Below are 110,731 nucleotides of genomic sequence, written 5' to 3' on the forward strand. Positions count from 1 at the left end.
AGAACACCACCCGCCTGCTGATGGCCTCCGGCGACGTGCTCGTGGGGTACCTGCTGCTGCGGTCGGCCGCGGTGGCGCTGGCCAAGCTGCCCACCGCCCGGGGGGAGGCGGCGGACTTCTACCGGGGCAAGGTCGCCGCCGCCACCTTCTTCGCGGCGGAGGTCCTGCCGTCGGTGTCGGTGCGGCGGGCACTGGCCGAGCAGACCGACAACACGCTGATGGAGCTGCCGGAGGCGAGTTTCTGACCCGGTGCGGGACACCCGCCCCCACGGGCGGGTGTCCCGGCCTCCGGGACGGTCGGGTACGTCAGGGGCGGTGGCGCGTGGTCCACGAGGTCGGCGCGACGTAGCCGGCACGCGTCCGGTCCCACCCGGTGCGGTGCGGACCCGGCTTCGGCGCCTCGTCGCCACGGCCGCTGCGCACGGCCAGCAGGACCGCCGTCACGGCGGCCAGTTCACGGTCGTCCGGAGCGCCGCGCAGGACGCGGAGCGGTGCGGTGGCCAGGTCGCTCGTGTCGCTCATATCGGCTGGTTCCCGTGCTTGCGGTCCGGCAGGGGCTTGTGCTTGGTCCGCAGCATGCGCAGGCCGTGCACGAGGGTGGCGCGGGTCTCGCGGGGGTCGATGACGTCGTCGACCAGGCCGCGCTCGGCCGCGTAGTAGGGGTGCATCAGCTCCCTGCGGTACTCCGCGATCCGTTCCCCGCGCGTGCGCTCCGGGTCGTCCGAGGCGGCGATCTCGCGGCGGAAGACGACTCCCGCCGCGCCCTCGGCCCCCATGACCGCGATCTCGTTGGTCGGCCACGCGAACGACAGGTCGGAGCCGATCGACAGGGACTCCATCACGATGTACGCGCCGCCGTAGGCCTTGCGCATGATCAGCTGGATGCGGGGGACCGTGGCGTCGCAGTACGCGTAGAGCAGCTTGGCGCCGTGCCGGATGATGCCCGCGTGCTCCTGGTCCACGCCGGGCAGGAAGCCCGGCACGTCGAGCAGCGTGACGAGGGGGATGCTGAACGCGTCGCAGAAGGAGACGAAGCGCGCGGCCTTCTCGCTGGCGTTGATGTCCAGCGCCCCGGCCATCCGGGACGGCTGGTTCGCCACGACGCCGACCACCTGGCCGTCGAGCCGGGCGAAGGCGCAGACGATGTTCGTCGCCCAGTCGGCGTGCACCTCGAAGACGTCCCCGTCGTCGACGATCTCCTCGATCACGTCGTGCACGTCGTAGGACCGGTTCCCGTCCACCGGGACGATGCGTTCCAGCGCGTCGTTCGCCCGGTCGGCCGGGTCCGTCGACGTGACCTCCGGAGCCAGCTCCCTGTTGTTCGACGGCAGCAGCGAGAGCAGGTGGCGCACGTCCTCCAGCGCCTCCTCCTCCGTGTCGTGGACGAAGGCCGCCACCCCGGACCTGCTGCCGTGCGCCTCGGCCCCGCCGAGCTCGTCGTGGGTGACCTCCTCGCCGGTGACCGCCTGGACGACGTCGGGCCCCGTGATGAACATCTGCGAGGTGCCCTTGACCATGAACACGAAGTCGGTGAGGGCGGGTGAGTACGCGGCCCCGCCCGCGCAGGGGCCGAGGATCACGCTGATCTGCGGGATCACGCCGGAGGCGGCGACGTTCCGCTGAAATATCCCCCCATAGCCGGCCAGCGCGGTGACGCCTTCCTGGATGCGCGCCCCGGCTCCGTCGCTCAGGCTGACCAGCGGAGCCCCGGCCTTTAGCGCCATGTCCATGATCTTGTGGATCTTCTGGGCGTGGGCCTCGCCCAGCGCCCCGCCGAAGATGCGGAAGTCGTGGGCGTAGACGAACACGGTGCGGCCGTGGACGGTGCCCCAGCCGGTCACCACACCGTCGGTCGGGGGGCGCTTGCCCTCCAGCCCGAAGCCGGTCGCGCGGTGCCGCCGCAACTGCTCGACCTCGTTGAAGGACCCCTTGTCCAGGAGCAGTTCGATGCGTTCGCGCGCGGTCAGTTTGCCCTTGCGGTGCTGGGCCTCGGTGGCCCGCTCGCTGGGGCCGTCCACGGCCTGCCGGCGCAGGGTGGCCAGCTCGTCCGTCAGCGTGCCGTGGGTCCGCGGCTCCTCGGCCGCCGGTTCGGCCGGCGGACCGGCCGGTGGTGGCGTGTCGTCGGCCGTCGCGGGCCTCGTCAGGGCGGAGCGGCGCTCGTCCAGGATCGTCATGGTGCGGTTCTCCCCGTGGTGTGCGTCATCGCCGTTCGGCGAGCGTGCGCAAGGTGGTGAGCTGGCGGTGCATCATGAGCAGGTCGCCCCAGGCCATCAGCGGCCTGCGCAGCCGTCCCAGCACCCCGTCGTCGTCCCCGACCACGAGCTTGGCGACCAGGCGGGTGACGCGGGGGGCGACCTCCTCGACCGTGTAGGTGAGGGCGAAGCCGCCGAAGAGGCGCAGGGCCCTCGGCTTGTCCAGCACCATGGTCAGCTGCCGGTCCGGCTCGAAGTCGACGAGCCGGAAGATCGTCATGACCCGCTGACCGGTCTCCAGGCGTTCGGCGCCCGGCGTGAGGCGGCGGGGGCTGCGCCGACCGAGATTGTCCAGCAGGTCGTAGCTGTACGGGGCCACTTTGAGCTGACACAGCCAGCGGAAGACGGTGGCCGCGTCGGCCCGGACCGTCACGCCCCGGTACCAGTGCTCCCGGGGGGAGCCCAGCAGTTCGTCGCAGGGGTAGTGCGCGAGGACCTCCGCCTCGCGCACACCCCATTCGCGTGGAAGCTTCAACGTCGCTCGATTCCGTTACGTCAGGGCCCGCCGCAGGAAGTCCAGGACGGTCGAGGTGTACTTCTCCGGGGCCTCCCTGAGCCCCAGCAGGTGACCGATGCCCGGCAGGATGTGGGCTTCGGCATCCGCGTAGCAGCCCGCCAGCGCGTCCACCGAGGAGGCCGGCAGGATGCGGTCCTCCTCCCCCGCGATGAAGAGCAGCGGCGTGTCGACGTAGCGACCCTCCAGCGGCGGCGGCCACTCGGAGCGCAGCATCGTGGTGCCCGCCCAGCACAGCGTCCGCTCCATCGCGAACCGCGCGGGGTTGGCCCGCAGCGCCTTCGGCACCGGGAGCACGTCGGCGTCCAGGAAGTTGGCGAAGAGCGGGGCCAGTTCGAGCCCGGGACCGCTGTCGCAGATCACCGCGTCCACGGCGACGTCCTGGTCCCTGAGCGAGTAGAACATCGGGAACGTCGAGAAGGAGAAGCCGTACACGGCGACCTTGGCCGAGCGGTACTCCGCCCGGCCGCGCAGCAGCTCGACCAGGGACAGCACGTCCGAGGTGAACTTGTCGCTCAGACCGGTGACCGAGCGGTCCTGGCTGCTCCGGCCGTGGTTGCGGTGGTCGAAGAGGCACACGGTGTACCCGGCGTCGTGCAGGAACTTGGCGTGCCCCAGCGTGGCGGACTTGCTGAGCCCCATGCCGTGCCCGATGACGACGACCCGACCGGTGTCACCGGGGCAGAGCCAGGCGTGCACCCGCTTGCCCCCGCCGATCGGGACCCACAGCTCCTCCGGCTCGGGCAGCCCCACGTCGACGGGCGTCTTGTGGTGGGGCCGGCGCGGCGGGTGGAAGAGCATGTACGCCAGTGCGAGGCCGCACAGGGGCGCGAAGGGCAGGGCGAGCGCCGAGAGCACGCGGGTTACCGGAGAGTACCCGCGGGACCGGCTCGTACCTGGGGCCAAGGCCATGATGACTCCTGTCGTGTGATGGGCTCTCGCTGGTCGTGAGCGGGGCTCGCCGGGACCAGGCGCTCGCCACGGCCGAGGGGCCGGTGGTGGGGACGAGCGGCCCGGTCGGGGCCCGGCGCCGCCGCCGGCACCCGGACCGCTGGGTCAGCCGCATCCCCCCGCGTGGCCCTGGTCCCCACCCGGGTCGGAGGTCGAAGCGGGCTCCCGGGCCGGTTCGACGGCGCCACCGGGACCCCGCACCGACGCGGCGAAGGCGGGGAGGCGGTCGATCCCCCAGAACTTCTCGTAGCCGTTGACGAAGAACGGGACGCCGAAGACCCCGTCCCGGTGCACTTCGAGGAGCGCCGTCGTCCCCCTCTCCCGCAGCTTCGGGTCGTCGACCGCCTCGACCAGGCGGCTCTCCCCCAGCCCCAACTCACGTGCGATTGCGGCGATCGTACCGGAGTCGCAGATGTCACGGCCTTCGTTCCAGCGGAGTCGGTAGGCCACGTCGACGAACTCCGCGCCCCGCCCCTCGTCCCGCGCCGCGAGGTAGGCGAGGTGGGGCACCTCCCAGCAGGGATCGCGGTCGACGGGCCAGGTGGACTCCTCCCCTCGCTCGCGCACGAGCCGGCGCACGTCCTGCAGGATGTACAGGTGCTTGGCCCGTGACATCGCCACGTACGGGAACGCTCCGCCCGCCTCCGTCAGCAACCGCTCGGAGAGGGCGTCGGGCTCCCAGAAGGGACGCCACTCCAGCCGGTCCAGCACGTCGGGGTAGCGCGTCCTCAGGTCGCGGTACGCCAGCCACGAGTACGGGCTGCGCAGCGAGAAGTACCAGCGCGGCACGCGGTCGCGTCTCACCGTTCCCCACCTTTCCCGCCCCGCGTCACAGGACGATGCCTCCGTCGATCTGCAGCACGGACCCGGTCACGTACTCGGCCCCGGCGAGGTAGGCGACCATGTCGGCCACCTCCTCGGGACGGCCGAGCCGCCGCAGCGCGATCTGCTTCAGCGCCTGCTCGCGCACCTGGTCGGTCAGCGAGGACGTCATGTCCGTCTCGATGAACCCGGGGGCCACCACGTTGGCGCGGATGCCGTAGCGGCCGACCTCCTTGGCGATCGCCTTGGTGAAGCCGATGATCCCGGCCTTGGAGGCCGAGTAGTTGCTCTGCGTCGGGTTGCCGTGGACCCCGGCGACGGAGGAGATGTTGACGATGCACCCCGACTTGCGCTTCATCATCTCGAAGATGGCGTAGCGGCAGACGTAGTACGTGCCGTTGAGGTTGACGTCGATGACGCGGTTCCAGTCCTCGTCCTTCATCATCAGCAACGGGTTGTCCCTGACGATGCCGGCCGAGGTGACCACGACGTCGAGCGCGTCGAACTCCTCCTGGGCCGCGTTCACGAAGGCGCGGGCCGAGTCGGGGTCGGAGACGTCGGCCCGCACGGCCAGGACGCGCACACCCCGTTCGGAGACCTCCTTCTCCAGCTCCCGGGCGGCCTCCTCGTTCGCGGTGTAGCAGAACGCCACGTCGTAGCCGTCGTCGGCCAGCCGCAGCGCGGTCGCCCGGCCCAGTCCCCGGGAGCCACCGGTGATCAGGGCCGTGCGCGCGGTCTTCTCCGCCATCAGGACTTCTCCTCGCTGCTCGCGGCGGTGCCGGGCACCTGTTCCGTCAGTTCCGTCGCGGGGCGCATGGCCATGACGACCCGCCCGATCTCCGCGACCACCCGCCCGTCGACGAGGCACTCGCCCTCGAAGATCACCGTGTCCGTCAGCGCCCTGGAGAGGCGCACCTCGTGCCGCATGACGTCACCGGGCCGCACCCGGCCGGTGAAGCGGACGTCGGATATGCCGCCGAAGAGCATCACCTGCCCGCTGAGCACGTCCGGGTTCGGCCGCTCGGAGGCGATGAGCACCCCGGCCGCCTGGCACCAGGACTCGATGAGGAGCACCCGCGGGTAGTCGTGGTCCTCCTCCGACGCCTTGTCGCTCAGCCCCTCGTACCAGGGTTCGTTGCACGTGACGGCCTTCAGCGCGGTGAGCCGTTCGCCGGGGACGAGCTCCAGCACACGGTCGACCAGCAGCATGGGGTAGCGGTGGGGGAGCACGGCCTTGATGCCGGCCACCCCCTGGGGAACGCTGCTCATCCCGCCCTCCCGGCGTCGAATCGGAACCTGATCTGCGCGGCGTTCCCGCGCTGCGAGGCGACCTTCGCCTTGCACCGCCACCCCTCTCCGTCCTGCGACCACGTCAGCTCGGTGCGCAGCTCGTCCCCGGGGAAGACCGGGGAGAGGAAGCGGGTGGACTCCACGGCCGCCAGCTCCCACCGGCCCTCGGCCGGGAAGGTGGCCAGGGCGCTGCGGTGGGCGTACTCGACGATGCAGACGCCCGGGAAGATCGGGAAGCCCGGGTAGTGGCCGGGGAAGACCTTCTCGTCCCCGGCCACCGTCACGACCGTGGCCGTGCCGTCCTCGGTGTCGACCGGCTCGGGCGTACCGTCGACGGGCGTGCACGCCGTCGGCGTCATCAGCGGGCCTCGAGCTTCTCGGCGAGCAGGTCGTACGCCTTGCGCAGGGAGGTGACCTGCTTCAGCTCCTCCTCGCGGAGCTTGACGCCGTACTTCTTCTCCAGCACGACCATGACCTCAAGGGCCATCAGCGAGTCGACGCCGAGCGTCTCGACGAAGTGGGCGTCGTCGGTGAGCTCCTTCTCCTCGACGTCCAGGACGTCGGCGACGGTCGTGCGGAGGTCCTCGAGGTCGAGTGCCTGGGTGGTCTCGGACATGGGTGGGGTCCTTTCCTCTGGTGGATGGTCGGACGTCGCCGGTCAGGCGACCGGCGAGGGGAGGTGGTCGGGGGTGTTGACCGTCACGACGACGGCGTCCTTGACGGTGCGCTTGACCATGCCGGACAGCGCGCGCCCCGGGCCGAGCTCGACGAACCGGAGGCAGCCGAGCCCGCCGTGCAGCGTGTGCACGCCGCGCTCCCACAGCACGGGGTGGGTGAGCTGGCGCACCTGGAGCGCGCGCCAGTCGGTGTCGGCCCCGGTGTGCACCCGGGCGTCGACGTTGGCGACCACGGGCTCGTGCGTCGCGGCGAAGGGCACGGCGGCGAGCGCCCGGGTGAGGGGCTCGACGGCGGCGGCCATGAGCGGGGTGTGGAAGGCTCCCCCGACGGGAACGCGCATCACCTTGGCGTCGTAGTCACCGGCGATCCCGGCGGCGCGTTCGATGCCGTCGAGGGAACCAGACACCACGATCTGGCCGGGTGCGTTGAGGTTGGCGAGCCACACGTCGTGGCCCTCCTCGCGGACCGCCAGGACGAGGGCCTCGACCGTGTCGGCGTCGGCCCGCACCAGCACCGCCATCGTGCCCGGGGTGTCCTGCGCCGCCTGCCGCATGGCCCGGCCGCGTGCGGCGACGACCCGCGCGGCGTCGCCGAGGGACAGGGCGCCGGCCGCGTAGAGGGCCACGTACTCCCCCAGGCTGTGCCCGGCGTAGCCGCACACCGTGCCCAGCCCCCCGGTGGCGCGTGCCTCGTGCAGGGCGATGACGTCCGCGGTGAAGACGGCGAGCTGCGCCAGGTCCGTCCGGCGCAGCGCCTCGTCGTCCGCCTTGAGCAGCAGCTCCTCGACGTCCACGCCGGCGGTCTCGGAGATCTCCCGGGTGAGTTGCCAGGATGCGCACATCCGCCAGGGCTCCCCCATGCCGCTGCGCTGCGCGCCCTGGCCGGGGAAGAGCAGCGCGGTGGGGACGGGGGCGGTCATCGGCTCTCCTCCCCCAGCAGCCGGAAGAGCGCCGCGGCGACGACGCCGTCCTGCTCGACGGAGGTCACCAGCGCGGTCCGGCCGGCACCCTCGGGGTGCTGCTGGGCGTGCGCGAGCATGACGGTGACCTGGAACGCGGCCGAGGCGGCGTAGGTGTCGCCGATCAGCTCGGAGCAGGGCAGCAGGTGGGGCCGGTGCGTGCCGAGCACGTCGCGCAGCGCCGCCTGTTCGGCCTCCCCGTCAGGACCGGGCAGCTGCGACGTCGCGACGGCCCACAGGTCCTCGGCCCGGGTGCCGCTGCGCTCGTACAGGTTCCGCACGCACTCCGCCAGCACCTCCTGGATGTCGCCGGGTTCGCCGGCGAAGCCGAACTCCAGGCCCTCCACGCGGGCGAGTCCCGTGCGGCCGTTGCCGCGGGCCGTCTCCTCGGACTCCATCAGCCAGACGGCGGCGCCCTCCCCGAGCGGCGCCCCGGTGGCCTCCCGGCCGTTGCTGTGCCACTCCAGCCAGGCCCGGGCGGCGGAGAACTCCTCGACGGCGCCGCACAGCACGGTGTTCGCGCGGCCGGCGCGTTGCAGCCGCACCGCGTACTGCAGGGCCAGCAGGCCGGTGGCCCGGCCGCCGGCGATGGTGGTGTTCGGTCCCTTGAGCTCGTGCCAGATCGCGGACTGCCCGGCGGCGCAGTTCATGACGGTGTTCGGGAAGCGGGCCGGGTCGACGAAGAAGGGCTTCTCGCCGACGAGCGAGTCGCGGGTGAAGTCCATGATGCTCTGCGCGCTGCCGGTGCTCGTCCCCAGGGCCAGCCCGGTGTCCGGGCCGACCCCGGGCAGCCGGGTCTCCCCGCCCACCAGCTGTCCCAGCGCGGTGACGGCGAGCCCGGTGACCCGGTCCATGGAGCGCGTGCCCTTGCGGCCGAGGCTCTTGCGGACGTCGAACTCCGGCACCAGGCAGACCTCGTCCTGCGGTACGGTCCAGCGCTCCGGGTCGACGGGGGTGCCCGCCGGGCGGGCGTCCTTCAGACCCGAGCTGAACTCCGTGCTGCTCAGGCCCCAGGGGGACACGGCCGCCCAGGCGGAGATGAGCGAGCCTTCAGCGGTGGCTGTGGCCATCGTTTCGTTTGCTCCTTGAGTCGTGCCGACGGGTGGCGTCACATGAACCACACCTGCGAGTAGGAGAACCAGCGCAACGCCAGTTCGCCCGGTGCGGCCGTGCGGGTTCCGGGCAGCAGCCTGCTCGCCGCCTTGGGGCCGATGCGCTGGAGGTCCGCTTCCTCGACCCAGACCGTGGCGCCCTCGTCGAGCATCGTGCGCACCGAACGCCGCGGGTCGGGCAGGGTGTCGAGGGTCCGGCTGCCGAGGTGGACGCTCGGCTCGTACTCCGGGGCCGCGACGGCGTAGGTGACGGCGTGTCCGCGCAGGGCGAGGTGCAGTCCGCCGGTCTGCCGGTTGAGTTCCCGGATGATGTAGAGGACGTCGGCGAACTGTGTCTCCACGGAGCCGCGGTAGGCCCGGTCGACCAGGACCAGCGCCGGGTTCTGCGGGGTGGTCATCTCAGCAGACCCCCAGGGTGAGTGCCTTGCCGGCGGCCTGCGTGTGCTCGTGGAAGGTGAACGGCGGCCGCCGTCGGACCTCGGGGATCTGGTCGCCCATGCCGCGCTCGTCGGAGCAGAACCGGCACACGTACCAGTGCAGTCGCCCGGGGTGGTCGGCGATGAGCCCCCGGGCCACGGCTGCCGTCGAGGGGTGGTCGCGCGTCCAGTCGACGACGTTGCGGGGCTTGGAGTCGCCCAGGGAGCGGCGCGTCAGCCCGGTCGCGTCGCCGCACGTCCACACCTGGAGCGTGGCACCGCGGTCCAGCAGCGCGTGCGCGAGGCGGAAGGTCGTGCTCACCAGATCGGTGCGGTGCGGGCCGCCGAAGACGGCGAGCAGGACGTCGGTGCGGGGTACGGGAGCCATGTCAGTGCCACACCACCTTCGTCTGGGGATCGAGCAGCCGCGCGGCCAGGTCGTCCATCTCCACCGTCCGCGCCCGCGCCAGCAGGTCGTCCGGGGTGAGGGAGCGCTGCTGCGCGGAGAACGCGTCGACCAGGACGTGGCCTCCCGCGCCGAGGAACTCGTCCACGCGCGGCAGGGCGCCGGGGAGGGCCGCGAACACGGCGTTGTCGACGAGGAACAGCGACGTGTGGTGTCCGGCGGCCGCCAGGTGCAGGGCGTCCTCCACGAACCGCTCGCCTCCGGGGCTGTGTGCCGGGTCGTCGCTCTGGACGAGCAGGAGCTCCGTCACGCGTCGGCCTCCGTCCGCTGGTGGTGGTGTCGGTCGCGGGGCGGGGAGGTTCCCGCGCCGGCCGTGAACGCGTCGGCGAGGAAGTCCAGGACCTGGGTGCGGTACTCCTGCCGGTCGAACCGGATCGCGTTCATGTGCATCGCCGTCGGGGCGACCCACAGGTGCGCCCCGGGCAGCGCGCGGGCGACCTTGCCGACCTGCGCCGCGCTGACGACGGGGTCCTCGGCCCCGGCGACGAACATCAGCCGGGTCGACACCCCGGCCATGTCCGGGGGCCAGTTCCGGACCGCGAGCATGTGGAAGGCGAGCGTCCGGAACACCCGCCGGTAGGCGGTGAACGCCGCCCGGCGCCGCAGGTGCTCCGGCAGGCCGCCCCGGCGCAGCTCCGCGAAGCCCGCGAGGCCCGCCGGGATGTCGTGCATCGGCCCGCTGTCGCAGATGACGGCGCTCAGCGCGGGGGCGTCCGCGACGCTGAGCACCTGCAGGGAGGGCCAGGCCGAGAAGGAGAAGCCGAGCACCGCCAGCCCGCCGCCGCCGACCTCGGGGTCGGCGGCCACCTCGCGCAGCACGTCCCGCAGGTCGCTGGTGTAGCGCCGGGCCATGCGGGTGAAGCGCCGGTCCCCGCCGCTCTCGCCGTGGTTGCGCATGTCGTAGGCCACCACGTGGTATCCGGCCCGGTGCAGCATCTCGATGTGGCTGAGCGTGCTGGACTTGGACCGCTCCACACCGTGGCAGATCACCACGGTGTGCGGCCCGTCCCCGGGGACGACCCACGCTTCGAGGGCGAGGCCGTCCAGGGTGGTGGTGACCCGCATGCGCCGCATGGGCAGCCCCTTGTTCTCGGGGGTGCGCCCGACCCGGCTCTGCGGCGGGTGGTAGAGCTCGTAGGCGTGGCGCGCCCCGTGCAGCGCTCCGCGCAGCGCCGCCGCGGGTGCCGTCAGCACCCGCGGCAGGGCGCGCGGGGCCCCGGTGGCACGCCCGTGCTGGGCTTCCGTGTCGTCCATCAGGCGGTGAGCACTTCCCCGCCGTCAACGCCGATGACGTTGCCCGTGATCCAGGAGGACTCGGTCCGCGAGAGGAGGAGCACGGCCTCGCCGACGTCCTCGGGCCGGGTGAGGCGCCCGTGCGGGTTGGTCCGCGTGGCGCGCTGCACCAGCTCCTCGTGTTCGGGGATGCGCTCCAGCGAGGGGGTCACCGTGACCCCGGCCCGCAGGGCGTTCACCGCGACGCCGCTGGGCGCGAGTTCCATCGCGAGCTGCCGGACATGGGACTCCAGCGCGCACTTGGCGGCGGAGACGGCACCGTAGTTCGGCGAGACCTTGAGGTCGCCGGCGCTCGTCATCGCGTAGATCTTGGCGCCCTGACGCAGCAGGCCGGCCGCGTACAGGTCCTGGGTCCAGTAGACGAGGGAGTGGGCCATCACGTCCAGCGTCATGTTCATCTGGCGCTCCGAGACCCCGGGCGTCCCCTCCTCGGGGACGAAGGGCACGAGCGTGCCGAACGCCAGGGAGTGGACGAGGACGCGGATGCCGCGCTCGCCCGTCAGCTCGCGGAAGGCGGGCACCAGTTCGGCGCGGGTGGCGGCCCGTGCGGCGTTGGCGTTGTGGAAGTGCGCCTGGACCCCGAGGGAGCGCAGTTCCTCGACCGCGACCTCCGCCTTCTCCTGGCCGCTGGCCGTGTCGAAATGGACGCCGAGGATGTTCACCCCCTCGTGCGCGAGCCGTCGCGCCACCGCCAGGCCCATGCCGCTGGAGACGCCCAGGACGAGCGCCCAGGAACCGTCGAGAGGTGTTTCCATGCTGTTCTCCTATGCCTCGTCCCGCGGCGTGGCGGCCGGGGCTGCGTCGGTACGGTCGGGGGGTATGACCCAGCAGAGGGCGACGTTGCCCTGGGCCGCCGCCGTCACGACGGCCGTGGGGCCCTCGGCCCCGGAACCCAGCAGCCCCGCGATCTGGAGGAGCGGTTCCAGCGACCCGGCTCCCGCCGGCACGCGGCGCACGTCGGTCCCCAGGGCGCCGAGGACCGCTGCCGAGACCGGCGAGTCGTCGACGACGGCGACGACCGTCGCGTCCCGGAGGGCGAGCCCTCCGGGACCCTCGCCGAGGATCCGTCCGGCCCGCTCCCGGGCCTCGGGGGCGGGCGTCCCCGGCGGCAGGTAGCCGGAGCGCACCACGAGGTGGCCGAGGACGTCGCTCCCGCGCGCGGCCGCGTCCCGGGCGGGCTCCAGCACCAGGGCGACGGCGCCCGCCTCGGAGTCGCGGACGGCGGGGTCCAGCGGGGCGAGGGCCTCCTCGGTCGCCCCCGCCAACAGCCAGTCCGCCCGGCCCAGCCCAACCGACCGCAGCCCGGTCTGGATCGCCTCCAACCCGGCGACGCGGGGGCTGGTGAGGGTCAGGTTGAAGCCCTGGAGGCCGTGCTCCATGGCCATCCGGCTGCCGAAGAGGTTGATCGAGAAGAACGGGGCCGTCGCCGGGCTCAGGTCGGTGGCGCTGCCGGTGGTGATCGTCGTGTCCATCGCCGCGTGCAGCGCCTCGGCCGCGCTGTTGGTCCCCACGGCGGCCCCCCGGCTCTCCGGGGGTGCGTGGTCCAGGCCGCCGCCCGCCTCCAGCGCCCGGTTGGACGCGGCCAGGAAGTACTGGGCTGCGGTCGGCAGGTACTTGTAGCCCCGGCGCCCGAGGTGGGTGCGGTGGTCGAACCAGCCCTCCGGGGAGGCGGTCCGCTCCCGGCCCGCGGCGGAGCCGTCGAAGCCGCGCGGGCTCACCACGCCGACGCCGGTCACGGCCACACGGGTGGCGTCAAGGGCGGTCATGCGGCGGCCTCCTGCATCACGAGAGAGACGTTGTTGCCGCCGAACGCGTAGGCGTTGACCATGACGGCCGATCCGGCCAGTGCGGTCGCCTCCTCGGGGAGGCTGACCCGGCACTCGGGGTCGGGATCCGTCCGCGGAACGTTCGGCGGAACCGTTCCGTTGCGCACGATCAGCGCGGCCGACAGGGCCGCCAGCGCCCCCGCCGCGCCACCCGTGTGGCCGATCAGCGACTTGAGGCTGTACAGGGGTCGCTCCAGGGCGGCCGTACCGAGCAGCCCGGCCAGCGCCCGGCTCTCCACGGTGTCGTTGATGAGCGTGCCCGTGCCGTGCGGCACGACGCACCCCAGCTCGGCGGGGCCGATGCCCGCCTCGGCGAGTGCGTGGCGCATCGCCCGGGTGATCTGCACGCCCTCCGGCTCGATCGCCGTCGTGTGGTGCGCGTCGCAGCTCCAGCCGGCTCCGGCCAGCCGTGCGTACACCGTGGCGGCGGACCGCCGCCGGGCGTGCGCGGCGGACTCCAGGACGAGCGCCGCGGCGCCCTCCCCGAAGACCGTCCCCGCACGCTTGGCGTCGAACGGCCGGCAGGTGTCCGGGTCGACGGCACCCAGCCGGTTGAAGCAGCCGAGGGCCACCCGGGAGTAGGCCTCGGCGCCACCGGCGATCACGACGTCCGCCTCCCCGGAACGGATCAGGTCCGCCGCGAGGGACACGGCGAAGCCGCTCGCCGCGCAGGCGTTGCTGACGCTCGTGTTCGGCCCCGCCGCGCCGACCAGCTCGCCGACGGCGGAGGCGACGCTGAACGTGGCGTTCCAGCGGTCGTGCTCCGGGTGCCCGTCGGTGCGCCACTGCTCGTGCAGCCCGGCGTCACCCATCCCGGTTCCGATGACCACGGCGGTCCGCCACGGGTCGTGGTCCACCAGCCCCGCGTCGGCCATGGCCTGCCGCGTGACGTCGAGCGCGAACCGCGACGCGACCCCCAGCGGCTGCCCGTCCAGCGCCTCCACCGGCGCGGGGACGTCGGCGTCGGGCACCGCGTACATGTGCGGGATGTCCATGTGCGCGTGGGGGTCGGCGACCTTCCGCGGGGCGCTGACGGCCCGGTTCATGCCGTCCCAGAAGGCGTTCAGGCCCGATCCCAGACATGAGATGACGCCCAGTCCGGTGATGAGTACGTCGTCCATTCGTCTCTCCAGGTGCCGTTCGACGTCCGCGGAACTCCCTCGCTCAGCTCTGGGCCGGTCCGCCCTTGAAGGCGTTCACCACGCGCTCGTCGAAGTTGACCAGCGACCAGTCCTTGCGGTTCTCGATCACCGCGTAGCCGTGGGTGATCCGGCCCGTCTCCGTCTGCACCAGCCGACCGTCGCGGACGACGTAGCAGTCCATGCGGGAGGTGTAGGTGAAGTCCTTGAACACCTCTTCCACCGTGTAGACGGTGTAGAGGTCCTCCTCCATCAGGGCCTCGTCGAGGATCTGCACCCGCGAGTGCGGCACGACGGGGATCCACCGCCGGTCGTCGAGGAGCGTCTTGATGGAGATGCCGCGGTCGGCGAGGAAGAGGTCGACGACCTCCTCCATCTGCCGCAGGTAGCCCGACATCTGCAGGCGCTCCGTGAAGTGGCAGTAGGGGTAGGGGATGCGCCACTTCCAGCCGAACGCGTTCTCGCCCTGCGTGAGCTGGGCCAGGACCGGGTCGTCGGAGGCGGTGGTACCGCGGCCCTGGGCCAGGGAGGTGTTGTCCGCCGGGGTGACGGCGACGCTGGGGGCCTCGGCGGCCTCCAGGTGGGCGCCGAGCCGGGGCACGACGAAGCGGCTCAGGAGCGCGGGCGGCTCGTCGGCGCTCTGGAGGTAGCCGTCGGGGCGCAGGGACACCTTGACCTTGGAGGTGACGGCCTTCACCGGCTCCCCGTCGCGCTCGACGGTCACCGTCACGCGGAAGCCGATGACGCGGTCGTCCTCCTTGGTGTGGGGCACGACCTCCGCCTGGGCGGTGTCGTCCATGTGGAAGGCGTGCAGGATGCGCGTGTCGAGGTCGACGATGTCCAGCCCGAGCCCGAACTCCTCGTACAGCCCGCGCGCCGGGAGGCCGGCCGTGCGGAAGTGGTCGAGGACGGCCTCCTCCACCATGTAGTTGACGTGCTTGAAGCCGATCCAGGTGCAGATGTTGGAGCCCTCGTAGCGAGGACGGACGGTCACCGTGGACGTCGTCTCCAGCAGGGCCTTCAGGCCCGTGGTCAAGGCGGTGTCGGTCAGTGCGGTCATCAGTTGTACTCCAGAGCTGACAGGTGTCCCGGCCGTGCCGGGACACTGACGTCGTGTATGAGTGCGTTGGTCAGGTCGGCGAAGACCCCGGGGCGCTCCACCATCGAGAAGTGGCCGGTGCCGTCCAGGACGTGCACCGAGGCGTCGAGCAGGGCCTCGCCCAGCGCGTGCGCGTCCCGGGGGAAGGCCGCGAAGTCGTCGGCCCCCGCGATGATCCGGACGGGCAGGCGCATGGCGTCCGTGCGCAGGGTGGGCGTCTTCAGGTAGGTGTCGAAGAAGCGCATCCAGCCGTGGCAGCCGACGCGGTCCCGGACCTTCAGCGCCATGAGGTGCCGGACCTCCTCGGAGAGCCGGCCCCCCGAGCGGACGCGTACGCCGTCCTCGAGGATCTTGTCGAAGTGGTTGAGGTAGTAGGAGATCGTGTCCCAGGCGAAGTCCTCGGCCGACGCCCGGTAGAAGGGCGAGGCGAGCACGACCCCGCGCGGCGGGGCGACGTCCGCGTCCGGGGTGGCGCACCGGGCGTCGAGCCAGCCGAGGAGGGCGCCGGCCCCGAAGGAGTGCGCGACGACGACGTCGGGGCCGCCGGGCACCGCGCGGATCGCCCGGTCCGCCCAGGTGGACGGCGCGGGCTCCCACCAGCCGTCCACTCCGGCGCCGCGCCAGGGCAGGTCCGCCGTCCACACCTCGCACACCGGGTCCAGCAGCGGGAGGAGCGCCTCCCAGCAGCTGGAGCTGCTCGCCAGGCCGTGGAGCAGCAGGACGCGCGGTGCGTCCGGCGTTCCGGCGGCGGCGACCCGGGCCCGTCGCACGACGACGGGCGCGTCCTCGGGGACCGGCGGACCCGCGCTCACGCGGCGTCCCTCACCGCTCGCAGCACCAGGCCGGCCACCGCGTCGGAGCCGTCGTCGCCGTTGGTGAGCAGGGCGACGCCCAGGTCGTTCCCGGCGAAGCCGCCCACCGCGGCGGCGCACTGGGCGACGCCCAGGGCACCGGAGGCGTGGCCGATGTTCCGGCTCAGGTCGTGCCGGGCGAGGCCGCGCGTCGCGGGGACGGGCAGCTCGGCGTCGAAGCCCTGCGGGGTGAACCAGACGTCGGCACCGGTGTCGTCGGGCAGCAGCGCCGCGACACACTCGGCCACCGAGCCGCCGCGCGTGTACGCGCCGAGTTCGGCCAGCGGGACGACGCCTCGCTCGCGGGCGTCCACCGCGCGCTCCAGGACGACGGCGACGGCACCGTCCAGCACGTCCGGGCCCGCGTGGCCGGTCAGGGCGTCGGTCACCTCGTTGCGCGTCTCCACACCGATGACGACCGTGCGCGCCGCCCGACCGGACGCGATGAGGCTCGCGCCCCACCGCAGCGCGTCGAGGCCGCTCGTGACGCCGTTGCACAGCATGAGGTTCGGCCCGCGCAGGGCGAACCTGATGGCGACGGACGACGCCACCACGTTGCTGGACGCGTTGGGCAGGCCCATCGGGCTGATTCCGTCCACCGACTGCTCGGCGATCTCGGCGGCCGTCCGGCAGACGGTGTCGAGGTTGCCGAGGTTGGAACTGGCCACGACGGCCGTGGAGGCGCCGAGAGCGCAGGTCTCCGACTCCTCGGTGATCAGCCGGGCCTCCCGCAGGGCGTCCCGCGCGGCGGCGAGGGCCAGCTGGGTGGCCCGGTCCTTGTAGCGCAGGCCCTTGCGGCCGATGCGCTCCGCCGGGGAAACGGCGTCCGCGCCGGGTGCGGCGCGGAGCAGGTCCGCAGCCCGCGTCACCCCGGGCAGGGCCAGGCCGATGCCGGTCACGTGCACGCTGGGGGCGCTCATGCGTCCGTCCTCTCCACGATCGCGACCGTGTTGACGCCGCCGAAACCGAAGGCGTCCACCTGCGCCAGCGTCAGACCGGGCGCGTGCAGGGCCTCGTCGCGGACGAAGCGGAACCGGTCGGCCTCCGGCACGGGCTCCCGCAGGCCGACGGTGGCCGGCACGCGGCCGGTCGCCATGGCCCGCAGCGCGACGATCAGGCTGAGCAGCCCCGACCCTCCGGAGGTGTGCCCGGTCATCGACTTCAGAGCGGTCATCAGCGGAACGTCGGCGTCGCTCCCGAACGCGGCGGAGATCGCGGTCGCCTCCGTCTCGTCGTTGAGCAGCGTCCCGGTGCCGTGCAGCATGACCAGGTCGATGTCGACGGGCTTGACGCCCGCCTGGTCGTGTGCGGAGCGGACCGCCTCGGTGATGCCCGCGGCGTCCGGTGCGGTGACGTGGTGGGCGTCGCAGTTGACGCTGACGGCGCGCAGCCGGCCGAGCGAGGTGCCCGTCTCGTCGGCGGACTCCCGGCGCAGCACCACGGCCGCCGCGCCCTCACCCATCAGCACGCCCTTGCGGTCGCGGTCGAAGGGCTGCACCTGTCGCGGCGGCTCCATGTGCACGCGGTCCAGCAGCCCGTGCATGCTCTCGGTGAGCGTGTCCACCCCGGCGACGATCACGTGGTCGGCCTCGCCGGCGTGCAGCATGTCGGCGCCGAGCGCCAGCGCGTGCAGGGAGGCGGAGCAGGCGTTGGAGAACGTGTAGCTCTGGACGGTGCCGAAGCGTTCCCGCAGCGCGGTGCCGAAGTGCAGTCGGTCCACGCTGAAGTCGGCGCCGTCCCGCCAGCCCAGCTCGGCCGACCGCAGCTCGCGCAGACCGGTGCCCACCAGGACGGGCACGTCCCGCAGGTCCCGGTCGATACCGGCCTGCCGCGCGGCCTCCTCCACGACGCGCAGCAGCCACCGGGTCGCCCGGTACGGCTCGTCGGCGCCGGGTTCCGGCCGGTCGTCGATCTCGTAGGCGTGCCGGGCCCGGTACCGCTCGCGGTCGAACCCGCGCAGCTCGGCCAGTCCGCTGCGCCCCTCGCACAGGGCGTCGAAGACCTCGTCCACGCCGGAGCCGATGCTGGCCATCGCCCCGGCGCCGGTCACCAGGACGCTCATGACACTCCTCCCGGGAGTGCGCGGCGCACGTTCACTGCTGCCCCTCGTACTTGCCGTAGATGACGACGGAGTTGTTGCCCCCGAAGGCGAGCCCGTTGTTCTGCACGACGCGCAGGTCCGCCTCGACCGCCTGGTTGGGCACGCAGTCGACCGCGCACTCGGGGTCCGTCTCGACGTGGTTGATCGTCGGGGGGATGAACCCCTCGGTGATCGCCAGCGCACAGGCGATGGAGGCCAGCGCGCTGGCGGCCCCCATGCTGTGGCCGATCATCGACTTGATCGAGACGGTGCGGGGCGGCTCGTCGCCGAAGACGCGGCGGATGGCGGCGGCCTCCGTCACGTCGTTCGCCTTCGTACCGGTTCCGTGGGCGGAGATGAAGTCCACCTCGGACGGCTTGACCTCGGCGTCGTCCAGTGCGAGCTGCATGCACCGCGCGACGCTGTCCTGGTTGGGCGCGACGGGGTGGTACGCGTCGCAGTTCAGCCCGTAGCCGAGGACCTCCGCGTAGATCCGGGCACCCCGGGCCAGGGCGGACTCCAGGCTCTCCATGAGCAGCACGCCGGCGCCCTCACCGGTGAGGATGCCCTGGCGGTTGATGTCGAAGGGCTGGCACCGCTCGGGCGCGATCGTCCCGAGCCGGTAGAAGCCGGTGAACGTCTTGCGGCACAGCGCGTCGGCGCCGCCGCACAGGGCGTACTCCACGTCCCCGCTGCGGATCGCGTCGTACCCGTAGCCGATGGCGTAGTTGCCCGCGGCGCACGCCGTGGGCAGCGTGACGGCCTCCACGTGCCGCAGGCCGAGTTCCTGGGCGACGGCCGCCGAGAGCCGTCCGGCGGGAACCCGGCGCGCGACCGTCGCGTCCATGGCCTCGGGGCCGTGACGGACCTCCGACTCGACGAGCTGGTCCAGATCCCTGGACTCGCCGTCCGTCGTACCGACGGACGTCAGGCAGCGCCGCAGTCGTAGGTCGTCACTGTCCAGCCCGGCGTCGGCGACCGCCATGCGTGCCGCCGAAACGGAGAACTGGCTGGCGCGCCCCAGGCTTTCGGGGTCGAGCCGGTGGATCCACGCGCTCGGGTCGAACGTCTCGATCTCGCAGCCGACGGCGTGGTCGAATCCCGTGGTGTCGAACGCTGTGATGGGTTTTGCCGCACTCCGCCCGGAGCGCAGCCCGGAAAGGAAATCAGCAGTGCCGATTCCTATACTGGAAACCGCTCCGAGCCCTGTGATGACGACCCTGCGGGCCGATGCGTCGAGCATGGTTCTCCCCGATTCCGTGACTTACCAGCCGGCGGCTTCGGAAACGACCTCGTAAACGCCCTTCAGGTTCACCATGCGACCCAGCTCGGACTGGTCGATGACCACGTTGAACGTCTTCTCCAGCGACGCGAGGATCTCGATCGCGCGGAGCGAGTCCGCGTTGTGGTCCTCCTTGAACAGGCTGGTTTCCGTCACCTCTTCGGGCTCCAGCTCAAGGATGTCGCAGACGATTTCGCTGATCTTTTCCTGGCGCTCGGCAACCACCGTGCTCATAGCCTGTTCCTCCGTAAATCCGAAGACCCTCTGACGGCGTCAACTCTAGGATCGATCGAGTCTCGATCCAAAGGTTTGTCCGCTAACTGCCAACGCCATGTGTTCGTAACTCCACGGACACCTATCAGCGAGAAAAGCTGCCAATCCGGCGGCGCTACCGGCGAGTAGGGGGCAGGTCGATGCCGGGCCCCGGACATTCCCTCCGACTCCGGTCACACCAGGGTCCGCCGGACACGACGAGAGGGGCCCGCCGTTTCCGGCGGGCCCCTCTCGCGGGTACCTCGGTCGTGGGCGCGGCCCACCGTCCGGTGGTGCTCCTCGGGCGCGGCTCCGGGCGGAGCCGCGACGCCCGGGCCCCTCGCAGAGCGCGGGGCGGTTCGGTCCGTCCAGCCGCAGGTCGTCGACCATGCGGCCCGACTCCCGCTTCACCCCCTCCTTCGGCGGCCCGACGTCAGGTCCGGCGCGCCGAGACCTCTCCCCAGCGTCCGTTTCCCGCCTTCAGCAGCCCCGCCCGAGCGGCCAGAGCTCCGGCCTGAAAACGTGACTTGGCGCCCAACTCGTTCATGAGCGCGGCCACATGACGGCGATAGGTGCGCACCGACATGCCGGCCTCCTTGGCCGCGGCGTCGTCGGTGAAGCCCCGGCCCAACAGGTCCAGGACCCTCAGGACGTTCCGCCGGCGGGCCGCGTCGGCGGTCGCGCTGAAATACGCGGGATCGGTGGCCTCGAGTCGGCCCGTGCTCTCCAGCAACTGCTGAAGGGTGACCGCGACCGTGGTGTCGTGGACGACGATTCCCTTGGAATCGTCACGGCTTTCCGCGTCACCGTTCAGGATGACGACCATCTCCCGGTCCACTATGGCCAGGCTCCGCTGCACAGGGCCTTCGACGACGACCTGCGGTCGCGCCCCCCTGAGATAGCGGAGAAACCCCTCACTCCCGAAGGGCGCGGGTGGGCAGACTAAAGTGACGTGCACTCCGTGGTCGACGAGTTGGGACACCGTCCTGGCCACGATCCGCAGACGTTCTTCGACGCCTCCACCGCCGCCCCCCGGAGGGGAATCCGCCAGGCACCAGGTCACCGTGTGTTCTGCCGTCAGAACGATCCGGGTCATCCAGCGGATCGAGGAGTCGGGGCCGGCGGGCGCCGTCGTCCCGATCGCCCTGGCCGCGCCCAGCCTCGCTTCGCCGGCTCCACCGGGAGCCGGGCCCTCGTCGGGAAACATCTGTCTGAGTTGCCCATCAGAGGAAAGATCTCCGACGGGCCGCACATGAGCATGCAACAAAATTCAAGCCCCCGTTGCTCGGCCGCAAAGTTTCAGCGGTTTGCCGCAATCCTTCCACTCGCGTGTCGCCAAGGATCCAAGACTGCCGAAACCAGAAACTACTCGGAAGTAATTTCCGATGGGCGCCGATGACTCCCCATCCGGCGCCCGATGCTACCTTTTCCCAGGCGAAAGACTACCACGCGCCGACCGGCCCGAGTTGGTTGCCAATTGAATGAACTGAGACCCCCAGACCGGCGAACGGCGCCACACCACCGGAATGACGCGACGCTTTCCGATGGAAGAACAGCAGACTCCACCCGTGAAGTGAAGACACCGGAGAGCGACGTTCGGTCTCCCCAATGGCAAGTACTTGCCAAGACCCCCGAGAACGCTTGTTCCGGCAGCGCGCCCATCAGCAAAATTACCGACGAGTTCAGAAACGCCCCACCGGCTGGCACCGCCGACGTGTCAGCTTCCGGCCACCCGCGACAGCCCGTGGCGCGCCGACCTCCCCGGCCGGCCAGGGCCGCCGTCCCCGAGGAGTCAGAGTCGTGACCGCAGCCCAGCCCGCGTCGGGTCCACCGACCGGCACCTCCGAACCGTCCCCCACTCCGGCTCAATGGCTGGCCCTGTCCGTGCTGATCCTGGCCCAGTTGGCCGTCTGGCTGGACAACACCATCCTGAACGTCGCGCTGAAGACGCTCGCCGACCCCGAGGAGGGCCTGGGCGCGACACCGAGCGAACTGCAGTGGAGCATCAGCTCCTACACCCTCGTCTTCGCCGTGCTCCTCTTCACCGGGGGCGTCCTGGCCGACCGCTACGGCCAGCGCCGGATCCTCCTGATCGGCGTGGGCGTCTTCGGTGTCTGCTCGGCCTGGGCCGCCTGGTCCGACTCCCCCACCGAACTGATCGTCGCCCGGGGCGCGATGGGGATCGGCAGCGCCATGATCATGCCGGCCACCCTCTCCCTCATCTCGCAGGTCTTCGGTGCGGCGCACCGGGCGAAGGCGATCGCCATCTGGTCCGGGTGCAGCGGGCTGGCCATCGCCGCGGGCCCGCTGATCAGCGGTGCCCTGCTGGAGCACTTCTGGTGGGGTTCCGTCTTCCTGGTCAACGTGCCGCTGGTCCTCCTCGTGGTGGCCGGTGCCCTGGTCTACCTGCCGGCGGCGAGCGCGCGCGACCGGCGCAGGTTCGACCCGCTCGGCGTGCTCCTGTCGACCCTCGGCGTCTTCGCCGTCGTCTACGGGATCATCGAGGGAGGCCACCGCAACGCGTGGCTGGAGTGGAACGTCCTCGGGTTCATCGTGGGCGGCCTCGCGCTGCTGTGCGTCTTCGCGTTCGTCGAACTCCGCACCGCCAACCCCAGTTTCGACATCAGACTCTTCCGCAACCGCCAGTTCTCCGGCGCGAGCGTGGCCATCATGCTGACCTTCTTCGGCCTGACCGGATCGCAGTACTACGCGACCTTCTACCTGCAGGGGCCGCGCGCGCAGACCCCGTTCGAGGCCGGCATGACGCTGGCCCCCGTCGCTCTGGGCGTCCTGGTCGGCGCCCCCCTGGCGGCGGCCCTGGTCAAGCGATGGGGCGCCCAACGCGTCGTCACCGCCTGCATGCTGACGGCGGCGGCCACGTTCTTCGGCTACGTCTTCTTCGACGCGAGCACTCCGCTGCCGTGGTTCTGGCTGCTGCTCGTCGTACAGGGGATCGGGCTCGGTGGCTGTGTCGCTCCCACCACCGAGATCATCATCGCGGCGCTGCCCGCCGACCGCACGGGGGTCGGCTCCGCGGTCAACAACTCGCTGCGCCAGATCGGCGGCGTGCTCGGGGTGGCGGTACTGGGAACCGTGCTGGTCAGCGTCTACCGCGACCAGATCACGCCGGACCTCGCCCAGCTGCCCCCGGCCGCGGCGGAATCGGCCGAGAACTCCGCCGAGGGCGCCCGCTTCGTGGCCGAGCAGCTGAACCTGCCCGGCCTCGTGGAGTCGGCGAACCAGAGCTTCCTGGAGGCCATGCACGTCACGACGGTGATCGGGGCGGCGATGGCGGCGATCGGAGCGGTGATCATCTGGTTCACCCTCGCCAAGCACCGGGCCCCCGGCCCGCAGGAGCCGGTCCGGACCGAGGAGGACGGGGTGGACGCCGCCGTGTGAGGCGGCGTCGGCACGGCAGTGCCGAACGGGGACGGGGCCCGGCGGCTCGGTGTGGGCCGCCGGGCCCCGTCCGTCATCCCGTGGCGCTCAGAGTGCCGTCATGACGTGCTTGACGCGGGTGTAGTCGTCGAAGCCGTAGGACGAGAGGTCCTTGCCGTAGCCGGACTTCTTGAAGCCGCCGTGCGGCATCTCCGCGACCAGCGGGATGTGCGTGTTGATCCACACGCAGCCGAAGTCGAGGGACTTCGACAACCGCATGGCACGGCCGTGGTCGGACGTCCACACCGACGAGGCGAGCGCGTACTCGACGCCGTTGGCCCACTCGACGGCCTGCTCGTCGTCCTGGAACCGCTGCACGGTGATGACCGGGCCGAACACCTCGTTCTGGACGATCTCGTCGTCCTGCCGCAGACCGGACACGACGGTCGGGGCGAAGAAGTAGCCCTGCTCACCGACGCGCTCACCGCCCGTCTCGACCTTGGCGTGGGCCGGAAGGCGCTCGATGAAGCCCTGCACCTTCTCCAGGTGGACCGCGTTGTTCAGCGGGCCGTAGAAGCAGTCCTCATCGCTCACGTCGCCCGTCCTGACCTCGGCGGCGGCCTTCGCGAGCGCGGAGACGAACTCGTCGTGCACGCTGTCGTGGACGAGGACGCGGGTGGCCGCCGTGCAGTCCTGACCGGCGTTGAAGAAGCCCGCGTCCCGGATGCCCTCGACGGCGGCGGGGACGTCCGCGTCACCGAAGACGACGACCGGGGCCTTGCCGCCCAGCTCCAGGTGCACCCGCTTGACGTCCTTGGAGGCGCTGGCGGCCACCTCGATGCCGGCCCGTACGGAACCGGTGATCGAGGCCATGGCCGGGGTCTTGTGCTCGACCATGAGCCGACCGGTGTCCCGGTCCCCGCAGACGACGTTGAAGACGCCCCTGGGCAGGACCGACCCCAGCACCTCGGCGAGGAAGACGGCCGAGGCGGGCGTGGTGTCGGACGGCTTCAGGACGACCGTGTTGCCCGCCGCGATGGCCGGGGCGAACTTCCACACGGCCATCATCATCGGGTAGTTCCACGGCGCGACCTGCGCGCAGACGCCGATGGGCTCGCGGCGGACGAAGGAGGTCATGCCCTCCATGTACTCGCCCGCCGACTTGCCCTCCAGCATCCGCGCCGCGCCCGCGAAGAAGCGGATCTGGTCGAGCATCATCGGCAGTTCCTCCTGCCGGGTCAGCTCCAGGGGCTTGCCGGTGTCCTCGCACTCGATCGCCAGCAGCTCGTCGGCCCGGGCCTCCAGGGCGTCGGCGATCTTCAGCAGCGCCAGCTGCCGGGTGCCCGGCGTGGCGTCGCGCCAGGCGGGGAAGGCCTTCTCGGCGGCGGCCATGGCGGCGTCCACGTCGGCGGCCGACGACAGCGCGGCCAGCGCGTACGTCTCGCCGGTCGTCGGGTCGACCACCTCGGTGGTCCGCCCGTCCGCGGCGTCCCGGAACTCCCCGTCGATGTAGTTGCGCAGCCGACGCAGCTCGGTGGTCACGTCAACACCCTCCTGCTCAGTTGTCCAATGGGTGAGACGTACACCCTAACCGCCCGGCCCGCGTTTTCAACAGGGCGACCAGCTCACTGAGTGCGGATTCCGTTGCATACGAAGTGATCCACAACGAAAAACATAGCCTTCCGCTTGCATCGCGGAGCAGACCTCGTGCAGAGTGAGGTCGTGGCTCGTGATGAGAAGAAACCGAACGGCACCGGGACGATCGACGCCGTCTCCCTGGCGATCATCGAACAGCTCCAGGAGGACGGGCGCCGCCCCTACGCCGCCATCGGCAAGGCCGTGGGCCTCTCCGAGGCGGCCGTGCGGCAGCGCGTGCAGAAGTTGCAGGACCAGGGCGTCATGCAGATCGTCGCCGTCACCGACCCGCTGACCGTGGGACTGCTGCGCCAGGCCATGGTCGGCATCAACGTCGACGGTGATCTCGAGCCCGTGGCCGAAGCCCTCGCGGAGCTGACGGAGGTCGACTACGTCGTCGTGACGGCGGGGTCGTTCGACCTCCTCGTCGAGATCGTCTGCGAGGACGACGAGCACCTGCTCGAAATGATCAACAAGCGCATCCGCACGCTGCCCGGTGTCCGTTCCACCGAGAGCTTCGTCTACCTCAAGCTGCGCAAGCAGACCTACACCTGGGGAACCCGATAACCGTGAGCAAGGACCTCTCCCGTACCGCGTACGACCACCTGTGGATGCACTTCACCCGCATGTCGTCGTACGAGAACGCCCCCGTCCCCACCATCGTGCGGGGCGAGGGCACCTACGTCTACGACGACCGGGGCAAGCGCTACCTCGACGGACTCGCCGGACTGTTCGTCGTCCAGGCGGGGCACGGCCGCACCGAGCTGGCGGAGGCCGCGGCGAAGCAGGCGCGGGAGCTGGCCTTCTTCCCCGTGTGGTCCTACGCCCACCCCAAGGCCGTCGAGCTGGCGGAGCGCCTGGCCCACCACGCCCCGGGCGACCTGAACAAGGTCTTCTTCACCACCGGGGGCGGCGAGGCCGTCGAGACGGCGTGGAAGCTGGCCAAGCAGTACCACAAGCTCACCGGGAACCACACGAAGTACAAGGTCATATCGCGGGCCGTCGCCTACCACGGCACCCCGCAGGGCGCCCTGTCCATCACCGGCCTCCCGGCGCTCAAGGCGCCCTTCGAGCCGCTGGTCCCCGGCGCCCACAAGGTGCCGAACACCAACATCTACCGCGCTCCGATCCACGGCGACGACCCCGAGGCGTTCGGCCGCTGGGCCGCCGACCAGATCGAGCAGCAGATCCTCTTCGAGGGCCCGGAGACGGTCGCCGCCGTCTTCCTGGAGCCGGTGCAGAACGCGGGCGGATGCTTCCCGCCCCCGCCCGGGTACTTCCAGCGGGTGCGCGAGATCTGCGACCGGTACGACGTGCTGCTCGTCTCCGACGAGGTCATCTGCGCCTTCGGTCGCCTCGGCACCGTCTTCGCGTGCGACAAGTTCGGCTACGTGCCGGACATCATCACCTGCGCCAAGGGCATGACCTCGGGCTACTCGCCCATCGGCGCGGCGATCATCTCCGACCGCCTGGCCGAACCGTTCTACCGGGGCGACAACACCTTCCTGCACGGCTACACCTTCGGCGGCCACCCGGTCTCGGCGGCCGTGGCGCTGGCCAACCTCGACATCTTCGAGCGCGAGGGCCTCCCCCAGCACGTGCTGGACAACGAGGGCGCCTTCCACGCCACCCTGAGCAAGCTGAACGACCTGCCGATCGTCGGTGACGTACGCGGCAACGGCTTCTTCTACGGCATCGAACTGGTGAAGGACAAGGCCACCAAGGAGACGTTCGACGAGGAGGAGACCGAGCGCGTCCTCTACGGATTCCTCTCCAAGGCGCTCTTCGACCACGGCCTCTACTGCCGTGCCGACGACCGCGGCGACCCGGTCGTGCAGCTCGCACCGCCGCTCATCGCGGACCAGGGCACCTTCGACGAGATCGAGCAGACCCTGCGCACCGTGCTCACCGAGGCGTGGACCAGGCTCTGACCCCCCGGGCCCCCGGCCGGGCGCGACGCCTCCCCCGCGTCGCGCCCGGCGGGGCCCTGCCCTACTCCCGACGAGCACCGGGCCTCACCCGCCCGGAGCAACCTGGACCGTGCCCCACGCCGGGCGCCCCCGACCGGCCGCCGTTCCTCCCTACCGTGCACGCATGGCGTCCCCCGACCTTCCCCCCTCCGGACCGCGTAGCGGCGAGGCCCTGCTCAGCGCACGCGGGCTGCGCTACTCCCACGACGGCTCCCCCGCGCTGCTCGACGTCTCCCTGCACGTCGCGGAGGGCGAGATCGTCACCGTGACCGGTCCGCGCGGCTCCGGCAAGACGACGCTGCTGCACTGCCTCAGCGGCCGTCTCCTCCCCACGGACGGAGAGGTGACGTTCGACGGTCTGGCCGTCCACACCCTCCCGCCGGCCGACCGGGAGCGACTGCGCCGCGACCGCTTCGGCTGGATCGGCCCCGAACCGACCCTGGTGCCCGAGCTGAGCGTGTGGGAGAACGCGGCGCTACCGCTCCTGCTCGCCGGCACGGGCCGCCGGACCGCCCGCCGTGCCGCCGATCGGTGGCTGGAACGCCTGGACGTCGCCGACCACGCCCGGGACCGGCCCGCCGGACTGCTCCAGTCACAGCGCCAGCGGGTGGCCGTCGCGCGGGCGCTCGTCCACGAACCGCAGGTGCTCTTCGCCGACGAACCCACCGCCCCCCTCCACACCGCGGACCGTGCCCAGGTGCTGCGGACGCTCACCACCGCCGCACGGTCGCACGGCATCACCCTCGTCCTCGCCAGCCTCGACGCCGCCGTACTCGGCCTGCGCGCCGACGGTTCGGGCCCCGGTGGCACGGCCGACGACGAGCGGGAGGGCGCGGCCCCCGGCGGGGACGCGCCCGTCTCGAAGGTCGCGGCCGGGGACGCCCTGGCCGACCGCACCGTGACCCTGCTCGACGGCCGGGTCGTCGCCCCCCGCCCGGCCACCGCCCCCAGCGCACAGGACCCGGAAGCGTGCTCCCTCTCCGTCTGATCCGCGGCGGCGCGCCGCTGACCCAGCTGCCCCGTCTGCTCGTCGTCGCCGCCGCCGGAAGCGTGGGCTTCCTGCTGCTGTGCGCCCTCAGCTACGCACTCAACCATCCGGGGGACGCCGGCGTGGCCGTGCCCCGGCTGCTGTGGTGCCTGGTACCGCTGGCCGCGACCGTCCAGCTCGCCGCCCTCGTCGCCCGCACCGCACCGGGCCCCCGGACCAGGGCCGCCCTCGACGCCGTCGGCCTCGGCGCCACCGGGCTGCCGCTGCTGGCGGCCCTCCAGACGGCGGTGTTCTGCCTGCTGGGCAGCGCCCTGGCGCTGCTGGTGTACCTGCATCTGCGCGGCGACGTCGTCGGGTTGCCCTTCGACGGCGCGGCAGCCGAACTCGTCGCGGCCGGACGCCCGCTGCCCGTCGTGGCCACGCTCACCCTGCTGCTGGTCGTCCCGCTCGTGGCGGCGGGGGCCACCGCGCTCAGCCTGCGGGCCACGGCCGCGCGGCGCGCCGCGCACCCGCAGCCGCCGGCCCTCGACCGGGCCGGGCCCCCGCTGCCGTTGCCGGTCGGCCTGTCCTACGGCACCGCCCTCATCGGTGTCGGGATCGCCCTGGAGACCTACGCCGCACGCGGCACGGGCGCACCCGTGCCCCTGCCCGGCGCCGGAACGGGCCCCGGACCCGGCGTCGTCACCGGGTGGCTGCTCACGGCACTCGGCCTGGTGCTGGCCGGCCCCGGGCTCACCCAGCTGGCGGGCCGGCTGCTCGCCGCCGCGCGGCCCGGGGCCATGCGGTTCCTGGCCGGGCGCATCCTCCAGGAGGAGGCGCCGCACATCGGGGCGCCGCTGGGCGTCCTGTGCGCCGCCGGGTGCGGGCTGATCGCCGCCTCGCACCTGTACGGCCCCGACCGCCCGCTGGGCCCGCTCACCGTCCTCGGCGGCCTCGTCGTCGTGGGCTGCGCGGTGGCCGGGGTCTGCACCGCCGTGGCCGGTTCCCGGGCGGCCCTCGCTCCGGCCCGGGCGGCCCTCGCCCAACTGGGCGCCACCCGGGAACTCCTGCGCGGGGCGGCGGCCCTGCGGGTGGCGGCGGTGCTCGCCGTCCTGACCCCCGTCACCTGGGGGGTGGCCCAGCTCGCCGCGCTGCCCCTGACCTGAACGGGCCGCACGGGGCTACGCGTGCGGAGGCAGCCGGACGAGCTCCTCGGCGTCGAAGGCCACCCGCACGGCGTCCCCCACGTCCGGGGCGCGCCGCAACGTGCAGGCGGCCTCCAGCCGGGGCGCGCCCTCGACGTCGAGCAGCACGGCGACATGGTCGCCCCGGAAGGTCCGGGAGACCACACGCGCGCGCAGGCCGTCCCCGCCGTCCAGGCGCACCCCCGTGGGCCGGACGAGCAGCGTGCAGGGTCCGGCCGGCGTGCCGTCCGGGACGGGGAGCTCCCCCCACGCGGTGCGCACGACGGCGGGCGTGCCCGCGCGGACCGTGCCCGGCACGAGGTTGTCGAAGCCCAGGAAGCGGGCGACGAAGGCGGACGCCGGTCGCTGCCACACCTCGGAAGGGGTACCGCTCTGCGCGATGCGGCCGTCCCTCATCACGGCGACCCGGTGGGCCAGCGCGAAGGCCTCCCCCTGGTCGTGGGTGACGGCGAGGACGGTCGTGCCGAGCCGCTCGAAGAGCTCCCGCAACTCCACGACGAGCCGCTCCCGCAGGCCCCGGTCGAGCTGGCCGAGCGGTTCGTCGAGCATGAGCAGCCGGGGCTCGGGGGCCAGGGCCCGCGCCAGCGCCACCCGCTGCTGCTCACCCCCGGAGAGGGACGCCACGGCCCGCCGCCCGGCCCCGGGCAGGCCGACCAGCTCCAGCAGCTCGGCCACCCGCGCGGCGGCCCGCGCCCGCGACGCGCCGCGCATGCGCAACCCGAAGGCCACGTTCCCCGCCACGTCCCGCTGCGGGAAGAGCTGGTGGTCCTGGAACATCAGCCCGAGATCGCGCCGGTGGGCCGGGACGCCGGCCTGGTCGCGCCCGGCCACCCGGACGCGTCCGGCGTCGACGGCCTGGAGCCCGGCGACGGCCCGCAGGAGGGTGGACTTGCCCCCGCCGCTCGGGCCGAGCACGCACACCGTCTCCCGTTCGGCGACGGACAGGTCGACCGCGTCGAGCACGGAACGCTCCCCGAAACGGACGGTGAGGGCCTCCACATCCAGTGACGCCATGTCAGAACTCCCCCGAGCTGTGGGTCCGGGCACGCTCCAGGGCCAGCAGCCCCGCCGCGCACACCAGCATGAGAATGGTGCTCAGCGCCATCGCCTGCCCGTAGTTCAGCTCCCCCGCACGGCCGAGGAGCCGGGCGACGGCGACGGGCAGGGTGGGCGTGCCGGCCCGGGCGATGAAGACCGTCGCCCCGAACTCGCCGAGGGAGACGGCGAAGGCGAACCCCGCCGCCACCGCGAGCGCACGCCGCACCAGCGGCAGGTCCACCTCGCGCCACGCGCGCAGCGGCGAGGCCCCGAGCACGGCGGCGGCCTCCCGCAGCCGCTCGTCCACGGCCCGCAGCACCGGCAGCATCGTCCGGATGACGAAGGGCACCCCGACCAGCGCCTGGGCGATCGGCACCAGCAGCCACGCCGACCTGAGGTCCAGCGGCGGCTCGTCGAGCGCGATGAGGAACCCGAAGCCGACCGTGACGGCGGACGTCCCCAGCGGCAGCATCAGCAGCGCGTCGAATCCCCGCACGAGCCGCCCCGCCCGGCGGGTGAGCGCCGCCGCCGCCAGCCCCCCGACGGTGACGGCGATGACCGTGGCCACGGCGGCGTAGGCGAGCGAGTTGCCGACGGCCTCGACGGCGGGCACGACGAAGGTGCTCCCGGTGCCCGGTTCGGCGGTCAGCTCCCGGTAGAACAGCAGCCCGTACCCCTCCGGGGTGGCCAGGGAGCGCTCGACGAGCACGGCCAGCGGGAGCAGGAGCAGCACGGCGATGACGGCGAGCTGCGACCACAGCAGCGCCCACTGGCCCGCGCCCCGGGGCCGCCGGGCGGTACGGGCGGCGTCGACCAGCCGCAGCGCGCTCTCCCTGCGACGCACCGTCCAGGCGTGCACGCCCAGCAGCACCCCCACGGCGGCGAACTGCAGGCAGCTGAGCACCGCCGCCGTCGGCAGGTCCAGGAACTGGGCGGTCTGCCGGTAGATCTCCACCTCCAACGTGGCGTACCGGGAGCCCCCCAGGATCTGGACGACGCCGAAGGAGGTGAACGTGAAGAGGAAGACCATCAGGGCCGCCGCGAGGACGGCGGGCGCCAGCGCCGGCAGGGTGACCCGGAGCCAGGCCGCCGGCCGGGAGGCACCCAGCGTCCGGGCGGCCTCCTCCTGGCGCGGGTCCAGCTGGGCCCACAGCCCGCCGACCGTGCGGACCACGACGGCGTAGTTGAAGAACACGTGGGCGAGCAGGATGGCCCACAGACTCGTGTCGAGCCGCACGCCCCAGGCGTTCTCCAGCACGCCGCCCCGGCCCAGCAGCGCGAGGAACGCGGAGCCGACGACGACGGTCGGCAGGACGAACGGCACCGTGACGACGGCCCGCAGCAGCCGCTTGCCAGGGAAGTCGAGGCGGGCGAACACATAGGCGCCGGGCAGCGCCAGGGCCAGGGTCAGCGCGGTGGAGGCCGCCGCCTGGCCGAGGGTGAACCCGAGGACGTCGAGCATCAGCGGGTCGGTCAGCACCTCGACGGCCCGGGTGAGGTCCCACCGGCCGTCCTCACGCAGTCCTCGCGCGACGATCGCGACGACCGGGTAGCCGAAGAAGAGCCCGAAGAAGGCCATCGGGACGGCCATCAGTCCGAGGCGTACCGTGAGCCCGCGCCGCCCGCCCCCCGCACGGGCGGCACGAGCCGTTCCGGTGCCCCCGCCGGTCAGCGCATCAGTGCGGACCACTGCTTGATCCACTGCTCCCGGTTGGCGTCGATCTCCTCCGGGGCGACGGTGTGCGGGTCCTCGATCTCGGCGCCGTACTCGGTGAAGATCCGCGGCAGCACGGCGTCCTGCCGGGCGGGGCGGACGAACATGTTCAGCGGGATGTCCTCCTGGAAGGAGGTGCCGAGCATGAAGTCGATGAGCGCCTTGCCCCCCTCGGGGTTGCCCGCGCCGTCCAGCAGCCCGGCGAACTCGGTCTGGCGGAAGCAGGTGCCGGGGGCGACGCCCGTCGGCGCCTCCTCCGGGTCCTTGTCCGTGCCGTAGTGGACCTCGGCCACGGGGCTCGCGGCGTAGGAGACGACCAGCGGGCGGTCACCGTCCCGGCCGCCGGCGGAGCCGCTGAACATGTCGTTGTAGGACTGCTCCCAGCCCTCCGCCTGCACGGCGCCGTTGGCCTTGAGGTCCTTCCAGTAGTCCTGCCAGCCCTCTTCGCCGTAGGCGCCGACGGTGGCGAGGAGGAAGGCCAGGCCCGGTGAGGAGGTGGCGGGGTTCTGCACGACCAGCATGTCCCGGTACTCGGGCCGGGTGAGGTCCTCCAGCGTCCGGGGCGGCTCGACGTCCTCGGCCTCGAAGTGGGCGCGGTCGTAGTTGACGCAGACGTCGCCGGTGTCCACGGGGGTCACCCGGTGCTTCTCGGCGTCCAGCCGGAGGTCCTCGGGGACCTCGGCCAGGCCCTCGGCCTTGTACGGGGTGAAGACCCCGCCCTCGAGCGCCTTGGAGAGCATGGTGTTGTCGACGCCGAAGAGGACGTCACCCTCCGGGTTCCCGGCGGTGAGGACCGCCTTGTTGACCATGACGCCGGCGTCCCCGCTCTGGACCACCTCGACGCGGTAGCCGGTCTCCTGCGTGAACTGCTTCAGCACGTCCTCGGAGACGACGAAGGACTGGTGCGTGACGAGGGTGACCGTCTGGTCCTTCCCCTCGTCCGACGCCCCGGAGTCACCGGACCCGCCGCACCCCGCCAGGAGCGCGGTGCCCAACGTGGCGGCGAGGGTTCCCTTGAACACGGTCGTGGTGCGCTTCATCGTGCTGCCTTCGGATACGGGCGCATGCGGGCAGCACGAGAGGTTCCGAACTTCCTACCCAGCATGACCTGGGCAAGGTTCGAGGGTCTGCGGTACCTGCCCTGACGGGCGCCTACCGCACTCTCAGCGCTGCGCGCTCCCCTGTCGGATGGTGATTCGTATGTTCGGACGATACCAGCGCCCCCGCGGACCCCGACGGCCAGGTGGGCGAAGTCGGCCCCCGGCCGGAGCCGGGCACCCTCAGCGCTCGCCCGCCGCCAGCTGCCCGCAGGCGCCGTCGATCTCCTGCCCCCGGGTGTCCCGCACCGTCACGGGCACACCGTGCCGTTTCAGCGCCCGGACGAACTCCCGCTCGTCCTCGGGACGGGAGGCCGTCCACTTCGAGCCCGGCGTGGGGTTGAGCGGGATGAGGTTGACGTGCACCCGCTTGTTCTTGAGCAGCCGACCCAGCAGGTCCGCCCGCCAGGCCTGGTCGTTGATGTCCCGGATCAGCGCGTACTCGATGGACACCCGGCGCCCGGAGACCTCCGCGTACTCCCACGCCGCGTCCAGCACCTCGCGGACCTTCCAGCGGGTGTTGACCGGCACGAGGGTGTCGCGCAGCTCGTCGTCCGGCGCGTGCAGCGAGACGGCGAGCCGGCACGTGAAGCCCTCGGCCGCGAACCGCCGCATGGCCGGCACCAGGCCGACCGTCGAGACCGTGATGCCGCGCTGCGACAGGCCCACACCGTCCGGCGCCGGATCCGTCAGCCGCCGGATCGCGCCCACCACCCGGTTGTAGTTGGCGAGCGGCTCCCCCATCCCCATGAAGACGATGTTGGACAGCCGGGCCGGGCCTCCGGGGACCTCCCCGTCCCGCAGGGCCCGCATGCCGTCGACGATCTGGTGCACGATCTCGGCCGTCGACAGGTTCCGGTCGAGGCCGGCCTGTCCGGTGGCGCAGAACGGGCAGTTCATGCCACACCCGGCCTGGGAGGAGATGCACATCGTGACGCGGTCCGGGTAGCGCATCAGCACCGACTCGACCAGCGTGCCGTCGTGCAGCCGCCACAGCGTCTTGCGCGTCGCCCCGTCGTCGCACGCGACATGTCGCACGACGCTCATCAGCTCCGGGAGCAGCGCGTCGGCCAGCTTCCCCCGCGCGGCGGCGGGGATGTCCGTCCACTGCTCCGGATCGTGCGCGTACCGGGCGAAGTAGTGCTGGGACAGCTGCCGGGCACGGAACGGCTTCTCACCGATGCCGGCCACCGCCTCCTTGCGTTCGGCGGGGTCGAGGTCGGCGAGGTGCCGCGGCGGCTTGGCAGCCCCCCGCGGCGCGACAAAGGTCAGTTCTCCAGGCGCAGGCATAACCTCACCAGTGTCGCAGATCATCTAGCGGACCCCAGGTCAGCCGAGTAGGACCCCCGTCACCCTCTGCCGTCACCTGTCAGCGTTGGCCACCCTCGCACGGCCCACAGACGGCCCAGACGTCCTCCACGAGATCAACGCAGCCCCTGCTCACGGCTACGTCGATCTTGTAACATCCATTCACTTGATCACCTAGGTGAAGGGCCAGCTTCCGTGCTGTTCGAGATTGCCGACTTCTTCCACGCGGACAGTTACTTCGACAATGAAGGCGCACAAGAATGGTCAGAAATTGCAGAGGTCCTAAGCAGCACCAATCTACAACTGCAGCCTAGCGGACAGGCAGGACTTTCCGGACAGGCCATATTCGACCCGAAAGCAACCAATCGAATCCTAACAGAAGGCGCCGCCGAATACGGATGGCGGAAGATTTCCGTACCCAACCCTCTACGAGCCTTCGGCACCGATTGGGACGCCGGGAAGAACGCAGTTCTCGCCGAGTGGCAGTTCTCGAACTACCCATTCCTCTGGAACAACATCATCAGGAGCCAAGTAGTCGCTAGAAACGAGTGGACATTGACTGGGATGAGGTCTCACCCCAGAGCGCTGATCGTTGTAACGAAGAGCGGATGCCTTCCAGCCTCACAAAGCACTCTTTACTTCGAACAAGGAAGGGCGCAAATGGATAGCGTTCTCAGCGCCCTGGACCTTGACATTGCTATTCGACTTGTCGGGCTAACGATTCCAAAATATGCCGACAGCGTCAAGGCCTCATGGAATACCTATTCCGCAAGGACTTCACGGAGCATTACGTCGGGAGTGGAAAGAGATTTCTTTGTCTCCTGGAAGGAACGCCGCAAAGTCGGTGGACATATTGCCCATATCGCGCCTTTTGCTTAACGGTGAGACAAAAGAGGAAACCACCGTAAGCTAAAAGAGGCCGATAGGTTCGCTACCGCCTTCGCCATTCTGGAGCGGCAGCTTCGGCAAACCGTCGGACATGCCACGCAGGCGCTGACCGAATGCGGCTTCCTCTCCAGTTAGGCGACTCTCCAACTCCACGAGGTGATGAGCCTCGTCGTACCGGCGAGATTTTCCTCGCTCGGTTGGCTTCTTGCCAACTTGCACTGCAAAGCGGTAGTTGTCGGCCGACTCACCGGTACGCTCAACGTAATCGCGAAGCGTTTTCAAGTTGGGGAAGATTCCCGCTGAATCTGGCTCACCCGAGAGTCGCCGCAGCGCAATGCCATGGTAAACCTCGTCGAGTTCAGCACCCAGATAGTGCCGACCGTGGTCCCGAGCCACAACTGCGACGGTACCAGTTCCCATATAGGGGTCGAGTACCGTGTCTCCCGGTTTCGTGGTCGACAGCAGCATTCGAGCTACCATGTCCTCGGGGAATTGAGCAGGGTGAATTGTCTGCTCTTCGTGGTTATGCTTCACGTTTTGAAATACCCAGATATCCCCTGGATTCTTACCAAGAGGATTGCAGGTCAATTCCCCCTTATTGCTCCCCCGCCAGGCCTTCTTGTTCTGATATTTCTGAGGGACACGAATCTCATCCAAGAAGAACTTGTATTCTTCCCCTTTGGAAAACCACAGAATCGACTCGTGGCGAGCAGAGAACTTGCCCCTTGCATGCAAGCCATGAGGGCGCACCCAAACGATGCGGTTACGTGGGACGAGTCCGAGGTCTTCGAGAATGGGAAAGAATTTCACATCCAGCGGGATGTGGACTCCCTTATTGGCGTACACTCCGACTTGCCAGAAGATCGACCCAGTTTCCTTCAGTACCCGATGGCATTCCCGAAGGACCTGACGCTGCACAGAAAGATACTCATTAAGTTCCGTACGGGACTCGTAAGACTTCCCAATATTATAGGGGGGAGAGGAAATGACCGTGTCTACGACATTGCTTGGAAGGCTCTTCAACCACTCAAGGCAGTCACCCAAGTGGATTTCATCGAGGTGTGACAATTCCGTCCCCTTCGCGCTGTGACTGGTCAGGGTAGCATCAGGCGATGCCATCCATCAGTTCTAGGGGCAAACAGCGTGCAACGGAGTGACTCGTGAGGTCGGTGGAGCGACTTTGGGCGGTGTCCTGCCCAGCTTGGGATCGAGCATGACCAGGGGGCCATACGCTGGCCCGCGAACTTGGGCAGCCTCTGGCCTGCCCGCGTTTTGCCCAAGTGGCCCCCTGGTCTTGCTCGATGAGGGCCCCGAGCCGGGGAGGTGCCTAAAGTCGCGGAGCCGACCGACCCACGACGGCGCTTTCTCTAGCCTTGCCCCCGGCTCCGCCGCGGCCGACGGCGGCGGCCGGTGCCGGTGGCGGAGACATGGAGGCGGCGGACGCCGACGGCGGGCGCGCCCCGCGCCGTGCGCGGGGTGCCTTGATGAAGTAGGGAAACTTGTACCGCTCTGTTTGAGTGTCGCGGGTGGCGGCTACGCTGGTGCGAACCAGTCGAGGAGCGGGAGTGTGCGAGGGGATGGCGACGAAGAAGGCACGGCTTGAGGCCACGATCCGTGAGTGGATCACGTCGGGCGAGTACGGGCCGGGAACCAAGCTGCCTTCTGAGCGCGTGATCGAGCAGGAGCAAGAGGTCGGGCGCACTACGGTCCGGCTCGTCCTCGCCAAGCTCGCCGCTGAGGGTCTGGTGGAGCTGCGCCATGGCAGCGGCAACTTCGTAGCCGAGTCCAAGGAAACCACCGAAGGGTGAACGCCGACGTGTCGGACGCACTGGAGCCGTGGCAGATCTACGGCGAGCGGAACATCTACGACAACCGCTGGGTGAAGCTCGACCTCGTCGACGTGGAGCCGCCAGGTGTGAAGCGCTTCGAGCATCACGTCGTGCGCTTGCAGCACGTGTCCATCGCGGCCGTGCTCGATGATCAGGACCGCGTGTTGATGCTGTGGCGCTACCGCTTCGTGCCGCGTCAGTGGGGCTGGGAGCTGCCGGGCGGCATCGTGGACGCGGGTGAAGACGCCCACGCCACCGCGCTCCGGGAGGTCGAGGAAGAGACCGGCTGGCGCCCCGAGGTCCTGGACCACCTGGTGACCTACCAACCCATGGTGGGCATGGTCGACTCGCCGCACGAGGTCTTCGTAGGACGCGGGGCACAGCACGTCGGCGATCCGACGGACATCGAGGAAGCGGGCCGCGTCGCCTGGATACCGCTCGATGACGTGCCGGGCCTGATGGCACGTGGTGAGCTCATGGGTTCAGGCACGCTCGTGGCCCTGCTCCACCTGCTCGCCGCGCGGGGCAAGGGCACTGTCACCAGTCTTGGGTGAGTTGCTCGATCCGGCGGCGGTGCCGTACGGAGTTCGTGCGGTTGGCCAAGAGCCGGGCTTCGCGTAAGTGCTCCCGTGCCTCGTCGTATTCGTGCCGTGCTAGGTGAGCGTGCGCAAGGTCGCAGCGCAGTCCGGCCGCAGCTCGGATGAACGACGGTTCGATGGTGTCGAGCGCCTGGTAGAGACTGCTCACTGCCTCGTCGTCCCCGAGGAGCGCGAGCGCGTTCCCCCGCCAGCGGGTCAGGTGGCCTTCGTTCAGGAAGATGCTCAGCATGTCGTCATCGCGTGCGGTTTCGCCCGTGGGCATGCAGGCTGTCGCCTTCTCCAGGGCGCGGCGGCAGTCGTCCGGCATTCCGGCCTTGGCGGATAGCTCTGCCTCTGCGGCATGGAGCCATGCACGCAGCCTCGGGGAGAGCCGCCCGGAACCGACGCGTTGGGCGTCGCGTACGAGGTCGACGGCAAGCGCGGGGCGTCCGGCATCCGCGAGCACGTACGCCTGCTCGCCCATGGCGTGAACGAGATACATGGGCTCGTCGGCTTCCTGGGCTGCGCGCTTCCCCAGTTCGTAGTGGCGCCAAGCTCGTTCGACCGCGCCCATGTCGAGCGCCTGCCAAGCGGCCAGAGTCGCGGCACCGGCCAAGGCTCGGGCGACGGGACGCCGGGTTTCTGGGAGAACCGCAAACGTCAGGGCGTCTTCCAGCGTGGACAGGTGGCCGGTCATCTGGTCAACCAGCCCGGCCGCGCCCATCTGCCGATCTACGGTGCGGAGAAACTCCGTCTGGTCCATGAAGGTCTTCACCATGGTGGCGCTGACACTGCGGGCCGAGTCGATGCGGGCTGTCAGCTCGTCGTATCCGCCGACGGAGACCAAACCGCCGGCCGAATTCTCTGGGGCGAGTAGCTCTTGATCCGTCACTCCGAGGAGCGCACGCAAGATCCGGGCGTACCTCTCGCTGATGGTCCGACGGCCGTTCTCCCACTCGGAGACGTACACACGCAGGCTGGCTGTGCTGGCGATATTCACTACATGTTGACGTGCGTGGCGCTCGATCTCCCGGACCAGGCGCTCTTGCCTCGCGCGCTTCGGATGTCTCGCAGTCTGTTGGTCACCTGTACCACCCGGCAGGTTGGTCCGTCAGCCCTCCCCCAGGATGCCGTAGATCACCGATCGCTGTCAGGGGTTAACAGTCTGCTGTTAATTCCTGTTGGCTACCGGCGCGTTGCGCTAGCCGCTTCCCTAGGTAGTGGCGACGCAGGGGCATCGAAGACAGATCCCCGGCAGGCTTGACACTGGTGCGCACCAGTTGCAATCTAGTGGTGCGCACCAGTTGAGCTCCGTGCTCTCTCTGAGTGCTGCGTCGGCATGACAACCCATAGGCAAGGGGCGGCGCCCTACCGCCAAGCAAGTCGCCGCCCCGCGCCCCCTCGACAAAGGGAGCAACACAATCATGCGTCAGATTCCTGTGGACACCACCACTGCCGCCGTGATGGTGGCCCAGCCGCCTCAGCCGAAGCTCGTCAACCGGCAGACCGGCGAGATCGCAATCGACCGCGAGACCGGCGACAAGCTGGCCACCGTCGACGTCCTGTTCGTGATGAACGGTCAGGCGGAAGTCATCTCCATCACCGTCCCGGAGTCGGGTATCTCGGGCGAGCTGACCATGGGCGCGCCCGTCGGCCTGACCGGCCTGGTGGCGCGCCCGTGGGAGAACGAGTTCAACGGACAGAAGCGGCACGGGATCAGCTTCCGGGCGGTCGCCGTGACGGCGCACTCGGCGGGTAAGGCGGCCTGAGGTCATGTCGCTTCTGGTGATCACTGCGGTCATCCTGGGTGTGGCGCTGTTGCTGAGGTGGCAGCGCCCGGCCTGGTACTGGCTGAGCTTCGGTGTCGTGGGCGCCGGTGTGCGGGTGCTGGTGCGGTACGCGTCGGTGATGGACGCCTGCGGGCTGACGGTGGCGCCGTCCCGGCTGCGGCTCGGGTTAGCCCGCCTGACGCGCACCGCCGTCCCTACCTCGCGCGTGCCGCGCATCCTGGCGGTGCGAGTGACGCGCTCAGGCCTGGTGCTTCGGGTCAAGCTGCGGCCCGGTCAGGACGCGTTCGACTTCATGGCCTCCACCGACCGGCTACGGCACTCGTTCACCATGCAGGGAGTCACCTGCCGGGAGCTGCGGGCCGGTGTGGTCGAGCTGCGCATGACCGGCTACGACGTCCTTCGCCGAGTGCAGATGCCCGCGCGGTTTGCTGCAAGTCTGCTTCGGGTGCCGGTGGCCCTTCGTGATGACGGGGAGGTGCATTACCGGGACTGGCGTCAGGTGCCGCATGCGCTGAACATCGGTGCGGTGGGCTCGGGCAAGTCCGTCTACCAGCGTCGCCTGGTGAGCGAACTCGCCGCGCAGCCGGTTGCTCTGGTCGGGATCGACTGCAAGAACGGCGTGGAGCTGGCGCCGCTTGCCCGCCGCTTCTCCGCTCTGGCCGACAACCCTGACGACGCCGCCGCTCTCCTGGAAGCCCTGTTGGGACGCATGGCGGGGATCTACGACGTCATCCGCAGAGAGCAGCGCATCAGCGCTGACGTGCCCGATGGCGAGATCACTGCCGACATCTGGGGGCTGCCGGTGCACCTGCGGCCGGTACCGGTCGTGCTGCTCGTGGATGAAGTCGCCGAACTCGCCCTGTTCGCCAACACCACCGAGAAGAAGCGCCGCGACCGGATCATCACTGCCCTGGTCCGGCTCGTCCAGCTCGGCCGGGCTGCCGGAATCTACGTGGAGGTCTGCGGGCAGCGGTTCGGGTCCGACCTGGGCGACGGCATCACCCTGATGCGGGCCCAGCTCACCGGCCGGACCGCCCACCGCGTCAACGACCAAGCCTCGGCCAAAATGGCCTTCGGCGACATCGCCGACGACGCTGTGCTGGCCACGACGATGATCCCCACCAACCGGCCCGGCACCGCTGTCACCGGGGACTCCTCCGGCGGCTGGGTGACCATCCGCACTCCGCACACCACCCTGCGGCAGGCAGTGAACACCTGCAACGCCCACGCTCACCTGACCCCGGACCTGACTGAACTCGCTCCCTGGCGCCCGGCTCTCCCGACCGCTGTCGCGCCGACCTCGACGGCGCCGGTCTCCCTGGTCAAACCCCGCCCGGTCACCGACTGACCGCCCCTCACTCCGGCTGGCGCGGCCTCCTCCGTGCCGAGTCCCTACCCGGCCCATGCCCGGAACCGATCGGAAGGAGCCGCCATGGCTGCCCGGAAGACCACTTCGCCCAAAAGGCCGCGCAAGGCCAAGCCCGCTGAGCCGCAGTGCACCCCCTGCCGAGGCACGGGATGGGTGACCGAGTCCTACCACGTCGGCCGTTCCCAGACCCCGGTCGGCGAGACGGACGCCCTGTGCTCCCGCTGCCTGGGCTCCGGGATCGACCCCACCCCCGACCGCTGGTGACCGGCTCCCGGAAAGGAGAGTCCCCCATGCCTCGAATCCGACTCGACGTCGTGCTCGTACAGGCCGTGATCGCCGGGGCCCTCTCCTTCGCCCACCTTCACGACCTCGCCGCCGCTGCCGGACAGACCGGCTGGAAAGCCTGGGCCTACCCCGTCTCGGTCGACCTGCTGCTCGTGGCGGCCTGGCACCGCATCCGCACCCTGCAAGCCGCCGCCTGCCCGGCCGGACTCGCCTGGTGCTGGTTCGTCATCGCCCTGACCACGTCCCTCGGCGCGAACATCGCGACGGCCGGGCTCCTCGACCTGACCGACGTGCCCGCGTGGCTGCGCATCCTCGTCGCCGGATGGCCTGCCCTCGCCTTCTTCGGCGGCACCCTGCTGGCCCACACCACTCCCCCCCCGACACCGAACCCGAAGCGGCCTCGGACGCGGACGCTGCCGACACGGCGCAGAGCCCGGCCGTCGTCCTCGACCGTCCGCCCCTGCCCGACCCGGCACCGGCCGTGGAGACACAACGGCCGGCCGATTCCCCGGCCACGGAATCCCCGGTCGCCGAGTCCGCCCCGTCCGTGTCGGTCCCGGCCCCGCTGCTCGCGCATGCGCGGAAGGTCGCCGACACACACCGGGCGCAGACCGGCCAGCCGATCGACACCGACACCCTGCGCGCCCGACTCAACGTCCCCTCGCCGATGGCCTCGGCCATCGCCGCCCAACTCCCCTGAAAGGAGAACCCCGCCATGGCTGCTCGCGACTTCTTCCACTCCATCCAGCGCATCGGCCCCGTTCAGATCGGCACCACCCGTAACCGCCGCACCGGCCAGACCCGGCACGCCGCCGTGTGCACCAACGACGACTGCGGCTGGTCCGCCGACTACGCCAACCGCACCGCCGCACAGCTCGCCGCCCGCACCCACCGCTGCCGCACCCACTGACCCGATCGGAGACCCGCCATGAACGTCGAACTTCCCCTGATCATCGCCGTCGGCGTCGTCGGCTACTTCGGCATCCGCCTCTACCGCCCCCCGACCTGGCTCCTCGTCGTGCTCCTCCTGGGCGGCTACCTGCTCGCCGACACCTTCATCGCCCCCGCCATCGACGGCGGCCTCACCGACCTCACCACCGACTGACCGAAGGGACTCCCGCGATGTTCCAGCCCAAGTACCCCACCGCCCCGGCCACGATCTCGACATTCACGACCTCGGCCGTGCTCACCCCCACCGCCGTCCACCCGCCGACCTCCACCAGTTCGGCCTGCGGCTGCCAGCCCCCCGCCCCGGCTCCCGTCCCGGCCTCCACCCCCATCCAGCACAGCCCGGCCGTTCGCACCGGCGCCCTTCTCGCCGCTGGCGCCGGTGGCGTGCTGCTGGTCGGCACTGTGCTGGTCTCCCTGCTGCTGGCCGTCGCCGTCACCGCCGCCTCCGTCACGGTGTGCGCGCTCGTCCTGCGCTCCTTGCTCAAGCCCCGCCACACCCGACGCTGACCGGCCCTCGGGGCGGCCACGTACCGCCAAGCACACGCCGCCCCGAAGGCTCCAGCCCCCATCCGATCCACTGAACCGAAGGGACACCCATCATGACCCACCCCGCCCGCCCCCGGATGCGGCACTGCCCCAACTGCGACGGCTTCCCCACCGTCCACATCACCACCGGCCACCACCGCCCCGACGGCACCCGCGCCACCCTCCGCGTCACCTGCCGGACCTGCCACGGCACCGGCCTCGTCCGCCTCAGCGCCCCGACCCCGCTCGCCTCGGGGGCGGCCCGTGACTGACACCGCGACCTTCGCGGGCCTGGACCCGGTCACCCTCGCCGACACGCTGAGGGTGACCGGGCTCCCCGGCTTCCACCGCTGGCAAGAGCAGGTGCGCCACACCGGTGGCTGCGCCGACCCGATCCACCTCACTGGGTGGACGCTGACGAAGGACCGCACCACCGGCCAGACGCTGCACCGCTACTCGACCGAGGACGAGCCCGGTGGACGGCTGAGGGTGGCGTGCGGGAACCGGCGGGCCTCCCGCTGCCCGGCCTGCGCCCGCCTCTACGCCGCCGACACTTACCACCTGATCCGCGCCGGACTCGCCGGAGACGACACCAAGAACGTCCCGGCCACCGTGCGGGATCACCCTCGGGTATTCGCCACGCTGACGGCGCCCTCGTTCGGCCCGGTGCACAACCGGCCCGACACCGGACGCTGCCGCTGCGGCACCCGCCACGACACCGATGACCCAGCTCTCGGCACACCGCTCAATCCGGACACCTACGACTACGCGGGTGCCGTGCTGTTCAACAACCACGCCGGGGAACTGTGGCGACGGTTCACCAACCGGCTCCGACGCGAGATCGCCGCCCGCGTCGGCTTCACCCAAAACGAGCTGCGCCAGCAGTGCCGCATCTCCTACGGCAAGGTGGCCGAGTTCCAACGGCGCGGGGCCATCCGCTTCCACGCCGTGATCCGGCTGGACGGGCCGGACGGACCTGACGACACGCCTCCGGCCTGGTCCACCGTGCAGCTCCTCACCGACGCAATCGAGGCAGCCGTGCGGCACTCCTACACCACCGTGACGGTCCCGGCCTCCGACACCGAACCGGCACGGTGCCTGCGATGGGGCACTCAGCTCGACGTCCGGCCCATCCAAGCCCTGGGAGCCGGTGAGGAGCTGACCGAACAGGCGGTCGCTGCCTACGTGGCCAAGTACGCCACCAAAGCGGCCGAGACGACAGGCACGCTCGATCGCCGAATCGGGGAGCTTCACGAACTGGAACGGCACAACGTACCTGACCACGCCCGGCGGCTCATCCGGGCCTGCTGGGACCTCGACGCCGTGTATCCGGATCGGCGGCTGTGGGCCTGGGCACACATGCTCGGCTTCCGCGGCCACTTCTCCAGCAAGAGCCGCCGCTACTCCACCACCCTCGGCGCACTCCGCCAGGTCCGCGCCGACTACCGCGCCGAAGAACAGCGCACTGCACTCGGCCTCGACGACATCGAACCGGACACCATCCTCGTCCTCGCCGACTGGCAGTACGCCGGACACGGCCACACCCCCGGCGAATCCCTCCTCGCCGAAGGCATCGCCCGAGACCTCGACCTCAACCGCGACACCACACGCCAAGCACTGGCCGACCTCGACCACGAGAAGGAGTGGTGACCGTGGCCCGCACTCTGCCTCAGCGGTACCTGAGCCCGGTGGACCTCGCCGACCTCCTGGGCGTGCCGATCGAGACCGTCTACCAGTGGCGCCGCAAGCGCACCGGTCCCCGCGGCTTCCGAGTCGGCCGACACCTGCGCTACGACCCCGAGGACGTCCGCCACTGGGTGGCCGACCTCATGGAAGAGGCTGCCTGATGGCCGGACACGTGCAAGACCGCTGGTACCGCACCGGGCAAGGGCCGAACGGCAAGGCGGTCAAGGTCAAGACCGATCGGTACGGCCTCGGGCTGCGCTACCGCGCCCGGTACATCGGCCCGGACGGCACGGAGAAGTCCAAGAGCTTCCCCGACCGGCAGAAGCGGCTTGCGGAACAGTGGCTCGCGCAGATCGAAGCCGATATGACGCGGGGCCAGTACGTCGACCCGGCAGCAAGCCGCGTCACATTCCAGCAGTACGCCGAACGCTGGATCATCGGTTTGACCACCGACCTGACCACCCAGGTAGCCGTGGAGGCGCGCCTACGGCTGCACGCCTTCCCGCGGATCGGTGCCCGACCGCTCGGATCCTTCCGGCCCGTTCACATCCGGGAGTTCGTCAGAGACTTGGAGCGCGATTCCATGGCGGGCTCGTACGCCCGAACGGTGTACGGCAACGTGCGGGCAGTGCTCTCGGCCGCCGTGGATGACGGCCACCTCGCTCGCAATCCGTGCAGTGCCTCGTCCGTCCGTCCGCCGGCCGTTTCCGTGAACCGCGTGGTTCCGTTGCTGCCCGCTCACGTCCGTGCCGTTCGTGCTGGGCTGCCCGAGCGGTACCGCGCGATGGTGGACGTCGGTAGCGGGTGCGGCCTGCGGCAGGGCGAGATCATCGGGCTCACCGAGGACGCGGTGGACTTCGACGGCGAACGGCTCCGCGTGGTCAATCAGGTGAAGCTGATCCGAGGTGTGGCCGTCTTCGCCCCGCCGAAGATGGACAAGGAGCGAGACGTACCGCTGCCGTCATCGGTTGCCGAGGAGCTGCGACGGCACATGAAGGATCATCCGCCCGTGGATGTCGAGCTGCCGTGGCGCAAGCCGGACGGGCCTACCGTAGTGCGGCGGCTCCTGTTCACGAACTCGGCGGGCTGGGTCGTCTGGCGAAGCAACTTCAACGCCCTGGAATGGAAGCGGGCGCTGGCCGCGGCCGGACTCATCCCGGCACCCGAGCCGGGCGAGCGGCACACCTCAGCTCGGCAGTACGGCATGCACGCTCTGCGGCACTTCTACGCCTCGGTGCTCCTGGACGCTGGGGAAAGCGTCAAGGCCGTGAGCGAGTACATGGGCCACTCGGACCCGGCGATGACGCTGCGGGTGTACGCGCACCTGATGCCCAGTAGCGCCGCCCGTGCCCGCCGTGCCATCGACCACGTACTCGATCCGGCCTACGAGTCCTGACGGCCCAGGGACGGCCCACCCGGCCCTGACAGGCCCCCTGCTGGTGCTTAACGCACTGGTCAGGGGGCGTTTCGTTGGGCGCAGGAGAAGAGTTCTCCAGGCGCAGGCATAACCTCACCAGTGTCGCAGATCGTCTCCGGGTGCCGAGCCGGTCGCCCCGGGGCCGGCCGGCCGGGCGTAGCGCACCTCGGGCACGGGGACGGAACCGTAGGTCTCGCTCTGCACGGCGCCGTCCGCCCGGTACCCGGCCGCCTCGTAGAAGCGGCGGGCGCGCCGGTTGTCGCGCAGCACCCACAGCAGGAGGGCGTCGTAGTCCCCGGTCGCGGCGTGGACGGCCGCGAGGAGGGCCCGGCCGACGCCCGTCCCCACGAGGTCGGGGCGGACGTAGAGGGCGTACAGCTCCCCGGCGCGCCGCCCGGCGGCCGTGCCGCGGTAGGGCCCGAACGCGGCCCAGCCGACCACACCGCACCCGTCGTCGGCCACGAGCTGTGTGGTCCGGGGGTCGGCCTCGGCGAAGGCCGCCGCACGCCGCGCGGCATCGGCGGCCACCGTCATCGCGTCGAGATGGGCCTGCGGCACGATCCCCGCGTACGCGACCTGCCACCCGCGCACCCGGACGGCCGCCACGTCCCCCACGTCCGCCGCTCGCATCGTTCGCACCCGCACCATGTGGGTACGCTAGCCGCCGGATCATGGGTACGGCATCCGCGTTTCCGGGGCCCCCGTACGGGGCGCGCGGTCAGCCCGTGCCGACGAACAGGACCAGCAGGAGCCAGACCACGGGTGCCGTGGGCAGGAGCGAGTCGAGTCGGTCCATGATGCCGCCGTGGCCGGGCAGCAGGTTGCCCATGTCCTTGATGCCGAGGTCCCGCTTGATCATGGACTCGCCCAGGTCCCCGAGCGTCGCGCTGGCCGCCACGGCGAGCCCGAGCAGCAGACCCTGCCACCACGAACCGCCGGAGACCAGGAACTGCATGCACAGGGCGCCGGCCACCATCGAGAACCCGATGGCGCCCAGCAGCCCCTCCCGGGTCTTCCCCGGGCTGATGCGCGGCGCGAGCTTGCGCCGGCCGAAACGCCAGCCCACCGCGTAGGCGCCGGTGTCGCTCACCACCGTCAGCAGCAGGAACGTCAGCACCCGCTGCGCACCGTCGTCGGCCGCGAGCAGCAGGGCCACGAACGTGGCCAGGAAGGGCACGTAGAAGGCAGCGAAGACGCCGGCCGTGACGTCCTTGAGGTAGCCCTGCGGCGACTGGGCCATCCGCCACACGAGCACGGCGAGACAGGTCCCGGCCATCGCGACCCACGCCGCCTCGGCCCCACCGGCGTATCCGGCGACGACCATGGCCGCCCCGCCGACGGCGAGCGGCACGAGCGGCGCCCGGATGGCCCTGCGCTCGTCCAGCCGCTTCGTCAGCTCCCACAGGCCGACGACGACGGCGAGCACGATCACCGCGACGAACACGTCCTTGACGAGGAACAGCGACGCCAGGATGACGGCGCCGAGCCCCAACCCGACGCCTATGGCCGCCCGCAGGTCACGCCCGGCCCGCTTCGCCCGACCGGGCGGCGAAGCGGGCACCGGGGTGGCCGGGGAGGAGCCGGGCCCGGCGTCACCCGGCGGAAGCGGCGGCGGGCTGCCGTGCGGGGGACCGTCCGGCCGGGCTCCGGAGCGGTCACCGTGCTCGTCCTGGTTCCCGCCGGCGTCGGGCACGATGGGCATAGGCCGAGTCTGCGCCGTATCGCGGACGTCGGGTGCGGGACCCGCCGACGGACCCCTGCCGGGAGCGGGAGAGAACCCGTATCCGGTGGTCGGGGACGCACCCCAGGGTGAGTCGTTCACTGAATCGCAGCCCTTACCTTGGCGAAGCGTCAGACCTCGAGCAGCTCGGCTTCCTTGTGCTTGAGCAGCTCGTCGACCTGGCCGACGTACTTCGAGGTGGTGTCGTCGAGTTCCTTCTCGGCGCGCCGGCCCTCGTCCTCGCCGATGTCGCCGTCCTTGACGGCCTTGTCGATGGCCTCCTTGGCCTTGCGGCGGACGCTGCGGATGGAGACCTTCGCGTCCTCGCCCTTGCCCTTGGCGACCTTGATGTACTGCTTGCGCCGCTCCTCGGTGAGCTCCGGGAACGTCACCCGGATGATGCTGCCGTCGTTCGACGGGTTGACGCCCAGGTCGGAGTCGCGGATGGCCTGCTCGATGTTGCGCAGCGCGCTCTTGTCGAACGGGGTCACCACGGCCATGCGCGGCTCCGGGACCGAGAAGGACGCCAGCTGGTTGATCGGCGTCAGCGCCCCGTAGTAGTCGGCCACGATCTTGTTGAACATCGCCGGGTGCGCACGTCCGGTGCGGATCGCGGCGAAGTCCTCCTTGGCGACGACGACCGCCTTCTCCATCTTCTCCTCGGCTTCGAGGAGGGTCTCTTCGATCACCACGTGCTCCTGGTTCGATGAATGAGCGGATTGAGCGGATTCGGGCGGTGCCCCCGCGTCCCGGTCCCCCGGGTTCGCGAACCGGGTCGTCGCGGGCAGCGCCCCGGTGCCTGCACGATGTCCGACCGGCAGGCCCGTGTCCACCGGTACGGCGGTCAGCTCCTGGTGCTCTGGCTGCTGACCAGCGTGCCGATCTTCTCACCTTGGACGGCACGCGCGATATTGCCCTCGGCGAGGAGCTCGAAGACGAGGATCGGCAGTTTGTTGTCCCGACACAGGGTGATGGCGGTCATGTCGGCCACCTTGAGGTCGCGCGTGATGACCTCGTCGTAGTTCAGGGCGTCGAACTTGACCGCGTCCCTGTTCTTGGCCGGGTCGGAGTCGTAGACACCGTCCACGCCGTTCTTCCCCATGAGCATGGCCTCGGCGTGGATCTCCAGGGCACGCTGGGCGGCGGTGGTGTCGGTGGAGAAGTACGGCATGCCCATCCCCGCACCGAAGATGACGACGCGCCCCTTCTCCAGGTGCCGGATCGCCCGCAGCGGGATGTACGGCTCGGCGACCTGCCCCATGGTGATGGCGGTCTGGACGCGGGAGTCGATGCCCTCCTTCTCCAGGAAGTCCTGGAGGGCGAGACAGTTCATGACCGTACCGAGCATGCCCATGTAGTCGGACCGGGCCCGGTCCATGCCCCGTACCTGGAGCTCGGCACCGCGGAAGAAGTTGCCGCCGCCGAGGACGACGGCGATCTGTGCCCCGTCCCGGACCACGGCCGCGATCTCTCTCGCGATCTTGTGCACGATGTCGGGGTCGACGCCCAAGCCGCCGCCGCCCGAGAACGCCTCGCCGGAGAGCTTCAGCAGGAATCGGCGGGGGATGTCGGTGTCGGTTTCGGTCCTGCTCATGGGGATCTCCTCGTGCACATACGAGGAAGGCCATTGCCGGAACTGGCGGGTTCCTGTGGCAATGGCCTCCTCGTAGCGGCTTGTCCGGGCTGCCGTGTGCCCGACCCTATAGCGGTCGGACCGCTGTGGTGGTTCAGGCGCCCACGCGGATGCGCGCGAAACGGCTCAGCGAGACACCGGCCTCGTCCAGGACCTTCTGGACGGACTTCTTGTTGTCCTTGGCGAAGGGCTGGTCCAGCAGGCAGTTCTCCTTGAAGAAGCCGTTGAGGCGACCCTCGACGATCTTCGGCAGAGCGGCCTCGGGCTTGCCCTCCTCCTTCGCGGTGGCCTCGGCGACGCGGCGCTCGTTCTCCACGGTCTCGGCCGGAACCTCGTCGCGGGAGACGTACGTGGGCGCGAAGGCGGCAATGTGCTGCGCGACGTCCTTGGCGACCTCGGCGTTCTCCTTGTCCAGCTGCACGAGCACGCCCACCTGCGGCGGCAGGTCGGGGTTGGTGCGGTGCAGGTAGGTGGCGACGAAGCCGCCGGAGAACTGGGCGAAGCGGTCGAGCACGATCTTCTCGCCCAGCTCGGCGTTCTTCTCGTCGACGAAGGCCTGGACCGTCTTGCCGCTCTCGATCTCGGAGGCGAGCAGGGCGGCGGCGTCGGCCGGGGAGGTCGCGGCGATGTGCTCGGCGATGGTGGCCACCGCGGCCTGGAACTTGTCGCCCTTGGCGACGAAGTCCGTCTCGCACTTCAGCTCGACCAGGACACCGGAGGCCTTGTCGTCGGCGATCAGGGCGGCGACCGCGCCGTTCTCGGCGGTGCGGGACTCGCGCTTGGCGACGCCCTTCTGGCCCTTGACGCGGAGGATCTCGACGGCCTTGTCGACGTTGCCGTCGCCCTCGTCGAGGGCCTTCTTGCAGTCCATCATGCCGGCGCCGGTGAGCTCCCGGAGCTTCTTGACGTCGGCGGCGGTGTAGTTCGCCATGGGGTGAATCTCTTCCCGAAGAGTCGATGGAGGAAATCGAGTGGTCTGGGTCGGACCGGTCCCGGGTGGCGGGACCGGCCGTCCTCAGGTGCGGGCGCACGGCGGGATGCGACGCGGCACGCGTCGCATCCCGCCGTGCGCCTGACATGCACGGTGCGTCCGGGCGTCAGCCCTGCTCGGCCGGGGCCTCGGGAGCGGCGGCCTGCTCCTGGGCCGGCTCCTCGGCGGGCTTGTCCTCGGCCTTGGCCTCGGCACCCTCGGCGGCGGGCTTCTCGCCCTCCAGCAGGTTGCGCTCCCACTCCGGCAGCGGCTCGGCCGCGGCCTGCTCGCCGCCGCCCTTGCCCTCGGCCGCGCCGGAACGGGCGATCAGGCCCTCCGCCACCGCGTCGGCGATCACCCGGGTCAGCAGCGTGACGGAGCGGATCGCGTCGTCGTTGCCCGGGATCTTGTAGTCGACCTCGTCCGGGTCGCAGTTCGTGTCCAGGATCGCGACGACCGGGATGTTGAGCTTCCGGGCCTCGCCGACGGCGATGTGCTCCTTCTTGGTGTCCACGATCCAGACGGCGCTGGGCACCTTCTGCATGTCGCGGATACCGCCGAGGGTCTTCTCCAGCTTTGCCTTCTCGCGGGAGAGGACGAGCAGCTCCTTCTTGGTGAGGCCGGAGGCGGCCACGTCCTCGAAGTCGATCTGCTCCAGCTCCTTGAGGCGCTGCAGCCGCTTGTGCACGGTCGAGAAGTTGGTCAGCATGCCGCCCAGCCAGCGCTGGTTGACGTAGGGCATGCCCACGCGCGTCGCCTGCTCGGCGATCGCCTCCTGCGCCTGCTTCTTGGTGCCGACGAACATGACGGTGCCGCCGTGGGCGACCGTCTCCTTGACGAACTCGTAGGCGCGGTCGATGTACGACAGCGACTGGAGCAGGTCGATGATGTAGATGCCGTTGCGCTCGGTGAAGATGAAGCGCTTCATCTTCGGGTTCCAGCGGCGGGTCTGGTGCCCGAAGTGGACGCCGCTCTCCAGCAGCTCCCGCATCGTGACGACGGCCATAGCCGTTCTCCTCGTGGTGTCTCGGTTGTCGGCGACGGCCGGTGGCCGTGCCCCTGACGCCCCGGACGCGTCGTACCTGGCGTCTGCGCCGTCCACGCAGGTGGAGGGCGGTCGTCAGGACCGAGATGCGCGGCCACCCGCCGGACGGACCGGGAGGGGTGGCGGGGCGTGCGAAGTCGACCCGGTGACCCGGGTCGCCAGCAGAAGTGTACGGGACCGGCCGCACGCCGAGCGACACGCTCGGATGGGTGAGGGTCTCGTCCACAACCGACCGGTTGTCCACAGACCTCGTCCATGATCAGCGAGCGGCGCCGGAACCTGTCACGGTGCGTGCATGCGCAGACCTTCGAGGAGCGTCCCGCTCACCCCGCCGCCGCTGTTGCTGTCCCTCCTGATCCTGCTGCTCCCCGTCGCCGGGTCGGCGTGGGCCGCGTCGGAGGGGTCGGTGGGGTCGGTGGGGTCACCGGTGGCACGGGGAACGCCGGTGTGGCCGGTAGGCCCCGATACCGAGGTGGTGCGGGACTTCGCGCCCCCACCCGAGCGCTGGCAGCCGGGCCATCGCGGCGTGGACCTGGCCGGGCGGGTGGGGCAGCCGGTCCGTGCCGCGGTGGACGGCGACGTGGTGTTCGCCGGAGAGGTCGCCGGCCGGGGCGTCGTCTCCGTGGAACTGGCGGGGGCGCCGGGGCCCGCGCCGCGGACGACGTACGAACCGGTCCGGCCCTCCGTCGCGCGGGGCGACCGCGTCCGTGCGGGGCAGGTCATCGGCACCCTCCTCGGCCGGCCCTCGCACTGCGCGCCGCGGGTCTGCCTGCACTGGGGGCTGCTGCGGGGGCGCTCCTACGAGAACCCCCTGTCGCTGCTAAGCCACGGGCACCCCGTACTCCTCCCGGTCTCCGGCGTACCGGTGCCGACGCCGCGCGCCCTGGGGGACGCCGACCTCCGGCGGACGGTCGACCGGCGACGCCCGGCGGACGCCGACCGGGGAAGCGGGACGCACGGCACGGGCCTGGGCGCGGCGGCCCTTCTGACCGGGGCCGCGGCGTGGGCCTCGCGCCGGCTGCGGACCCGCCCGGAGGGCGCAGGGCCGGCGGGGAAGGCGGTCGGGTCGGCGGAACGGCGCGGTGGCGGGCGCGGAACCGGACTCAGGAAGGACCGCCGGCGGCGCGCAGAGCCATGGTGACCACGGCCTCCGTCACCACCGCCGGGTCCTCCACGGCGAGCTCGATGCGCCGCACCGCGGCGTCCACCAGCCCCTGGATCAGGACGGCGGCGAGCCGGGGCTCCGCGTGGCCGAGTGCCTCCAGGGCCTCGACCGTCATGGTGATCAACCCGCCGTGCGCGGCTCTGATCTGCTCGCGCGCGCCCTGGTCGAGCTCACCGGCGGAGATGGCGACGACGGCCCGGTGCCGCCGGTCCCCGGCGAGGGCGAGCTGCTGCCGGACGTACGCCTCGATCTGGCCCTGCGGAGTGGCTGCTTCCGCCATCGCCGACTCGACCTCGGCCGCCCAGCGGGGGAAGTCCACGGCGCACAGTTCCTCGACGACGGCGGCGCGGGAGCGGAAGTACTCGTACACGGACGAGCGGGCCAGCCCGGTCCGTTCGGCGAGGGCGGGGAAGGTCAGGGCTTCGGTGCCGCCTTCGGACAGCAGGGTGCGGGCCGCCTCCAGCAGGGCGTGACGTTGCATCGTCCGGTGCTCGGCCACCGTGGCCGCTCGAATCCTGGGCACGGGTCCCAGCCTACGACCTGCCGATCACCGGATCACGGTGGAGGCACAGGTGCGGAAAAGACGATTCAGCGGTCGACCTCGGCCAGCTTCGCCCGCAGTTGGAGCACCGACTTGGTGTGGATCTGGCTGACGCGGCTCTCCGTCACCCCCAGCACCTCACCGATCTCGGCGAGCGTCAGGCCCTCGTAGTAGTAGAGGGTGACCACGGTCTTCTCCCGCTCGGGGAGGGTGTTCACCGCCCGGGCGAGCAGTCTGCGCAGCTCCCGGTCCTCGGCGATCTCGACGGGGTTGTCCGCGGCCGTGTCCTCCAGGGTGTCCATCAGGCTCAGCCGGTCGCCGCTCTCCCCGCCGACGTGCAGGAGCTCCTCCAGGGCGACGACGTTGGCCAGGGAGAGCTGGCTGAAGACGGCGTGCAGGTCCTCGACCGCGATCCCCATCTCGGCGGCGACCTCGTTCTCCGTCGGCGTGCGGCGCAGCGTCGCTTCCAGAGCGGCGTAGGAGCGCTCCACGGCTCTGGCCTTCTGGCGGACGGAACGGGGGATCCAGTCCAGGGCCCGCAGCTCGTCGATCATGGCGCCCCGGATGCGGGTGATGGCGTACGTCTCGAACTTGATCGAGCGCTCGGGGTCGAACTTCTCGATCGCGTCGATCAGCCCGAAGACGCCCGAGGAGACGAAGTCGGCCTGTTCCACGTTGGCCGGCAGCCCGACGCTCACCCGGCCTGCCACGTACTTCACCAGGGGCGAGTAGTGCAGGATCAGCTGCTCGCGCAGCCGTTCGTCCCCCGTGCTCTTGTACGACCGCCACAGCTGCTCCAGTGAGCGGGGTGCGGCGGGCGGCGCCGCACCGGGCTCGGCCGGCGGCGCCGTGGCCGGCCGGGGTGACGCGGAGATGTGGTGGGGCATTCGTTACCTGGAGCCGTTCTGCCGGGGTCGGAGCCGTGATCAGGGATCGGGGGACGGTTGCGGGGAGCCATGAGGAGGGGCCCGGCGTCGAGGAGGGGAGGGAGAACTTTGCGAGCGTAGCGTGACCGTCACGTCGCAAAGGGCGATGAGCGTTCGATGCGGGATGCGCAGATACGTTCTTCGGCCCGCACCCTCGTGGGACTCCCACGCCACCCGCGCCGCCTCGCGCAGGTCCACGCATATCTGCCGTTCCAGGCGCATGTGCTCACCCTTTCACTCGGTCCTCCCAGGTCAAGCACCACTTCGTCACCCGTTGGGGTGTCACCCGGGCGGGTGTGTCAATTGCCAGCGGTCTTGGACGCCCTCGACGAACCCGAGAGCCCGGAGTTCGCCGAGCCTGGCGCGCGTCTGTTCGGCCGCCGTTCCCGAGGCCCGGGCCACCCACTCCACCGGCACAGCACGCCCGGCGGGCAGGGCTTCGAGGACCCGCACGGTGGCCGGATGGAGAAGGTCACGGGCGAGCACCGGCCGGTCGGGAACCGGCGCGAGGGCGCCCATCGGCCCGACCAACTCGATCACCTCCTCGGCACCGGTCACCAGCTGGCCCTCGTTCCGCAGCAGTGCGTGCACACCCGAGGAGAGCCCCGAGGTGACGGCGCCGGGCACCCCCATGGTGTGCCTGCCCAACCGCGCCGCCCAGCGCGCGGTCGACAGGGAGCCGCTGCGCAGCCGGGCTTCCACGACGACGGTGCCCCGGGTGAGCGCCGCGATGACGCGGTTGCGCAGGACGAACCGGGGGCGCGTGGGGTGCTCCCCCGGCGCCAGCTCCGCGAGGAGCCAACCCTCCTGGCCCAGGCGCGAGATCAGTTCACGGTTGCCCGGCGGGTAGGCGACGTCGACCCCGCAGGCCAGCACGCCGACCGTGGAGCCCCCCACCGCCAGCGCACCCCGGTGCGCCGCCGCGTCCACGCCGTACGCGGCGCCGGAGACGACCGTCCAACCGTGTTCGGCGAGCCCGGCCCCGAGCATGGACGCGACGTGGGCGCCGTACTCCGTACAGGCTCTCGCACCGACCACGGCCACCGACCGCAGCGCCGCGAAGCGGAGCGAGGCGGCGCCCCGGGCCCACAGCCCGACCGGCCTGGCCGTCGCCAGATCGTCCAGCTGACCCGGCCACTCGACGTCTCCCGGGCACAGGAACCGGCCGCCGAGCGCGGTCAGCGTCTCCAGGTCCTCCGCCGGACGTGCGGCTGCGGCCCGCAGCCGCAGGCCCGCCCAGCGCCGCTCGCCGACCCCCGGCAGCGGAGTGGCGGCGCCGAGGGCCCGCGCCGTCTCCACGGGCCCGTAGCGGGTGAGCCAGCTCCCGGCGAGTTCGTCGCCCGGCTCGACGATCCTGGTCAGTGCCACCCGGGCCAGCCGCTCCTCGTCGGTGGCACCCCCTCCGTCGGTGACGCCGCGGCCGCTCATCGGCGGGCTCCCACGAGCGGGACGCCCCGGCTGATGCCGGTGCGGAGCTGGAGCGCGCCGTCGACGTCCTCCCGGCGGGGCCGGTCGTGGCCGCCCAGGTCGGCGATCGTCCAGGCGACCCGCAGCACGCGGTCGAGCCCCCGAGCCGTCAGCAGTCCACGCTCCATGTCGGCCTCGGCGGAGTGCAGCGCGCCGGGGGCCACCCGCCAGCGGGTGCGCAGCTCGTGCCCCGGGACCTCGCTGTTGGTCCGCCACGGCGTCTCCGCGTACCGTGCGGCGGCCCGCTCCCGGGCGGTGAGCACCCGGGCGGCGACCGTCGCGGTGTCCTCACCGCTCCGACCGGCCGCGAGCAGTTCGGAGCGGGCGACGGGCTCGACGGTGACGCGGAGGTCCACCCGGTCCAGGAGCGGCCCCGACAGCCTGGCCCGGTAGCGGCGGACGGCCGAGGGCCGGCATTCGCACGGCTCACCGCCGGCCGACCCGTGCCGGCCGCAGGGGCACGGGTTCGCGGCGAGGACGAGCAGGAGCCGCGCGGGCATCCGCATCATGCCCTGGGTCCGGGCGACGACGACGTGTCCGGCCTCCAGCGGCTGGCGCAACGCGTCCAGAAGGCGGCCGCTGCACTCGGCGGCCTCGTCGAGGAAGAGCACGCCGTGGTGGGCGAGCGTCACCGCGCCGGGGCGGGGGAGGCCGGTGCCTCCTCCGATGAGGGAGGCCATGCTCGCCGAGTGGTGCGGCGCGCAGTACGGGGGCCGGGCGATCAGCGGCTCCCCCGGTGGCAGGGCGCCGGCCACCGAGTGCACCGCCGTCGCCTCCAGGGACTCCTGGCGCGTGAGCGGCGGCAGGAGCCCGGGCAACCGCTCCGCGAGCATGGTCTTGCCCGCGCCGGGGGCGCCCTTGAGGAACAGGTGGTGGCGACCGGCGGCGGCGATCTCCAGGGCCCTGCGGGCGCCCGCCTGACCGGCGACCTCCGCCATGTCCACCGGACGGGCGACCGGGGACCCACCGCCCCCGACTCCCCACGGCAGGGCCGGCCCGCCGAGCGTCGTGTCCGGCCCTTCGTCGGCGGCCTCCTCGGGCACCGGCTCGTCGGCCAGGACGGCGATGAGCTGCCGGAGGCTGCGCACGCCGAGCACCGCGACGTCCGGCACGAGGCGGGCCTCGGCAACGGCCTGCTCCGGTACGACGACCTGTCGGTATCCGGCGTCGGCGGCAGCGAGGACGGCGGGCAGGATGCCGCGGACCGGACGGACCCGGCCGTCCAGCCCCAGCTCCCCGATCATCATGACGCCGGCCAGCCGCCGCAGGTCCACGCGCTGCGCGGCACCGAGGACGGCGCTTGCGACAGCCAGGTCGAATCCGCTGCCGCCCTTCGGTACGGAGGCCGGGCTCAGCCCCACCGTGAGCTTGCGCTGCGGCCACTCGACGCCGGAGTTCACCACGGCGGCGCGGACCCGGTCCTTGCTCTCGACCAGCGACTTGTCGGGCAGCCCGATGAGGGTGAAGGCGGCGACGCCGGGCTCCAGGTCCGCCTGCACCTCGACGAGCACCCCCTCGACACCCACCAGGGCGACCGAGCACGTCCGGGCGAACGGCATTCAGGCCACCCCCCGCACGTGCTCGACGACCGGCGCTCCACGCCGGGGCAGCAGAACCCCGACGAGGTCGATCCGCACGCCGCCGGTGGGCGGTCTCCCGTAGCGGACCAGCCAGCGCTCGGTCAGCCAGCGGGACGCCAGCCTGCGCAGCCGGGCCGCCTTGCGGGGTGTGACGGCGGCCATCGGGTGCTGCGGACCGCCCGCGCTGCGGGTCTTGACCTCGCACACCACCAGGGCGTCCCCGTCCCGGGCGACGATGTCGATCTCGCCGTCCCGGCAGCGCCAGTTGCGCTCCAGGACCGCCATGCCCGATGCGCGCAGCCTCCGTGCCGCCAGGTCCTCCCCGTAGCGGCCCAGTGCCCCTTGTGCGTTCATCTCGTCCACCTCCACCGCCGACTGTGGCTGCACGGCGGACACGGTGGGGATCTTGCCGCTTTTCGGTGGACAACTCGCGGGTTGTGGACAACGCGGCCACCCGTGGGGGTGACCACGCGTGCCGCCGCGACGACCCAGGGGCAGCACGCGAGCGCCCGGCGGCGCGGCACGGAGACGTGGCCGGGCGGGGCGGGAAGAGCGTCAGCCGCTGAAGCCGGAGTCCTCCGGCACGTTGAGGTCGCTCTTGTTGAGCTCCTCGATGTTGACGTCCTTGAACGTCAGGACGCGGACCTGCTTCACGAACCGCGCCGGCCGGTACATGTCCCAGACCCAGGCGTCGGCCATGGACACCTCGAAGAAGACCTCGCCCTGGACGGAGTGCACCTGCATCTCGTAGTCGTTCGTGAGGTAGAACCGGCGCTCGGTCTCGATCACGTACTTGAACAGGCCGACGACGTCCTTGTACTCCCGGTAGAGCTTCAGCTCCATCTCGGTCTCGTACTTCTCGAGGTCCTCGGCGCTCATGGATTCCCCTTCAGCTGCGTCCCCCCATTGTGCGTCAGTGCCGCGTGCGCCGTCCGGCCCGCCGCGCGATCGGGGCACCCGCGGCCCCGCCGAGCACCAGGAGGGCGCCCGCCCCGGCGGCCCACAGCAGCACCGGGAGGGGTCCCGGCTCGGAGACGCCGCCGGGCAGCGCCGCGAAGCCGTCCGGACGGGGCAGGGAGCCGGCGTCCGCGAGCGGCCACACGGTGGCGTCGACGCGGGCGACCACGGCACCGCGCGGCACGGCGCCGTCCGCCTCGCCCGCCAGCTGGCTACGGGAGTCGACGGAGTGGCTTCGGTGATCGCCCAGCAGGAAGATCCGCCCCTCCGGCACGGTGGCCCGGAAGTCGGAGCCCGAGGCGTCCCCCGACGGCCCGAGGTAGCGCTCGGTCACCGTCTCGCCGTTCACGGTCAGGCGCCCTTCGGCGTCGCAGCAGGCCACCGTGTCGCCACCGACGCCGACGACCCGCTTCACCATGGGCAGGTCGCCCCACAGCGGGTCCTCGAAGACCACCACGTCCCCCCGGCGGACGTCGTCCCCGTCGACCCGCTCGGCGAGCACGCGCTCCCCCGCGCGGATCGTGGGCGCCATCGAGTCCGTCGGCACCGCGTAGGGGCGGTACAGCAGGGCCGCCCAGGCGAACGCGCCGACGAAGAGCACGGCCCCGACGGCCACCGCGACGTTGGCCAGCGTGGCGCCGGTGCGGCGGCGGGCGGCCGTTCGACCGTTCGTGGTTGCCGTGGTCATGACGGCACCCTACCTGCGGCGCCGGGGCGGGTGTCCGCGCGTCCGGACCCTGCCGGAGTGACCGCCCGTGCCCCGCACCGGACACGGGCGGGGCACGGGCCGGACGGACGCCGGGCGGGCGGACGTCAGGGGCGGGGGCGCCGACGGATCAGTGCGACGGGAAGGAGCGCGGCCACGGCCAGCGCGGTGGGGGCCCCGGCTGCCAGCCGGTCGTACACCTCCGGCACCGACAGGGCGCCCCAGCGGTCGACTGGCCAGGCGCGCACGAGGGCACGGCCGACGACCTTGTCCTCGGGCACGGCACCACCCGAGGGGCCGTCCACGTGGTAGCGGGAGTCCAGCGACTCCTGCCGGTGGTCACCCAGCACCCACACGTGGTCCTCGGGGACGGTCAGCGGGCCGAACGGCTTGTCCCCGCACGGGGTGTTCCCGGGGAAGAGGTACGCGGACTCGTCCAGCGCCTCGCCGTTGACCTTGACCTGCCCGTTCTGGCGGCACTCCACGGTGTCGCCCTCGACGCCGACGACGCGCTTGATCAGGTTCTGCTGGTCGGCCGAGGGCATCAGCCCGATGAAGCTGAGAACCTCCTGCACGGCGTTCGGCTCGGGCGGCGGGGTGTCCAGCCAGCCGCCCGGGTCCTCGAAGACGACGACCTCGCCGCGCTCGGGCTCGGCACCGAACCACGGCGTCAGCTTGTCCACCAGGACCCGGTCGCCGCGCTGCAGGGTGTTCTGCATGGAGTCGGAGGGGATGGAGAAGGCCTGCAGCAGGAAGGACTTGATCAACAGGGCGAGCACGAGGGCGATGCCGACCAGGAGCGGCAGCTCCTTCCAGAACGAGCGCTGCTGCCTGCTGCCGCGCCGACCCGTGCCCCCGTCGTCGCCGTCACCGGCCGCAGCGGCTCCGGGGGCTCCGGGGGCTCCGGGGGCTCCGGGGGCTCCGGGGGCGGTGTCGCCACCGGGACCGGAACGTTCGTCGTTGCGCCCCTCGGGCTGCTCCTCCGGCTCGTCCCCACCGGACCCCGACCGGGCGCCGACCGCGACGTTCCCCACGTTCTCTCCTAACGCTGTGCCACCGCCTGCCCGTCAAGCGGCGCAGGCCCGCCACTCCCATAACGAGCGTGAGTTCCGCAGGGAGCGGTACCGGCGTGATTTCGTGTGCTGGCCGCGGTCCCCCGGAGGCCGCCTCGGCCGGTGCGGGAGCACCGGGCTCCGGTACCGAAGCGTACGTGCCCGGCTCCTCCAGACGTGCCCAATGGGAGAAGGGCCATGCGATGACGACCGCCTTCCCGACGACGAGGTCCTGGGGGATGGTGCCCTCGCCCGGGTCGTCGAGGTGGAACCGGGAGTCGGCGGAGTTGGACCGGTGGTCGCCCATGACGAAGAGGCGGTCCTCGGGGACGGCCACGTCGAAGGGGATCTCCGACGGCTTGTTGTCCGGGTGCAGGTACGGCTCGTTCAGCGGTGTTCCGTTGACCGTGATGCGGTCGTTCTCGTCGCAGCACACGACACGGTCGCCGCCGACCGCGATGACGCGCTTGATCAGATCCTGCTCGTCCGCGGAGGGCAGCAGGCCGATGAAGGTCAGGAAGGACTTGACCTGCTTGACGCCGATGGGGTCGTCGGAGGGCGGCGGTTGCGCCTGGCCCTCCAGCCAGCCGCCCGGGTCCTCGAAGACGACCACGTCGCCGCGCTCGGGCTCGGCACCGAACCAGGGCGTCAGCTTGTCCACCAGCACCCGGTCGTCGATCCGGATGGTCTGCTCCATCGAACCGGAGGGGATGACGAAGGCCTGGACGAGGAAGGTCTTCAACACGAGGGCGATGACCAGCGCCACCCCGAGCAGGAGGGGGATCTCCTTGGTGGCCGAGAGCCGCCGCCGGCGTCTGACGCGCCGCGCCGCCCGGCGCCGGGCCGCACGCCCCTCGCCCGGCGGAGGGCCCTCCCCCGCGACGGGGGCCGCCGCGTCCACGGGCGGTTCGGAGGCGGCGGGACGGGGCCGCCCGCGCCTACCCATGCCCGTTCCGCAGGGCGGACCAGCGCGAGGGGGGCCAGCCGGTCCACTCCACCCGGCCGATGACGTCCTCCACCGGGACGGTGCCGCCCCCAGGGCGGCCGAGGTGGTCGCGGGAGTCCCGCGAGGCGGCGCGGTGGTCGCCCATGACCCACAGCCGCCCCTCGGCCACCACGATGTCGAACGGAACGGCCGAGGCCCGCTCGGGGCCTCCCTCGGGGTGCAGGTAGTCCTCGGTCAGCGGCTCCCCGTTCACCTCGATCCTCCCCTGCTCGTCGCAGCACGTCACCCGGTCGCCGCCGACGCCGACCACGCGCTTGACGAAGTCGTTGCCCGGCGGCTCGCCCACGCCCACCGCCGCGACGGTGGTGCGCAGAACGCGGGCGAGCGGATGCTCACCCGTGCCGTCGGCTGCGAACGTACCCGTTCCGTCGAAGACCACAACGTCTCCACGCTCCGGATGGTTGCCGAAACGGTACGCCAGCTTGTTCACGAGCACGCGGTCCTCCACGCGGAGCGTCGGTTCCATGGAACCGCTGGCGATCCGGTAGGGCTGTACCGCGAAGGCGTTGACCAGAAGAAACAACACCAGGGCCACAGCCGCCCACAGGGCCGACCGCCGAAGGCCGAAGCGGCGTGCCGGGGCGGCCGCGGGGGTCGGACCCGGCGCCGGGTCCGACTCGTCGGGGGCAGGGGTGTCCGTCATGGGCCCGCTTCCGTGCGCGTCGCGCCCGGTGGCCGGGCGGACGGTCTGTCACCGGACGCAGAGCCTAACCGTCCGGCCTTGCCTACGACGCGGCGGCCGGACCGCATCCGAGGATGGGGTCCGGCCGCCGATGACGTGGAGCGCGACGACTCAGCGCTCGCGCTTCTCCTTGATCTTCGCCGCCTTGCCGCGCAGCTCGCGCAGGTAGTACAGCTTTGCACGACGCACCTGGCCGCGCGTGACGACGTCGATCTTCTCCACGACCGGGGTGTGCACGGGGAAGGTGCGCTCGACGCCGACGCCGTAGCTCACCTTGCGGACCGTGAAGGTCTCCCGCAGGCCGGAGCCCTGGCGGCGGATGACGACGCCCTTGAACTGCTGGACACGCGAGCGGCTGCCCTCGATGACGCGGACGTGGACGTCGACGGTGTCACCCGGGCGGAAGGCCGGGATGTCGTCGCGCAGGGATGCTGCGTCGACGCTGTCGAGGAGCTGGGACATGTGGGTCTGCTTTCTTCGCCGGTGCCACAGGTCAACGGCGGAAACGGTGATGGATGTTCGGCTGGCGGGCCGGGGCGGGCGTCTGTCCCCCTGTGGCAGGGTCGCGCGCCGTGGCCTTGAGACCAGCGGCTCATTCTTCCACGGGCTCCCCGGAGCGCCCAAATCGGCCGTCGGGGCGCAGCTCCCAGCCGAGTTCCGCCAGGAGTGCGCGGTCCTGCCGGTCGAGGGCCCGGGGGTCGCAACGCCGGAGGAGGTCGGGGCGGTGCGCGGCCGTGCGCGTCAACGCCTGGTCGCGGCGCCAGCGGGCGATCCGGCCGTGGTGCCCGCTGACGAGTACCTCGGGGATCTCCCGCCCACGCCAGCTGGGCGGCTTGGTGTAGACCGGGCCTTCGAGCAGGTCCGCCATGGCGCCCGGGGCGAAGGAGTCGTCGCGGTGGGACTCCGCGTTGCCGAGGACGCCGGGCAGCAGTCGTGCCACGGCCTCCACCATCACCAGGACGGGCGCCTCTCCCCCTGCGAGGACGTAGTCCCCGATGGAGACCTCGCGGACGTCGTGGCGCTCGCCGTACTCCTCGACGACGCGCCGGTCGATGCCCTCGTAGCGCGCCGGCGTGAAGACCAGCCAGTCGCGGCCCGCCAGCTCGGCGGCCAGTTCCTGGGTGAAGGGCCGCCCGCTGGGCGTGGGGACGACGATGACGGGTTCGCCGTCACCCGACGCGGTGATCTCGTCCAGTGCCTCGCCCCAGGGCTCGGGCTTCATCACCATGCCCGGACCACCGCCGTACGGCGTGTCGTCCACGGTGTGGTGACGGTCGTGCGTCCAGCCCCGCAGGTCGTGCACCCGCACGTCGAGTTGGCCCCGGGCCCGTGCCTTGCCGACGAGGGAGACCTCCAGGGGCGCGAGGTACTCGGGGAAGATCGTGACGACGTCGAGCCTCACCGCGATCCGCTCCCGCCCGGCTCCCCGCCGCGTTCGTCCTCGCCCTCGGGCTCGCCCAGCAGGCCGGGCGGGGGGTCGATGACGGCCCGCTGCTCCGCCAGGTCGATCTCCGGGACGATCTCGGCGACGAACGGGATCAGCACCTCGCCCCCGTCCGGTCGCCTGACCACGAGGAGGTCCTGCGCGGGCAGGTGCGCGATCTCGCTGATCCGCCCGATCTCCTCACCCTCACGCGTGACCACGTCCAGGTCGATCAGCTGATGGTCGTAGAACTCCTCCGGGTCCTCCGGGACCTCCTCCGGATCGACCTCGGCGATGAGGAGCGTGTTGCGCAGCGCCTCGGCGGCCGTCCGGTCGGCGACGCCCGCGAAGCGCAGGAGCAGCCGACCGCTGTGGACGCGGCCGCTGTCGATCGTGAGGGGGCCGACGGCGGCCGGTTCGGTGGCGAGCACCGCCCCGGGGCCGAGCCGGAGCTCGGGCTCGTCGGTGCGGACCTCGACGGTGACCTCGCCCTTGATGCCGTGGGCGCGGCCGATCCGCGCGACTACCAGCTGCACGTGCTGTTCCTTCTCCTGCCCGGTCGGGCCCGGGCGCCGGTCGATGCTCGGGCCGGTCCAGCACCGGCTCGGGCCGGGAACGGCCGAGCCGTTCCCGGCCCGAGCCGGTGCTGTGTGGGAGCCGTGCGTGTCAGTGCACGGCGTCCACGTCGACGAGGTCGACGCGGATGCCACGGCCCCCGATCGCTCCCACGACGGTGCGCAGGGAGCGGGCGGTGCGGCCGTTGCGGCCGATCACCTTGCCGAGGTCGTCGGGGTGGACCCGGACCTCCAGGACCCGGCCGCGGCGCAGGGTGCGGGATGCGACCTGCACCTCGTCCGGATGCTCGACGATGCCCTTGACCAGATGTTCGAGGGCCTCCTCCAGCATGCTCAGGCCTCGGTGGTCTCGGCGGAGGCCGCGGCCTCGGCGTCGGCACCCTTGTCGGCCTTGTCGGCCTTCTTCGCCTTCGGGGTGATCGCCTCGCCCTTGGGCTCGTCGGCGGACTCCTTGGCGGCGGCCTCGAACAGGGCCTTCTTGTCGGCCTTCGGCTCGGCGACCTTCATCGGCTCCGGAGCGGGCAGGCCCTTGAACTTCTGCCAGTCACCGGTGACCTTGAGGATGGCCATGACGGGCTCGGTCGGCTGCGCGCCGACACCGAGCCAGTACTGCGCGCGCTCGCTGTCGACCTCGATGCGGGACGGGTTCTGCACCGGGTGGTACAGGCCGATCTCCTCGATGGCGCGGCCGTCACGGCGGGTGCGCGAGTCGGCGACGATGATGCGGTAGTGAGGCGAACGGATCTTGCCCAGACGCTTCAGCTTGATCTTGACTGCCACGGGTGTGGTGTCTCCTGGTCTTGACGTGGGTGGGTCACTGCGGGACCACCGCGTGGGGTTGCGGCACCCGGGTGCCCGGTGGACGCGTCAGCCGAGGGAGAGAGGGTCCGGACGGCTGTCGAGTACAGCCGTCCATTCTGCCACAGCGCCGGGCCGCCGGCCGACGGGGGTGTGGGGGCACCCCGGTCGGTGCAGCGCGCTGCGATACGGGCCCGGCAGGCCGGGTACGGGTGGGTGGGATCCACCGGCGAACGGGTCAGGGACGGTGCCGGCAGTCGAGGGGGGTCTGCCGTCCGCGGGCCGCTCGTGCCGTCGGCGGGATCGCCGTGGGGCGTCGGTGCGGTCTGGTCAGCCCACGGCCATCACCTCGGGGATGCGGAACTGCTTGCCGCAGGCTCCGCACATGATGGGCGCCTGGGCCAGCACCGACGGCACGACGCGGACGTTGCGCCCGCAGTCGCAGACGGCCTTGACACGGACACCGCCCCCGGAGGAACCGTGCCGCGCGGCGGGGCCGCGGAACGAACTGGCGGTGTCGGTCCGGGTGGCCGCCGTGTGGGCCCGCAGTGCGCGCTGGAGCCGCTCGGCCGTCGTCCGGTACCGCTTGCGGGCCTCCGGCGTCAGGGAGACGAGTGAGAACCCGCTGCTCGGATGCGGTTCGTCGGCGTGCTCCAGGCCCATCTCCTCGGCGATCGCCAGGAAACGGCGGTTGTGGTAGCGGCCGGCGCGCGAGGTGTCACGGACACCGCGCGCGGCGGCAACACCGTGGACGGCCTCGTGCAGCAGCCGTTCGAAGGAGAGCTCCGCGCCGCAGGCGGAGGAGGACTCTCCGATCAGGGATTCGGGTGCGGCCAGGTCTGGCAGCTCCGGGTGGCGACGCTGAATGTCGGCCCACGCGGACGCCAGCTCGGCGGCGAGAACTGGTGGTGTCGTGCTCACGTCGTGAACAACGAGCCGGAACCACCGAGTGTTCCGATTACGGGGCCATTCCCAATAATTTGCACGTACCAGTCAGTTCTGTGCGTGCGATGGTCCCGGACGCGCGGACCCGGACGCGACCGCCCACCCGGGCGCCCGGTACCGGCCGGGGCGTGCCGGCCGTGGCCCGCCGGCCTGCGAGGCGCCCGCCCGCCGAGGAGCGGACGCGTCGCAGGCCGACCGCCTCAGTAGGAACGGGCGACGAGGGCCAGCGTGCCGGGGACATCGTCGCCGTCCGGCACCGAACCGTCCTCGAGGTGCAGGCAGCGGACCGTCAACGCCTGCTCCGCCAGCCGCGCCTCGCCCTCGGGGCCCAGCTCGGACCACGGCATCCGCGCCCAGCCACCGGCGAGCGCCACCTCGGCCGCCTCCTGCTCGGTGCGGACGTCACTGGTGTTCGCCTCGCGGCGCTCCCGGGATTCCCGCAGAAGCTGCGCCTGGTCGTCCTCCAGAACCTTCGGCAGCAGCTCGGCCAGGGCGTCGAGGCGGACGGGCTCCTTGCCCCCGGGGATGCGCCGGGCCAGCATCGCGGTGCCGTTCTCCAGGTCGCGCGGGCCGATCTCGATGCGGACCGGGACGCCCTTGAGCTCCCAGTCCACCGCACGGCGCCCGAACGGCGCGTCGGTGCGGTCGTCGACCTGCACCCGGACCCCGGCGGCCGCCAGCCGGTCGCCGACCTCGCGGACCGTGGCGAGCACCGCGTCGTCCCCCTTGATCGCGAGGACGACGGCCTGGACGTGCGCCAGCCTCGGGGGCACCCGCAGCCCGTTGTCGTCGCCGTGGCTCATGATCAGGCCGCCGACCATGCGCGTCGAGACGCCCCACGACGTCTGCCAGACCAGCCGCTGCTCGCCGTCCTTGGACAGGTACGTGGTGTCGAACGCCTTCGCGAAGTTCTGGCCCAGCTCGTGGCTGGTGCCCATCTGCAGGGCTTTCCCGTCCCGCATCATGCCTTCGAGCGTGAGGGTGTTGATCGCACCGGCGAAACGCTCCCGGGCGGTCTTGCGGCCGACGGCCACGTCGATGCCGAGGACGTTCACGATGAAGTCGCGGTAGACCTCGCGGTGGATCAGCGCGGCGTAGTCGCGGGCGTCCTCGTAGGTGGCGTGCGCCGTGTGGCCCTCCTGCCAGAGGAACTCACTCGTTCGGAGGAAGACCCGCGGACGCATTTCCCAGCGGACGACGTTCGCCCACTGGTTGATGAGAAGCGGCAGGTCTCGGTAGCTCTGGACCCACTTCGAGAAGTACTCGTTGATGATCGTCTCGGACGTGGGCCGGACGACGACGGGTTCGTCCAGCTCCTTGCCGCCCCCGTGCGTCACGACGGCCAGCTCCGGAGCGAAGCCCTCGACGTGTTCGGCCTCGCGCGTCAGGTACGACTGCGGGATGAACATCGGGAAATAGGCGTTCTCGGCGCCGGCGGCCTTGATCCGCAGGTCGACCTCGCGCTGCATGCGCTCCCAGAGCCCGTACCCGTACGGTCGGATGACCATGGTGCCGCGCACCGGGCCGTTGTCGGCCAGTTCGGCCTTGTTGATCACGTCCTGGTACCAGCGCGGGAAGTCGTCCGCCTGGGGGGTGAGTACGGGAGCCTTTGCCATGGCGCGCATGTTACGGCGGGGTGCGGACAAAGCGTGAATCGGAGGGGCCCGCGCACCTGCGGAACGGCCGAAAGTTCAGCCCTCCGTCCGCCATGTCCACTGGACGCCGGGAGCGATCGGCAGTTCCCTGGCATAGGGCGCGCGCTCCCGCGCACACCCAGGGAGCACCGCACCACCCGGGGGCCGGTGCACGCCGCGCGGCACAGCGTGGGTGACAGACGAACACGGCACAGACGGACACGCGGACCGGATAGGGGCGCCTGTGATGACAGCGACGTTCATGCCTCAGCACCTGCCACGCGCCGCCCGCGACTGGGCGGAGATCCAGGAGCGGATGCTCGTTCCGCTCTACGAGGCGGTGTACGACCGCCTGGAGGTCGGCCCGCACACCCGGCTGCTGGGCCTGGGGTGCGGTTCCGGACTCGCCCTGCTGCTCGCGGCGGGCCGGGGCGCCGAGGTCACCGGCATGGACACGGACGAGCACCGGCTGTCCCTCGCCCGGGCCCGGCTCCTCGCCGAGCCCCAGTGGGGCGCACGGACGTACCCGGTGCGGCTGGCACTCGGCAGCCCGACGAGCCGGACGGCACCCGAGGGCGCTCCGCACAACCTCGTCACGGCCTTCGACTCCCGGCCCGGCGCGGCGACGCTGGCCGCAGCGGCCCGACACGCCGACCGGGGCAGCGCCGTGGTGCTGGCCGACTGGGGACCGGCGGAGCGCTGCGCGGCCACGCCCGCGCTGCGGATCGCCACCCGGCTGGCCGAGCCGCAGACCCGCGCCTCGGGCTGGCAGCCGCGCGGCCGCGACGACCTGGAGAACCTGGCCCGGCAGGCCGGACTGCGGCCGGACGGCTCGGGCCGGGTGTCCTGCCCGTTCGGCTACGCGGACCTGGACAGCGCCGTGCGCGGCCTGCTGTCGACCGGGTTCTACGCGGCGGCCGTGCGGGCCACCGACGAGGTGCAGGTCAGCAAGGAGCTGACGGAGGCGCTGCACCCGCACGTGCGCCCCGACGGGACGGTGTGGCTCCCGAACCTCTTCCGGTACGTCATCACGCGGGTCTGAGCGCGCGGCGCGCCACCGGGCGGCGGACAGCGGGCCGGACACCGCGGCCCGGCCCCCTCCCGTCTCACCCGGACGGACCAGCCGCCCACCGTCACTTCGGCGGCAGCAGGTCCCGGAACTCCTTGGGCAGCTCGAAGTCCTCCGGCGCCTGGCCGGCGCCGGGCAGACCGAAGGCACCGCCGTTCCCGTCGCCCTCGCGCCGGGCGGCCGCGGCCTGCTCCTCCTGGCGGCGCTTCATCGGGTTGCCCGACTGGCGCTTGCCCTTGCCCTTCTTCTGCTGCTTGGCCTTCTTCTTGGCACCGCCCCCCATGCCGGGCATCCCCGGCATGCCCGGCATCCCGGGCATCCCGCCGCCCTGGGCCATGCGGGACATCATCTTGCGGGCCTCGAAGAACCGCTCCACCAGGTTCTTCACGGCGCTGACGTCCACGCCCGAGCCACGGGCGATACGGGCCCGGCGGGAGCCGTTGATGATCGTGGGGTCGTGGCGCTCACCGGGCGTCATCGACTTGATGATGGCGGCGGTCCGGTCGACGTCCCGCTCGTCGAGGTTGTTGATCTGGTCCTTCATCTGGCCCATCCCCGGCATCATGCCGAGCAGCTTGGAGATCGAGCCCATCTTGCGGACCTGCTCCATCTGGGACAGGAAGTCGTCGAGGGTGAACTCCTTGGGGCCCTTCGCCAGCTTGGCGGCCATCTTCTCGGCCTCTTGCTGGCTGAAGGTCTGTTCGGCCTTCTCGATGAGGCTGAGCACGTCCCCCATCCCGAGGATGCGGGAGGCCATCCGGTCCGGGTGGAAGGCGTCGAAGTCGTCCAGCTTCTCGCCGTTGGACGCGAACATGATCTGCCGGCCGGTGACCTGCGCGATGGACAGCGCCGCACCACCGCGGGCGTCACCGTCGAGCTTGGACAGCACGACGCCGTCGAACCCGACGCCGTCGCGGAAGGCCTCGGCGGTGTGGACGGCGTCCTGGCCGATCATCGCGTCGACGACGAACAGCGTCTCGTCGGGCCGCACCGCGTCCCGGATGTCCGCCGCCTGTTGCATCATCTCCTGGTCGATGCCCAGGCGACCGGCGGTGTCCACCACGACGACGTCGTGCTGCTTGGTCCGCGCGTACGCGATGGAGTCCTGGGCGACCTGTACCGGATTCCCGACGCCGTTGCCCGGCTCGGGGGCGTAGACGCCCACCCCGGCCCGCTCGGCCACGACCGTGAGCTGGCCGACGGCGTTGGGCCGCTGGAGGTCACAGGCGACGAGCAGCGGCGTGTGGCCCTTGCCCTTGAGCCACCGGCCGAGCTTTCCCGCCAGTGTCGTCTTACCGGCACCCTGGAGGCCGGCGAGCATGATGACCGTCGGGCCCTGCTTGGCGAAGCGCAGCTGACGGGTCTCGCCGCCGAGGATGCCCACCAGTTCCTCGTTGACGATCTTGATGACCTGCTGCGCGGGGTTGAGCGCCTTGGAGACCTCGGCCCCCTGAGCCCGCTCCTTGACCTGCTTGATGAAGGCCCGTACGACGGGCAGCGCGACGTCGGCCTCCAGCAGGGCGATGCGGATCTCGCGCGCCGTGGCGTCGATGTCCTCCTGGCTCAGGCGGCCCTTGCCCCTGAGGTTCTTGAAGGTTGCTGCGAGGCGATCGGAAAGAGTGTCGAACACGGCGGTCGCGAATCCTCACGTACATCGGTGCCGGCGGTCAGTCGTGCCGCGGTGTCCCGGTCGGCTGTGCACCGGCGGGGGCGTCGCGACACGCACCGACCAAGGGTATCCGCACCGCACGGCGGCGGTCAGCCGCCTGTGGACAGCTGCGCGGCCGAGCGGGGCGCGCGCCGCCCCGCCGGGCCGCCCCTCCTCAGCCGCCGAGCGAGTCCTGCACCGCGCGGGCCAGCTCCTCGGCGGCGGGCCGCGGCAGCGGCGCGCCCGTGCCGTCGGTGACGTAGAACGCGTCCACGGCGTTGGCGCCCAGCGTGCTGACGTGGGCACTGCGCACGGTGACGCCCGCCTCCTCCAGGGCCCGGCCGATGCGGTGCAGCAGCCCCGACGCGTCCTGGGCCCGCACCTCGATGACGGTGGCCCGCGCGGAACCGTCCGGGGCGACGGTGACGCGCGGCGGCGGGGCCTGCAGGCCACGACGCCGACCCCGGTAGGCCTTCTCCCGCTCGACGAGCCTGGCGGCCACGTCCAGGGTGCCCTCCAGGGCCCGGCGGATGTCCGCGCGCAGCCGGTCGGCGGCGGGCAGGGAGCCGTACTCGGCGGCGACCCGCCAGGTCAGCAGGAGCACCGGGCCCTCCCCCACCGGGTCGGCCCGGGTCAGCTCCGCGGCCCGTACCGTCAGCCGGTGCAGCGCGAGGACGCCGGCCACGGCGGACAGCGCCCGGGGATGTCCGGGCAGGGCGACCAGCAACTCGACGCCGACGGGCTCACCGGCCGCGTCGGCGTCCGGGCCCTCGGGGCGCGTCCGCAGGGTGAGCACCGGGCCGCGGGTGCGCGCCGCCTCGACGGCGAGCCGTTCCGCCTCGGCGCCGAGTTCGGCGGGCTCACCGCCGCCGGCGTGCGGCGGGTCCTCACCGGCCAGGACGGCGGCGGTCCGCCGGGCGAGGTCGGTGACGAGGGCGTCCCGCCAGGCCGACCAGGCCGCGGGCCCGGTGGCCAGCGCGTCGGCCTCGGTCAGGGCGTGCAGCAGTTCCAGGGTGCCGGGGGCGCCGACGGCCTCCGCCACGGCGCCGACGGTCGCCGGGTCGTCCAGGTCCCGGCGGGTCGCCGTCTCCACGAGCAGGAGATGGTGCCGCACGAGCGTGGCCAGGACGTCGGCGTCGGGCGGCGGGAATCCGATGCGCGCCGCCATGTCCCGGGCGATCGTCTCCCCGGCCACCGAATGGTCACCCGGCCAGCCCTTGCCGATGTCGTGCAGGAGCGCGCCGACCAGGAGGAGGTCGGGGCGCTGGACGCGGCGGGTCAGCGCGGACGCCCGCACCGCGGCCTCCACCAGGTGGCGGTCCACGGTCCAGCGGTGCACGGCGTTGCGCTGCGGCCGGCAGCGCACCCGCTCCCAGTCGGGCAGGAGCGCCGTGACCAGCCCCTCGGCCTCCAGCGCCTCCCAGACGGGAACGGCGTCCGGCCCGGCGCCGAGCAGGGTGACGAGGAGTTCGCGAGCCTCGGCGGGCCAGGGCACCGGCAGCGGAGCGGCGTCCCTCGCGAGCCGCCGCGCGGTGGCCAGGGCGAGCGGAAGACCGGCCTGGGCCGCCGCGGCGGCGGCGCGCAGCACCAGGCAGGGGTCGCGGTCGGGGCGGGCGGTGCGGGCCAGGACGACCTCGCCGTCCTGTTCGACGACGCCCTCCGCGAGCGGCGTGCGCTCGGGAGCCTCCCGGCGCGCCTCACGCCGCGTCACCAGGGAGCGCAGGCCCCGTTTCGCGCTGCGCGCCTTCAGCACGCGCCCGACCTCGCGCCAGGTGACGTCCTGGGCGTAGGTGAGTGTGCGTCCGGCCTCGTAGACCTGCCGCAGGAGCGCGTCCGCGCCGTGCACGCCGAGGGCTTCGGCCACCTGGTCCTGGTCCTGGAGGGCGAGCCGGTCGGTGCCCCGGCCGGTGGTCAGGTGGAGTGCGTCCCGGACGTCGAGCAGGGTGCCGCGCGCGGCGGCCAGTCCCTCGCGCGGGGCGTCGGCCAGCCAGGACGCGGCGACGGCACGCAGCGCGGTGGCGTCCCGCAGCCCGCCCCTGGCCTCCTTGAGGTCGGGTTCGAGGAGGTACGGCAGCTCGCCGTGGCGTTCGGCGCGTTCGTGGCCCAGTTCGCGCAGCTCGGGCAGGCGGCGCGGGGCGTGGGCCCGCCACTGGGCGAACTGCTCGGTGCGCAGGACGGCGGTGAGCGCGGCGTCCCCGGCGACGTGCCGGGCGTCGAGCAGGCCGAGCTGAACCTTGAGGTCCTCGGCCGCCGTTCGGCGGGCCTCGGCGGGGGTGCGGACCGCGTGGTCCAGGTCGAGGCCCTGGTCCCACACGGGGTACCAGATCCGGTCGGCGAGGGTGGCGAGCGCGCCCGGGTCCAGCGTGCCGTCGTGCAGGAGCAGCAGGTCCAGGTCGCTGCGGGGCGACAGCTCGCGTCGCCCGTACCCGCCGACCGCGACCAGGGCGACGCCGGCGGGTGCCCCCGCCATGAGGCGGGCCAGCCAGGCGTCGGTGAGGGCGGCGAGCGCCGCGCGGCGCGGCGGCCCGGACCGCGTCCCCCGCAGGAGACGCAGCCGGGCCGCCGCGTAGCCGTCGCCGGGTTCCGTCCTGCCGGTCGTGTCCGTCGTCTCGGCCGTCATGCGGTTCCCCACTCCTGTGGTGTCGTCACTGAGTGTCGGCCCGCCGACGGCGTCGGCGGCGGCGCCGGTGTCCCGGGCGCGGAGGTGTCAGAGCGCGTCCGGGCCGCGCTCGCCGGTGCGGACCCGCACCGCCTGGTCGACGGGTACGCTCCACACCTTCCCGTCGCCGATCTTCCCGGTCCGGGACGCCTTCACGATCACCTCGATGAGCTGGTCCGTGTCGTCGTCCTCAACGAGCACCTCGATGCGGATCTTCGGCACGAGGTCGACGGTGTACTCGGCGCCCCGGTAGACCTCGGTGTGACCGCGCTGCCGCCCGTACCCGCTGGCCTCGGTCACGGTGAGACCGTGCACGCCGAAGGCCTGGAGCGCGTCCTTCACCTCGTCGAGACGGTGCGGCTTGATGACTGCGGTGATCAGCTTCATGCGTCGACCTTCTTACCCTCGGTCTTGCCCTCAGGGGCGTCGGTGGTGGTGTCGGTGGGCGCGACGGCGCCGCGGGCGGAGGAGGTGCCCACCTGGCTGAAGTCGTAGGCGGTCTCCGCGTGGAACGCCTGGTCCACACCGGCCACCTCGTCGTCCTCGTCTGCGCGCAGGCCCATCGTCACATCGACGAGCTTGGCCAGCAGCCACGTCACGACGAAGGTGAAGGCCATGACGGAGAAGGCGCCGAGCGCCTGCTTGCCGAACTGCGCGAGACCGCCGCCCTCGGTCGCGAGGAACCCGACCATCAGGGTGCCGATGAGTCCGCCGACGAGGTGGACGCCGACGACGTCGAGGGAGTCGTCGTAGTTGAGCTTGAACTTCCAGCTGACGGCCCAGGAGCAGACCAGGCCGGCGACGAGACCGATGGCGATGGCGCCGAGCGCGTTGACGGCGGCGCCGGCCGGGGTGATCGCGACGAGACCGGCGATGGCACCGGAGGCGGCGCCCAGCGTGGTGAACGCGCCGTGCTTGACGCGCTCGTACAGCAGCCAGCCGAGAACGGCCGTGGCGGTGGCGACCTGCGTGTTCAGCGCCATGTTGGCGGCGGTGCCGTCGGCGGCGAGGGCGGAGCCGGCGTTGAAGCCGAACCAGCCGAACCACAGCAGTGCGGCGCCCAGCAGGACCAGCGGGAGGCTGTGCGGGCGCATGGGCTCCTTCTTGAAGCCGATGCGCTTGCCGACGACGAGGACGGCCGCGAGGGCGCCGACGCCGGCGTTGATGTGGACGGCCGTGCCGCCCGCGAAGTCGATGACCCCCATGTCGAAGAGCCAGCCGCCCTCGGCCCACACCCAGTGCGCCACCGGGAAGTAGACGACGCTGACCCAGATCGTGATGAAGACCGCCCACGCGCTGAACTTCACGCGGTCGGCGAGCGCACCGCTCATCAGCGCCGGCGTGATCACGGCGAACATCATCTGGAACAGGACGAAGGCGAAGACGGGGATGCCCTCGTCGCCGCCGGTGAGGGTGTCCGCGTCGATGCCCCGCAGACCGACGAACTCCAGGCTGCCGATGATCCCCCCGGAATCAGCGCCGAACGAGAGCGAGTAGCCGAACAGGATGTAGAGCACGCTGACGATGCCGAGCGCGATGAAGCTCATCATCAGCATGTTGAGCGCGCTCTTCACCCGGACCATGCCGCCGTAGAAGAAGGCCAGTCCAGGGGTCATCAGCATGACCAGCGCTGCGCTGATCAGGACGAAAGCGGTATCCGCGCCGTTCAATGTGGACGTCTCCTCGTGTCACGACCCGTGGGGGAGGGCTCTGGGGCTGGGGATGTCCACAGCGTGCTGGCGCGCGGTTTCCTGTGATGCGCCTCGCTGTTTCGCGGCCGTGACGAAGAAGGCGGCTGTGTTACGTCCGGATGAACGGGGGAACCGGCAGGTGCTCACACGCCCGGCGCCGGGCCCCTTACGCGCGGGTACGCCCGTTCGGGTGCGGCCGGGCGGAAACGAGCAGGCCGACCGCGCCCCCGCCCGGGGGACCTGACGTGGAGGAGCCGTGTCGGGTGCTTCGGGGCGGGCACGCGGTCGGCGGTCTTCGGGGGCGCGGCCGGGCGGCGGTGTAGACGACCGCGACCGTCCGGGACGTCAGACGGCGATCGCGGCTTCGGCGGCGGGCAGCTCGCCCGGCAGCCGTTCGGCGAGCGCGGCGATCTCGGCGACGTCCGCGAACTCGCGGCGGGCGCTGCTGGCCGTCTTCCGGATGCGGGTGTTGACCCGTTCCGAGCGCAGCCGCTTCGCGACGTCGATCGCCTGCCCGGTCCGCGCGGCGCACGCGTCCGGCTCCCGGCGCAGCAGATGCACGGTGGCGAGCCCGACCAGGTTGAGGGCGAAGGACCGGTGCGGGCCGTGGCCGACCCGGACGCACTCCTGGCCGAACAGCCGTACCGCCGTCTCCATGGGTTCCAGCGCGAGGGACGCGTAGGTGTGGCTGCGCCCCGCGACGTAGGCGAGGTCGCGGTAGGAGTGCGCGTTCTCCGCGTTCAGCTCGGCCTCGGAGAAGAAGGAGATCCAGTCGGGCTCGGCCTCCTGCGCCGGGTCCGCGTCGGCGAACGTCTCCACGGCGAGCCGGACCGCGCGGTGGCACTGCTTGGGCTGGCCGAGGTTGGCGTGGGCCCGCGCCTCCATCGCGTACAGCATGGCCTGCGTCCGGGCCGTGGCGCCGTCGCGACCGCCGTACTGGGCGAGGTGGATGAGCTCCAACGCGTCGTCGGGCCGGTTCAGGTGGATCATCTGGCGGGCCATGTTCGACAGGACGTAGGAGCCGAACGGGCGGTCGCCGGCCTCCTTGGCCGCGTGCAGGGCCAGCACGAAGTACTTCTGCGCGGTGGGCTGGATGCCGACGTCGTAGCTCATCCAGCCCGCCAGCTCGGCGAGCTGGGCGGTGACGGAGAAGAGCCGGGCCCGCACCGGCTCGGGCCGGCTGTCCTGGAGCAGGTCGGTCACCTCGTGGAGCTGGCCGACCACGGCCTTGCGCCGCAGGCCGCCCCCGCACTGCGCGTCCCAGCCGCGGAACATCCGCGTCGTCTCCTCCAGCAGCTCCAGCTCCGGCCCGGAGAGCGGCAGGCCGCGCCGCTGCCCCTGCTGCGGGGGAACGAAGGCCGTCCCCCCGGCCTCCCCCGCGGCCCCGGGGGTGGGCACCAGCCAGCGCTGCATCGGCTCGATGAGGGCGGGACCGGCCGACATCGCCAGGGACGTGCCGAGGTAGCCGCGCCGCCCCAGCATGAGGTCACTGCGGGAGAACTCGTTGATCATCGCCACCGTCTGGGGGCCGGCCCAGGGCAGGTCGACGCCGGAGGCCGCCGCCGTCTGCCGGGCCTGCCGCAGCCCCAGGTCCTCCACGGAGACGACGCAGCCGAAGCGCTCGGAGAACAGTTCGGACAGGATGCGCGGAATCGGTTCGCGCGGCTGCTCCCCGTCCAGCCAGCGGCGCACGCGCGAGGTGTCCGTGCTGATGTGGTGCGCGCCCATCTCCCGCGCGCGCCGGTTCACCTGCCGGGCCAGCTCGCCCTTGGACCAGCCGCTGCGGACGAACCACGAACGGAGCTGTTCGTTCGGGCGCTTCTCAGCCGAGCCGCCGCTGCCGCCGTTGCCGCCCACTGGAGGCCCCCAATTTCGTGAAGAAGAACGATGCCCGGTCCGTGCCCCCGTCATACCCCGGAACCGCGCCTGCGTGGTCAATGCGTGCACCGAAAGTAATCCTACGATCACCAGGGAGGCGAGGGGGAGACGGGAAACGCCACCATTCGCCACCCCTGCGGCAGACGCTATCCGGGAGCACGCGCGCTTCACTTGGCCTACGCACATCACCACCCGGTCGAGTGAAGCGCGGGCAAGAGGTACGTGCGGTGCACGGCGTAACCATCGGCCGGGAGACCCGTTGGAGGGAGCATGGGCTTCACGATCGGCGGCATCCGGGAGTTGCGGGGGCTGCGGCAGACGGCACGCCGGGGTCGCAGGCTCGGCCGGCCGCAGAACCCGGTGAGCCGCACGGTGGCGGAGTACACCGCGCTGTGGGGCTGGGCGGTCGTTCCCGGAGCCCGTGCCGTGCGCGACGCCGGCCGCACCGTGTGTTCCTGCGGCGCCCCCGCCTGCCCCGAGCCCGGCGCCCATCCCCTCGCCGCCGTCCCCGAGGTGCCCGCGGGCACGGCACTGGTCGAGGCCGGCCGGGCCTGGGGCGACGTCCCCGGTGCGGCGCTGCTGCTGCCGACGGGCCGGTCCTTCGACGTCGTCGACGTGCCCGAGGACGTCGGACGGCGGGCGCTGGTGCGGCTGGAGCGCATGGGGTTGCCGGTCGGTCCCGTCGCCCTCACCCCGCACGGGCGGGCCTGGTTCCTGGTGGCGCCGGGGGCGGCGGCGGAGCTGCCGGGGCTGCTGGCGCGCACGGGCTGCGACGCGGTCGGCCCCGACCTGCGCTGCCTCGGCCGGGGCGGGTACATCACGGCACCGCCCTCGGACCTCGGCGGCCTCGGGCCCGTCCGGTGGCTCCGCCCGCCGACGCCTCCGACCGCCGGACGGCCGCCGGAGGCCCGGCTGCTGCTCGGCACGCTGCTCCGACTGACCCGGCGCCTGTCCGCCGTCCACCCGTAGCCTCGGGCCTCCCACACGCGTGCGGCCGGGCCCACCGCCCGGCCGCACGGTGCGTCAGTCGCCGAGCAGCGCGTCCACGAACGCCTCCGGCTCGAAGGGCGCGAGGTCGTCGGGCCCCTCCCCCAGGCCGACCAGCTTCACCGGCACGCCCAGCTCCCGCTGCACGGCGATGACGATGCCGCCCTTCGCGGTGCCGTCCAGCTTCGTGAGCACGATGCCGGTGATGTTCACGACCTCGGCGAACACGCGCGCCTGCACCAGGCCGTTCTGCCCGGTGGTGGCGTCCAGGACCAGCAGGACCTCGTCGACGGGGCCCTGCTTCTCCACGACGCGCTTGACCTTGCCGAGTTCGTCCATGAGCCCGGTCTTGGTGTGCAGACGTCCGGCCGTGTCGATCAGGACGACGTCGGCGCCCTCGGCGGTGCCCTCCTTGACGGCGTCGAACGCGACGGAGGCGGGGTCACCGGCCTCGGGGCCGCGCACGGTGCGGGCGCCGACCCGCTCGCCCCACGTCTGGAGCTGGTCTGCGGCGGCCGCGCGGAAGGTGTCGGCCGCGCCGAGCACCACGGACTTCCCGTCGGCGACGAGGACGCGGGCGAGCTTGCCGGTGGTCGTGGTCTTGCCGGTGCCGTTGACGCCGACGACCAGGACGACACCGGGCCGGTCCACGGCTCCGGAGGTCTCGGTGTGGACGGTGCGGTCGAGGTCGGTGCCGACGAGGGTCAGCAGTTCCTCCCGCAGCAGGGCGCGCAGTTCCCCGGGGCTGCGGGTGCCGAGCACCTTGACGCGCTCGCGCAGTCGGTCGACCAGCTCCTGGGTGGGGGTGACGCCGACGTCGGCGGTCAGGAGGGTGTCCTCGACCTCCTCCCAGGTGTCCTCGTCGAGGTGGTCGCGGGAGAGGAGGGTGAGCAGGCCCTTGCCGAGGGAGGTCTGGGACCGCGAGAGGCGGGCGCGCAGCCGGACGAGTCGGCCGGCGGACGGCTCGGGGACCTCGACGGGCGGCGGGGGCGCCACCTCCTCGGTGACGGGCGGTGCGTCCGTGACGCCGGGGAGCCCGACCTCGTCGATGGTGCGGCCCGGTGCCTCGGGGGCGCCCTCGGCCTCCTCGCCGACGTGCGGTTCCCCCGGCGGTGCGGTGGTCGTCGGTGCGTCGCCCTCCGGCGGCGGCACCTCCTTCTTGCGGCGCCCGCTGACGACGAGCCCGCTGATGACACCGAGGGCGACCACGGCGATGACGACGAGCAGGATGACGATGTCCATGGGTTCCCTAGTCTGTCGCCCGATGTTCCGCTGGGCGGCTGGGCGGCTTGTCGGATGCGCGGCCCGACCAGTATCGGCCATCGCCGGGACGCGACGCTGCCCCGGCTCGGGCGAGCCGGGGCAGCGCTGAGGAGAGGGCGGCGGGGTCGGGTCAGCCCATCTCCTCCAACGCCTTGCCCTTCGTCTCCGGCACCCACCTGAGGATGAACGGGACGGAGAGCACGGCGAAGGCGGTGTAGATCATGTAGGAGCCGGAGAGGTTCCATTCGGAGAGCGAGGGGAAGCTCGCGGTGATCAGCCAGTTGGTGATCCACTGGGCGCCGGCGGCGACGCCCAAAGCGGCGGCCCGCATGCGGTTCGGGAACATCTCGCCGAGCATCACCCAGACGACGACACCCCACGACAGCGCGAAGAAGAGCACGAAGGAGTGCGCGGCGACCAGGGCGACGGCGCCCTGTGCGTCGGGCAGGCTGACGTCGTCGCCGGTGCCCGTCTTGAAGGAGAACGCCCAGGCGGCGACGGCGAGGGAGATCGCCATGCCGACGGAACCGACCAGGGCGAGCGGCTTGCGGCCCAGCCGGTCCACGAAGATCATCGCGATCACCGTGCCGACGATGTTGATGATCGACGTGGTGAAGGAGTAGAGGAACGAGTCGGCGGGGTCGATGCCGACGGACTGCCACAGCGAGGAGCTGTAGTAGAAGATCACGTTGATGCCGACGAGTTGCTGGAACATCGACAGGCCGATGCCGACCCACACGATCGGCAGCAGGCCGAAGCGACCGCCGGTGAGGTCCTTCAGGCTCGGCTTGTGCTCCCGGTGCATCCGGGTGGCGATGCGCGCGACCTCGGCGCGCACGTCCACGCGCTGCGGCTCGACCTGGGCCAGCACGGCCTCGGCCTCGCCGGTGCGGCCCCGGGCCACCAGGTAGCGCGGCGATTCGGGGATCCGTAGCGCGAGCAGTCCGTAGACGAGCGCGGGCACGATCTCGATGCCGAGCATGAGCTGCCAGGCCTCCAGCCCGAGCAGCTCTCCGCGCTGCTCGCCGTCGGCGAGGGTGAGCAGTCCGTAGTTGACGAGCTGGGAGCAGGCGATGCCGAGCACGATGGCGGCCTGCTGGAAGGAGGCGAGCCGCCCGCGGTAGGCGGCGGGGGCGACCTCGGCGATGTAGGCCGGGGCGATGACGGAGGCCATGCCGATGGCCACGCCGCCCAGGGTGCGCCACACGGCCAGGTCCCACAGGGTGAACGGCAGCATGGAGCCCAGGGCGCTGAGGCCGAAGAACACGGCCGCGAGCCGCATGACCCGCAGACGTCCGAGGCGGTCGGCCAGGCGCCCGGCGATCATGGCGCCGAGCGCCGCGCCGAGCAGGGCGATGGCGATCACGGCGCCCAGGGTGGCGTCGGAGACGTCGAACTTCCCCCGGATGCCTTCCACGGCGCCGTTGATCACGGCACTGTCGTAGCCGAAGAGAAAGCCGCCCATGGCGGCCGACGCGGCGATGAAGACGACGTAGGTGAGCTGCCGGGGCCGCCCTACGGCGTCCGGATCCACCTGCTCGGTGCTGGTCACAGTGGTACTCCTGCGGGCCCGGCCGCGGTGCCGGGCGTGGGGGTGGGTCGCTGTCCGGTGGTGCACGTCTGCCCGCGACCACCGGCTGTACGCCGGAAACGACTCCGCAGACACTATGCGTTCAAGTTTCGAAGTCAATACCTCGGAGAGAACTCTCGATCTCCGAGACGCCGGATCGCAACGTTCAAGAAATGTAGTGAGGGAGTGTGAGTCCGCTTCCGCCGCGGGGGCCGCTCCACCGAGCCGCCCGGTCAGCCCAGTCGCTGACTGATCACCTTGGAGACGCCGTCCCCCTGCATCGACACGCCGTACAGCGCGTCGGCGACCTCCATCGTGCGCTTCTGATGGGTGATCACGATGAGCTGCGAGCTCTCCTGCAGTTCCTTCATGATGCGGATGAGTCGCTGGAGGTTGGTGTCGTCCAGCGCGGCCTCGACCTCGTCCATCACGTAGAACGGACTCGGCCGCGCCTTGAAGATCGACACCAGCAGCGCGACGGCCGTCAGCGAGCGTTCCCCGCCCGAGAGCAGCGACAGCCGCTTCACCTTCTTGCCCGGCGGGCGCGCCTCGACGTCGACGCCGGTGGTGAGCATGTCGTCGGGGTCGGTCAGCACGAGCCGTCCGTCGCCACCCGGGAACAGGCGCGAGAACACGCCCTCGAACTCGCGGGCCGTGTCGTGGAAGGCCTCGGTGAAGACCTGCCGCACCCGCTCGTCCACGTCCCTGACGACCTGGAGCAGATCGCTGCGCGTCTTCTTCAGGTCGTCCAGCTGCTCGCTGAGGAACTGGTGACGTTCCTCCAGAGCCGCGAACTCCTCCAGGGCCAGCGGATTGATCTTGCCGAGCTTCTGGTGGGCGCGCTCAGCGGCGGCCAGCCGCTTCTCCTGCTCCGCCCGGTCGAACGGAACGGGGCGGTTGCGCGGGTGGTCCGGGTCCTCGGGCAGCACCTCGCCCTCGGCCGCCGGCGAGGGGGGCACGGGCTGGTCGGGTCCGTACTCGGCGACCAGGACGTCCGGCTCGACGCCCAGCTCCTCCAGGGCCCGGGCCTGCACCTGCTCGATGCGCATCCGCTTCTCGGCGCCCAGGACCTCCCCCCGGTGGACCGAGTCCGTGAGCTTGTCCAGTTCGGCCTTCAGCTCCCGGCCCCGGGCACGCTCGGCCGTCAGCTCACGGTCCCGCTCCGCCCTCGCGCGTTCCGCCGCACCGCGTTCCTGCTCGGCCCGGGTCACGGACACCTCGACGTGGGCCAGCAGCTGCCGGGCCCCGTCCGCCACCGCCACGGCCACCGCCGCCTCGTGACGCGCGCGGGCGCGACGCCGTTCGGCGCGCTCCCGCGCCTCCCGCTCGGCCCGCGCGGCCCGGTCCAGCCCGTCGGCCCGGCCCGCCAGCGCCTTGACGCGTTCCTCGTGCGTGCGGACCTGGAGGCGGGCCTCCATCTCCGTCTGGCGGGCGTTGGCGCCGTCGGCGGCGAGCCGGTCGCGCACGGCCGGGTCCGGCTCCTCCAGGGTGTCGGCCGCCTCCTGCGCGACGGCGAGCCGCTCGGCCAGCTCCGCGGCGGCCCCGGTCGCCTGCGCCAGCGCGTCCTCGGCCTTGGCCACCGCCGCCTCGCAGCGCTCCGCCTCCCCCGCCGCCCCCTTGGCCTGCCCCGCGAGCCGACCGAGGCGGGCGGCGACGGCGGACTTCTCCCGGTCGGCCGTGCTGCGCCGACGGCCCAGCTCCTCGGCCGCCGCAGCACACTCACGGTGCCGCTCGGCGGCCCGGTCCCGGGCCGCGGTCAGCTCCGCACAGCGCGCCTCCAGCCGCTCCAGCGCGCTGTCGGCCTCGTCCACGGCCGCCTGGGTCTCCAGCAGGCTCGGCGCTCCGGCGGAGCCGCCCTGCGCGACGTGCGCCCCGAGCAGATCGCCCTCGGCCGTGACCGCGGTGATCCCCGGCACCGCGCGCAGCAGCTCGACGGCCGCCTCCAGCGTGTCGACGACGACGACGTCGGCCAGCAGCCGCCGCACGGCGGGCAGCAACTCCTCCGGGCCGCGGACGAGCCCGGCGGCGTAGGTCAGGCCCTCCCGCCCGAGAGCCGCGTCGGGCGGTCCGGCCCCGCTGACGAGCAGGGTCGCCCGGCCGGCGTCGAGCTTGCGCAGCCGTCGCAGGGCCTCCGCCGCCGCGCCCGGCCCGTCGACGGCGACGGCGTCGGCCGCGGCACCGAGCGCGGCGGCGACCGGGATCTCGTACCCGGGCGTGACGGTCAGCAGTTCGGCGGCCGGGCCGAGCACTCCGGCGAGCTCGTGGCGCGCCTCCAGGAGCGCGCCGGTGCCGTCCTTGCGGCGCAGGCCGAGCGCGAGGGCCTCCCGGCGTGCCGAGGTGGCGGCGCGCTCCCGGTCGGCGGCGGCCAGTGCGTCGCGGACGGCGCCCGCCTCCGTCTCCGCCCGCGCCAGCTCCTCGCGGGCGGCCTCGTACCGGGCGGCCAGTTCGGCGTCCCCTTCGTCGAGACCGTCGACCTCGGCCTGGAGCGTCTCGTACTCCTCCTGTGCGGCGAGCGCACGCCGCCGGGCGTCGTCCCGCGCCGCGCTCAGCCGGTCGATCTCGGCCTGCGCGGAGGCGGCCCTGCTCCGGGCCGCGCCCGCCTGCCCGCCCAGCCGGGCCAGCTCCTCACGGCGCCGAGCGATCTCGCGGGCCACGTCCTTGAGCTGACGCTCCTCCTCGGCCAGGCGGAGCTCCAGCTCCGCGCGGTGCTCGGCGGTGTCCTCCAGCGCCCGGGAGGCCGCTTCCAGCGCGGCTTCGAGTTCGGCCTCCTGCTCACGGACGCGCCGGGCCTCGCGCTCCAGTTCCTCCGGCTCCCGGCCGCGCCGCTCCTCCACGGGCACACCGCGGGCGCTGGTGACGCGGGCGTCGGCGAGGCTGACGGTCCCGCGTACGCGTTCGGCGAGTTGCGAGAGCGCGTGCCAGGTCTGCTGGGCCTCCTGAAGACGCGGCGTGAGGCGGCGCACTTCGTCCTCCAGGGCCGTCTCCCGCTGCTGGGCGGTGCGCAGCGCGGTCTCGGCGGCGTCCTTGCGCTCCTTGAGCGCCGCCTCGTCGGCGACCTCGGCGCGCAGCGCCTGCTGGAGTGCCACCAGGTCGTCGGCCAGCAGACGCAGCCGCGCGTCGCGCAGGTCCGCCTGGATGACGGCGGCCTTCCGGGCTGCGGCGGCCTGCCGACCGAGCGGCTTGAGCTGGCGGCGGAGCTCGTCGGTGAGGTCCTGGACGCGGGCCAGGTTGGTCTGCATCGCGTCGAGCTTCCGCAGCGCCTTCTCCTTGCGCTTGCGGTGCTTGAGGACGCCCGCGGCCTCCTCGATGAAGGCACGGCGCCCGGTCGGGTCGGCGTGGAGGACGCCGTCGAGCTGCCCCTGACCGACGATGACGTGCATCTCGCGGCCGATACCGGAGTCGGAGAGCAGTTCCTGGATGTCGAGCAGACGGCAGGTGTCCCCGTTGAGCTGGTACTCGCTGCCCCCGTTGCGGAACATGATCCGCGTGATGGTGACCTCGGCGTAGTCGATGGGCAGCGCGCCGTCGGCGTTGTCGATCGTGAGGGAGACCTCGGCGCGGCCCAGCGCGGCCCGGCCCGAGGGGCCGGACGTCCCGGCGAAGATGACGTCCTCCATCTTGCCCCCGCGCAGGGACTTGGCGCCCTGCTCCCCCATCACCCACGACAGGGCGTCCACCACGTTCGACTTGCCCGAGCCGTTCGGCCCGACCACACAGGTGATGCCGGGCTCGAAGCGCAGCGTGGTGGCCGAGGCGAAGGACTTGAACCCGCGCAGGGTCAGGCTCTTGAGGTGCACGGCGTGTGACTTTACCGCTGTGACGCGGTTTCGCCGCTGAAGGCGCCGGGCACATCACTCGGTAACGAAGAACCGACGGCCGGTGGGCGAAACAGGGGGCGGGTCACGAACGGCGGACGACATGACGAAGGGACGCCGAAGCGTCCCTCGCAGTTCTGCACAGTGGTGAGCGCCTGGCGCGCACCTGCCCGGGTTCGGGTCAGGTGAGAGCAGGCTCGCCCTGGGAAACGTCGATGCTGTCAAGCAGCGAGTCGCCGTGATCGCGTGCGGCGGCCGACAGCGCGTCGTTCTGGGCCTGCATCCGGATCAGCTCGGATTCCAGGTCCTGAACACGCTGCTGAAGCCGTCGCATCTCGGCGAGGACTCGGGGGTCGGAGCCGCCGACGTAACCGAGAAGCGCCTTTGCCATGATGGATGGTCCTCCACACTGAGTGACCGACCGCAGAAGGGTGGGTCGTCTGGGCCGTGAGGGATGGGCTCCCGCGGCGCCTGCTCAAGCACGTTCACAGGATCGAACGAGCAAGGTGCGCGGGGCTTCCAGCGTCTCACCAAAAGTTACGACGGTCAACACGATCACGCCCGTGTACGCGGACGGCCCGGCTCGACGGCGGCAAGGGCGCCGGAGCGGCGGGCCCCGCGCGGTGCGGAGCTCCTCTTGTGGATCACTCGTCCGGCAGCCTTGCACGTCACGCCGCGATTGGCAACCAATTCACCCCACGGACATCAAGGTCGCCCGGCGGTCAACGGATCTCGAAGTCCGGGTAGCCGCCGCGCGGCGCACCCCATATCTCCGTGACACCGGTCACGTCGCCGGGTGTCCGCGGGCCCGTGAGCCAGTCCAGCAGGGCGGCGCAGTGCGTTCGGGGCCCTTCGGCGACGACCTGGACCCGGCCGTCCGGGAGGTTCACGGCGAAGCCCGTCAGCTCACCGATGCGCAGCGCGTTGGCCCTGGTGTACCAGCGAAAACCGACCCCCTGGACGGTCCCGCGCACCCAGGCCGTGAGCCGGACGTCCGTCGGGTCGCCGCCGCCGGGCACGGCGCGTCCCCCGTCCGCCCCGGGCTCCTCCCGCGGCCCGGTGGCCGGTCCGTTCCCCATCGTGCTCATGTGACGCACGCTATCCGCCGAGTTCCACCCGGCGCACCTCCGCGGCGAGGGTGATGGCGTACTGTCCCGGAACACATCTCACTCCTTCGAGTGAACCATCGCCGTCGAGCACGTGAGGACCGCCGCAATGGGCCGCAACCGACATCGCAAACGCAGGGTGACGCCGCTCCGAGCCGGAGCGCTCGGCGTGTCCACGGTGGCCGTGGTGGGTGCGGTCGCGGTGGGATCGGGCCTGGTGCCCGGGCTCGGTGACGGATTCGGGTTCACCGACGACGGGCCGGCCACGTCCGTGCGGGCAGAGGACTCGGCCTCCGGCACACCCGGCGCTTCGGAGGGCGCCGGGGAGCGGGACGGCGAAGGCGCTTCACGCGGCGAGGCGCGCTCCGCGTCCCCGTCGGCCGAGCCCTCGACGAGCGCGAAGCCGTCCGAGACGCCCTCGAAGAAGCCCGCGGAGCAGTCCTCCGCGCCGCCGGAGACGAAGCGCCCGGCCGAACCGGAACCGGACCGGACGACCAAGCCGGCGCCGACCCCCGCCGCTCCGAAGCCCGAGGCGCCCCCGTCGAAGGCGCCCACGACACCCGGGGACTCCGGCGTCCACTCCGCCGCCGAGGCCCGCGTGCTCGCCCTCGTCAACCAGGAACGCGGACGGGCCGGATGCGGCCCCGTGCGGGCCGACGCGGAGCTGGCGAAGCTGGCGGGCGACTACAGCAGGGACATGGCCGTCCGCGGCTTCTTCTCACACACCGACCCCGACGGCCGCAGCCCGTGGGACCGGGCCGACGACGCGGGCGTGGACCACATGGGCGGCGAGAACATAGCCCGGGGCCAGGCGGACGCCGAGGCGGTGATGGACGCCTGGATGAACAGCACCGGGCACCGCGACAACATCCTGAACTGCGACTTCACCACTCTGGGCGTCGGCGCGCACTTCGCGGGCGGCGGACCCTGGTGGACCCAGGCCTTCGGCTACTGACCCACCCGGCCGGCCCCGGCTCCCGCCGTGCGCGGGCGCCAGGGCCGTTGGCAGCGGGGGCAGTGGTAGCTGGAGCGGTTCATCCACGGGCGGCGGCGTATCGGCGCACCGCACCTGCGGCACGGCTCGTCCTCGCGTCCGTAGGCGTCCAGGGACCGGTCGAAGTACCCGGACTCCCCGTTGACGTTCACATAGAGGCTGTCGAAGCTCGTGCCCCCGACCGCCAGCGCCGCGTTCATCACGTCGCGGACGTGGCCGAGCAGCTCCGACGACCGCGCCCGCGTCAGGGTGGCGGTCGGCCGGTCGTAGTGCAGCCGGGAGCGCCAGAGGGCCTCGTCGGCGTAGATGTTGCCGACACCGCTGATCAGTGACTGGTCGAGCAACGCGCGTTTGACCGTCGTGCGGCGAGCCCGCAGCGCGGCGTGGAAGGCCGCCTCGTCGAACGCGGGGTCGAGCGGGTCCCGGGCGATGTGCGCGATCACCTCGGGAAGCCCCTCCGCCGTCACCGGGTGGAGGGAGAGCCCGCCGAACGTGCGCTGGTCGACGAAGCGCAGCTCGCCCTCGGCCTCGTCGGCGAAGGTGACCCGCACCCGCAGGTGCCGCTCGTCGGGCGCGGCGGCGGGCTGGACGAGGAGCTGGCCGCTCATCCCGAGATGGGCCAGGACGGCGAACTCCGGCGGCCCGGCCCCGCCCGGCGCGGTGCCGGGCGGGCCGAGCGGCAGCCACAGGTACTTGCCCCGGCGCTCGACGGCGTCGAGGCGGCGGCCGACGAGCCGGGCCGCGAAGTCGGTCGGCCCGGCGACGTGACGGCGGACCGCACGCGGGTGGAGGACGGTGACGGCCTCGACCGTCCGGCCGGCGACCCAGCGGTCCAGACCGCGCCGGACGACCTCCACCTCGGGCAGCTCGGGCACGCGAGCCTCAGCTCGCCGATCCGGCGGGGGCCCCGCCGGACGCCGCGGCGGCGCCGCCCTCGGCCCGCGCGGCGTCCGAGGCCGCGCGGATCTCCCGCCAGGCGGTCTCGGCCGCCTGTTGTTCCGCTTCCTTCTTGCTGCGGCCGGTGCCGGTGCCGTACGCGACACCACCGACGCGGGCGGCAGCCGTGAAGGTCTTCTCGTGGTCGGGGCCGGTCTCGGTGACCGCGTACTCGGGCACCCCGAGCCCCTCGGCCGCCGTGAGCTCCTGGAGGCTGGTCTTCCAGTCCAGGCCGGCGCCCAGCCCCGCGGACTTCTCGATCAGCGGGTCGAAGAGCCGGTGGACCAGCTCCTCGGCCGCCGTCAGCCCCTGGTCGAGGTAGACGGCACCGATCACCGCTTCCAGGGTGTCCGCGAGGATCGATGCCTTGTTCCGGCCGCCGGTCCCCTCCTCCCCCCGGCCCAGGCGCACGAAGGCGCCGAGGTCGAGGCCACGGGCCACCTCGGCGAGGGCCCGGGAGTTGACCACCGCGGCACGCAGCTTCGCTAGCTGGCCCTCGGGCAGTTCGGGATGGGTGCGGTAGAGCGTGTCGGTCACCACGAGACCCAGGACCGAGTCGCCGAGGAACTCCAGGCGCTCGTTCGTGGGGAGCCCGCCGTTCTCGTACGCGAAGCTGCGGTGCGTCAGCGCACGCGTCAGAAGGGCGGACTCAAGGTGATACCCGAGCCGCCCTTCCAGAAGCGTGTGGGACGAGGCCGCATCCACCAGACCCGCCGCTGCCCGCTTGGGCGTACTGGCGTCTGACATGGAGCCTGTCACCCGCCGATCAGACGTCCAGAACCTGACGCTTGTTGTAGGTGCCGCAGCTCGGGCACGCGATGTGCTGCTGCTTGGGCTCCGAGCAGCGCTCGCACGCCACCAGAGTGGGGACCGCAGCCTTCCACTGCGACCGGCGGTGGCGCGTGTTGCTGCGCGACATCTTCCGCTTGGGAACGGCCACGGCTACTTCTCCTGCTTCTCGTCGGCACCGGGTGCGGTGCCGTTCACGTTGTCCTTCTCGCCGTGGCGGATGTCCTCGGCGAGTCCCTCCAGGGCCGCCCACCGGATGTCGGCGGCCTCGTTGTGCTGGTGGTCCGGATCGTCCGCCAGCCGGAAGCCGCACCGCGGGCAGAGCCCCGGGCAGTCCTCCTGGCAGACGGGCTGCATGGACAGCGACAGCACCACCGCGTCCCGCAGCACGGGTTCGAGGTCGAACAGGTCGCCCTCGAGGTGGAGCACGCCCTCCTCGTCCCCGGCGCCCTCGGCGTCCTCGGCGACGTGCGCGACACGGCCGCGGTCGTCGGTCTCGGGGTAGGAGAACAGCTCCTGGAAGTCCGCCTCGCATTCCTGCTCCAGCGGCTCCAGACACCTTACGCACTCCCCGGTCAGCGGTGCGTCGGCGGTACCCGTGACGAGCACGCCCTCCATCACCGCCTCCAGCCGGAGGTCCAGCTCGACAGGAGCGCCCTCGGGCACGCCGATGACCTCCGTGCCGAGGTCCTTCGGAGCGTCCACCGTGCGGGTGAGCCGCTTCATCGCACCGGGACGACGGCCCAGCTCGCGCGTGTCGAACACGAGCGGAGCACGGTGGTCGAGGGGGGCGTTCAGGGCTTCCTGCTTTCATCGGTGTGACGGCCGACCCGGCGGGTCCTCGGGCAGCGGAACGTCGCGGACGTACGCGCGACCGATGAGCCAGGATACTTCACCCGCCCGGATCGGCCCAATCGTGCGTGGTCAGCCGCCGAAGGCCCGGCGGCCGGGCCCGACGCGCACGGTCAGCGGCCCTCCTCGTAGCGGCGCAGCTGCTCCATGTCGATCATGCTGGTGTCGAAGAAGCTGGTCTCGTCCAGCGCCGGGGCCTGCTGCTGTTGCTGGGCCTGCGGCTGCTGGGGGTAGCCGCTCTGACCGGCGTAGGTACCGTCCTGGGCGTAGGCGTCCGGGTACGGCTGCTGCGGGTAGCCGTGGGCGTACGCGTCCCGCTGGGCCGCGTAGGGGTCCTGCTGGGCGTACCCGTCCTGCCGGGCGTACGGATCCGGGGGGAACGGCTCCTGCTGCGGCGGGTAGCCGTAGCCGCCCTGTCCGTAGGCGTCGGCCTGCTGCGCGTACGCCACGGGGTAGCCCTGCTGGTCGTAGGCGGCGGCCGGCGCGTACGGGTCCGCCGCCGGCTCGGGCGGCGCCACGGCCGGCGGGGGCACGGCCCCGTGCTCGGGCGGGACGGCACCGGGCACGACGCCCGGCGCTTGGGGGGCGTGGCCCTGCGGCGCCGCGGTGGGCCGCGGCTCCGCGAGACCGGCGAGGTAGTCGGCGTCCGAGACGTGGACCTGGTGGTGGCCCTCGCCGCCCGCCTCGTCCTGGGCGGCCAGGTGCGCGGCGAGATCGTCCATCGGACGGTGGCCGGTGAGCTTCTTGCGACCCCTGCCGACGGCGTCCAGCGTCTTCGTCAACACCGCTTCGATCGCCTGGAACTGCGCCTCCACGTAGGCGTCGGCCCGGTCCCGCAGCTCGGCCGGGTCGGCCGGACGCTCGGGGGCGGCGAGCCCGTCGGGGCCGTCCGACCCGTCGCCGTCGGCGGGGCCGTCGGCACCGGGCGCCCGGCCGAGGAGCTTGTCCTTGCCACGGCCCACCGAGTCGACCGTCTTGCTGAGGACGACCTCGAAGTTGGCCAGCTTGCTGTCGACGTAGTCGTCCGCCTCGGCGCGGATGGCCTCCGCCTCCCGACGGGCCTCGGCCAGGATGCGTTCGGCCTCCAGCTGGGACCGGCGGGCGACCTCCGTCCCGGAGACCATGGAGCCGCGTTCGGAGTGCGCCGCCTCGATGATCCGCCGCGCCTCGTCCTGGGCCTCGGCGACCATCTGCTCCCGGCCGCCCAGGAGTTCCCGGGCCTGCGCGAGGGAGCCGGGGAGGGCTTCGCGCACCTCCTCCAGCAACGCGAGCAGTTCGGCCCGGTTGACCACGCAGGAGGCCGACATGGGCATGGAACGGGCGCTACGGACCGCCGCGACGATGTCGTCGAGTCTTGACTGTACGTCCACGGGAGCGACTGTACGGGCACCGGCCGCCGGGGGAACAGCGCGAGGGGTGGACGGTGACTCCCCCTCCCGGCGGGTCACTTCCCGGCGAGCCGTTCGGCCAGCGCGGCGGAGACCTGCGGCGGCACGAGGTGGGAGACGTCACCGCCCCAGGTGGCGACCTCCTTGACCAGGCTGGAGGAGAGGAAGCTGTAGGTCGGGTTGGTCGGGACGAAGAGCGTCTCGACGCCGGAGAGGCCGATGTTCATCTGGGCCATCTGCAACTCGTAGTCGAAGTCGCTGACGGCCCGCAGCCCCTTGACGATCGCGGGGATGTCGCGCTGCTTGCAGAAGTCGACCAGCAGCCCGTGGAAGGCCTCCACGACCACGTTGCCGAAGTCGGCGGTGACCGCCTCGATGAGGGCGATGCGCTCCTCGACGGTGAACAGGCCCTGCTTGCTCTTGTTGATCATCACGGCCACGTGCACGACGTCGTAGAGCTTGGCGGCCCGGGCGATGATGTCGAGGTGGCCGTTGGTGATGGGATCGAAGGACCCCGGACAGACTGCGCGGCGCACTGGCGTTTCCTCGCTCTCCGAGCTGGTCATGACGCGTCGGTAACGTCCTGTCGGGCGGCGCGACCGTACCAGAGCGTCCCTTCGCCGTAGCGGCGGGAGCGCAGCCCCGTGAAGCCCTCGGGCCAGCCGAACGCGCCGCCCCTCGTGCTCCGCTCCACGGTGACCAGTGCCTCGTCGGCAAACCACCCCTGATCGGCGAGTGTGAGGAGGATCTCCCGGAGATCATCGTCCGTGACGGCGTAGGGCGGGTCCAGGAAGACGACGTCGTAGGGAAACCGGGGTGAACTCGCGGCGACCTGCTCGGCCCGCCCGGCTCGCACCTCGGCGCCCGACAGGCCGAGCGCCTCGACGTTCTGCCTGATCGTGCGGGCCGCACGGGCGTCGGATTCCACCAACAGGACGTGCGCGGCCCCCCGGGAGAGCGCCTCCAGGCCCACCGCCCCGGAGCCGCCGTACAGGTCGAGCACCCGAAGACCGCTCCAGCCGCTCTCCAGCTCGGCGCCCCAGCTGGAGAAGAGCCCTTCCCTGGCCCGGTCGGAGGTGGGACGGGTCGATCGTCCGGGCGGCACGGCGAGCCGTCGTCCGCCTGCGGCTCCGGCGATCACGCGGGTCATGGGGGCGGCGTCCTTACGTGGCTGACGGGTCGGGGCGGCGCCACCGCGCACGCGCGGTGCCACCGCCCCCACGATAGGCGCACGCCGCGGCCACAGCCGCCCGGCGGCCCTCGGCACGGGCCGCCGGAGGCGCGCCGCCCGCCGCCGTCAGTCGCCGGACGCCTGCGGGGCCCCGACGAGCGCCGGGGAGGCGTAGCGCGACCAGGACAGGCAGCCGTCGGGCGGGCAGTGCTCGGGGCGGCGCGGGTCGTGGCCCAGCTCGCGCAGCTTGGTGCGGACCGAGTCCGGCGTGCGGCCGAACCGGGCGGCTATCCGGGCCAGGGTCTCGCCCGCGTGGAAGCGGCGGGTCAGGTCCTCCTCGTGCTGGGGCACCCAGGGGGCGCCGTGGCCGGGGAACAGCTCGCGCAGGACGTCCCGGTCCGGGATGGGCTCGGAGACGTCGGCGGCGAGGGCGAGGGCGCGCAGCGCGCGGTTGACCGCGATCCGCAGGGCGGGCACGTCGGCCAGCGGCAGGGTGAGCGCTCCGGAGGCGAGCGGGGTGTCGGGTGCGGACTCGTGCCAGCCGGTGAGGCCGAGCGTCACCGTGGCGTCGTCGTCACTGGCGAGCTCGATCCTGAAGACCTTGTCCCCCAGCGGCAGTTCGTTGATGTGGCGGAATGCCATGAGACCCCCAAGTACGTCCTGCTTCGCCCATCCCCTGACGGATCGGCGCGGACTTGTCCCATTCTCTCAGCCGCCACTGACAGTCGTCCTCGGCCGAGGACGGGCCGCCCGCGGCGGCGGGGGCGGGGCGGCCGGGGGCGAGGAGCGGGCGGGGGGAGGGGTGTTCAGCCCTTGTCGAGGTAGCGCTCGCGGTCCTCGTCGAGGAGCGCGGCGAGGGCCGTGCGCAGTGCCGGGTGGTGCTCCAGCGCCGGATCCTCCGCGACGACGGCCGTGGCCTCGGCCCGGGCCTCGGCGATGACGTCCTCGTCCTCGATGACGGTGAGCATCCGCAGGCTGGAGCGCACACCGGACTGGGCCTGCCCGAGGACGTCCCCCTCCCGGCGCTGCTCCAGGTCGATCCGGGAGAGCTCGAAGCCGTCGAGGGTGCCCGCCACGGCGTCCAGTCGGGACCGCGCCGTGCTCGCCTCCGGCGCGTCGGTGACCAGCAGGCACAGCCCCGGCGCGGAGCCCCGGCCGACACGGCCGCGGAGCTGGTGGAGCTGGGAGACGCCGAACCGGTCGGCGTCCATGATCACCATGGCCGTCGCGTTGGGGACGTTGACCCCGACCTCGATGACCGTGGTGGCGACCAGCACGTCCAGCTCGCCGGCGGTGAAGCGGCGCATCACCTCGTCCTTCGCCTCGGGCGCCATCCGGCCGTGCAGCGCGACCACCCGCAGCCCGGCGAGCGGTCCTTCGGCGAGCTGCCCGGCCACCTCCAGCACGGCCAGGGGCGGGCGCCGGTCGGCCGCGTCCGCGCCGGCGTCCCCGTCCGGATCCGCGGCGGTGCCGTCCCCGGTGTCACGGGCGTCGGCGGCCCCGTCGGCGGCGGCGTCAAAGTCGGCGTCCTCACCGATGCGCGGGCAGACGACGTACGCCTGGTGGCCGCCCTCCACCTCCTCCCGCACGCGCTCCCACGCGCGGGCGAGGAAGTGCGGCTTGTCGGCGGCGGGCACGACGTGGGTGGCGATCGGTGAGCGGCCGGCCGGGAGCTGGTCGAGCACCGACGTCTCCAGGTCGCCGAAGACGGTCATGGCGACGGTGCGCGGGATGGGCGTGGCCGTCATGACCAGCAGGTGCGGCGGCTGCTTGCCCTTGGCCCGCAGGGCGTCGCGCTGCTCGACCCCGAACCGGTGCTGCTCGTCCACGACGACGAGTCCGAGGTCGTGGAACCGCACCTTGTCCTCGATCAGCGCGTGCGTGCCGATGACGAGGCCGGCCTCGCCGGTCGCCAGCTCCAGCAGGGCGCGCCTGCGGGCGGGCACGCCCATCGACCCGGTCAGCAGCACGACCTTGGTGCCCCGGTCGGAGCCGCCCAGCATGCCGCCCTCCGCGAGGTCCCCGAGCATCTCCACGATCGACCGGTGGTGCTGCTGCGCGAGGACCTCCGTGGGGGCCAGCATCGCGGCCTGCCCCCCGGCGTCCACCACGGTGAGCATGGCCCGCAGCGCGACCATCGTCTTGCCGCTGCCGACCTCCCCCTGGAGCAGCCGGTGCATGGGGTGGGCGGCGGCCAGATCGCTGAAGATCTCGTCACTGACCCGCCGCTGTCCCTCGGTCAGGGTGAACGGCAGCCGGGCGTCGAAGGCGTCGAGGATGCCGTCGGGCGGTGCGGTGCGCGGGACAGCGGGCAGGTGCGCCTCGTCGGACCGGCGCCGGGCGAGGGCCACCTGGAGGACGAACGCCTCGTCCCACTTCAGACGGGCCCGCGCCGCGTGCACGTCCGCCCAGGAGCGGGGGCGGTGCACGGCGTGCAGGGCCTCGGCGAGGGGCAGCAGACCGCGTCCGGCGCGCAGCGACTCGGGCAGCGGGTCCGTGAGGCCCTTCCAGCCGATGGCGGCCATGGAGCCGAGGACGGTGTCCACCGCCTGCTCAATCTTCCAGGAGTTCAGCTGCTTGACCGCCGGGTAGAGGGGCAGCAGGGCGCCCGCGAACCGCTCGACGGCCTGCTGGTCGCTCTCGTCGTCCAGCAGCTTGTAGTCGGGGTGCGCGAGCTGCAGCTTGTGGTTGAAGACGGAGACCTTGCCCGCGAACATGCCGCGCCGGCCGGGCAGGAGCTTCTTCTCGTGGGCGTAGGCGCCGCGACCGAAGAAGACGAGCCTCAGCCGCCCGCTGCCGTCGGTCAGCGTCACCTCCAACCGCTGACCGCGCCCCCGGTTGAACGACAGCAGCCGCGCGTCGGCCACCTGGGCGACGACGGTGACGTGCTCGTCCAGCGGCAGGTCGGCCAGCCGCGTCAGCTCACCGCGCTCGGCGTAGCGGCGCGGGTAGTGGTGCAGCAGGTCCCCGACGGTGTGCAGGTCGAGGTGGTCGGCGAGCACCTTCGCGGTGGTGCCGCCGACCGTCTTCTTCAGGGGCTCGGCCAGTGGACTCTCCATCGTGCCGCCCATCTTCGCCCACGGCGCCGACATCGGCCCGCATCCGGGCCCCCACCGCGGCCGCCGCCGCCCTCCCGCGGGCCGCCTCCCCGGTCACCCCACGCCGATCGCGGTCACTCCACGCCGATCAGCAGGGGCGACGGCTGGTGCCCCGCGTAGCTGACGACATCCACCCCCAGATGGGCGCGGCGCACGCGGTCCCGCAGCAGGCGGCTCAGCCCGTCGGGTGCGCCGGTGCCGAGGACCAGGGTGACCAGCTCGCCGCCGGCCGCCAGCATCCGGTCCAGCACCTCGTGGGCGCAGGCCGTCAGATCGTCCCCGATCACCGCGACGTCACCGTCGATCATGCCGAGCACGGCACCGGCCTCGCAGACGCCCCGCGTCGTCCAGGACCGCCGCTCCGCCACGGCCAGCTCGGCGTACCGCGTCGCGCCCGCCGCGGCCGTCATCGCCACCACGTCCTCGTCGAACCGCCGTTCCGCCGCGTGCACGGCGAGGGCCGCCAGCGACTGGACGGGTGAGCGGGCGGGAATGATCGCCACCCGCACCCCGGCCGCCCGCACCTGCTGCGCGGCGGCCGCAGCCGTGTGCCGCAGCTCCGGGCCGCCGAGCAGGAGCACCACCTCGCGGGCGTGGACCTCCCGGACGACGACGGCCAACTCCCCGCTGCCGAGGGGCTCCTCGGGGCGCACGGTGACGGCGACGGCGCCCGCCTCGGTGCACAGCCGGGCCAGCCCCTCCCCCGGCACGACGGCGACCACGGCCCGTTCCACCGGATCCGGCACGACGGTCGGGGCCGCGCCGCCCGCCGGACCGGCCAGGTGGGTGATCCGGACCCGGTGGGGTCGGCCGGCCTCGATCCCGGCCTCCACGGCGGCTCCGGCGTCGTCGACGTGCACGTGGACGTGCCAGAGTTCGTCGCCGCCGACGACGACGAGCGAGTCGCCGAGGGCGTCGAGCCGGCGCCGCAGGACCTCGACGGCGGGGGCGGGCGCGTCCAGCAGGTAGATCACCTCGAACGCCGGGCCCCCCGGCGTTCCGGGACGACCGTCGGGAGCCGGGGTGCCCGGCGCGCACACCTCGCCCCCGGTGGCGGCACGGTCGGCGAGCGGCTCCGTCGGCCGTTCTCCCGTGAGCGCGGTGACGAGGGCCTGCAGCAGGACGACGAGCCCGTAGCCCCCGGCGTCCACGACGCCCGCCCCCGCCAGGGCCGGGAGCCGGTCCGGCGTCGCGGCCAGGGCGGCGCGGGCCTCCGCGCAGGCGGCGCGCGCCACGTCGGCGTCGTCCCCGGGCGCCTCGGCGGCGGCCTGCGCGGCGGCGGTGGCGACGGAGAGGATCGTGCCCTCGACGGGCCGGGCGACGGCCGCCCTGGCCAGCCGGGCCGCTCCGTCCAGCGCCGAGCGCAGGTCGCCGCCCGCCGCGGTGCCGTCGGCCAGGCCGCGCAGGAGCTGGGCGAGGATCGTGCCGGAGTTTCCCCGCGCCCCCAGCAGCGCGCCGTGGGCCATGGCGGCGGTCGCCTCGGCGAGTGTCGGCTCGCCCGCGCGGGCCGCCTCGACGGCCTGGGCGGCCGACTCCACGGTCAGGTACAGGTTCGTCCCGGTGTCGGCGTCGGCCACGGGGTAGACGTTGATCGCGTCGATCGTCTCGCGGGCGACGCCCAGCGCGTCGAGCGCGTGCTCGCACCAGGCGTGGACCGTGGCGGCGTCCAGGGTGTTCGGCACCGGGCGACGCACCTCCTCAACTCGTCCCCGGCCCCGCACGTCCCGTGACCGCGCCGGCGTCCCGACCGCGCGGCCCACGGGGCCCAGCGGGGAAGGGTAGCCGCCCGAGTCCGCGATCCGCCCGGCCCGGGGGCGGCTCCCGCGGTGGGCGGGGCGGCGGGCGAAGGTGCTGATTTCGGGGTCCGTGAGCTGTCGTTGTATGCTGCTTCGGTTGCCTGACGCGCTTGCGTCGGGCGGCCGTCTCCCTGGCACTGCCGGTCAGCCCCGAAACGTGAGTTCCGATGCGTTGGGTCTGCATCCTGCGACGCCAGGACCCACCGTACGTGTATCTGAAGTCTTTGGAGTGACCCGTGGCTGCCAACTGCGACGTCTGCGGCAAGGGGCCGGGCTTCGGCAACAGCATCTCCCACTCGCACCGCCGCACCCCGCGTCGCTGGAACCCCAACATCCAGCGCGTGCGTGCCGTGGTCGGTCGGACGCCGAAGCGCCTCAACGTCTGCACCTCGTGCATCAAGGCCGGCAAGGTCTCGCGCTGACGCGATAAGTCGCAGCGCAGCCCCTGACGGTTGCCGCAAGCCGGTCCGCCCCGCGCGGACCGGCTTTGTGCTGCCCGGACCGCCTCACCGTGTGTCGCCGCGCTGCCGCCAGGCGTGGTCGACGGGTCCGATTCCCGCGCCGAGGGCGAAACCGGCGGCGATGGCCCCGGTGACGTACTCCTTGGCCCGGGCCACCGCCTCCGGCACCGCGCGGCCCTTGGCCAGCTCCGCCGCCACCGCGCTGGCGAGCGTGCAGCCCGTGCCGTGCGTGTGCCGGACCGCGTGCCGGGGAGCCCGCAGCCAGTGCTCCGCCGAGCCGTCGGTGAGCAGGTCCGTGGCCTCGCCCGGCAGGTGGCCGCCCTTGATGAGCGCCCAGCGCGGCCCGTGCGCGAGGACGGCCCCGGCCGCCCGACGCATGTCGTCCTCGCAGGTCACGGTGACGCCGGTCAGTTGCGCCACCTCGTCCAGGTTGGGGGTCGCGACGGTGGCGGTCGGGAGCAGCTCGGTGCGGACGGTCTCCAGGGCCTCCGCCGCGAGCAGCGGGTCGCCGTGCTTGGAGACGCCGACGGGGTCCACGACCACCGGCACGTCAAGGGGGCGCAGGAGCCCCGCGACCGTGCCCACCAGCTCCGCTGAGGCGAGCATGCCGGTCTTGACCGCCTGCACCCCGATGTCGTCGACGACGCTGCGGAACTGCGCGCGCACCGCCTCGGTGGGCAGTTCCCAGGCACCCTGCACGCCGAGGGAGTTCTGCGCGGTGACGGCCGTCAGCACGCTCATGCCGTGCGTGCCGAGCGCCATCATCGTCTTGAGGTCGGCCTGGATTCCGGCGCCCCCGCCGGAGTCCGAGCCGGCGACCGTCAGGACGCGTACCGGTGGCCGCGGCGTGTGCCCGCTGTCCGTCATGACTCTCCTCGGAAGTGGTCCCAGCCCCCGCCGTCCTGCCAGGAAGCGCCGTTGACGGTCACGCGCGACACCGCCGACGGGTGCCGCACCTCCCCCACGACGCGCCAGCGCGCGGGCAGTTTGCGGTCCGGGGGGAAGGTGGCGACGATCGCGTGGTCCTCTCCCCCGGTGAGCACCCACTGCAACGGGTCGACGCCGACGGCCTGGCCGATGTCGTGCATCTGCGCCGGCACGTCGAACGCCTCGGTGCGCAGGTCGATGCAGACCTTGCTGGCCGTGGCGATGTGCCGCAGGTCGGCGATGAGGCCGTCGCTGACGTCCGTCATCGCCGTGGCGCCGAGTGCGACGGCCGCCGGACCGGCGTGGTAGGGCGGCTCCGGGCGGCGGTGGGCCTCCACGAAGGCCCGCGGGGAACGGAAGCCGCGCTGGAGTATGGCGTACCCGGCCGCTGACCAGCCCAGCCACCCGGTGACGGCGACGACGTCGCCGGGCCGGGCTCCGGCACGGGTGACGGCCTCCCGGCCCCGCAGGTCGCCGAGGGCGGTGATGGCGAGGGTGATGGTCTCGCCGCGCACGATGTCGCCGCCCACGACGGCCGCCCCGGCGACGTCGCACTCGTCCCGCAGCCCGTCCATGAGCTCCACCGGCCAGGTGGCGTGCAGGTCCGCTGGCAGGACGAGGCCGAGGAGCAGCGCCGTGGGAGCGGCGCCCATGGCGGCGATGTCGGCGAGGTTCTGCGCGGCCGCCTTGCGGCCCACGTCGTAGGCGGTGGACCAGTCACGCCGGAAGTGCCGGCCCTCCAGGAGCACGTCGGTGCTGGCCACGACGCGCCGGTCGGGGGCGGCGACCACGGCGGCGTCGTCACCCGGCCCCAGCTTGACCGCCGGTGTGGCGGTCAGCCGGGAGGTCAGCTCCCGGATGAGGCCGAACTCCCCGAGTTCGCCGACGGTCCCAGGGGTCGGGGGGCGGCCCCCGGGGAAACTCAGCATCCGTCTGCCCTTTCACAATGCTCGCCGCTGGTGGTGACGACGCGATACCGTAGCGTCCCTTCCACCCCCATGATCCTCGAAGCCGCCCTGGAGGTTCCGTGGTACAGGCCTACATCCTGATCCAGACCGAGGTCGGCAAGGCGTCGACCGTCGCCGAGGTGATCGCCGACCTGCCCGGTGTGGTCCAGGCCGAGGACGTGACGGGTCCGTACGACGTCATCGTCCGCGCCCAGGCCGACACCGTGGACGACCTGGGGCGGCTCGTCGTCGCCAAGATCCAGCAGGTGGACGGCATCACCCGTACCCTGACCTGCCCAGTCGTGCATCTCTAGCTCCCCCGTATGCTCGCGGCGTGACCGCTCCGCCCCGCCGCCCCTTCCGCCCCGCCGGGCCGCCTCACGGTGCGCACGGCCGCCGTGTCCGCCGCCGCCCTGCTCGCCGGCTGCTCCTTCGGCTCCCCGTCGGGCCCTGCGGTACCGAGCCCTTCGGGGGCCGCCGCCTCGGCCTGTCGGGACCTCGCCGAGGCGCTGCCCGAGCGGGTGGACGGGCAGGAGCGCGTCACGCGCGAGCCGGTGTCCGACTACACGGCGGTGTGGGGCGATCCCGGCATCGAGCTGCGCTGCGGTGTGCGGCGCCCCGAGCGGTTGACGTCCGGGAGTGAACACTACAACCCGCTGGCGGAGGCGGTGGTGGTCAACGATGTCGACTGGCTCCTGGAGGAGCTGGCGGACGGACACCGGTTCACGACGGTCGGCCGGGACGCCTTCGTGGAGGTGACCGTCCCGGCCGCGTACGCACCCGAGGTCAACGCGCTCACCGACCTCGCCCGGCCCGTCGCCACGACCGTGCCGCGGTCGCCGACCTGACGGCCGGGCCCGCCGCCGCGGCGCGGCTCAGCGCAGGCCCGTGGAGCGGTGCAGGGCCGCCTGGAGGAGGCGGTCCACCAGCTCGGGGTAGCCGACACCGGTCTCCTGCCACATGCGCGGGTACATGCTGATCGGTGTGAAGCCCGGCATGGTGTTGATCTCGTTGAGGACGAACCGTCCGTTGTCCAGGAGGAAGAAGTCCGCCCGCACCAGGCCCTCGCAGGAGGCCGCCTCGAAGGCGAGCACGGCGAGCCGGCGCACCTCGGCGGTCTGCTCCTCGGTGAGGGGCGCGGGGACGACACCCGCGGCGGAGTCGATGTACTTGGCCTCGAAGTCGTAGAAGTCGTGGCTGGTGACGGGCGGGATCTCGGCGGGCACGCTGGCCTGCGGGCCGTCACCGAACTCCAGCACACCGCACTCGATCTCCCGGCCGCGCAGCAGGGACTCGACGATGACCTTCGGATCGTGCCGACGCGCCTCCTCGATGGCGTCGTCGAGTCCGGTGAGGTCGTCGACCTTGCTGATGCCCATCGACGAGCCCGCCCGCGCCGGCTTCACGAAGACCGGCCAGCCGTGCTCGCCGGCGAAGTCGACGACCTTCTTGCGGGCCCCGGCCTGGTCCCGGTCCCACTCGCGGGGGCGGATGACGGTGAAGGGGCCGACGGGCAGGCCGTAGGAGGCGAAGACCCGCTTCATGTACTCCTTGTCCATGCCGACGGCCGACGCCAGCACTCCGGAGCCGACGTACGGGACGCCGGACAGCTCCAGCAGGCCCTGGAGGGTGCCGTCCTCCCCGTAGGGGCCGTGCAGGACGGGGAAGACGACGTCCACCTCGCCGAGAACCGTGGGCACGCTGCCCGGCTCGCTGTAAACGACCTCGCGGCTCGCCGGGTCGACGGACATGACGACGCCGCCGGTGTCCGACCGGGCCAGCTCGGCCACGTTCGGCAGCTCCCGGTCGGTGATGGCCATGCGGTCCGGTGCGTCGGCGGTGAGGGCCCAGCGTCCGTCCGCGGTGATGCCGATCGGCAGCACGTCGTACTTCTCGCGGTCGATGGCGCGCAGCACCGCGCCGGCGGTGAGGACGGAGATGCCGTGCTCGGAGCTGCGGCCGCCGAAGACGACGGCGACGCGCGGCTTGCGCGGCGGACGGGCGGAGGCGCTGGGTGTCTCTGACGTGCTCATCGGCTTGAGATTACCGGCTGGGCGCCCGGGAGCGCAGCGCGGCACGTCCCCGGGCGCGCGTCCCGCCCCGGCGGCGGTCCGGGACGCGGCACACGCCTCGCGTCAGCGGGTCTCCGCCTTGGCGCTGCGGGCCATCAGCTCCTTGAGCGCCACGAGCGGCGCCTTGCCGTGGTGCACGATCTCCACGACGGTCTCGGTGATGGGCGTCTCGACGCCGTGCCGACGCGCCAGGTCCAGGACGGAACGGCACGACTTGACGCCCTCGGCGGTCTGCCGGGTGACGGCGATGGTCTCCTCCAGCGTCATGCCGCGCCCCAGGTTGGTGCCGAAGGTGTGGTTCCGCGAGAGCGGTGAGGAGCACGTCGCGACCAGGTCGCCCAGCCCGGCCAGCCCGGCGAAGGTCGCGGGGTCGGCACCGAGCGCCAGCCCGAGCCGGGTCGTCTCGGCCAGCCCCCGCGTGATCAGCGACGCCTTGGCGTTGTCGCCGAGCCCCATGCCGTCGGCGATGCCCACGGCCAGCCCGATGACGTTCTTGACCGCACCGCCCAGTTCACAGCCCACGACGTCGGTGTTGGTGTAGGGGCGGAAGTAGGGCGTGTGGCAGGCCTTCTGCAGCCGACGGGCCACCTGCTCGTCACGGCAGGCGACGACGGAGGCGGCGGGCTGCCGGGTGGCGATCTCCTTGGCCAGGTTGGGTCCGGAGAGCACGGCGACGCGGTCCGGCGACGCCCCGGTGACCTCTTGGATCACCTCGCTCATCCGCTTCGTACTCCCCAGCTCCACGCCCTTCATCAGCGAGACCAGGACGGTGTCGGGCGACAGGAGCGGCGTCCACCGCGCGAGGTTGTCCCGCAGGGACTGGGAGGGGACCGCCAGCACCGTGAACTCCGCGTCGCGCGCGGCCTCGGCAGGGTCGGTCGTGGCCCGCAACGACGCGGGCAGGTCCACGTCGGGCAGGTAGTCCGGGTTGACGTGCCGGGCGTTGACGGCGGCGGCCAGTTCGGGCCGGCGGCCCCAGAGCGTCACCTCACAGCCGGCGTCGGCGAGCACCATGCCGAAGGCGGTGCCCCACGATCCGGTGCCGAACACCGCTGCCTTCGTCACGCGGACTCCCCCTCGGTGGCCTTGGTGCGGGGAGGCCCGGAGGGGTCCCGGTCCGGCTGCGGCGCCGTCGCCCCGCCCCGGCCCGTGCCGCGCGTGCGGCGGTTGCGGCGCTCCTCCGCCACGACCCTGCGGTGGTCGTAGCGCTCGGCGGGGGCCGGTTCGCCCCGGAGTTCGGCCAGTTCGCCCGTGATGGCGTCCATGATCGCGTCGGTGGCCCCCCTGAGCACCTCGGCCGTGGGCTCCCGGTCGTGGAAGCGCGAGAGGTCCACCGGCTTCCCCGCCCGCACGCGCAGCGTCCTGCGCGGGAAGAGACGGACCCGCTTGCGCTTGGCGTACGGCGGCACCACCTCGTGCGCCCCCCACTGGGCGACGGGAATGACCGGTGCCTTCGTCAGCAGGGCCACGCGGGCCGCGCCCGTCTTGCCCTCCATCGGCCACAGCTCCGGATCACGGGTGAGGGTGCCTTCGGGGTAGAAGGCCACACACTCGCCCTTGCTGATGGCGTCGACGGCGGCACGGAAGGCACCGACCGCGTCGGCGGACTCCCGGTACACGGGGATCTGCCCGGTGCCCCGCATGACGGCTCCCACGAAACCGCGGCCGAACAGGCTCACTTTCGCCAGAAATCGGGGAACCCGTCCCGTGTTGTACTGGAAATGCGCGTACGCCAGTGGATCAAGATAGGAGTTGTGATTGACGGCGACGATGAATCCGCCTTCGGCCGGAATGTTCTCCATTCCGCGCCAGTCCCGACGGAAGAGGAGGAGCAGGACGGGTTTGACGATGGCCGCGGCCAAGCGGTACCAGAACCCGATTTTTCGGCGGGACACCGGGACACCATCTCCTCTTGCTCTTCGCACCGGACCGGTTGCCGGACCGGCCGGCTCGCACTGTGCGCCGGGGACAACCGCACAAGTGTGGCCCTCGGCCACGGCCCTGTCGAGGACACCGTAACCCCAGGCCCCGCAGCGGGGAGAGAATGGGCCCGATGCCGCACGCGACGAGTGCCCGGGCCGGCTGGTCCCTGGTCGTTCCCCTCAAACCGCTGGGCCGGGCCAAGAGCAGACTGGCCGGGGCACTCGGAGAGGCACTGCGCCCCCGGCTGGCCCTGGCCTTCGCCCAGGACACCGTGGCGGCAGCGCTCGAATGCCCGGCGGTTGCCGATGTGGTGGTCGTCACGGACGACGCCGTGGCCCGACGGGCCCTGACGGCACTGGGCGCCCGGGTACTCGGGGACCCTCCGGGCGGTGGCCTGAACCCGGCCCTGCGCCACGGCGCGCGTACCGTACGCTCCCGCCGCCCCCGCTCGGCGGTGGCCGCCCTCAACGCCGACCTGCCCGCGTTGCGCCCCGAGGAATTGACGCGCGTTCTCAACGCCGCGGAGGAATTTCCGCGGGCCTTTCTCGCGGACGCCGCGGGGGTGGGCACCACCTTGCTTTCCGCGCGGCCGGGAAACGAACTGGAGCCGCGTTTCGGCGGTGCGTCCCGCGAACGTCACCGGCGGTCCGGAGCCGGCGAGGTCGCCCTCGTCGGCGTGGACAGCGTGCGGCGGGACGTCGACACCGGAGCGGATCTGCGGGCGGCACTGGAGCTCGGAGTGGGACGGCACACGCTCAGAACGTCTGCAGCGTCACGAGGGTGACGCGGCGCTCCTCGCCACCGCCCGTCGTCTCGATGCGCACCCGCTGCCCGGGCCGGAGCAGCCGCAACCCTCCGGCGTCGAAGGCGGCGGCGTCGAACGGCACGGGGGTGCCGTCGTCCAACAGGACGCTGCCCGTGCGGGTCTGCGGATCGAAGGTGTACGCGGTGGCCTGCATGGACAGAGCCTATGGCCTGCGCCATCCCCGGTGTACCGCGCGGGCCGCGGCGGTCGAGGGTTCGCGGTGGGGACGTGCTGCGGGCCGGGCTCCCCCGTGGGGCCCGGCCCGACGGCGTGAGCGGAGGCTCAGCGGCTGCGCGCGCTCTTCTTCGCGGCGGTCTTGCGCGCGGAGGTCTTGCTCGCGGGCGCCTTCTTCGCCGTGCTCTTCTTCGTCGGCGCGCTCTTCGCGGCGGTCTTCTTGGCCGTGGTCTTCTTGGCCGCCGCCTTCTTCGCCGCGGCCTTGGCCGGGCTGGACTTCTTCGCGGTCGCCGTCTTCTTCGTCGCGGTCTTGGCCGCGCTCGTCTTCTTGGCGGGAGCGGTCTTCTTGGCGGTGGTCTTCTTGGCCGCCGCCTTCTTCGCCGCGGCCTTCTTCGTGGCCGCCTTCTTCGTCGTCGTGCCGCCCGAGAGGCTGCCCTTGGGGGCCTTCTTGACCGCGACGTCGTTCTTCGGGAGCTTCTTGGCGCCGCTCACCAGGTCCTTGAACCCCTGACCCGCCCGGAAGCGGGGCACGGCCGTCTTCTTGACCCGAACCCGTTCGCCGGTCTGCGGGTTGCGAGCGTACCGCGCGGGGCGCTCGACCTTCTCGAACGAGCCGAAGCCGGTGACCGACACACGCTCGCCCGCGCACACCGTGCGGACGATCGCGTCCAGTACGTGGTCGACCGCGTCCGCGGCCTGCTGCCGACCGCCCAGCTTGTCCTGGATTGCTTCAACGAGCTGCGCCTTGTTCACGTCTTCCCCTTCAGAGGCATTCCGTCACGAATGGTGTTCACGCTTTTTCGCACGGTAGGCAGATATATACCGCAAATCAAACACGAAACGGGCTAATCACCCTTGTGCCGCAACGAACTCCGCCGGTCATGCAGAAGGGAAGCGGCGGCCGTCGATCTCCTCCATCAGCCGTTCGAGCCTCCGCGCCGCCGAGGCCAGGTCGTGCTTCGCCGCCGCCGTGATGACGAGCAGCTTCCGGGTGAGCGCCTCCCGTTCGCCCTCCGGGACTTGCAGTGCGCGCACCTTGCGGTGCGCTTCCTTGAGCCGGTCGGCGACGAGACCGTACAGAGCCAGTTCGTCATCGCCGTCCATGCACCGATTGTGCCATCTGGGGGGAGTTGTCGCCTCGTGGGGCCTCAACGCTCCGCCCGGGTGGACCAGTGCACTTCCAGCCACCCAGGCTACCTTTCCAGCCAACTGCGCGGTAAACGGGTCGATTTCGCAGCCGCGCGTACCCGTCCGAAGCACACGAAAACGCGGTGCCCCGTTCCGGAGAACGGGGCACCGCGATGCTGCGAACGGGGAGTCGGCCCCTGGCTCAGGCCGCCTGCGTCTGTGGCTTGAAGGAGGGACGTCCGCTCTCGTAGGCGGCGATGTCGCCCTCGTTCTGCAAGGTGATGCTGATGTCGTCCAGCCCTTCCAGAAGACGCCAGCGGGCGTTCTCGTCCAGCTCGAAGTCCGCCTCGACACCGGGCGCGAGGACCTTGCGCGCCACCAGGTCGACGGTGATCTCCGTTGCCGGGTCCTCCTCCGTGAGCTGCCACAGCGCGTCCACCGTCTCCTGCGGAAGCACCACGGTGAGCAGGCCGTTCTTGAGCGAGTTGCCTCGGAAGATGTCGGCGAAGCGGGAGGAGACCACCGTCTTGAAACCGTAGTTCTGCAGGGCCCAGACGGCGTGTTCCCGCGACGAACCGGTGCCGAAGTCGGGGCCCGCCACCAGAACGGTGGCACCCTGGCGTTCGGGCTGGTTCAGCACGAACGCCCCGTCCTTGCGCCACGCCTCGAAGAGGCCGTCCTCGAACCCGTCACGGGTGACCTTCTTCAGCCAGTGCGCGGGGATGATCTGGTCGGTGTCGACGTTGCTGCGGCGCAGCGGAACGGCCCGGCCGGTGTGGGTGGTGAAGGCTTCCATGGTGTTCAGACTCCCGCGGGCACGGCGTTGTCGGACAGGTCGGCGGGCGAGGCGAGGTGCCCGAGTACCGCCGTGGCGGCGGCCACCGGCGGGGAGACCAGGTGGGTCCGCCCGCCCTTGCCCTGCCGGCCCTCGAAGTTGCGGTTGGAGGTGGAGGCCGAGCGCTCGCCGGGGGCCAGCTGGTCGGGGTTCATACCGAGGCACATCGAGCAACCGGCGTGCCGCCATTCGGCCCCCGCCGCGGTGAACACCTTGTCCAGCCCCTCCTCCACGGCCTGGAGGGCGACGCGCACGGAGCCCGGCACGATCAGCATCCGGACGCCGTCGGCGACCTGGCGGCCCTCGATGACGGCCGCGGCCGAGCGCAGGTCCTCGATGCGGCCGTTGGTGCACGAGCCGACGAACACGGTGTCGACTTTGATGTCCCGCAGGCGCTGGCCGGCGGACAGACCCATGTAGGTCAGGGCGTTCTCCGCCGCGAGCTTCTCACTGACGTCCGTGAAGGAGGCCGGGTCCGGGACGCTCGCGGACAGCGGCGCGCCCTGGCCGGGGTTGGTGCCCCAGGTGACGAACGGTGCCAGCTCGGCGGCCTCGATGACGACCTCGTGGTCGAACACCGCGTCGTCGTCGGTCCGCAGCGTCCGCCAGTAGGCGACGGCCTCCTCCCAGTCGGCGCCCTCGGCCGCGTGGGGACGGCCCTGGAGATAGGCGAAGGTGGTCTCGTCGGGAGCGATCATCCCCGCCCGGGCACCGGCCTCGATGGACATGTTGCAGATGGTCATCCGCGCCTCCATCGACAGCTTCTCGATGGCCTCGCCGCGGTACTCCAGCACGTAGCCCTGACCCCCACCGGTGCCGATCTTCGCGATCACGGCGAGGATGAGGTCCTTGGCGGTGACGTCCTCGGGCAGTTCGCCGTTGACCGTGACCGCCATCGTCCTGAACGGCGCCAGCGGCAGTGTCTGCGTGGCCAGGACGTGCTCGACCTGGCTGGTGCCGATACCGAAGGCCAGCGCTCCGAAGGCACCGTGGGTGGAGGTGTGGCTGTCACCGCACACCACGGTCATCCCCGGCTGCGTCAGCCCCAGCTGGGGGCCGACGACGTGCACGACGCCCTGCTCGACGTCGCCCAGGGGGTGCAGCCGCACACCGAAGTCCGCGCAGTTCTTGCGCAGGGTCTCCAGCTGGGTCCGCGAGACCGGGTCGGCGATCGGCTTGTCGATGTCGAGGGTCGGGGTGTTGTGGTCCTCGGTGGCGATGGTGAGGTCGGTGCGCCGCACCTGGCGCCCGCTCTTGCGCAGGCCGTCGAAGGCCTGCGGGCTGGTCACCTCGTGCAGCAGATGAAGATCGATGTAGAGCAGGTCGGGCTCCCCCTCCACACGCCGAACGACATGGTCGTCCCAGACCTTCTCCGCGAGTGTCCGTCCCATCGCTATCCCTCCGGTCGGCCGCGCCGCCGACCCCATATAGAGATCCTTGCCCCGCCGCTGGGGATGCCCAGGTGGTGGCCGTCACTCCAGCCTGGCGGGTTTCCGGAGATATTGAACTTGCGTTTCGTAATGTGAGACGCGAGTATCGACGCATGGACAACTCTAGCGGCGCCTCAAGTGGTGTGGGCGTTCTCGACAAGGCAGCTCTGGTACTGAGCGCTCTGGAGTCCGGTCCGGCCACTCTCGCCGGGCTGGTGAGCGCGACCGGGCTGGCACGACCGACGGCGCACCGACTGGCGGTGGCACTTGAACACCACCGCTTCGTCGCCCGGGACATGCAGGGCAGGTTCATCCTGGGCCCCCGCCTGTCCGAACTGGCGGCCGCCGCCGGCGAGGACCGGCTGCTGGCCTCGGCCGGTCCCGTCCTGACGCACCTCCGCGACGTCACCGGGGAGAGCGCGCAGCTCTACCGGCGTCAGGGCGACATGCGCATCTGCGTGGCCGCGGCCGAGCGGCTCTCCGGCCTGCGCGACACCGTTCCCGTCGGCTCCACGCTCCCGATGAAGGCCGGCTCGGCCGCCCAGATCCTCATGGCCTGGGAGGAGCCGGAACGACTGCACCGCGGCCTCCAGGGGGCCCGGTTCACCGCGACCGCCCTCTCCGGCGTACGACGCCGTGGCTGGGCGCAGTCCGTCGGCGAACGGGAACCGGGCGTGGCCTCCGTCTCGGCCCCCGTGCGCGGCCCGTCCAACCGCGTCGTGGCGGCCGTATCGGTGTCCGGACCGATCGAGCGGCTCACTCGGCACCCGGGCCGCATGCACGCCCAGGCCATCGTCGACGCCGCGAACCGCCTCTCGGAGGCCCTGCGGCGCGGCTGAACGCCGTCGGCGGCACGCACCGGAACCACTCTCCCGCCCCTGCGGCTCAGCCCTGCTCCGAGGAGCTGAGCCGCAGCCGCGCGCCCGCCCGTTCCCCTCTGCGCCCCACCGGTATGACGCCGGTGGCGGCACCCAGCCCAAAGGGCGGCATAGACACGTAAATGGCCTCGTAGGCCCCCGCGGGCACGACGTAGGTCTCGTGCCAGATCCCCACGGCACCTGCGGCCTGCCGTGCCCGGCGGTTGAACGCCGTCCAGGCCGGGCGGTGCTCCTTGTCCTGCGCGGAGGCGTACGCGATCAGCTTCTCGTGCGACGCCCAGTACTGCACCACGAAGAAGAGCCGCGGCCCCCCGCTCAGGAGCCGGTAACCGATCATGCCGCTCGTCTCGTCCCGGCTCAGCTCCTTGAGCATGCGCGGCATCGCCGTGAACGCCGGCCACCAGCTGCGCACGGAACGCAACCGGTTGATGCGCAACCCGATCAGGAAGACGGTGACCTCCCCCTCGATCGCAGCGGTCATCCGTCCTTCGACGACTGCGTGCGCCATGACACCCGTCCCCTCGTCCACGCGGCACGCGAACGCGCCGTCGGCGGCCCGCGTGACGTCTCACACCGTATTGGATAGCAACACTATCCCGTGATTGGATAGTGCCACTCTCCCTCGGTCGGGCGCAAGGCCCCTCAGGGGTGAACGGCGAAGACGGGAGAATCACCGGCATGAGACTGGCGGAACTGAGCGGACGCAGCGGGGTGCCGACCGCGACGATCAAGTACTACCTCCGGGAGGGGCTCCTGCCGCCCGGCGAGCGGGTCACGGCGACCCAGGCCGAGTACGGCGAGGAGCATGTACGCCGCCTCGGCCTGGTGCGCGCGCTCATCCAGGTCGGCCGCGTGCCGGTGGCCACGGCGAAGGAGGTGCTCCACGCCATCGAGGACGCGTCGCTGCCCCACGACGCACGGCTCGGCATCGCCGTGGAGTCCCTCCCGCCGCCCCGAGGATCCGCCGTCGACCCCGAGGTGCTGGAGGCCGCCGGCGGACGCGTCGCCGAGCTGCGGAACGCGCTGGGATGGGACCACGCGACCACGTCCGTGGGCCAGGAGATGCTGGTGACGGCCGTGGCCACGCTCATGCAGCTCGGCTACCCGTGTTCGGCGGAGCACCTGATGCCGTACGCCCGGCTCGCGGGCGAGCTGGCCGCCCACGACATGGATCTCGTCGAGGGTTTCGAGACGCCCACGACGCAGCTGGAAGCCGCCGTGGCCCTGACGGTGCTCTACGAGCCCGTTCTGCTGGGCCTTCGGCGCATGGCCCACGCCGAGGAGGCGACCCGCCGGTACGGAAAGGGCGTGGGAACCCGGTCCTGAACAGCGCGAAGGCCCGCACCGAGAGGTGCGGGCCTTCGTCGATCGAGTACCCCCGACCGGATTCGAACCGGCGCTACCGCCTTGAGAGGGCGGCGTGCTAGGCCGCTACACAACGGGGGCCCCAGCACGGCTCTCGAAGAGAGCCAGTACCCCCGACCGGATTCGAACCGGCGCTACCGCCTTGAGAGGGCGGCGTGCTAGGCCGCTACACAACGGGGGCATCGATCTTGCTGAGAAAGATCGCGCTGGGGTACCAGGACTCGAACCTAGACTAACTGAACCAGAATCAGTCGTGCTGCCAATTACACCATACCCCACCAAAACTCAACCCCCGGTGGGGGTTTCGTCCAGGTGAGCCGCCTCCCGGTGTTCCGGCCTTTCGGCCTGCCCGCTCGGCGACAGGAAGAACATTACCCGATCGCGTGCGGTGCTCCAAAACGGGTTGTGCCGCCGCGCCCGCGTCCCCCGGGTCCGGGTGGGGCCGGACACACGTCCCGTCGCGTCCCACCCGGCACGACGCCGCCGTCAGGCCGACAGCCGCCCCAGAGCCGCGTCGACGCGGGCCAGGGTGCGCTCGCGGCCCAGGACCTCCAGCGACTCGAACAGCGGGAGGCCGACGGTGCGCCCCGTCACCGCGACCCGGACGGGCGCCTGCGCCTTCCCGAGCTTGAGCCCGTGCTCCTCGCCGGCCGCGAGGACGGCGGCCTTCAGGGCCTCGGCGTTCCACTCGGCGGCCGCGAGCCTCTCCCGGGCCGTGACGAGCAGGGCCTCCGCCCCGGGCTTCATGGCCTTGGCCCAGGAGCCCTCGTCCCGCACCGGCTCGTCCAGGAACAGGAAGTCCACGTTGGCCGTGATGTCGGACAGGACGGTCAGCCGGGTCTGGGCCAGCGGTGCCAGCTCCTCGAAGGCCGCCCGGTCGAACGCCTCGGGCTTCCACGGGGCGAACGGCGCCCTGAGCCACGGCTCGCAGGCGGCGGCGAACTCCGCGACCGGCATCTCCCTCAGGTGCGTGGCGTTGACGGCCTCGCACTTCTTGAGGTCGAATCGGGCCGGATTGGCGTTCACGGCCGTGATCTCGAAGGCGGCGACCATCTCCTCCATGGAGAAGATGTCCCGGTCCTCCGCCAGCGACCAGCCGAGCAGGGACAGGTAGTTGAGCAGCCCGGCCGGCAGGAAGCCGCGCTCGCGGTAGAGGTTGAGCGAGGACTCCGGGTCCCGCTTGGACAGCTTCTTGTTGCCCTCGCCCATCACGTAGGGCAGGTGGCCGAACTGCGGGGTGCCGCCGTTGCCGACGCCGATCTCCGCGAGCGCCCGGTACAGGGCGATCTGGCGCGGGGTGGAGGAGAGCAGGTCCTCGCCGCGCAGCACGTGGGTGATCTCCATCAACGCGTCGTCGACCGGGTTGACCAGCGTGTACAGCGGTGCGCCGTTGGCCCGGACGATGCCGAAGTCGGGCACGTTCTCCGGCTGGAAGGTCAGCTCGCCCCGCACCAGATCGGTGAAGGTGATCGCCTCGTCGGGCATCTTGAAGCGCACGACGGCCGTGCGGCCCTCCGCCTCGTACGCGGCGACCCGCTCGGCGCTGAGGTCGCGGCACAGCCCGTCGTAGCCGGAGGGACGGCCGGCCTTGCGGGCGGCCTCGCGGCGGGCGTCCAGCTCCTCCGTGGTGCAGTAGCAGCGGTAGGCGTGACCGGCGTCGAGCAGCTTCCGCGCCACCTCCGCGTAGAGGTCCATGCGCTGCGACTGCCGGTACGGCGCGTGCGGGCCGCCGATCTCGGGGCCCTCGTCCCAGTCGAACCCGAGCCACCGCATGGAGTCCAGGAGCTGCTGGTAGGACTCCTCCGAGTCCCGTGCGGCGTCGGTGTCCTCGATGCGGAACACCAGCGTGCCGCCGTGGTGGCGGGCGAACGCCCAGTTGAACAGGGCGGTGCGGACCAGGCCCACGTGCGGGTTGCCGGTCGGCGAGGGACAGAAACGGACCCGGACGGGTGCCGGGGTGCTTGCGCTAGCCACGCTTGATCACCTTGTTGGTGAGAGTGCCGATGCCTTCGATGGTGACGGCGACCTCGTCGCCGACGTTGAGGGGGCCGACGCCCGCGGGGGTGCCGGTGAGGATGACGTCGCCGGGCAGGAGGGTCATCGCCTCGCTGATGTGCACGACGAGGTCGGCCACGGAACGGACCATCTCGCCGGTGCGGCCCAACTGCCGCTGTTCACCGTTGACCGTGCAGGCCACGGCGACGTCGGCGGGGTCCAGCTCGGTCTCGACCCACGGACCGAGCGGGCAGGAGCCGTCGAAGCCCTTCGACCGCGCCCACTGCTCCTCGCCGCGCTGGACGTCGCGCGCGGTGAGGTCGTTGGCGCAGGTGTAGCCGAGGACCACCTCGGCGACGCGCTCTCGCGGCACCTGGTGGCACATGCGCCCGATGACGACGGCGAGCTCCGCCTCGTGCTGGACGTCGGCGGAGAACGCCGGGTAGGCGACCGGGTCGCCGGGGCCGACGACCGAGGTGGAGGGCTTGAAGAAGACCACCGGGGTCTCGGGGACGGTGTGTCCCAGCTCTTCGGCGTGCTCCGCGTAGTTGCGGCCGACGGCCACGACCTTGCTGGGGAGGACGGGGGCGAGCAGCCGCACCTGGCCGAGCGGGACCTTCTGGCCGGACCGCTCGAACTCACCGAAGGGGTGTCCCTTGATGATGTCGAGCACGAGTCCGGGCTCGGTGTCGGCGTCGCCCTCCACGACGCCGAATCCGACGTTGCCGTCGATGGAGAATCTGGCGATGCGCACGGTGCGGTGACCCTTCGGTGGCCTCGGACGGACGGTGAGGACTCAGCGTATCCGCTGCCGTTCACCCGTCGCCCCGCGGCCGTGACAGGCCCGCCCCCGGGCCCGTGCGGCCGGGGGCGACAGGGCCCGCGTCAGCGCAGGCGGGCCATGAGGGCGTGTTCCACGAGGGTGATCAGCGCGCTCTTCGCGTCGGCGCGGTGCCGGGCGTCGGTCGTGATGATCGGGGTGTCCGGCCCGATCTGCAACGCCTCGCGCACCTCGTCGGGGCTGTAGGGCTGGTGGCCGTCGAACCCGTTGAGGGCGATGACGAAGGGGAGCCCGCTGTTCTCGAAGTAGTCCACCGCCGGGAAGCAGTCCGCCAGCCGCCGCGTGTCGACGAGCACGACGGCACCGATCGCCCCGCGCACCAGGTCGTCCCACATGAACCAGAACCGGTCCTGCCCCGGCGTACCGAACAGGTACAGGATCAGGTCCTGGTCGAGGGTGATCCGGCCGAAGTCCATGGCCACGGTCGTCGTCGTCTTGTCACCGGTGTGGGTGAGGTCGTCGATGCCGGCAGAGGCGGAGGTCATGACGGCTTCGGTGCGCAGT

General features: G+C 72.0%; 115 protein-coding genes, 3 tRNA genes and 3 pseudogenes. 29 read left to right on the forward strand and 92 right to left on the reverse strand.

Features of this window, described 5'->3' with window-relative positions; translation table 11 throughout:
* The coding region (locus IF129_RS23695) for an acyl-CoA dehydrogenase C-terminal domain-containing protein (RefSeq protein ID WP_191211857.1) at positions 1-245 on the forward strand (245 nt) is incomplete at its 5' end.
* 61 nt (positions 246-306) lie between these two features.
* Here IF129_RS23695 and IF129_RS23700 read toward each other — a convergent pair.
* From IF129_RS23700 to IF129_RS23820, 25 genes are all read right to left on the reverse strand, one after another.
* The gene (locus IF129_RS23700) at positions 307-522 is read right to left on the reverse strand and encodes an acyl-CoA carboxylase subunit epsilon (RefSeq protein WP_191211858.1); all 216 of its coding nucleotides are present in this window, start codon (positions 520-522) and stop codon (positions 307-309) included.
* Entirely contained in the window at positions 519-2,174 is a 1,656-nt protein-coding gene (locus IF129_RS23705) for an acyl-CoA carboxylase subunit beta (protein ID WP_191211859.1), read from the reverse strand. Before IF129_RS23705 ends, IF129_RS23700 begins: the two co-directional genes overlap by 4 nt.
* Before the next feature lie 25 nt (positions 2,175-2,199).
* Positions 2,200-2,727 carry a hypothetical protein gene (locus IF129_RS23710; protein WP_224755489.1) on the reverse strand — a complete coding sequence of 176 codons (528 nt, stop codon included), beginning with the start codon at positions 2,725-2,727 and terminating at the stop codon, positions 2,200-2,202.
* 15 nt (positions 2,728-2,742) lie between these two features.
* Entirely contained in the window at positions 2,743-3,624 is an 882-nt protein-coding gene (locus IF129_RS23715; protein ID WP_318153914.1) for an alpha/beta hydrolase, read from the reverse strand.
* A gap of 198 nt (positions 3,625-3,822) precedes the next feature.
* Complete coding sequence (locus IF129_RS23720) at positions 3,823-4,521, reverse strand: 2-hydroxychromene-2-carboxylate isomerase (protein ID WP_191211861.1); 699 nt, start codon at positions 4,519-4,521, stop codon at positions 3,823-3,825.
* A 25-nt stretch (positions 4,522-4,546) separates the two neighbouring features.
* Positions 4,547-5,287 carry a 3-oxoacyl-[acyl-carrier-protein] reductase gene (fabG, locus tag IF129_RS23725; protein ID WP_191211862.1) on the reverse strand — a complete coding sequence of 247 codons (741 nt, stop codon included), beginning with the start codon at positions 5,285-5,287 and terminating at the stop codon, positions 4,547-4,549.
* Entirely contained in the window at positions 5,287-5,808 is a 522-nt protein-coding gene (locus IF129_RS23730) for a 3-hydroxyacyl-ACP dehydratase FabZ family protein (protein ID WP_191211863.1), read from the reverse strand. Before IF129_RS23730 ends, fabG begins: the two co-directional genes overlap by 1 nt.
* Positions 5,805-6,188 (reverse strand): 3-hydroxyacyl-ACP dehydratase FabZ family protein, encoded by a 384-nt coding sequence (locus IF129_RS23735; RefSeq protein ID WP_191211864.1) that lies wholly within the window; start codon positions 6,186-6,188, stop codon positions 5,805-5,807. Before IF129_RS23735 ends, IF129_RS23730 begins: the two co-directional genes overlap by 4 nt.
* On the reverse strand, positions 6,188-6,445 hold the full coding sequence (locus IF129_RS23740) for an acyl carrier protein (protein WP_191211865.1): 258 nt from the start codon (positions 6,443-6,445) through the stop codon (positions 6,188-6,190). The genes IF129_RS23735 and IF129_RS23740 overlap by 1 nt, the downstream gene beginning before the upstream one ends.
* A gap of 42 nt (positions 6,446-6,487) precedes the next feature.
* Positions 6,488-7,426, reverse strand: coding sequence for an ACP S-malonyltransferase (locus IF129_RS23745; RefSeq protein ID WP_191211866.1), 939 nt, complete (start codon positions 7,424-7,426; stop codon positions 6,488-6,490).
* Positions 7,423-8,535, reverse strand: coding sequence for a beta-ketoacyl synthase N-terminal-like domain-containing protein (locus IF129_RS23750; RefSeq protein ID WP_191211867.1), 1,113 nt, complete (start codon positions 8,533-8,535; stop codon positions 7,423-7,425). Before IF129_RS23750 ends, IF129_RS23745 begins: the two co-directional genes overlap by 4 nt.
* A gap of 38 nt (positions 8,536-8,573) precedes the next feature.
* The gene (locus tag IF129_RS23755; protein ID WP_191211868.1) at positions 8,574-8,975 is read right to left on the reverse strand and encodes a hypothetical protein; all 402 of its coding nucleotides are present in this window, start codon (positions 8,973-8,975) and stop codon (positions 8,574-8,576) included.
* Position 8,976: 1 nt separating this feature from the next.
* Complete coding sequence (locus IF129_RS23760) at positions 8,977-9,381, reverse strand: hypothetical protein (RefSeq protein ID WP_191211869.1); 405 nt, start codon at positions 9,379-9,381, stop codon at positions 8,977-8,979.
* A 1-nt stretch (position 9,382) separates the two neighbouring features.
* Complete coding sequence (locus tag IF129_RS23765; RefSeq protein WP_191211870.1) at positions 9,383-9,709, reverse strand: DsrE family protein; 327 nt, start codon at positions 9,707-9,709, stop codon at positions 9,383-9,385.
* A complete protein-coding gene (locus IF129_RS23770; protein ID WP_191211871.1) occupies positions 9,706-10,713 on the reverse strand; it encodes an alpha/beta hydrolase in 1,008 nt (335 codons plus the stop codon). The genes IF129_RS23765 and IF129_RS23770 overlap by 4 nt, the downstream gene beginning before the upstream one ends.
* Positions 10,713-11,507: an SDR family oxidoreductase gene (locus IF129_RS23775; protein ID WP_191211872.1), complete on the reverse strand. Its 795-nt coding sequence runs from the start codon at positions 11,505-11,507 to the stop codon at positions 10,713-10,715. Before IF129_RS23775 ends, IF129_RS23770 begins: the two co-directional genes overlap by 1 nt.
* A gap of 9 nt (positions 11,508-11,516) precedes the next feature.
* Positions 11,517-12,518, reverse strand: a complete 1,002-nt coding sequence (locus tag IF129_RS23780; RefSeq protein WP_191211873.1) for a beta-ketoacyl synthase N-terminal-like domain-containing protein — start codon at positions 12,516-12,518, stop codon at positions 11,517-11,519.
* Complete coding sequence (locus IF129_RS23785; RefSeq protein WP_191211874.1) at positions 12,515-13,699, reverse strand: beta-ketoacyl-[acyl-carrier-protein] synthase family protein; 1,185 nt, start codon at positions 13,697-13,699, stop codon at positions 12,515-12,517. Before IF129_RS23785 ends, IF129_RS23780 begins: the two co-directional genes overlap by 4 nt.
* 43 nt (positions 13,700-13,742) lie before the next feature.
* Positions 13,743-14,777: an acyl-CoA thioesterase family protein gene (locus IF129_RS23790; protein ID WP_191211875.1), complete on the reverse strand. Its 1,035-nt coding sequence runs from the start codon at positions 14,775-14,777 to the stop codon at positions 13,743-13,745.
* Positions 14,777-15,628 carry an alpha/beta fold hydrolase gene (locus IF129_RS23795; protein WP_191211876.1) on the reverse strand — a complete coding sequence of 284 codons (852 nt, stop codon included), beginning with the start codon at positions 15,626-15,628 and terminating at the stop codon, positions 14,777-14,779. Before IF129_RS23795 ends, IF129_RS23790 begins: the two co-directional genes overlap by 1 nt.
* A complete protein-coding gene (locus IF129_RS23800) occupies positions 15,625-16,587 on the reverse strand; it encodes a beta-ketoacyl synthase N-terminal-like domain-containing protein (RefSeq protein ID WP_191211877.1) in 963 nt (320 codons plus the stop codon). The genes IF129_RS23795 and IF129_RS23800 overlap by 4 nt, the downstream gene beginning before the upstream one ends.
* Complete coding sequence (locus tag IF129_RS23805) at positions 16,584-17,729, reverse strand: beta-ketoacyl synthase N-terminal-like domain-containing protein (protein ID WP_191211878.1); 1,146 nt, start codon at positions 17,727-17,729, stop codon at positions 16,584-16,586. Before IF129_RS23805 ends, IF129_RS23800 begins: the two co-directional genes overlap by 4 nt.
* A 31-nt stretch (positions 17,730-17,760) precedes the next feature.
* Positions 17,761-18,990, reverse strand: a complete 1,230-nt coding sequence (locus IF129_RS23810; RefSeq protein ID WP_191211879.1) for a beta-ketoacyl-[acyl-carrier-protein] synthase family protein — start codon at positions 18,988-18,990, stop codon at positions 17,761-17,763.
* Positions 18,991-19,011: 21 nt separating this feature from the next.
* A complete protein-coding gene (locus IF129_RS23815; RefSeq protein ID WP_191211880.1) occupies positions 19,012-19,263 on the reverse strand; it encodes an acyl carrier protein in 252 nt (83 codons plus the stop codon).
* 451 nt (positions 19,264-19,714) lie between these two features.
* Complete coding sequence (locus IF129_RS23820; RefSeq protein WP_191211881.1) at positions 19,715-20,119, reverse strand: helix-turn-helix domain-containing protein; 405 nt, start codon at positions 20,117-20,119, stop codon at positions 19,715-19,717.
* A gap of 962 nt (positions 20,120-21,081) precedes the next feature.
* Between IF129_RS23820 and IF129_RS23825 the strand changes: the two genes are divergently transcribed.
* Positions 21,082-22,680 (forward strand): MFS transporter, encoded by a 1,599-nt coding sequence (locus IF129_RS23825; protein WP_318153915.1) that lies wholly within the window; start codon positions 21,082-21,084, stop codon positions 22,678-22,680.
* A gap of 87 nt (positions 22,681-22,767) precedes the next feature.
* Here the strand turns inward: IF129_RS23825 and IF129_RS23830 are convergent, their stop codons facing one another.
* The gene (locus tag IF129_RS23830; RefSeq protein WP_191211883.1) at positions 22,768-24,201 is read right to left on the reverse strand and encodes a gamma-aminobutyraldehyde dehydrogenase; all 1,434 of its coding nucleotides are present in this window, start codon (positions 24,199-24,201) and stop codon (positions 22,768-22,770) included.
* Positions 24,202-24,366: 165 nt separating this feature from the next.
* Between IF129_RS23830 and IF129_RS23835 the strand changes: the two genes are divergently transcribed.
* The 4 genes from IF129_RS23835 to IF129_RS23850 all read left to right on the forward strand — a co-directional run bounded on the left by IF129_RS23835 (position 24,367) and on the right by IF129_RS23850 (position 28,397).
* A complete protein-coding gene (locus tag IF129_RS23835; RefSeq protein ID WP_191211884.1) occupies positions 24,367-24,861 on the forward strand; it encodes an Lrp/AsnC family transcriptional regulator in 495 nt (164 codons plus the stop codon).
* Positions 24,846-26,225 carry an aspartate aminotransferase family protein gene (locus IF129_RS23840; protein ID WP_191211962.1) on the forward strand — a complete coding sequence of 460 codons (1,380 nt, stop codon included), beginning with the start codon at positions 24,846-24,848 and terminating at the stop codon, positions 26,223-26,225. Before IF129_RS23835 ends, IF129_RS23840 begins: the two co-directional genes overlap by 16 nt.
* A 163-nt stretch (positions 26,226-26,388) precedes the next feature.
* Complete coding sequence (locus tag IF129_RS23845) at positions 26,389-27,252, forward strand: ABC transporter ATP-binding protein (RefSeq protein ID WP_191211885.1); 864 nt, start codon at positions 26,389-26,391, stop codon at positions 27,250-27,252.
* Positions 27,234-28,397, forward strand: a complete 1,164-nt coding sequence (locus IF129_RS23850; protein ID WP_191211886.1) for a hypothetical protein — start codon at positions 27,234-27,236, stop codon at positions 28,395-28,397. Before IF129_RS23845 ends, IF129_RS23850 begins: the two co-directional genes overlap by 19 nt.
* 15 nt (positions 28,398-28,412) lie before the next feature.
* Here IF129_RS23850 and IF129_RS23855 read toward each other — a convergent pair whose 3' ends face one another.
* The 4 genes from IF129_RS23855 to rlmN form a co-directional block, all read right to left on the reverse strand.
* Positions 28,413-29,450 carry an ABC transporter ATP-binding protein gene (locus IF129_RS23855; protein WP_191211887.1) on the reverse strand — a complete coding sequence of 346 codons (1,038 nt, stop codon included), beginning with the start codon at positions 29,448-29,450 and terminating at the stop codon, positions 28,413-28,415.
* A gap of 1 nt (position 29,451) precedes the next feature.
* Positions 29,452-31,065, reverse strand: coding sequence for an ABC transporter permease (locus tag IF129_RS23860; protein ID WP_191211888.1), 1,614 nt, complete (start codon positions 31,063-31,065; stop codon positions 29,452-29,454).
* A gap of 77 nt (positions 31,066-31,142) precedes the next feature.
* Positions 31,143-32,228 (reverse strand): thiamine ABC transporter substrate-binding protein, encoded by a 1,086-nt coding sequence (locus IF129_RS23865; RefSeq protein WP_191211889.1) that lies wholly within the window; start codon positions 32,226-32,228, stop codon positions 31,143-31,145.
* A gap of 240 nt (positions 32,229-32,468) precedes the next feature.
* Complete coding sequence (gene rlmN / locus IF129_RS23870) at positions 32,469-33,575, reverse strand: 23S rRNA (adenine(2503)-C(2))-methyltransferase RlmN (protein WP_191211890.1); 1,107 nt, start codon at positions 33,573-33,575, stop codon at positions 32,469-32,471.
* Between the two features lie 213 nt (positions 33,576-33,788).
* Between rlmN and IF129_RS23875 the strand changes: the two genes are divergently transcribed.
* Positions 33,789-34,472, forward strand: a complete 684-nt coding sequence (locus IF129_RS23875; RefSeq protein WP_191211891.1) for a PDDEXK family nuclease — start codon at positions 33,789-33,791, stop codon at positions 34,470-34,472.
* A 30-nt stretch (positions 34,473-34,502) separates the two neighbouring features.
* Here IF129_RS23875 and IF129_RS23880 read toward each other — a convergent pair whose 3' ends face one another.
* Positions 34,503-35,600 carry a DNA-methyltransferase gene (locus IF129_RS23880; RefSeq protein WP_191211892.1) on the reverse strand — a complete coding sequence of 366 codons (1,098 nt, stop codon included), beginning with the start codon at positions 35,598-35,600 and terminating at the stop codon, positions 34,503-34,505.
* A gap of 458 nt (positions 35,601-36,058) precedes the next feature.
* Between IF129_RS23880 and IF129_RS23885 the strand changes: the two are divergent.
* Positions 36,059-36,864: pseudogene (locus tag IF129_RS23885) on the forward strand (NUDIX domain-containing protein).
* On the opposite strand, the gene IF129_RS23890 reads toward IF129_RS23885, so the two are convergent.
* Entirely contained in the window at positions 36,848-37,858 is a 1,011-nt protein-coding gene (locus IF129_RS23890; protein ID WP_318153921.1) for a tetratricopeptide repeat protein, read from the reverse strand. The pseudogene IF129_RS23885 and the gene IF129_RS23890 sit on opposite strands and share 17 nt — an antisense overlap.
* A 454-nt stretch (positions 37,859-38,312) precedes the next feature.
* Between IF129_RS23890 and IF129_RS23895 the strand changes: the two genes are divergently transcribed.
* The 11 genes and pseudogenes from IF129_RS23895 to IF129_RS23945 all read left to right on the forward strand — a co-directional run bounded on the left by IF129_RS23895 (position 38,313) and on the right by IF129_RS23945 (position 44,890).
* Entirely contained in the window at positions 38,313-38,657 is a 345-nt protein-coding gene (locus tag IF129_RS23895; RefSeq protein ID WP_191211893.1) for an SCO3933 family regulatory protein, read from the forward strand.
* A gap of 4 nt (positions 38,658-38,661) precedes the next feature.
* Positions 38,662-40,026, forward strand: coding sequence for an FtsK/SpoIIIE domain-containing protein (locus IF129_RS23900; RefSeq protein WP_191211894.1), 1,365 nt, complete (start codon positions 38,662-38,664; stop codon positions 40,024-40,026).
* Between the two features lie 84 nt (positions 40,027-40,110).
* On the forward strand, positions 40,111-40,311 hold the full coding sequence (locus tag IF129_RS23905) for a hypothetical protein (RefSeq protein ID WP_191211895.1): 201 nt from the start codon (positions 40,111-40,113) through the stop codon (positions 40,309-40,311).
* A 26-nt stretch (positions 40,312-40,337) separates the two neighbouring features.
* A pseudogene (locus IF129_RS23910) lies at positions 40,338-41,032 on the forward strand (DUF2637 domain-containing protein).
* Between the two features lie 15 nt (positions 41,033-41,047).
* Positions 41,048-41,242, forward strand: a complete 195-nt coding sequence (locus IF129_RS23915) for a mobile element transfer protein (RefSeq protein WP_191211896.1) — start codon at positions 41,048-41,050, stop codon at positions 41,240-41,242.
* A gap of 18 nt (positions 41,243-41,260) precedes the next feature.
* On the forward strand, positions 41,261-41,437 hold the full coding sequence (locus IF129_RS23920) for a hypothetical protein (RefSeq protein ID WP_191211897.1): 177 nt from the start codon (positions 41,261-41,263) through the stop codon (positions 41,435-41,437).
* A gap of 17 nt (positions 41,438-41,454) precedes the next feature.
* Positions 41,455-41,790: a SpdD-like protein gene (locus IF129_RS23925; RefSeq protein WP_224755490.1), complete on the forward strand. Its 336-nt coding sequence runs from the start codon at positions 41,455-41,457 to the stop codon at positions 41,788-41,790.
* Between the two features lie 92 nt (positions 41,791-41,882).
* Positions 41,883-42,080 carry a hypothetical protein gene (locus IF129_RS23930; protein ID WP_191211898.1) on the forward strand — a complete coding sequence of 66 codons (198 nt, stop codon included), beginning with the start codon at positions 41,883-41,885 and terminating at the stop codon, positions 42,078-42,080.
* A complete protein-coding gene (gene repSA / locus IF129_RS23935; protein ID WP_191211899.1) occupies positions 42,073-43,458 on the forward strand; it encodes a replication initiator protein RepSA in 1,386 nt (461 codons plus the stop codon). Before IF129_RS23930 ends, repSA begins: the two co-directional genes overlap by 8 nt.
* Positions 43,459-43,460: 2 nt before the next feature.
* Entirely contained in the window at positions 43,461-43,655 is a 195-nt protein-coding gene (locus IF129_RS23940; RefSeq protein ID WP_191211900.1) for a helix-turn-helix transcriptional regulator, read from the forward strand.
* Complete coding sequence (locus tag IF129_RS23945) at positions 43,655-44,890, forward strand: tyrosine-type recombinase/integrase (RefSeq protein ID WP_191211901.1); 1,236 nt, start codon at positions 43,655-43,657, stop codon at positions 44,888-44,890. Before IF129_RS23940 ends, IF129_RS23945 begins: the two co-directional genes overlap by 1 nt.
* A gap of 114 nt (positions 44,891-45,004) precedes the next feature.
* On the opposite strand, the gene IF129_RS23950 is transcribed toward IF129_RS23945, so the two are convergent.
* From IF129_RS23950 to rpsB, 6 genes are all read right to left on the reverse strand, one after another.
* On the reverse strand, positions 45,005-45,559 hold the full coding sequence (locus IF129_RS23950) for a GNAT family N-acetyltransferase (RefSeq protein ID WP_224755491.1): 555 nt from the start codon (positions 45,557-45,559) through the stop codon (positions 45,005-45,007).
* A 70-nt stretch (positions 45,560-45,629) separates the two neighbouring features.
* Positions 45,630-46,733, reverse strand: a complete 1,104-nt coding sequence (locus IF129_RS23955) for a phosphatidate cytidylyltransferase (protein ID WP_191211902.1) — start codon at positions 46,731-46,733, stop codon at positions 45,630-45,632.
* Positions 46,734-46,762: 29 nt separating this feature from the next.
* Positions 46,763-47,320 (reverse strand): ribosome recycling factor, encoded by a 558-nt coding sequence (gene frr / locus IF129_RS23960; RefSeq protein WP_191211903.1) that lies wholly within the window; start codon positions 47,318-47,320, stop codon positions 46,763-46,765.
* Between the two features lie 155 nt (positions 47,321-47,475).
* The gene (gene pyrH / locus IF129_RS23965) at positions 47,476-48,225 is read right to left on the reverse strand and encodes a UMP kinase (RefSeq protein WP_191211904.1); all 750 of its coding nucleotides are present in this window, start codon (positions 48,223-48,225) and stop codon (positions 47,476-47,478) included.
* A gap of 133 nt (positions 48,226-48,358) precedes the next feature.
* Positions 48,359-49,195: a translation elongation factor Ts gene (tsf, locus tag IF129_RS23970; RefSeq protein ID WP_191211905.1), complete on the reverse strand. Its 837-nt coding sequence runs from the start codon at positions 49,193-49,195 to the stop codon at positions 48,359-48,361.
* Between the two features lie 166 nt (positions 49,196-49,361).
* Positions 49,362-50,240, reverse strand: a complete 879-nt coding sequence (rpsB, locus tag IF129_RS23975) for a 30S ribosomal protein S2 (protein ID WP_191211906.1) — start codon at positions 50,238-50,240, stop codon at positions 49,362-49,364.
* 334 nt (positions 50,241-50,574) lie between these two features.
* On the opposite strand from rpsB, the gene IF129_RS23980 reads away from it, so the two are divergent.
* Positions 50,575-51,420, forward strand: a complete 846-nt coding sequence (locus IF129_RS23980) for a murein hydrolase activator EnvC family protein (RefSeq protein WP_224755492.1) — start codon at positions 50,575-50,577, stop codon at positions 51,418-51,420.
* Here IF129_RS23980 and IF129_RS23985 read toward each other — a convergent pair.
* The 17 genes and pseudogenes from IF129_RS23985 to proS form a co-directional block, all read right to left on the reverse strand.
* Positions 51,383-51,943: a TetR/AcrR family transcriptional regulator gene (locus IF129_RS23985; RefSeq protein ID WP_191211966.1), complete on the reverse strand. Its 561-nt coding sequence runs from the start codon at positions 51,941-51,943 to the stop codon at positions 51,383-51,385. The genes IF129_RS23980 and IF129_RS23985 overlap by 38 nt on opposite strands.
* Positions 51,944-52,032: 89 nt before the next feature.
* Complete coding sequence (gene whiG, locus IF129_RS23990) at positions 52,033-52,872, reverse strand: RNA polymerase sigma factor WhiG (protein ID WP_191211907.1); 840 nt, start codon at positions 52,870-52,872, stop codon at positions 52,033-52,035.
* A 321-nt stretch (positions 52,873-53,193) separates the two neighbouring features.
* Entirely contained in the window at positions 53,194-54,339 is a 1,146-nt protein-coding gene (gene dprA, locus IF129_RS23995) for a DNA-processing protein DprA (protein ID WP_191211908.1), read from the reverse strand.
* The gene (locus IF129_RS24000; protein ID WP_191211909.1) at positions 54,336-55,937 is read right to left on the reverse strand and encodes a YifB family Mg chelatase-like AAA ATPase; all 1,602 of its coding nucleotides are present in this window, start codon (positions 55,935-55,937) and stop codon (positions 54,336-54,338) included. Before IF129_RS24000 ends, dprA begins: the two co-directional genes overlap by 4 nt.
* On the reverse strand, positions 55,938-56,312 hold the full coding sequence (locus tag IF129_RS24005; protein WP_191211967.1) for a YraN family protein: 375 nt from the start codon (positions 56,310-56,312) through the stop codon (positions 55,938-55,940).
* A 201-nt stretch (positions 56,313-56,513) separates the two neighbouring features.
* Complete coding sequence (locus IF129_RS24010; RefSeq protein WP_191211910.1) at positions 56,514-56,837, reverse strand: DUF2469 domain-containing protein; 324 nt, start codon at positions 56,835-56,837, stop codon at positions 56,514-56,516.
* A gap of 34 nt (positions 56,838-56,871) precedes the next feature.
* Positions 56,872-57,603, reverse strand: a complete 732-nt coding sequence (lepB, locus tag IF129_RS24015; RefSeq protein ID WP_191211911.1) for a signal peptidase I — start codon at positions 57,601-57,603, stop codon at positions 56,872-56,874.
* Positions 57,604-57,728: 125 nt separating this feature from the next.
* Positions 57,729-58,655: a signal peptidase I gene (gene lepB / locus IF129_RS24020; protein WP_191211912.1), complete on the reverse strand. Its 927-nt coding sequence runs from the start codon at positions 58,653-58,655 to the stop codon at positions 57,729-57,731.
* Between the two features lie 268 nt (positions 58,656-58,923).
* A pseudogene (gene lepB, locus IF129_RS27125) lies at positions 58,924-59,619 on the reverse strand (signal peptidase I); the annotation flags it as partial.
* Positions 59,612-60,322 (reverse strand): signal peptidase I, encoded by a 711-nt coding sequence (gene lepB / locus IF129_RS24030; RefSeq protein WP_191211913.1) that lies wholly within the window; start codon positions 60,320-60,322, stop codon positions 59,612-59,614. The gene lepB (IF129_RS24030) and the pseudogene lepB (IF129_RS27125), both read right to left, overlap by 8 nt.
* Positions 60,323-60,472: 150 nt before the next feature.
* Positions 60,473-60,823 (reverse strand): 50S ribosomal protein L19, encoded by a 351-nt coding sequence (gene rplS, locus IF129_RS24035; protein WP_191211914.1) that lies wholly within the window; start codon positions 60,821-60,823, stop codon positions 60,473-60,475.
* A 130-nt stretch (positions 60,824-60,953) separates the two neighbouring features.
* On the reverse strand, positions 60,954-61,763 hold the full coding sequence (gene trmD / locus IF129_RS24040) for a tRNA (guanosine(37)-N1)-methyltransferase TrmD (RefSeq protein ID WP_191211915.1): 810 nt from the start codon (positions 61,761-61,763) through the stop codon (positions 60,954-60,956).
* On the reverse strand, positions 61,760-62,320 hold the full coding sequence (rimM, locus tag IF129_RS24045; RefSeq protein WP_191211916.1) for a ribosome maturation factor RimM: 561 nt from the start codon (positions 62,318-62,320) through the stop codon (positions 61,760-61,762). The genes trmD and rimM overlap by 4 nt, the downstream gene beginning before the upstream one ends.
* Positions 62,321-62,450: 130 nt before the next feature.
* Positions 62,451-62,690, reverse strand: a complete 240-nt coding sequence (locus tag IF129_RS24050) for an RNA-binding protein (RefSeq protein WP_191211917.1) — start codon at positions 62,688-62,690, stop codon at positions 62,451-62,453.
* Positions 62,691-62,692: 2 nt separating this feature from the next.
* Positions 62,693-63,139: a 30S ribosomal protein S16 gene (rpsP, locus tag IF129_RS24055; RefSeq protein ID WP_191211918.1), complete on the reverse strand. Its 447-nt coding sequence runs from the start codon at positions 63,137-63,139 to the stop codon at positions 62,693-62,695.
* Positions 63,140-63,487: 348 nt separating this feature from the next.
* Positions 63,488-64,078 carry a hypothetical protein gene (locus IF129_RS24060; protein ID WP_191211919.1) on the reverse strand — a complete coding sequence of 197 codons (591 nt, stop codon included), beginning with the start codon at positions 64,076-64,078 and terminating at the stop codon, positions 63,488-63,490.
* Positions 64,079-64,302: 224 nt separating this feature from the next.
* Positions 64,303-65,718, reverse strand: coding sequence for a proline--tRNA ligase (gene proS, locus IF129_RS24065; RefSeq protein ID WP_191211920.1), 1,416 nt, complete (start codon positions 65,716-65,718; stop codon positions 64,303-64,305).
* Positions 65,719-65,983: 265 nt separating this feature from the next.
* Between proS and IF129_RS24070 the strand changes: the two genes are divergently transcribed.
* Complete coding sequence (locus IF129_RS24070) at positions 65,984-66,778, forward strand: SAM-dependent methyltransferase (protein WP_191211921.1); 795 nt, start codon at positions 65,984-65,986, stop codon at positions 66,776-66,778.
* Between the two features lie 91 nt (positions 66,779-66,869).
* Here IF129_RS24070 and ffh read toward each other — a convergent pair whose 3' ends face one another.
* From ffh to nsdA, 5 genes are all read right to left on the reverse strand, one after another.
* Positions 66,870-68,435, reverse strand: coding sequence for a signal recognition particle protein (gene ffh, locus IF129_RS24075; protein ID WP_191211922.1), 1,566 nt, complete (start codon positions 68,433-68,435; stop codon positions 66,870-66,872).
* A gap of 193 nt (positions 68,436-68,628) precedes the next feature.
* A complete protein-coding gene (locus tag IF129_RS24080) occupies positions 68,629-71,073 on the reverse strand; it encodes a [protein-PII] uridylyltransferase (RefSeq protein ID WP_191211923.1) in 2,445 nt (814 codons plus the stop codon).
* A gap of 87 nt (positions 71,074-71,160) precedes the next feature.
* The gene (locus IF129_RS24085; protein WP_191211924.1) at positions 71,161-71,499 is read right to left on the reverse strand and encodes a P-II family nitrogen regulator; all 339 of its coding nucleotides are present in this window, start codon (positions 71,497-71,499) and stop codon (positions 71,161-71,163) included.
* Entirely contained in the window at positions 71,496-72,782 is a 1,287-nt protein-coding gene (locus tag IF129_RS24090; RefSeq protein ID WP_191211925.1) for an ammonium transporter, read from the reverse strand. The genes IF129_RS24085 and IF129_RS24090 overlap by 4 nt, the downstream gene beginning before the upstream one ends.
* 366 nt (positions 72,783-73,148) lie before the next feature.
* On the reverse strand, positions 73,149-74,660 hold the full coding sequence (gene nsdA / locus IF129_RS24095) for a transcriptional repressor NsdA (RefSeq protein ID WP_191211926.1): 1,512 nt from the start codon (positions 74,658-74,660) through the stop codon (positions 73,149-73,151).
* A 291-nt stretch (positions 74,661-74,951) separates the two neighbouring features.
* On the opposite strand from nsdA, the gene IF129_RS24100 reads away from it, so the two are divergent.
* On the forward strand, positions 74,952-75,650 hold the full coding sequence (locus IF129_RS24100; protein ID WP_191211927.1) for a bifunctional DNA primase/polymerase: 699 nt from the start codon (positions 74,952-74,954) through the stop codon (positions 75,648-75,650).
* Between the two features lie 54 nt (positions 75,651-75,704).
* Here IF129_RS24100 and ftsY read toward each other — a convergent pair whose 3' ends face one another.
* The 5 genes from ftsY to IF129_RS24125 all read right to left on the reverse strand — a co-directional run bounded on the left by ftsY (position 75,705) and on the right by IF129_RS24125 (position 83,395).
* Positions 75,705-76,910 carry a signal recognition particle-docking protein FtsY gene (gene ftsY / locus IF129_RS24105; protein ID WP_191211928.1) on the reverse strand — a complete coding sequence of 402 codons (1,206 nt, stop codon included), beginning with the start codon at positions 76,908-76,910 and terminating at the stop codon, positions 75,705-75,707.
* A 151-nt stretch (positions 76,911-77,061) separates the two neighbouring features.
* Positions 77,062-78,483 carry a sugar porter family MFS transporter gene (locus IF129_RS24110; RefSeq protein WP_191211929.1) on the reverse strand — a complete coding sequence of 474 codons (1,422 nt, stop codon included), beginning with the start codon at positions 78,481-78,483 and terminating at the stop codon, positions 77,062-77,064.
* A 251-nt stretch (positions 78,484-78,734) separates the two neighbouring features.
* Positions 78,735-82,298 carry a chromosome segregation protein SMC gene (gene smc, locus IF129_RS24115; RefSeq protein ID WP_191211930.1) on the reverse strand — a complete coding sequence of 1,188 codons (3,564 nt, stop codon included), beginning with the start codon at positions 82,296-82,298 and terminating at the stop codon, positions 78,735-78,737.
* 199 nt (positions 82,299-82,497) lie between these two features.
* Entirely contained in the window at positions 82,498-82,707 is a 210-nt protein-coding gene (locus IF129_RS24120) for a hypothetical protein (protein ID WP_191211931.1), read from the reverse strand.
* Positions 82,708-83,038: 331 nt separating this feature from the next.
* Positions 83,039-83,395 (reverse strand): acylphosphatase, encoded by a 357-nt coding sequence (locus IF129_RS24125; RefSeq protein ID WP_191211968.1) that lies wholly within the window; start codon positions 83,393-83,395, stop codon positions 83,039-83,041.
* Positions 83,396-83,561: 166 nt separating this feature from the next.
* On the opposite strand from IF129_RS24125, the gene IF129_RS24130 reads away from it, so the two are divergent.
* Entirely contained in the window at positions 83,562-84,377 is an 816-nt protein-coding gene (locus IF129_RS24130; protein WP_191211932.1) for a CAP domain-containing protein, read from the forward strand.
* Here the strand turns inward: IF129_RS24130 and mutM are convergent.
* From mutM to IF129_RS24180, 10 genes are all read right to left on the reverse strand, one after another.
* On the reverse strand, positions 84,371-85,291 hold the full coding sequence (gene mutM / locus IF129_RS24135) for a bifunctional DNA-formamidopyrimidine glycosylase/DNA-(apurinic or apyrimidinic site) lyase (RefSeq protein WP_191211933.1): 921 nt from the start codon (positions 85,289-85,291) through the stop codon (positions 84,371-84,373). The genes IF129_RS24130 and mutM overlap by 7 nt on opposite strands.
* Before the next feature lie 7 nt (positions 85,292-85,298).
* Complete coding sequence (gene rnc, locus IF129_RS24140; RefSeq protein ID WP_191211934.1) at positions 85,299-86,099, reverse strand: ribonuclease III; 801 nt, start codon at positions 86,097-86,099, stop codon at positions 85,299-85,301.
* A gap of 19 nt (positions 86,100-86,118) precedes the next feature.
* Positions 86,119-86,292: a 50S ribosomal protein L32 gene (rpmF, locus tag IF129_RS24145; RefSeq protein WP_191211935.1), complete on the reverse strand. Its 174-nt coding sequence runs from the start codon at positions 86,290-86,292 to the stop codon at positions 86,119-86,121.
* A 2-nt stretch (positions 86,293-86,294) separates the two neighbouring features.
* Positions 86,295-86,939 carry a YceD family protein gene (locus tag IF129_RS24150; RefSeq protein WP_224755520.1) on the reverse strand — a complete coding sequence of 215 codons (645 nt, stop codon included), beginning with the start codon at positions 86,937-86,939 and terminating at the stop codon, positions 86,295-86,297.
* A 167-nt stretch (positions 86,940-87,106) separates the two neighbouring features.
* Entirely contained in the window at positions 87,107-88,363 is a 1,257-nt protein-coding gene (locus tag IF129_RS24155) for a cell division initiation protein (protein WP_191211936.1), read from the reverse strand.
* 74 nt (positions 88,364-88,437) lie between these two features.
* Complete coding sequence (coaD, locus tag IF129_RS24160) at positions 88,438-88,917, reverse strand: pantetheine-phosphate adenylyltransferase (protein WP_191211937.1); 480 nt, start codon at positions 88,915-88,917, stop codon at positions 88,438-88,440.
* Positions 88,918-88,943: 26 nt separating this feature from the next.
* Positions 88,944-89,531 (reverse strand): 16S rRNA (guanine(966)-N(2))-methyltransferase RsmD, encoded by a 588-nt coding sequence (gene rsmD / locus IF129_RS24165; protein WP_191211938.1) that lies wholly within the window; start codon positions 89,529-89,531, stop codon positions 88,944-88,946.
* Between the two features lie 147 nt (positions 89,532-89,678).
* Complete coding sequence (locus IF129_RS24170; RefSeq protein WP_191211939.1) at positions 89,679-90,194, reverse strand: hypothetical protein; 516 nt, start codon at positions 90,192-90,194, stop codon at positions 89,679-89,681.
* A gap of 164 nt (positions 90,195-90,358) precedes the next feature.
* The gene (recG, locus tag IF129_RS24175) at positions 90,359-92,611 is read right to left on the reverse strand and encodes an ATP-dependent DNA helicase RecG (RefSeq protein ID WP_191211940.1); all 2,253 of its coding nucleotides are present in this window, start codon (positions 92,609-92,611) and stop codon (positions 90,359-90,361) included.
* 113 nt (positions 92,612-92,724) lie between these two features.
* A complete protein-coding gene (locus tag IF129_RS24180) occupies positions 92,725-94,332 on the reverse strand; it encodes a DAK2 domain-containing protein (RefSeq protein WP_191211941.1) in 1,608 nt (535 codons plus the stop codon).
* A gap of 350 nt (positions 94,333-94,682) precedes the next feature.
* On the opposite strand from IF129_RS24180, the gene rpmB reads away from it, so the two are divergent.
* Positions 94,683-94,868 carry a 50S ribosomal protein L28 gene (rpmB, locus tag IF129_RS24185; protein ID WP_028426177.1) on the forward strand — a complete coding sequence of 62 codons (186 nt, stop codon included), beginning with the start codon at positions 94,683-94,685 and terminating at the stop codon, positions 94,866-94,868.
* Between the two features lie 84 nt (positions 94,869-94,952).
* Here the strand turns inward: rpmB and thiD are convergent, their stop codons facing one another.
* Both thiD and IF129_RS24195 read right to left on the reverse strand, forming a co-directional pair.
* On the reverse strand, positions 94,953-95,774 hold the full coding sequence (gene thiD / locus IF129_RS24190; RefSeq protein WP_191211942.1) for a bifunctional hydroxymethylpyrimidine kinase/phosphomethylpyrimidine kinase: 822 nt from the start codon (positions 95,772-95,774) through the stop codon (positions 94,953-94,955).
* A complete protein-coding gene (locus IF129_RS24195) occupies positions 95,771-96,763 on the reverse strand; it encodes a thiamine-phosphate kinase (protein WP_191211943.1) in 993 nt (330 codons plus the stop codon). Before IF129_RS24195 ends, thiD begins: the two co-directional genes overlap by 4 nt.
* 98 nt (positions 96,764-96,861) lie before the next feature.
* Between IF129_RS24195 and IF129_RS24200 the strand changes: the two genes are divergently transcribed.
* Both IF129_RS24200 and IF129_RS24205 read left to right on the forward strand, forming a co-directional pair.
* On the forward strand, positions 96,862-97,095 hold the full coding sequence (locus tag IF129_RS24200) for an Lrp/AsnC family transcriptional regulator (protein WP_191211944.1): 234 nt from the start codon (positions 96,862-96,864) through the stop codon (positions 97,093-97,095).
* 84 nt (positions 97,096-97,179) lie between these two features.
* Positions 97,180-97,629, forward strand: coding sequence for a DUF3515 domain-containing protein (locus IF129_RS24205; protein WP_318153920.1), 450 nt, complete (start codon positions 97,180-97,182; stop codon positions 97,627-97,629).
* 27 nt (positions 97,630-97,656) lie between these two features.
* Here IF129_RS24205 and IF129_RS24210 read toward each other — a convergent pair whose 3' ends face one another.
* The 3 genes from IF129_RS24210 to IF129_RS24220 form a co-directional block, all read right to left on the reverse strand.
* The gene (locus IF129_RS24210) at positions 97,657-98,814 is read right to left on the reverse strand and encodes a D-alanine--D-alanine ligase family protein (RefSeq protein WP_191211946.1); all 1,158 of its coding nucleotides are present in this window, start codon (positions 98,812-98,814) and stop codon (positions 97,657-97,659) included.
* A gap of 102 nt (positions 98,815-98,916) precedes the next feature.
* Positions 98,917-99,867 (reverse strand): NAD(P)H-dependent glycerol-3-phosphate dehydrogenase, encoded by a 951-nt coding sequence (locus IF129_RS24215; RefSeq protein ID WP_224755525.1) that lies wholly within the window; start codon positions 99,865-99,867, stop codon positions 98,917-98,919.
* A gap of 47 nt (positions 99,868-99,914) precedes the next feature.
* Entirely contained in the window at positions 99,915-100,748 is an 834-nt protein-coding gene (locus tag IF129_RS24220; RefSeq protein ID WP_191211948.1) for a lysophospholipid acyltransferase family protein, read from the reverse strand.
* A 158-nt stretch (positions 100,749-100,906) separates the two neighbouring features.
* On the opposite strand from IF129_RS24220, the gene cofC reads away from it, so the two are divergent.
* Positions 100,907-101,560, forward strand: a complete 654-nt coding sequence (gene cofC, locus IF129_RS24225) for a 2-phospho-L-lactate guanylyltransferase (protein ID WP_224755497.1) — start codon at positions 100,907-100,909, stop codon at positions 101,558-101,560.
* Here the strand turns inward: cofC and IF129_RS24230 are convergent.
* The 5 genes from IF129_RS24230 to leuC all read right to left on the reverse strand — a co-directional run bounded on the left by IF129_RS24230 (position 101,532) and on the right by leuC (position 105,109).
* Complete coding sequence (locus tag IF129_RS24230; protein WP_191211950.1) at positions 101,532-101,735, reverse strand: hypothetical protein; 204 nt, start codon at positions 101,733-101,735, stop codon at positions 101,532-101,534. The two genes, cofC and IF129_RS24230, sit on opposite strands and share 29 nt — an antisense overlap.
* 128 nt (positions 101,736-101,863) lie before the next feature.
* Positions 101,864-102,508, reverse strand: coding sequence for an HU family DNA-binding protein (locus tag IF129_RS24235; RefSeq protein ID WP_191211951.1), 645 nt, complete (start codon positions 102,506-102,508; stop codon positions 101,864-101,866).
* A gap of 126 nt (positions 102,509-102,634) precedes the next feature.
* Positions 102,635-102,859, reverse strand: coding sequence for an SCO5555 family protein (locus IF129_RS24240; protein WP_191211952.1), 225 nt, complete (start codon positions 102,857-102,859; stop codon positions 102,635-102,637).
* A gap of 226 nt (positions 102,860-103,085) precedes the next feature.
* Complete coding sequence (leuD, locus tag IF129_RS24245) at positions 103,086-103,679, reverse strand: 3-isopropylmalate dehydratase small subunit (RefSeq protein WP_191211953.1); 594 nt, start codon at positions 103,677-103,679, stop codon at positions 103,086-103,088.
* A 5-nt stretch (positions 103,680-103,684) separates the two neighbouring features.
* Positions 103,685-105,109, reverse strand: coding sequence for a 3-isopropylmalate dehydratase large subunit (gene leuC / locus IF129_RS24250; RefSeq protein ID WP_191211954.1), 1,425 nt, complete (start codon positions 105,107-105,109; stop codon positions 103,685-103,687).
* 152 nt (positions 105,110-105,261) lie between these two features.
* On the opposite strand from leuC, the gene ndgR reads away from it, so the two are divergent.
* Positions 105,262-105,987 (forward strand): IclR family transcriptional regulator NdgR, encoded by a 726-nt coding sequence (ndgR, locus tag IF129_RS24255; protein WP_191211955.1) that lies wholly within the window; start codon positions 105,262-105,264, stop codon positions 105,985-105,987.
* A gap of 46 nt (positions 105,988-106,033) precedes the next feature.
* Here the strand turns inward: ndgR and IF129_RS24260 are convergent, their stop codons facing one another.
* Positions 106,034-106,507 (reverse strand): DUF4188 domain-containing protein, encoded by a 474-nt coding sequence (locus IF129_RS24260; protein ID WP_224755498.1) that lies wholly within the window; start codon positions 106,505-106,507, stop codon positions 106,034-106,036.
* A gap of 197 nt (positions 106,508-106,704) precedes the next feature.
* Between IF129_RS24260 and IF129_RS24265 the strand changes: the two genes are divergently transcribed.
* Positions 106,705-107,352 carry a MerR family transcriptional regulator gene (locus IF129_RS24265; RefSeq protein ID WP_191211957.1) on the forward strand — a complete coding sequence of 216 codons (648 nt, stop codon included), beginning with the start codon at positions 106,705-106,707 and terminating at the stop codon, positions 107,350-107,352.
* A 47-nt stretch (positions 107,353-107,399) separates the two neighbouring features.
* Here the strand turns inward: IF129_RS24265 and IF129_RS24270 are convergent.
* The 6 genes from IF129_RS24270 to IF129_RS24295 all read right to left on the reverse strand — a co-directional run bounded on the left by IF129_RS24270 (position 107,400) and on the right by IF129_RS24295 (position 110,730).
* Positions 107,400-107,472: transfer RNA gene (locus tag IF129_RS24270), tRNA-Glu, on the reverse strand.
* 27 nt (positions 107,473-107,499) lie between these two features.
* Positions 107,500-107,572, reverse strand: a tRNA-Glu gene (locus tag IF129_RS24275).
* Between the two features lie 25 nt (positions 107,573-107,597).
* Positions 107,598-107,669: transfer RNA gene (locus tag IF129_RS24280), tRNA-Gln, on the reverse strand.
* Between the two features lie 208 nt (positions 107,670-107,877).
* Positions 107,878-109,365: a glutamate--tRNA ligase gene (gltX, locus tag IF129_RS24285; protein ID WP_191211958.1), complete on the reverse strand. Its 1,488-nt coding sequence runs from the start codon at positions 109,363-109,365 to the stop codon at positions 107,878-107,880.
* Complete coding sequence (locus tag IF129_RS24290; RefSeq protein ID WP_191211959.1) at positions 109,358-110,140, reverse strand: fumarylacetoacetate hydrolase family protein; 783 nt, start codon at positions 110,138-110,140, stop codon at positions 109,358-109,360. The genes gltX and IF129_RS24290 overlap by 8 nt, the downstream gene beginning before the upstream one ends.
* A gap of 131 nt (positions 110,141-110,271) precedes the next feature.
* Positions 110,272-110,730 (reverse strand): GTP-binding protein, encoded by a 459-nt coding sequence (locus tag IF129_RS24295; RefSeq protein ID WP_224755499.1) that lies wholly within the window; start codon positions 110,728-110,730, stop codon positions 110,272-110,274.
* Position 110,731: the final 1 nt, after the last annotated feature.

The organism is Streptomyces chumphonensis, assembly GCF_014779715.1.
Lineage (GTDB): Bacteria > Actinomycetota > Actinomycetes > Streptomycetales > Streptomycetaceae > Streptomyces > Streptomyces chumphonensis.

Coding starts and splice junctions, on each gene's coding strand:
- IF129_RS23700 (WP_191211858.1), bottom strand. CDS start 522: ATGAGCGACACGAGCGACCTGGCCACCGCACCGCTCCGCGTCCTGCGC.
- IF129_RS23705 (WP_191211859.1), bottom strand. CDS start 2,174: ATGACGATCCTGGACGAGCGCCGCTCCGCCCTGACGAGGCCCGCGACG.
- fabG (WP_191211862.1), bottom strand. CDS start 5,287: ATGGCGGAGAAGACCGCGCGCACGGCCCTGATCACCGGTGGCTCCCGG.
- IF129_RS23730 (WP_191211863.1), bottom strand. CDS start 5,808: ATGAGCAGCGTTCCCCAGGGGGTGGCCGGCATCAAGGCCGTGCTCCCC.
- IF129_RS23735 (WP_191211864.1), bottom strand. CDS start 6,188: ATGACGCCGACGGCGTGCACGCCCGTCGACGGTACGCCCGAGCCGGTC.
- IF129_RS23740 (WP_191211865.1), bottom strand. CDS start 6,445: ATGTCCGAGACCACCCAGGCACTCGACCTCGAGGACCTCCGCACGACC.
- IF129_RS23745 (WP_191211866.1), bottom strand. CDS start 7,426: ATGACCGCCCCCGTCCCCACCGCGCTGCTCTTCCCCGGCCAGGGCGCG.
- IF129_RS23750 (WP_191211867.1), bottom strand. CDS start 8,535: ATGGCCACAGCCACCGCTGAAGGCTCGCTCATCTCCGCCTGGGCGGCC.
- IF129_RS23755 (WP_191211868.1), bottom strand. CDS start 8,975: ATGACCACCCCGCAGAACCCGGCGCTGGTCCTGGTCGACCGGGCCTAC.
- IF129_RS23760 (WP_191211869.1), bottom strand. CDS start 9,381: ATGGCTCCCGTACCCCGCACCGACGTCCTGCTCGCCGTCTTCGGCGGC.
- IF129_RS23770 (WP_191211871.1), bottom strand. CDS start 10,713: ATGGACGACACGGAAGCCCAGCACGGGCGTGCCACCGGGGCCCCGCGC.
- IF129_RS23775 (WP_191211872.1), bottom strand. CDS start 11,507: ATGGAAACACCTCTCGACGGTTCCTGGGCGCTCGTCCTGGGCGTCTCC.
- IF129_RS23780 (WP_191211873.1), bottom strand. CDS start 12,518: ATGACCGCCCTTGACGCCACCCGTGTGGCCGTGACCGGCGTCGGCGTG.
- IF129_RS23785 (WP_191211874.1), bottom strand. CDS start 13,699: ATGGACGACGTACTCATCACCGGACTGGGCGTCATCTCATGTCTGGGA.
- IF129_RS23790 (WP_191211875.1), bottom strand. CDS start 14,777: ATGACCGCACTGACCGACACCGCCTTGACCACGGGCCTGAAGGCCCTG.
- IF129_RS23800 (WP_191211877.1), bottom strand. CDS start 16,587: ATGAGCGCCCCCAGCGTGCACGTGACCGGCATCGGCCTGGCCCTGCCC.
- IF129_RS23805 (WP_191211878.1), bottom strand. CDS start 17,729: ATGAGCGTCCTGGTGACCGGCGCCGGGGCGATGGCCAGCATCGGCTCC.
- IF129_RS23810 (WP_191211879.1), bottom strand. CDS start 18,990: ATGCTCGACGCATCGGCCCGCAGGGTCGTCATCACAGGGCTCGGAGCG.
- IF129_RS23815 (WP_191211880.1), bottom strand. CDS start 19,263: ATGAGCACGGTGGTTGCCGAGCGCCAGGAAAAGATCAGCGAAATCGTC.
- IF129_RS23845 (WP_191211885.1), top strand. CDS start 26,389: ATGGCGTCCCCCGACCTTCCCCCCTCCGGACCGCGTAGCGGCGAGGCC.
- IF129_RS23855 (WP_191211887.1), bottom strand. CDS start 29,450: ATGGCGTCACTGGATGTGGAGGCCCTCACCGTCCGTTTCGGGGAGCGT.
- IF129_RS23860 (WP_191211888.1), bottom strand. CDS start 31,065: ATGGCCGTCCCGATGGCCTTCTTCGGGCTCTTCTTCGGCTACCCGGTC.
- IF129_RS23865 (WP_191211889.1), bottom strand. CDS start 32,228: ATGAAGCGCACCACGACCGTGTTCAAGGGAACCCTCGCCGCCACGTTG.
- rlmN (WP_191211890.1), bottom strand. CDS start 33,575: ATGCCTGCGCCTGGAGAACTGACCTTTGTCGCGCCGCGGGGGGCTGCC.
- IF129_RS23880 (WP_191211892.1), bottom strand. CDS start 35,600: ATGGCATCGCCTGATGCTACCCTGACCAGTCACAGCGCGAAGGGGACG.
- IF129_RS23895 (WP_191211893.1), top strand. CDS start 38,313: ATGCGTCAGATTCCTGTGGACACCACCACTGCCGCCGTGATGGTGGCC.
- IF129_RS23900 (WP_191211894.1), top strand. CDS start 38,662: ATGTCGCTTCTGGTGATCACTGCGGTCATCCTGGGTGTGGCGCTGTTG.
- IF129_RS23905 (WP_191211895.1), top strand. CDS start 40,111: ATGGCTGCCCGGAAGACCACTTCGCCCAAAAGGCCGCGCAAGGCCAAG.
- IF129_RS23915 (WP_191211896.1), top strand. CDS start 41,048: ATGGCTGCTCGCGACTTCTTCCACTCCATCCAGCGCATCGGCCCCGTT.
- IF129_RS23920 (WP_191211897.1), top strand. CDS start 41,261: ATGAACGTCGAACTTCCCCTGATCATCGCCGTCGGCGTCGTCGGCTAC.
- IF129_RS23925 (WP_224755490.1), top strand. CDS start 41,455: ATGTTCCAGCCCAAGTACCCCACCGCCCCGGCCACGATCTCGACATTC.
- IF129_RS23930 (WP_191211898.1), top strand. CDS start 41,883: ATGACCCACCCCGCCCGCCCCCGGATGCGGCACTGCCCCAACTGCGAC.
- IF129_RS23945 (WP_191211901.1), top strand. CDS start 43,655: ATGGCCGGACACGTGCAAGACCGCTGGTACCGCACCGGGCAAGGGCCG.
- IF129_RS23950 (WP_224755491.1), bottom strand. CDS start 45,559: ATGGTGCGGGTGCGAACGATGCGAGCGGCGGACGTGGGGGACGTGGCG.
- pyrH (WP_191211904.1), bottom strand. CDS start 48,225: ATGAGCAGGACCGAAACCGACACCGACATCCCCCGCCGATTCCTGCTG.
- tsf (WP_191211905.1), bottom strand. CDS start 49,195: ATGGCGAACTACACCGCCGCCGACGTCAAGAAGCTCCGGGAGCTCACC.
- rpsB (WP_191211906.1), bottom strand. CDS start 50,240: ATGGCCGTCGTCACGATGCGGGAGCTGCTGGAGAGCGGCGTCCACTTC.
- IF129_RS23980 (WP_224755492.1), top strand. CDS start 50,575: ATGCGCAGACCTTCGAGGAGCGTCCCGCTCACCCCGCCGCCGCTGTTG.
- whiG (WP_191211907.1), bottom strand. CDS start 52,872: ATGCCCCACCACATCTCCGCGTCACCCCGGCCGGCCACGGCGCCGCCG.
- dprA (WP_191211908.1), bottom strand. CDS start 54,339: ATGAGCGGCCGCGGCGTCACCGACGGAGGGGGTGCCACCGACGAGGAG.
- IF129_RS24000 (WP_191211909.1), bottom strand. CDS start 55,937: ATGCCGTTCGCCCGGACGTGCTCGGTCGCCCTGGTGGGTGTCGAGGGG.
- IF129_RS24005 (WP_191211967.1), bottom strand. CDS start 56,312: ATGAACGCACAAGGGGCACTGGGCCGCTACGGGGAGGACCTGGCGGCA.
- IF129_RS24010 (WP_191211910.1), bottom strand. CDS start 56,837: ATGAGCGCCGAGGACCTCGAGAAGTACGAGACCGAGATGGAGCTGAAG.
- lepB (WP_191211911.1), bottom strand. CDS start 57,603: ATGACCACGGCAACCACGAACGGTCGAACGGCCGCCCGCCGCCGCACC.
- lepB (WP_191211913.1), bottom strand. CDS start 60,322: ATGACGGACACCCCTGCCCCCGACGAGTCGGACCCGGCGCCGGGTCCG.
- rplS (WP_191211914.1), bottom strand. CDS start 60,823: ATGTCCCAGCTCCTCGACAGCGTCGACGCAGCATCCCTGCGCGACGAC.
- IF129_RS24050 (WP_191211917.1), bottom strand. CDS start 62,690: ATGCTGGAGGAGGCCCTCGAACATCTGGTCAAGGGCATCGTCGAGCAT.
- proS (WP_191211920.1), bottom strand. CDS start 65,718: ATGGCAAAGGCTCCCGTACTCACCCCCCAGGCGGACGACTTCCCGCGC.
- IF129_RS24070 (WP_191211921.1), top strand. CDS start 65,984: ATGACAGCGACGTTCATGCCTCAGCACCTGCCACGCGCCGCCCGCGAC.
- IF129_RS24080 (WP_191211923.1), bottom strand. CDS start 71,073: ATGACGGCCGAGACGACGGACACGACCGGCAGGACGGAACCCGGCGAC.
- IF129_RS24085 (WP_191211924.1), bottom strand. CDS start 71,499: ATGAAGCTGATCACCGCAGTCATCAAGCCGCACCGTCTCGACGAGGTG.
- IF129_RS24100 (WP_191211927.1), top strand. CDS start 74,952: ATGGGCTTCACGATCGGCGGCATCCGGGAGTTGCGGGGGCTGCGGCAG.
- ftsY (WP_191211928.1), bottom strand. CDS start 76,910: ATGGACATCGTCATCCTGCTCGTCGTCATCGCCGTGGTCGCCCTCGGT.
- IF129_RS24120 (WP_191211931.1), bottom strand. CDS start 82,707: ATGGCAAAGGCGCTTCTCGGTTACGTCGGCGGCTCCGACCCCCGAGTC.
- IF129_RS24125 (WP_191211968.1), bottom strand. CDS start 83,395: ATGGGGAACGGACCGGCCACCGGGCCGCGGGAGGAGCCCGGGGCGGAC.
- rnc (WP_191211934.1), bottom strand. CDS start 86,099: ATGTCAGACGCCAGTACGCCCAAGCGGGCAGCGGCGGGTCTGGTGGAT.
- rsmD (WP_191211938.1), bottom strand. CDS start 89,531: ATGACCCGCGTGATCGCCGGAGCCGCAGGCGGACGACGGCTCGCCGTG.
- IF129_RS24170 (WP_191211939.1), bottom strand. CDS start 90,194: ATGGCATTCCGCCACATCAACGAACTGCCGCTGGGGGACAAGGTCTTC.
- recG (WP_191211940.1), bottom strand. CDS start 92,611: ATGGAGAGTCCACTGGCCGAGCCCCTGAAGAAGACGGTCGGCGGCACC.
- thiD (WP_191211942.1), bottom strand. CDS start 95,774: ATGACGGACAGCGGGCACACGCCGCGGCCACCGGTACGCGTCCTGACG.
- IF129_RS24195 (WP_191211943.1), bottom strand. CDS start 96,763: ATGCTGAGTTTCCCCGGGGGCCGCCCCCCGACCCCTGGGACCGTCGGC.
- IF129_RS24210 (WP_191211946.1), bottom strand. CDS start 98,814: ATGAGCACGTCAGAGACACCCAGCGCCTCCGCCCGTCCGCCGCGCAAG.
- IF129_RS24215 (WP_224755525.1), bottom strand. CDS start 99,867: ATGGTGCTCGCCGACGCCGGCTGTGAGGTGACGCTCTGGGGCCGCCGG.
- cofC (WP_224755497.1), top strand. CDS start 100,907: ATGCCGCACGCGACGAGTGCCCGGGCCGGCTGGTCCCTGGTCGTTCCC.
- IF129_RS24230 (WP_191211950.1), bottom strand. CDS start 101,735: ATGCAGGCCACCGCGTACACCTTCGATCCGCAGACCCGCACGGGCAGC.
- IF129_RS24240 (WP_191211952.1), bottom strand. CDS start 102,859: ATGGACGGCGATGACGAACTGGCTCTGTACGGTCTCGTCGCCGACCGG.
- leuD (WP_191211953.1), bottom strand. CDS start 103,679: ATGGAAGCCTTCACCACCCACACCGGCCGGGCCGTTCCGCTGCGCCGC.
- leuC (WP_191211954.1), bottom strand. CDS start 105,109: ATGGGACGGACACTCGCGGAGAAGGTCTGGGACGACCATGTCGTTCGG.
- ndgR (WP_191211955.1), top strand. CDS start 105,262: ATGGACAACTCTAGCGGCGCCTCAAGTGGTGTGGGCGTTCTCGACAAG.
- IF129_RS24260 (WP_224755498.1), bottom strand. CDS start 106,507: ATGACCGCTGCGATCGAGGGGGAGGTCACCGTCTTCCTGATCGGGTTG.
- IF129_RS24265 (WP_191211957.1), top strand. CDS start 106,705: ATGAGACTGGCGGAACTGAGCGGACGCAGCGGGGTGCCGACCGCGACG.